The sequence below is a fragment of the Paenibacillus vini genome (assembly GCF_018403325.1).
GTDB classification, from domain to species: domain Bacteria; phylum Bacillota; class Bacilli; order Paenibacillales; family Paenibacillaceae; genus Fontibacillus; species Fontibacillus vini.
Window position 1 is genome coordinate 287,305 of the sequence record NZ_BOSL01000001.1, and the last position, 115,343, is coordinate 402,647.

The following is a 115,343-nucleotide window of genomic DNA, read 5'->3' on the forward strand; positions in this document are numbered from 1 at the left end:
GGCGCTTGGAATGGAGTTCTTGCATAAATTGCTTGCAGCTCGGCGATCTGTTGCGTGGATAGTATGACGTCCTTCTGCATTAACGCTTTCAGTTCTTGGTCAAATACCAAGCCTTGCATAAGTTTTGACTTAGCGAGGCAGAGCGTTTTGAAGTTTAACGCTTCATGCAGTTCCATCGATTCGTGCGGCGCTAGCGGTTGCATATTCATTAAGAAATGATCCCTCCTTTTTTCATCAAAATTATCTTCTCCTACGCAATGGATCTTATACTAAACTATTGCCGGAAATGGGGGATCCGTATATTCCCATGCAGTCGTAAGAATATAAACAAAATATCAACCACATACTTATTTCTGTTATAATTATTGATCTTCGCGGAAGGGGGACTCACCTTGCCCAATGAAAACAAAGTTGATTTAGCCACTGAAAATGCAAAAAAACCGGCAGAAGGCACACTTCACTCGAGCGGCAATACGCTGGAGCAGCATGCATCTAACGCGGTTTCTGAGGTGCAAGCGGCTTTAAATCAGGCGATAAGCTCGATAAGTGAATCTAATGCGGCAACAAATTCACAAGCTCTGGAGACGGCCCGGCAGCGATTGACCCGAGCAGAGGAATTTTTAGACCAAGCGCAGACTTCAGCAAATGCATTACGTCTGCCGGACCAACAATAAAACGCCGGTAGATTTTTTCAAAAGCCTTCAATTCCACTTTAGCAGTGGTTTTGAAGGCTTTTTCAATATATTTCCGGGGCTGGCCACTGCACTATTCCCCATATTTAGGACGCGTCGTACTAGCCGTCTTCGATACGAACTTGCAGGGTTCCTGTAAATTTTTTTATTTTATTATCCGGGGCAATTGAACCCTGTTCCGTCATATAAATAAGTGATAGAAGTTCGAACCTGTTGAGGAGGACTTTATACAAGTGATGTTACCGAGTGAAAAGTATTTTGGAAAATTTGAGGCGGTTTTTTTATTCTACGGAGCCATGCCTACAGGCGTTACTGTTTCTGAAACCGGGCGTATTTTCATTTGCTTTCCAAAATGGGGAGACGACGTTAGATTTACGGTGGCTGAAATTGTTCATGGTACATTACATCCTTATCCTAGTTTAGAAGCCAATGTGGTAAGCCCATCGAATATCACAACGTCATTCATTAGTGTCCAAAGTGTCGTTGCCGATGGAAAGGGTACGCTTTGGGTACTGGATACAGGAGCGCCTAATTTCTCAGAACCCATTAAAGGGGGGGCCAAGTTAGTCGCTGTTGATTTAAATTCAAATACTATAAAAAGGGTGTATACATTTGCGGAAGATGTTGTCCTGCCAACCACTTATTTGAATGATGTCCGATTTGATTTTCGTGTCGGTAAAGCAGGTTATGCTTATATAACGGATTCCTCTTCCCGAGGACCAGGAGCTATTATTGTCGTTGATTTAGAAACCGGTTATGCCTGGAGAAGGTTAAACGGGGCTTATGCAACTTCGCCCGATCTCTTTTTCTTACCAAAAGTTGAAGGTAAAATCCTGATGAATCGAAACCAAGACGGATCTACTTCACCCTTTAGATTGTCATCCGATGGTATAGCGATTTCCCCGGACGGCAAGATGTTGTATTTTTGTCCTCTCTCCAGTCGTCATCTGTACTCGATTTCAACGGAAGCTCTAAGAGACCGAACGATACCGGAAACGAATTTACAGTATCACGTGAAGTATTGGGGGGAAAAAGGCGCTTCAGATGGAATGATCACCGATGCAAAAGGAAACATTTATGCTGGAGACTATGAAAACAATAGTATTCGAAAGATATTGCCGAATGGAATAATGGAAACCATTGCACATGACCCGAGAATTTTATGGCCGGATACTTTTTCTATTGGTCCAGATCAATACTTATATTTCATCGTGAACCAATTACATCGGCAGTCGAGATTCCATTATGGAAATGACCTGCGGCAGAAGCCTTATAGTTTACTCCGTATGAAAATAGCCCAACCACCTGCTCCTACCTTTTAGAAAATACTTCACTGAAAATGTTTTTATGACTTATAGTTATTAAGAAATTGGAGGCTGCCGTTCGGCAGCCTGTTTAGCTTAACGGGAGGCGTAAGGCCAATGAATATTTAATAACTTTATTTCAAACCCGGACCTTTCTATAGGCGGGTTTGTTTCGTTTACGGCATTTTAAACGTCCATGCGGATGAGGTGGACTGGATTATTAAGCATAACGGGAAATTTGCACATATGAGAAACGCAACGATCGATGATTTTGAAGTATTAGATATTCACCGGGTGCAGGCTTGCAAGCCGAACCGCATCCGTAAAGCCGGGCATGTTCACCATTACCGTCGTGCTGCTGATCCCTCCGGCTTGATAAGCCTCGATAATTCCTTGGTTTACGCCTGGAGACAGGCCGAAATCGTCGGACGGGTTGAGGCGTATGCCTGTCTTTTTTATTTGTTTTGTTTTGTGTGCTTAATTTGTATTGTTAATGATTCCTTGTTATAGGCATACGAACAAATTCTACTGGACATTACAATTCACTGATCGATTACAGGGCATTTACCGCAAGGCTTTTTCACCTATTCATGATAGTTACAAATAGGCACTTAATGAAGGGCTCTAGGTAGAAATCCAATCTAAAAATAATTGAAATCATAATATATACCCAAACAGGAGGTGTTTCTCATAATAGAATCTAGATGTGTAAAAAAACCGGAAATTTCAAAAAGAAAATTGCGACGGCACTGTGTTTTAAAGAAAAGAAAGCGTCACTTCACAAAGCTCATTGTTAAGTGTCCCCCGCCAAAAGTAAATGTTACGGCAGCCGCTGGACCTCAGGGCATACCTGGGCCTCAAGGACCTCAAGGACCTGCCGGGGCGAACGGGAATACAGGGCCAATCGGACCCCAGGGGCCTCAGGGAGCAACAGGACTCCAAGGGCCTCAGGGAGAAACAGGGCCCCAAGGACCTCGGGGAGAGCAGGGTGTTCCAGGCCCAGGAATATGGCCAATATTTCTTGCCTCGGACAACTTGAGCCCAAATAACTTTTTGGGTTTAGGAACAGCTGGCCAAGGTGCCCAAGGGGCAGAATCAAACAATGTGGTTATTCCCCGAAGCGGTACAATCACGACTTTGGTGTTTACAGTCCGAACAGAGGTTGCTAGGCCGATTACAGCGACTGTATTCATCAGTACCGATAATGGGGCTAACTTCAATCCAACTTCTCTTACTGTAACGATCAATGAAGGGCAATCTTGCCGAAGTGTCACGGGAAGTGTTCCAGTGGCGGAATGCGACTTAATCAATGTTTTTGTAACAGCTCCGAATGCTCTGCAGGCGGGTGCAGCAGCTACTCTCCTGATGCAAATCTGAACTTAAGAACTGCCATACTGCTGAAGTATCGTACGATTGGCGGTAAAAAATCCCCCTCCGCTTATTCGCGAGAGGGGGAGGGCTTTAGAACTTGATCCGATCGCTTAAGAATTGCTTCAAGTCCGCGATTGGCATCCGTACCTGCGTCATGGAGTCGCGTTCGCGTACGGTGACTTGGCCGTCGGTCTCGGACTCGAAGTCGTAGGTGATGCAGTACGGCGTACCGATTTCGTCATGGCGGCGGTACCGTTTACCGATGGAGCCGGTATCGTCATAGTCGACCATGAAATCGGAGGTCAATTCCGCAAACACGCGCTGAGCTCCGTCGTTGAGCTTCTTCGACAGCGGGAAGATGGCCGCTTTGAACGGCGCGAGCGCAGGATGAAGGCGGAGCACGGTCCGGCTGTCGTCGCCTTCCAGCTGCTGCTCTTCATAGGCATCGACGAGGAAGGCCAACGTTACGCGGTCGGCTCCGAGCGATGGCTCGATACAGTAAGGAACATAGCGCTCGTTCGACTCTTGATCGATGAAGTTGAAGTCCTCGCCGGAATGCTCCGCATGCTGCTTCAGATCATAATCGGTCCGGTCGGCGATGCCCCACAGCTCGCCCCAGCCGAACGGGAAGCGGTACTCGATGTCGGTCGTAGCGTTACTGTAGTGGGACAGCTCGTCTTCCGAGTGATCGCGCAGGCGCATGTTTTCTTCGTTCATGCCGAGCGATAATAGCCAATCGCGGCAGAAGCCGCGCCAGAATTCGAACCATTTGAGGTCCTCGCCAGGCTTGCAGAAGAACTCCAACTCCATTTGCTCGAACTCCCGCGTACGGAACGTAAAGTTCCCCGGGGTGATCTCGTTCCGGAAGCTCTTGCCGATTTGCCCGATGCCGAACGGCATTTTCTTCCGCATGGTGCGCTGCACGTTTTTAAAGTTGACGAAGATCCCCTGCGCTGTTTCCGGGCGAAGATAGATCTCGTTGGTGCTGGACTCCGTAACCCCTTGGAACGTCTTGAACATGAGATTGAACTGGCGAATATCCGTGAAGTCGTTGCTTCCGCAATCAGGGCAGACGATTTGGTGCTCATCGATCAGGGCTTTCATCTGGTCAAACGACAGGCCGTCGACGACCATCTCAATGCCTTTAGCATCAAGAGCGTTCTCGATGATTTTATCCGCGCGATGGCGCGCTTTGCACTGCTTGCAGTCGATCATCGGATCGTTGAAGTTGCCGACGTGGCCCGAGGCCACCCAAGCCCGCGGATTCATCAGAATCGCTGCGTCTAGGCCAACATTGTAAGGGGACTCTTGAATGAATTTTTTCCACCAAGCACGTTTGATGTTGTTCTTCAGCTCGACGCCGAGCGGACCGTAATCCCAAGTGTTCGCCAGACCGCCGTAAATTTCCGACCCCGGAAAAATAAATCCGCGATGCTTGGCCAGTGCGACGACTTGATCCATAGTTTTGGTACTGCTCATAGTTGATCTCTCCTTCGATTATTAAGTTGCTTCAGATGCCCGCTAACCGGAAACGTTAAAAAAAAGCCCCCGTCACAAAGGCATCCTACGACCGATGCCTAGGGACGAGAGCTGTATGCACCCGCGGTTCCACCCTAGTTGACGACCCTTGCGGGATCGCCCTCTTTTTCCGAGACTCCGGCTCCGGACTGCCTTTTCCTTGATGTTGCCCCCGGGCTCTCACCGTCCCCGAATCGCTGAATGAGCAAGTCAATCAAGTACTATTGGTCCATCATAGCCAGAATAATTATTTGTAGTAATTTTATATCAAAGTGAAGCAATACTCAAGCGGCAATAAATTTTGGCTTAAGCATATATGCCCAGAGCCAAAGTCTCAGTTACAGCCCGAAACCCCTTATGATAAAATTATTAAAATTGTTAATGTTAAAATTTTCATAATGGGGTGTTTCTGTGAAACAAGGACTGAAGTTATGGTTTGGACTTCCAATTTTGTTGATTCTGATATTTATGCTTGCGGCATGTGGTTCCTCGGGCCCGTCCCAGGCTGAATATAACAGCTTGAACGAAAAGGTCGCCGGGTTGGAGCAACAGTTGGCCGAGCTGGAGAAGGACTTGGAAGGCATGAAGTCGAACGCGGCCGCGGCGAGTGTCGATGTCCCGGAAGGTGAAGACACCGCTGCGCTCACTCCGGTAGTCGAGGTTCCGACCGGTAAAGGAGACGGCGTTCTGATTACCCTGGCGCAGTACGAAAAAACAGAAGTAGGCATGACCTACAAAGAAGTGGCCGAGATTTTAGGTGGAGACGGAGAGGCGGTCAGCGAGGCGGAGGATATGGTGATTTATTCTTATCAAGGCGCTGGAGATTTTGGTGCCAACGCCGTGTTCTCGTTTCACAAGGGGAAGCTGTTGACCAAGGCCCAAGCGGGACTTGAATAAGGGGAGTTAAGTCGAAAAGGCCGGAGCTGCTTCCGGCTTTTTGTGTTTTAAAGCGTGGCATCCTGGGAATGAATAGATGTTATAACATCCGATTCAGGAGGAAGCTGCCATGTTAAGTATCCCGTCCAGTATTGAAGGAAAACGCGCATTTTACGGTGACTTTTGTAGAAATGTAGAAAGGGAGGGCTTCCATATTTGCGGGAGCTGGGAGTATTATTCCGCCTTTTTTGATTCCATTCTCTATCAGAATGAAGGCATAACTATTTATTTAAGGCTGCCGACAAGGGTCATTGAAGGCCGTTTGGACCGGGACAATGCCTTGCTTGAATTTGACCGTCCCTTCCTGATCAAGCATATCGTTCATACGGGGATCGATACCGAGACGGATTTTGGAGCGTTGGCCGCGGTCGGGTTAAACCAATTCCAAAAGCCGATCGACCCCGATGACCGGATTGAACAGGAAGCGAAATGGCGGCAGATCGGTGAGCAAGCCATCAACCGAATCAGCGGATACGTCCACGAGAAGATATGAGGAGCCTTCGGCTTCTCTTTTTTTATTGGAAAATAGAAATTGAAAGACCGGATTAGTACAGCCCTTTTGCCGCTAATGCATTAAACTATATATAACTTAGTGAATAGCGCCGAAGGAGATGGAAAATAACCATGCAGCCTAATAAGAACTTAAAACAGCAGGGATTATCAGATATTGAGCATTTGAAGGTACACGGCAGAACCACGGGAAGTCTTTCGCCCTTAACCCTGTTCTGGACAGGGAGCGCCGTGGAGTTTAATGCCAGAGGATCGGAGCTTTGGATTGAATTCGAGGTTGACTATGAGGTGTACGAACCCTGGATCGGCATCGTAATCAACGGTGCAGCGGTAAGCCGGCAAATGCTTGTAGCGGGAAGGTACTGGGTCTGCGTGTTCAGGGGCATGAATCCGGATGCAGTAAAGAACGTGCGCATTGTAAAAGAACTGCAGGCCATGAGCGGGGATCCCGGCTGTACGTTGCAAATCCATGCGGTGAAGTTTGACGGAGAATTTCTCCCCGTGGAGGACAAGCCATACAAGCTGGAATTCATAGGAGACAGCATTACTTCGGGTGAAGGAACTGTCGGGGCTAAAGCCGAAGAAGACTGGATTCCGATGTGGTTTAGCGCCTTGGACAATTATACGGCTATGACGGCTGACGCCTTGAATGCCGAGTACCGGGTCATTTCCCAAAGCGGTTGGGGCGTGCTTACCGGTTGGGATAACAATCCGAATTGTAATCTTCCCGACCATTATGAGCAGGTCTGCGGTCTTCTTGCCGGACCGAAGAATGAAGCTCTCGGAGCCTTTCAAGCCAATGATTTTGACGCCTGGCAGCCGGATGCCGTAATTATCAACCTTGGAACGAACGATGGGGGCGCTTTTCAATCCCCGGAATGGAGGGACGCCGTAACGGGAGAAACCCGCAAGCAGAGGTTGTTGGAAGACGGAACCTATCATGAAGAGGATTTAAAATCTTTTGAACAGGCCGTCTCCGGATTTCTTGCGAAGCTCAGAACCTATAATAAACAGGCGCACCTGGTCTGGGCTTATGGCATGTTGGGGATCCCGATGCTGCCGGCGATCTACCGGGGCGTGGATGCTTATGTCCGCGAAACGGGGGACAAGCGGGTTTCCGTGTTTCAGCTCCCCAATATGACGGAGGAAACCGTCGGTTCCCGGAGCCATCCGGGCGTAGAGGCTCACCACAAGGCAGCCAAGGAGTTGTCCGGGTATCTCCAGGAGATCTTACGGCAGGTTTGACAAATCGTCGACGGAAACTTTGGAGTCGGACACTCTCCATCCGGAACATGATAGAATGGATGCAGCACCATCAAAAAGAACAAAAATACGTACAGCCGGAGGTTTGTCATGCACACGAAGTTATCCTTGATGAAGCAACTGGAGGATGCGGGGATCCGTCGTCAAGGCACCTTGCTTATGCATTCGTCAATGAAGAAGATCGGGGAAGTGGACGGAGGAGCAGACACTGTTTTGGATGCGCTTTCGGAATATATGAAAGACGGATTACTGGTATTGCCCACCCATACCTGGTCTACTATTAATGCCGATAATCCCAAATTTTACGTCGAGACGTCCGAAGTCTGCGTCGGCATTCTTCCGGAGCTGTTCCGCAAGCGTCCGGGCGTGATTCGCTCGCTTCACCCGACCCACTCGGTAGCTGCGCTCGGCAAGGACGCGGCTGAGTTTACGACCGGGGATGAACGCTGGGATACGCCTTGTCACCGTCAGTCGGCTTGGGGCAGACTTCTCGACAGGCAGGCTACAATTATACTCGTAGGTGTCGACCTGCGCAGAAATACGTTCATCCACGGCATCGAGGAATGGGTGGACATCCCGGGAAGAATGACGGACGAACATGAACAGCTATATACCGTGCTGGGAGACGGCACTGAAATTTCCGTACCTTCGCGGCGCCACTGCGGACTGCCCTGGTCGGAGCATTTCTGGAAAGTCGAGAGCGTGCTAGAAGAGCAAGGTGCGCTAAGCCGTGCCAGTTTGGGGGATGCGGAAGTGCTGGTATGCGATACGGTTAAGACTACGGAGATCCTTAGCGATATGCTGCGGGCCAATCCGGATTTATTCTCGGATAATGAGCCGTTGGAGACCTTGGCATAATAATACACTTTAATCCATAAAAGGGGCGTCCTGGTCTTCTCCGCATGACCTTTTGGGGCTCCCCTTTTTCATATATAAATATTTTTAGGGAGCTACAGCAGTTCTTGTATATAGTTATTGCTTTGGATACAATGTTACAATAATAACGACAATAAGCGCGTATGGCCGCTAGATAACCGGAAAATGGGTGATTGTTATATGGATAGAGAACCGATGAATAGTCTTCTCGGGAATTGGCTATCTTTAACTCAGATGCAAATGGGCATTACCAGCAAGCTGGAGGCTGCCTTGCAAGAGAAGCACCAGCTACCGCTCAACGAATTTTATTTGCTGTTGTTTCTTTCGGAGGCCCCGGAGAAAAAGTTGAAGCTGCAACAACTGGAGGATATGGTGGGCTTGAGCCAAAGCGCGGTGTCCAGGCTGGTGAGCCGCTTTGAAGCCAAAGGCTGCGGAGCCCTGCAAAGAACGATTTGCGAAGAGGACCGCAGAGCCGTGTACACTTCGATAACACCTATAGGGGAAGCCAAGCTGGAGAAGGCGCTGCCTACATTTCAGGCTGTACTTGCCGAAGAGATGTCCGGTGCGAAGTTTCAAAACTTGCTGCAGCAAATCATTATTAAACCCTGATGCTTGACGTTGAGACTCAGGCATGCTAATTTATATGCATGCGCATGCATTTTAATATTGGAGGAGATAATACGATGAACCAGCTGTTTAGCCCCTACAGTTTGAAGGGATTAGAATTAAAGAATCGCGTCGTTATGCCCCCGATGTGTCAATACTCCGTAACCGAAAAAGACGGAATCGCCAACGACTGGCACTATAATCATTATGTGAGCCGGGCCATTGGCGGCACGGGTCTTATCATCATAGAAATGACGGACGTGGAGCCCGACGGGCGCATTTCCGACTACGACTTGGGGTTGTGGTCCGATGAGCAAGTTCCGGCCTTAGCCCGCATTGTGGATGCTGTTCATCAGCACGGGACAAAAATAGGTATTCAAATCGCCCATGCCGGACGTAAAGCGGAGGATGCCGCCGTTCCGGTTGCGCCTTCGGCCATTCCTTTTGACGAGAAATCGAAGACGCCTAGAGCCCTTTCCACGGATGAAGTGAAGGAAAAGGTGGAGAAATTCCGCCTTGCCGTAAGACGTGCCGTTCAAGCCGGCTTTGATACGATTGAGCTTCATGGCGCTCACGGCTACCTGATTCATCAGTTCCATTCGCCGCTGACGAACCAAAGAACCGATGAATACGGGAAAGATTTGACCTTGTTCGGAAGAGAAGTCATTCAGGCCGCGAAGAGCGAGATGCCTGCCGATATGCCGCTCATTATGCGGATTTCCGCGCAAGAATACGTGGAAGGCGGATATGGCATTCAAGAGAGCATCGCCATTTCGAAGGCCTATCAAGAGGCTGGTGTAGACATGTTCCACATCAGCGCAGGGGGAGAAGGCCCCATCGCCGCTTGGGGCAGACCGGGTACCCATGCTGCGTACCAGGTTCCGCTGGCTAGAGACATCAAGCAGGCGCTGGATGTGCCGGTGATCGCCGTCGGCAGACTGGATGAGCCGGTACTGGCCAATGCCGTCATCGGGAACGAAGACGCGGATTTGGTTGCCGTGGGAAGAGGCATGCTGAGAAATCCGTTCTGGACACTGGAGGCTTCCGTGAAGCTTCGCCAAGGAAATGTGATTCCTCAACAACTTGTTACCGGATTCCCAAGATCGTAAAAACGAAGACCCTTTATATAGAAACCGCTCCTGATTCCGGGGCGGTTTTTTTACATTTACGTGACCCTTATCCACGGGAGAAGGTTGAATTTTTGGAATTATTTCCTAACCATAACGAAACTTTTTTTGGTAAAATATGCGTTTTAATATATATAAATAGAAGGAGGTAAATAAAAAATGCAGTTATCAAAGAAACCGTTTTATAAAAGTTGGAAGCTTCTAAGTTTATTACTTCCGTTATTAAGTACTACTTTATTAATTAGCCAGGTAGATGCTTATCACTTAAATGGTTCAAGAGTGGATAGGCCAAACCAAATTAAGTATTGGTTCGATAGTTCAATTTCACAAATTGGATACACCTCTGCGGCTACTCATGGTAGCACAGCATGGAATGGAGTCCCTGGTGTGAACTTAAAGATTAATGCGACTGCTACAACATCAGCATCTTCTGCTGATGTTAAATGGTATGCAGCTAGTGCAAATAATGACCTTGGACAGTTTTACGCGCATTGTGAGTGGTCGGGTGGGTTGGCTTCAAGATCAGTAATTAGTATCAACACTGCAAGATTTAAGAATATAGATACTGACCAACAAAAGGAAACTACCGCTCATGAAATGGGGCATGCTCTAGGCTTAGACCACGAAGACGATGTTCCTGCGATAATGGTATCATCCGGATGGGAAAATAGTGTCTATCCTGTACAAGATGATAAAGATGGTATTTATCATATATATATTGATTAAGGAGGTAAACTATGAAACGGCGCAATATATTTCTTGCTATAAGCTTAATCACCATAATAGCTATTTCATCAATTGGACTTTTAAATAATAAGGATGAGAAAGCCCATGATAGGGTGAAATATATTAACTCTTCAGCTAAAATCATCAGTTACAGCGATTTTAATAATTTTGATACTACTGCAGAGCTAATTATCAAAGGAGCCAAGGATCGTGTGATAGAAACAATCCTTGATAAGGACTCAATGGGAGATGTTATAAGTTACGGAACTAAATCAGCTATAAAAGTAAATAAAGTTTTTAAAACTAATAATGAAAATATTACTGAGGGTTCAGAAGTCGTTATTCAAGAAAATGGAGCAACTGAAAAAACAGAAGACGGTATAGCTATCTATGGTGTAGAGGGATACCAAATGATGAATGAAAACGAGGAATATTTACTCTTTTTAGACAAGAGTCTAACTGACCCCAATATTTACTTTGTTAAAGGTGTTTACTATGGGAAGGTACCTCTTGAAGAGCCAAACAAGAGTAAGATACAAAACATCAATGAAGCTAATTCATTTGATTTACAGTATAAAGGTGAACCTACTGATAAACTAAAGCAAATCTTCAAAGATGCACTAAATAAATATGGAGATAAATAGCAAATAGACAATGAGTCCGTACCCAAACCGCTCCTATTTCCGGGGCGGTTTTTTTTACATTTACGTGACCCTTGTCCTCAAGAACCGGTTAATTTGGATGAATCGCCTCAGCGCCATTGGGAAACCTGTCCTGAAAATGGTAAAGTAATGGTTAGAGAACAGTTAGGATGTTATCCGGGAGGCGTTAGAGTAATGACAAGAGAAGAACTGATCGCGCAATTGAATAAGTGGCATGAGAACGACGAATACCAAAAAATCGTGGATGAAATTATAACGATTCCAACCCCATTGGTCGATGACGAGTTGGCCGTTCATTTGGGGCGTGCTCTGAATAACCTGGGACGTTATAAAGATGCGCTCAAATGGTTCAACAAGATAGACGAAGAGGGGCGGAATAACCCGCTCTGGCATTTCCGTGTCGGGTACGCTCATTATTATCTGGATCAGAATGAGGAAGCGGTCAAAGAATTCGAAATCGCTCACCAAATGGATCCGGAAGATGAAGATACGCTGGAGTTTCTGGAATGGAGCCGGAAAGAAGCGGCTCAGGCTAAAGAAGAAGAGGAAACGGAAGAGTCCGAATCGTAAATCCGAGACGCTTATGGTTAGTCCTGCGGCATTCTGTTTATGATAACAGTGAAGCATGTGATGGATAAAACCTAGAGAGGTGATAAACCATGTCGAATATACCGACAGCTAACCAGGAAGCGATCGAAACGGTCCGGGATTTGATTAAAGGGATCGATACCGCCATGCTGACCACGGTCACGGAAGAAGGGCTGGTATCGCGTCCGCTGAAAACTCAGGAGGTTGAATTTGACGGCGACCTGTGGTTCCTGACGATGGCTGACACAGACAAATACGAGGAAATCCAGCACAACCCGAACGTAAATGTGGCTTACGTGGGTAAATCTTACGTGTCCATACGCGGGACGGCGGAACTGGTGAGGGATCGGGCCAAGATCAAGGAATTCTGGAATATGGCGTACGAGAAGCTGCTGGAAACCACCAGCGACGACCCGAACCTGGTATTGATCAAGGTCAAAGCCGATACGGCGGAGTACTGGGAAACAGGCAGCAAAACCAAAATGGTGAAGCGTCTGTTCTCCAAATTGACGGGAAAACATTCCGATACGGAGATTAACAAAACCGTCGATCTTTAAAATAAGATGAAAAGGGCCGTCCGGGAGAAATATCTCCGGGACGGCCCTTATTTTTTGCTTAACCTTACCCTTGAGCTCCTGGAGCTTCCGTGCTGATCTGCCATTTGACACCGAACTTGTCCTCCAGGCGGCCAAGTTCTTTTAACGGACACCAGGAACGCTATTTCCTCAAATTTGGCTCTTTATATATTCTAACGGACGCCACAGCCCTTAACGGGGCTTGGTCAATAGATTTCGGGCGAATTTCTACATTTTAGCGGCTCCTATGTCCGTTAAAATTCCAAACTTACATTTTTGCGCGGTTTAACGGCTTCTGTGTCCGTTAGAAGTTGGCCCTATCACTGCCTGTGGCGGGGCCTCTAGTTATACCGGAGTTTCTTAGTGAACGGCGAGGCCGGTAAACCCTCCCGATTATATAAATTGGCTTTGGCCGGATTATTCGACCAGGCATACCGGACATGGGACGGCTGGTCGATCTTGTCGTGTGTAACGATAACGGTATTGCCGGAGATCGCGGCCTTCGCAGGGACGAAGGTTCCGTCCGGACCACACACTTCGAATCCACGAAGTTCGCTGTCTCCATTACGAACAGTAAGGCCGGTCCCGGTCTGATCGAAATGAAGAAGCAGGGAATTCCCGCTGCGTTCCATCGAATGAAACAACGGGCCGCTGTACACCAGGCTTTCCTCGCCATAGGCGGCTTTTCTGGCCCCAAGCGCAAGCCGCTGTCCCACCGATTTCTTATCCTGGGGATGCAGATCGTTATATTCCCCGATATCGTACGTAACCGCCATCGCGGTGCCTGGAATTCGCAAGCACTTTCTTTGCTCCTCCCGGAGCTCGGCCCAATCCGTTTGAGGGCCGTCCGCCTCGCCTAAATTGGCGAGCTGCGTAAAGATAAACGGAAATTCGCCGATATCCCAGTTGCGGCGCCAATCGCCAACCATGGCGGCAAACTTCTCGCTGTACCCGGCGGGCTGCCCGGCATTGGATTCTCCCTGATACCACAAGGCTCCTTTGATCCGATAGTTTCGCAAAGGCGAAATCATGCTGTTGTAAACGCCGGAAGACATATATTGAAAGAAGGTTTGGGGCTGCATCGCCTCGGTCACCGTGCCGATCCGGTACTTCCAGACGCCCTCCAAGTCCAGCTCCTGTCCGTCGGCCACCAGCTTGTAAGGCATGTCTTTGATGAAGGACCCGGTGCTCTGGGTGCTGATCACGCGAACGGCAATGGAATTAACGCCAGGCTTCAACAGCCCTTCGGGAACAGGGTAGCGTCTGGGCGGGTACATGTATCCCGTATTGCCGATACAAACCCCGTTAATATACGTATCGTCCGCGTCCACGATCGTTCCCAGCTTTAGCAGAACCTCGCTTTCCGCCAGGGAGGCAGGGACTTCGAATTCCTTTCGGAACCAGACGGCGCCGCGCAGCGATTCCAATTCACTGCCCGACCAGGAACCGGGCACTACAAAGTCTTCCCAATCCGAAGTATCCCACGCGTCGCGGAACCAACCTTCTTTAAGGCCCAAGTCGGTCTCGTTAAGTCGGCCGTACCAGGCTTGGTTACGTTCCTCTTCTTTCACTTTGGTACCGGTTACATAGTTGTCGTCCTTACATTGATCCAATATGTCTTCATAGCCGCCGAGGCCTCGCAGCGTTGGCTCGCTGATCCAGGCTTCGACCGGCGTTCCGCCTACCGCGGCGTGAATCAGTCCCACCGGCACGCCATAACGCTCCTGGATCTCCCGCGCAAAGAAGAAGCCGGCCGCGCTGAAATTCAGAATATGCTCCTGCGTTGCCGCGATCCATTGCCCACCCGATAACTCCTGCTGCGGAGCATGGAAATTATAAGTTTGAGGTACAGCGAATTGGCGAATCAGCGGCAGGTTGACCTGCTTTACTTCATCCGCCAGCAAATCGAGCGTTCTGCGGATCGGCAGCTCCATGTTGGACTGTCCGCCCAGCACCCACACATCGCCTATCAGAATATCCCGAATGACGACCTCCTGATCACCGGATAAGAGTCTCATTTCATACGGGCCGCCCGCTTCCATCTCTTTCAGGGTCGTCCGCCATACGCCGCCCGAATCACTCTGAATGCTGTATTCTTTTTCATTAAAAAAGATCTGCACGGTCTGGTCGGCACCGGTCATTCCCCATAGGGGTATGGCTGAATTTCTTTGCAGTACCATGCCGTCGCTTAAAATGCTGGATAGTCTCATGGTCCACCTCTTAAAGTATGATTTCATTAATCTTATATTCCATTCGTTGGGCGCAGCCGATTTCCTTCCTGCCGATTCATCCAGAGTCGATGGATAATCCGATGGCTACATAAAATCAAAGAAATAACGGATCACATGGAAAAGTACGGGCGACGTATAAGTTAAAGTGTCGACCAGGCTTAAGTAGCCTTTATTTAGCGTCTGGGATTTATCATCATCACCGATCAGCAAATCCCGTTTCAACACGGAAACGGTGAGACTGCCGAAGAAGCCGCTCAAGCTGATCAGCATGCCGGAAAACAGCCCGAACGCCGGGTCCAGCGGAGTCAGGTAAGGGTAGATCAGATACGATACCGCTGTCGTTACAGGGAAAGCGAAGGCAAACCCTTCCCAGGTCAGGGACGGATTGGCGGTCGGGACTATTTTGTGCTTACCGAAGTAGAGGGAGGCCACATAGTGTACGATATCATTCAACGTCGTCAACACGACCAAAAAGAGTACCAGTCCCGCGCCATATTTAGGGGTAGCGAACGGGTAGTAGGCGAGATGGCTAAGACCGAACACCATCAACATGAGTCCCCATTGGACCCTGCTGACGCTGCGCAGGAAGCCCACCGTTCCTTTGTTGATCATCCGCGGAAGCGGCAGGAGCAGGAAGACATAAACCGGGATGAAGATAATAAACATCCCGTACCATTCGATATAGATCCAGTAAAATTGTACGGGAATCGTCAGATACGCCCAAAGGAACAGCCGGCGGTCGGCCTTTCTGGACCGGATCATGGCGAAATACTCTTTTAGAGCGAAGAAAGAAAGGATCATAATGGCCAGAAGGGACACGACCGGATTGAACAAGGTCGCCAGACACAAGATCAGGAACATGCCCCACCAAGTCCTAAGTCGGACGCCAAAGGCGGAGTAGTCCTTATCCGGCTGACTCCGGCGCAGTCCGTAGTAAATCGAGTGGATGGCCGTTAAGCTTATAAAAATCACGACCAGCGTTATCAGCAAGCTGCTCATGCGCAATTCATCACTCCTTGTTGCCAGGTAGGATTCCTTGAAAGGCATCCTATGTTATTATGAAGGAATAGTCTAATCTTGATAAGGGGAAATTTCGTAATGACAGCTGATCGGTCGGTCTTTATTTTGCTTACGAATACGGGGACGCTCTTTACGAAGATGATTCAAGGCTACACCAGAGCGCCTTATAATCACGCCTCGATCTCCTTTAACCGGGAGCTGTCCGAGCTGTACAGCTTCGGCAGGAAGAATCCGAACAATCCTTTGAACGGCGGGTTCGTGAAGGAGGATCTCAAGACGGGTACATTCAGTAAGTATCCGAATACGACGTGCGTGATTTACGAGCTTCGTGTCACAGACCGCGAGGTTGAAAAGATGAAGCGGGTTCTTCAACTCTTTATCCGTAAGGATAAGAAGTATCTATACAATATTCTCGGCGTGATCGGGATTGCGCTCAAAGAACCGGTCGAATTCAGCAACTCTTACTTCTGCTCGCAATTCGTCGCGGAAATTTTGGAACGGTCAGGTATCAAACTGTGGAATAAGCTGCCCGCACTGGTTACACCGGATGATTTCAGGCAGAGCGAACGCCTCGATTTGATCTATGAAGGAAAGTTAAGCGAATATGACCCGGATACTTTGACAAATCCCCAGTAGATAGCTTATATTTAAAATAAATTTAATAGTCTTCCTAAAGGGGAGTAGCTTTTACAACAAAGTCGTCATTTCGGAGGTATTCATCTCCCGGCTTTGTTGGCGACGAATTTCGTTGTTAGCAAGACCTTTGCCTGTTACTGGCGAAGGTCTTTTCTGTTTATAGAAACCTTTGCCGATTGTGTGCGGTGAAGGTTTTTTTGTTTCCCTGATTACATGTCCATGAAGGGAGGAAGCAACAAGTATCCAAAATTCAGACCTTGGAATTTGAAATTTAGAATTGTGGGGATTATAAACCAAAGACAGGCATTTTAAAGGAGAGAGGGAACTATATGGAGTTATCGATATTGTTCGAGTATGGATGGGTTCTGTTATTGTTAGTCGCGCTTGAAGGCTTGCTGGCAGCGGATAATGCCCTGGTCCTTGCGATCATGGTAAAACATCTTCCCGAAGCGGACCGGAAGAAGGCGCTATTTTACGGACTTGTAGGAGCCTTTGTATTTCGTTTGGCCTCTTTGTTCATCATTTCATTCCTGGTTGACGTGTGGCAGATCCAAGCGATCGGCGCATTATACCTGTTGTTTATTTCGATCAACCATATTGTGAGAAAGTTGGCGTTCAAGAACAAAGATGCCGGTAAGAAAAAGAAAGAAAAGAAGCAGTCGGGATTCTGGGCCACCGTGCTTAAAGTGGAACTGGCGGACATCGCTTTTGCGGTAGACTCCATTCTTGCCGCCGTAGCGCTCGCCATGACACTTCCGAACACCACGCTTCCGGCGATCGGCGGCATGGACGGAGGGAAATTCATCGTCGTATTTCTCGGAGGGTTGATTGGACTCATTATTATGCGGTTTGCCGCCAATCTGTTCGTTAAGCTGCTTCATTCCAGACCGGGCCTTGAGATTGCCGCCTTCGCCATCGTGGGCTGGGTCGGCGTGAAGCTGGCCGTGTTGACTTTAGGGCATGAAGACGTAGGAATTATCCCTTATGAATTTGCCCATTCTACGCTGTGGAAACTGATCTTCTATATCGTTCTGATCGTGATCGGTGTAGCGGGATGGTTCTTGACGAAGGAGCAGGCTAAAGAGCACTCCCCGGCAGAGCAATAATGTAATGCAAAGGATTCCGGGCTCGGAAAGGCTATACGGAAAATAAAGTTGAAAAGGCACCCAAGGGGTGTCTTTTTTTTGGTCTTTTTTTTGGTAGAATAGATTAGCTCATGCACCCGAGGAGCCGGGTTTCATGTCTAACCATTTTAGCTTTGCTAGGGAGGAGTTTCATTGCTTTCGTCCGTATCGTTTGCCATATCCATGATTTCATTCTTTTTGACCGCGTTGACGGTGATTTTTACCTACCGCTTCAACCGGATTACTATCCGTAATACAGCGAAGCAGGAACATCAGAAGATGCTGCTGGAAGTAAACAAAATGATGATTGCCGATCCTCTGCTGTGGACGATTTACGATGATCATCCCTTGACGGATCAGATCGAGGAGACTCCGGAACTTAAGGCCAAGAAAGAAGCGCTGATCTACTATTACCTAAATTATTTCGACGTGGTGTGCGAATTTTACAACAAACATATCATCAAGAACAAGACCGATAAGCAGACTTGGGATGCTTGGAAGGAATACATAGAATATTTTATAGGGCGGTCGTCACAAGCACGGGAGATTATTAAGCGGTCGTACAATCTGTATGAAAATGATTTATCGAATTTCTATCGTTCCATCATTGAGAAGTACGAACCGGGCAAGGAGACGGAGGAGAGCCATGGAAAGCTCGTTGTATAAGGTCCGGAAAGCTGTGAGCTCCGATATTAACGGTATGCTGGCACTCAATTATGCAATATACCCGGAAGAGTGGCATGTGGATAAAGGCTATGTGGAGCGAAATATGCAGATAAACGATGAGGTCTATAACGTGCTGCAGGCATCGGGCGGAATCAAGGGGATTTTCAGTCTGTTTCCGCTGACCCGCGATGATTATGAATCCATGCTGTGCGGTACGCTGGAGGAAGAAGAATTACCCCGGCACCTGTTACCGTATGATGCCCCCAGGCATGTTTGCCTTTATCTGATATCCTTCATCGTCGACATTCATGATCCGTTGCGAAAAGCATATGCCAAAGCGCTGATCCAAGCCATTCCCGACGAACTGCGGCGTCTGGAGAGCGAAGGTATCATCGTCGATGAGATTGGCGCTATTGCGATTACGGATGACGGACGAAGGGTTTTGAAGCGCATCGGTTTTACCGCCGCGGAGAAGGTCGACTTCTTCGGACAGAAGTTTCAAGTATACCGTGCCCGGCCGGAGGATCTGTATCAAGCGATTAAGCTTGGATAGAGAGATTCCGGCCGGGTCCGGCACTGTGTGGTGTGGCGCCTATATGACTAGCTGACTAGATGACTAGCTGCGCGTACCTTAGCGCGGATTCACCTTCACCTGCGAGCCTTTGCCGCTCGTTTGGATGCCGGTTTCCTTCACGCCGACTTCCTTCAGGTCGGCCAACAGCCGCTCCAGGACTGCTTTGGCTGCGGCGGATTCCTTCGCGCCGGAGGCCTTGACGACGCATTGGACCGGCTTGCCGGAGCGGAGAAGCTTGTCCGCCTGGCGCAGCTTCGTGTCGTAATCATGTTCCTCGATATGAGCGGTGAAGCGAAGCTCCTTCACTTTTTCCTTGCTGCCGCGACCGGCTGACCGGCCGGCATCACCCTTACGTGCGGCCGATTCCTTCTGGGCGGCCGCTTTTGCCTTGCCTTTCGCCATCAGGCTGCAGGGCGGCGGGCTGCTCATCAGGGAGGTGCAGACCAGGTCCGCTCCTGCGGAACGGGCCATGGCGAGCGCCTCTGATCTGGATACGATGCCGATATTTTCCCCCCGCAACCCGGTGAGAACCACTTCGGATGCTCTAATTTGTTGATTGATTAGTACGGCCACTTTTGCGAATCCTCCTATACCATCATCTTGTTATACCGGTCTGCACACTGGCGGCGATGCCGCTATTATATCAAATGGTCATCCTCATGGCTGGGAATTCCGTGAATAATCATAATCGACCGATCCTCAGCCCAATTGTACGTAAAAACTCGTTGTTTCCCCCGGTACGCTTTTCACGTAAATTTTCCCCTTATGCTGCTCCACGATCGACTTGGCGATCGCAAGTCCGAGTCCGTAGCCGCCGTGCTTGCGGGAGCGGGAGGTATCCGCCCGGTAGAAGCGGTCGAAGATTTTGCCCAGATGCTCGGGGGCGATGCCTTCGCCCGTGTTGCTCACCTTTAGCAGCAGATGATTATGCTGTTTCTTCAATGACAGCTCAATGGTGCCCTTCGAATGAGTGTATTTAATCGCATTATCCAGCAGGATCATGACTACCTGTTTGATCTGCTCACTGTTGCCCGTCAACATCTGGCCGGGTTCGATTTCATAGGCAAGATCGATTTCCTTTTCAAATATGACGGCTTCCATCGTAAGAATGATACTCTCGACGGCTTCGCTCAGGTTGAACGGGACATGAATCATTTGCTCGCGGGCATCATCCATTTGCGTAAGGTATAGCAGGTCGTTCGTCAGCGTCTTCATACGCTCGGTTTCCGATTTGATATGATGCAGCCATTTGGCCTGTTCCTCTATCGTATCTTCGCTGTTCGCCAGCAGAACGTCGGCGTTGGTGTTAATGACCGCAAGCGGCGTCTTCAGCTCATGCGAGGCGTCGGCGATAAACCGCTTTTGTTTGTCGAAGGCTTCTTTGACGGGTGCGATGGAACGGTTGGCAAAATAACGGCTCGTCAAGTAGATGACTACCAGCATGATCAGAGCCACTGCGGAAAAGGTGTAGATCAGATTGGTAAGGATTTTGAGCTGGGCGGAAACATCCAGATAGACGACGGAGTACCCGTCCTTGCTCTGCTGCACGGTGTATGCCCACTGCTTCCCGTCCAGGGTGAACCGGCCGTTTAGGGCCGGATGGAGATCGGCCTTCTCCTTCGCGAGCTCATAGAATTCATCATCCATATCGAAGCGGGAATTGACCGATAACAGGTTCCAGTCCCGGTCCGTTTGCAGCGCAAACGAGACGGAGAGCTCGGGGGGAGGATTCTGTCCCCGCGACGAGCGGCGGGCCCGGTCTCCCGGCATTTGCTGCATGCTTTGGCCGGTCTCTTCCTTATCGGTGACGATGCCGCCCATTCCACCGGACATACCGCCTCCCATGCCCATGCCGCCCTTGTCGAGATTTCCGCCAGGTTTCCGGTAGAACTCTGAAACCTGCTGAAGCTCTATCCCGATATCCCGGCGCACGTCTTGATACGTAATCGTGTAAATGGCCGTAAAGGCGACGAGCATGATAATCGAAATGATGACCATATTCATGAGCAGGAACCGGTTGCGAAGTTTCTTGAACATCAGGAGATCACCTCCAGCACGTAGCCTACGCCCCGGATCGTATGAATCTTGACGGAGGCGTTCAGAAAGGTCAGCTTTTTCCGCAAAAATGAAATATACACTTCCACATTGTTATACTCCGCTTCGGAATCGAAACCCCATAATTTCTCGATGATCTGCTCCTTGGACGTTACCGCCTGCTTTCTCGTCATCAGCAGTTCCAGCAGCTCGCTTTCCTTCAAAATCAGCTTCAGCTCTTTCCCGTTACAGCTCAGCTTCAAGGTTGAGGTATTCAATTCGATGTCTCCAAACTTGAGGCTGTCGTCGGGAACGACCTCGCCTTTACGTCTTAAGGCTGCCCGGATGCGGGCCAGCAGCTCGCCGGTCGAGAACGGCTTGGCGACGTAGTCGTCGGCGCCGTAATCCAGGCCGGAGATTTTGTCCGAAATTTCGCCCTTGGCGGTGAGCATGATGACGGGTGTGGCGATTCCCTCGGAGCGGATCGTCTTCAACAAAGTGATTCCGTCCATCTCGGGCAGCATGATGTCCAGCAGCAGCAAATCATAGATTCCGCTGAGGGCATTGTCCAATCCGGACCGGCCGTCATGGACGGTGTCGACGGAGTAATTGTTCTTCTTCAATATTTGAGTCAGTGCCTCGGCAAGATGCACTTCATCTTCGACGATTAAGATGCGCATGGGATGTTGTTCTCCTTCGTTCCTTCATTTTGTGTGGCTATGTAAGTTCATTATAGGAAGGAAACCTTTAATCAATCTTAATGAAGTTGTCCAAAAGTCACTCCAACAGTGACCCTTTGAACATGTACTTAATGATAGCATCAACCGGCCGGGGCCCGGCAATTTTTTTGTGGATCATAGGTTAAGTGCGAGTTCAAAAAGTCAGGTTATCAGGACCAAGAAGGTTGGATGAAGCTAGGGACTGAGTAGCGGAGCGTACAGAAGGTACGTGAGCAACGAAAGGCCCGGCTGAATTCAAGATTCGACGTCGAATCCTCATCATGAACTGCTTCGTCGTGGAAAGATGACTTTTTGAACAACCTTTTTAAGTTTCGTTAAAGGTTGGGGTTGTAAGATAAAGACATGGAAGCAAGCGAGAGCCAAAGCGAAGGAAAGGAGCATGAAGAATGGCGATTGAAGTATTTAACCGTTATGAGAACAAATATCTGATGGATACCAAGGCATTCTACAACATCTACAATGATCTGATGGCATATATGGAACCGGATGAAAACAACAAGGATGACAAGTTCTACACGATCAGCAATTTATATTATGACTCGGAGCATCACTCCCTCATCCGCACCAGCCTGGCCAAGCCCAAATACCGGGAAAAGCTGAGGATCCGTTCTTATGGAGTGCCGGGGTGCGAGGACAAGGTTTATCTGGAGCTGAAGAAAAAGGTGTTCGGCCTGGTCAACAAAAGAAGAACGGCGCTAAAGCTGAATGAGGCTTACGAATTTGTCCGGACGGGCCAGGCGCCCGCTTATCGGAAAGGCATGAACCGGCAGGTCATGCAGGAGATCGAATATTTCCTGAGCCGGTACGAGCTGCAGCCGATGGTATACCTGGCTTATGACCGGATCGCACTCTTTTGCAAGGGAAACCGGGATCTGCGGATTACGTTTGATACGAACATCCGGTCACGGCGTCATGATCTGAAGCTGGAAGCCGGGGGTTACGGCGAGCAACTGCTGGAACGGGGCCAATGGCTAATGGAGGTTAAAGCCGAGAAGACCATGCCGGTATGGCTGTCCAGGATGCTGTCTGAGCATCAGATGTACCGTACAAGCTTCTCGAAATATGGCAATGAGTACAAAAAATCGATACGCAATAATAAGGCATCTGTTACGGAAAGGGAGAGAATTGTTTTATGATCGAGTCCATTTTTAATTCAACCGCTGCTACGGATACTACCTTATCTTTATCGCATGCCCTTATTACCTTGGCGATCGCCATCGTGCTGGGCGCCATCATCAGCTTCACTTATATGAAAACCCAGCCGGCCTACTCCCAAAGCTTCACGCTGACCATGATGATTCTTCCCGCAATCGTGGCGATCATCATCCTGCTGATCGGCAGCAACATTGCAAGGGCCTTTAGCTTGGCAGGGGCGTTCTCCATCATCCGGTTCCGCAGTGCGCCGGGCGATTCCAAGGATATATCCTACGTCCTGTTCTCCATGGCGGCCGGATTGTCCGCCGGCGTTGGAGCTTTTGGTTATGCCGTGCTGTTCACAGTTGTACTTTGCGTGCTGATGTATGTTCTGAAGGTGATTAAATTCGGCATGAGAAAAGACTCGCAAAAAACCTTGAAAGTAACCATCCCGGAGAATCTGGGATACGAGGAAGCCTTCGACGAGGTATTCCGCCAGCATAGCGTCGCATATGAACTGAGGAAAGTCAAAACCACCGAGTTGGGCAGTCTGTATGAACTCGTATACGCCGTCAACCTGGGTCCGGCCACGAATCAGAAAGATTTTTTGGACGCGATCCGGACCCGCAACGGCAATCTGGATATCACGCTTACGATGAATCCTGCCATGCAGGAATATTAATGAGAAGAGAAAAGAGGTTAAAACCATGAAAAATTCTTATAACGTTAAAGCCGCCGCATTTCTGCTTCTGTCCGCCCTGCTGGCGTCGGGATGCAGCACGACCACGCTTGCAGGTTCTACGAACGATGCAAACGAATCTTCCATCGATGTAAATTCAACGACGACAGGTACAGGCAACACGGCAAACGTACAATTGGCCAGCCTGAAGCTGGACGATCTGGTGAAATACGATGAGAACGATACGAATGCCGATTGGAGCGCGGATAAGGCGACATCCATTAACATGAACGGTTCATCCGCTACGGTAAGCGGTTCGGGGGCCAAAGCGCAAGGCGGGACCGTCACCATCTCCGCAGCCGGTACCTACGTGCTGAGCGGCAAGCTGGATGAGGGCAGCGTTGTGGTCGATGCCGGAGACGACGATGTCGTGCATCTGGTGTTGAACGGTGCGCAAGTCCACAATTCCGCCAGCTCGGCGATCGTGGTGAAGAGTGCGGACAAGACGATTCTGACGCTGGCTGAAGGAACGAACAATGAAGTCTCTGACGGCAAGACCTATGCTGCTTCGGAAGAAGAGCTGACGGCGGCCATTTACAGCAAAGACGATTTAACCATCAATGGTACGGGCAAGCTAAGCGTTCAAGGCAATTACAAAGATGGCGTCGCCAGTAAGGATGATTTGAAAATCGTTAGCGGCACGCTCGAGGTTACGGCTGCCGATGACGGCCTCCTTGGCCGCGATGTGGCTGCTGTCAAGGAAGGCGACATCACCATTCAAGCCGGCGGGGACGGGATCAAGACGACCAATGACAGTGAGGATGGCAAGGGCAATCTCGTCATTGAAGGCGGTACGTTCCATATCGAATCCGGCAATGACGGGCTCCAGTCGGCAGCCTCGATGCTGATCGAGGGCGGCACCTTTAGTCTGGTGACGGGCGGAGGAAGCGCCAAAGCCGCACCGCATCAAGAAGAGCGGATGCAGCGCCCTGGCTTCGGAGCCCAAGATCAAGCGCAGGCCGGCTCTTCTAAACCTGAGGCTGCAACCACGGACACGGCTCAAACGGAAACCGATGCTGCTTCAACAACTGAAGAAAGCGAATCGACTAGCGCTAAGGGAATTAAAGCGGCGACAGCCATTGTAATCAATAACGGTACGATTAAGGTCGATTCTGCGGATGATGCGGTCCACAGCAACGGAAGTCTCTGCATTGCCGGCGGAGAATTGAGCCTGGCGACCGGCGACGACGCGCTGCACGCCGAAACTTCGATTGCGATTTCCGGCGGCACGGTGGACATCACGAAGAGCTATGAAGGGATTGAGAGCGCGGAGATCGCCATTTCCGGCGGCGAGGTTCATGTCGTGGCCAGTGATGATGGCGTGAATACTACCGAGGGTAGTGACGCGACGACCACTACGGAAGCGGGAGGCCGAGGTCCAGGGGCTGCAGGTAATGCGAAGCTGGCCATCAGCGGCGGATATCTCACCGTCAACGCGGCTGGCGACGGACTGGATTCCAACGGTTCCATCACCATGTCCGGCGGGACCGCAATCGTGAACGGACCGACGAACGGCGGCAACGGCAGTCTCGACTACGACGGCACGTTTGAACAGACCGGAGGTTTACTTGTAGCCGCAGGCAGCTCGGGCATGGCGCAAGCGCCGTCGGAGTCTTCCTCCCAGCGTTCCCTACTGATGACCTTCCCGGGGACCCTGGAAGCAGGTACATTGGTTACGCTGGCGGATAGCAAAGGCACGCCTGTGCTGAGCTTTACTCCGGAGAAATCGATCCAGAGCATCGTGATTTCCGCGCCGGAACTGAAGTCCGGCGAGACCTATACGATTTACACGGGCGGAACGTCAACGGGACAAGTCAAAAATGGGCTGGTCCAAGGCGGCAAGCTGGAGGGCGGCACGAAAATTGTCAGCTTTACGCTGGGTGACGCCGTCACTTACGTCAACGAGTCGGGCGTTACCACCGGCGGAGGCGGGTTTGGCGGAGGCGGAGGCGGTCGAGGCCAAGGCGGCGGTGGACCGCGAGGCGGCCAAGGCATGAAGGCGCCGTCCGGTACCGAGACGACGGACCAGAGCCAAAGCTGACCGAGACGCTGTTGAAACACAAGGAGAGGGTCCTGAACAGGTCCTCTCCTTCTTTGTTTTTTCTGCCTTGGATATTGCATTTTGTTTTATGCCTTGGAAAAAACTAAAATATAAGATAATGATGGACAAAGAGAAGGAGAATCTAGGATGCAAAAAACAACGGATGCAGGCTGGAAATTCGATAACAGTTACGCTACTTTGCCGGAATCTTTTTTTGCCAAGCTTTCTCCAACCCCGGTACGGTCGCCGAAGATGGCGATGTTGAATCGCTCTTTGGCCGAGTCGCTCGGCCTGGACGCAGAGGCGCTGCAAAGCGAGGACGGCGTGGCGGCGCTGGCGGGCAATAAGGTGCCGGAGGGGGCGTTGCCGCTGGCCCAGGCCTATGCCGGTCACCAATACGGCTACTTCGCGATGCTGGGCGACGGCCGGGCCATACTGTTGGGTGAGCACATCACCCCATCGGGCGAGCGGGTCGATATTCAGTTAAAGGGCGCGGGAAGAACGCCTTATTCCCGTTCGGGCGACGGCTGGGCAGCGCTTGGGCCGATGCTGCGAGAATATATTATCAGCGAAGCGATGCACGCTCTGGGCATTCCCACAACGCGAAGCCTGTCGGTGGTATCGACCGGGCAGCCCGTGATCCGGGAGCAGGATCTTCCCGGTGCGATCCTGACCCGTGTGGCAGCCAGCCATATTCGGGTCGGCACGTTTCAGTACGCCCGGCAACGGGGAATTGACGATCTCCGGGCCTTGGCGGATTATACGATTCAAAGGCATTATCCCGAGGCAGAGAAGGAAGATCACCGTTATCTTGCCCTGCTAAAAATGGTAATCGAGCGCCAAGCGGGGTTAATCGCCCAATGGCAGCTCGTGGGATTCGTGCACGGCGTAATGAACACCGATAACATGACTCTTAGCGGGGAGACCATCGATTATGGTCCGTGCGCTTTCATGGATACTTATGATCCGGCAACGGTGTTCAGTTCCATTGATCGCCATGGCCGCTACGCCTATGGCAATCAACCGAAGATTGCCGCGTGGAACCTGGCGAGATTGGCTGAAAGTCTTTTACCGCTGCTGGATGACGACGAGGAGAAAGCGGTCAAAGCCGCCGAGGATGCCATGAAGGGATTTGCCGAGGCGTTTCACCGGAAATGGCTGGCGGGAATGAGATCGAAGCTGGGCCTGTTCCATGAAGAACCGGAGGATGAGACGCTGATCACGGACCTCCTCCGCCTGATGCAAGAACACCAGGCGGACTACACCAACACGTTCGTGGCGCTGACGCTAGGCAAAATGAAGGGCGAAGGCCTGTTTGATTCCGAGGACTTCTCCCGCTGGCGGGAGCGCTGGGAAGCGAGGCTCGGTCGCCAGCCGGAGGACGAAGCTGCCCGTCAGCAGCTAATGCGCAGCAGCAATCCGGCGGTCATTCCCCGCAATCACCGGGTAGAAGAAGCGCTTGCGGCTGCTGAGAAGCAAGGGGACTACAACTTGATGGAGCGGTTGCTCCAAGTGCTTTCCCACCCCTACGCGCATTCCCCTGAGCAAGCCGAGTACGCCGAATTGCCACCGGAATCGAACTGTGCTTACCGTACCTTTTGCGGAACCTGATAAAGAATATGCCTCATAGCAAAAAGAGCAACCGACCGGTAACATCATTAAGTTAAGTTCAAAGATAAGACTGGGAATAAAATGAAAAGTGGAACGGCATAGGAAAAAGCCCTGTGTCGTTTGTTTTTGTTGCAAGCATAAAAAAGGGTACAACCAAACAAATCGGATAGAATACCCGCTTTCAAAATGTTTGTTTTAGTGAAATCGCGTACTCATTCTTTGGCGTAACCACCTCGTTTTCCAAGGGGCTTCACCACACATTTTCATCTATATGTCAGTTGCTATTTCTTCTTTCGCACAAAAAAGAGCAGGCTATCTATTTTTCGATAACCTGCTCCTTCCTGATTTTTGGCCTTGCGCCTTAACTTAATGACATTTTCCTTGAGGTTGTCCTTCTTATGGGAGGGAGACAACGACAGCCCTCAAACTGCCTTAATCGTATCCCGTATCACCAAACTTGTAGGCAACATGACCTTCTTGTTGCCGTAAGACGAGCCTTCGGTAATTTCGAACAACAGCTTGGCGCTTTCGTAGCCAAGAACGTCGAAATATTGCTTCACTGTGCTCAAAGCTACCTTGGCGAATTTGGAGCTTTCGAAATCGTCAAAGCCCATGAGGGATACTTGTTCGGGGATCCGAATGTCGAGCGCGGTGAGCTGTTCGATTGCCTCCAGGGCCCGCTTGTCGTTGGCGCAGAACAGGGCGGTCAGCTCCCCGGTTTGGATAAGGCGCGCCAGCGCGGCGTAGTCCAATTCCTTGTCCAGAAACAAGAGCGATTCGGGGATCGGAAGGGACGCATTCGACATAGCGTTGTAATAACCGTTGTATCTGTCAACCTCCGGGCTCAGGTGGTAGTCGTAAGCTGCGAATCCGATTTGGCGATGACCTTGCTTTATTAAGTATTCTACGGCTTCATAAGCTCCGTCGTGGTTGTTGCAGGTGACGACGTTAACCGGATAGCCGGAAGGGGAACGGTCAAGCATCACGAACGGGATCGCTTTTTTGCGAATTTCTCCGAGATAGCCCTTCGCCGCTTCTGGATTGGAGGAATAGATGAGGATTCCCCTTAGTTCCGTTTGAATCAGCTCCAAAACGAGCTCCCGTTCCTGGTCGAAGTCGTTCTCCACGAATTCGATGATCAGTTTGCAGCCCTGCTTGCCCAGAAAGGATTGAATACCCCTCATGATTTGCATATACGAACTATCGTACAGGTCGATGCCGGAGATGACGAAGGCCACCAGATTGGAGGTTTTTTCCGGGACGGCCGCTTGGCTGGCCACGAAGCTTCCCTTCCCTCTGACGCGGTAGATCACGCCCTCGTTCACCAGCTCCGACAGCGCCTTGCGGACGGTGATGGAGCTGACATCCAACAGCTTGGAAAATTCCGACTCGCTGGGAATCCGGTCGTCCTTCGTAAATTCCTGATTCTCGATCTGGGATAAGACATAGTCTTTCACCATCTGGTACTTTGGCAGAGCCAAGTCCTTCTTGCTCAAGTAGGTTCACCTCGTATTAAACATTTCCTCAATTATAGCGCATATTGTTTTAAAAAGTATACGTACTTGGAGCGTATCCGGGAAAAAGTTTTGTCGAAAAGGTAGGTTATTTTCAGAAATCAGGCAGAAAAGGGAGTGGAATGAGATAAAAGGTTTGAATTTTGTGAACGTCTGTATTACTATGAGGTCGAACAAAGTATGTGTTTTGTTTTACTTATCATAATAACTTGAATGAAGGTGGATACCTTGCCTTGCAATATGAAGGATACCTTACTTGAGAGCCATTGCGCCGTCAACGACAAAAACGAGCCGCCGGGCAATCTGGCAGCTCGATGCTTGAGTATTTCGTTTAGAAGGTTACGATGGCGCCTTCCTTCTCGAACGGGTAGTCGATAACGATACGGCCAGCTTCGGTATCGCCGATACCGCTGTACAGGTTGACCTTGCCGTCGGAACGCATTTCGATGCCGGCGGTGAACGCGCAATCGGTCAGGTGCAGCTTCTTGGCGGGTCCATCCGGATAACAAGAACGGGTGCCGATGATTTTCAAATCCGAGAATTGGTTGGCCTGCGGGTCCACCACGAAAGCCATGTTCATATAGGTCGATGTATCACCTTGCGCATAGCAGATATGGCCGATGACGCCGATCTTCCCGCTCTCGAGCAAGTAGGCCTGGTTGCAGCCGCCCCACTCATCCTTTTGGAACAGTCCGCGGATATAAGGAGCGTTCTCGATGACTTCCGGAGACAAGTCGTCGAGGCTGTCGATGACGGTAAATCCCACCAAGGATTCGCTTCCGAATTCCTTGCGCACCTCTTCGCCGCGCGGCCGCGAGAAGACGCCGATTTTGCCGTCCTGAAGCTCTACGAGCCGAATGTCCTTCATATAATCCGGTCCGGTCGTGAAGTAGTACAGATCATGAAGATCGCGGCCTTTGTAGAAATATCCGTAGAACGTATCGAGCCGTCCCTGCTTGTTGCGGACATGCGTTCCGCCCAATACGATTTGTTTGTCGATTACGCTAATATAAGGGTCTTCAAGCTGATAAATCATCGTATCCGGCACGGCTGTCCACTCGTCGGGACCGCTCTGCTCGAACAAGCGAACCCAAGACCTTGCCCACTCATGGCGTCTTTCCACGCGTCCGTAAATGTAGCGTTTGCCGTTCCACTCAAACGGTATCGAAGGATTGTAGACATCGAAGCCGTCGACTCCGCGGAAGACAAGCTTGGCGCTTTCGTAAATACGTTTGTCGGCTTCGAATTGCTGACGCAGTTCCATTAAGTTCATATCTGGCAAATCTCCTTTCAGGCTTCAATAACGATTCTATCTTAATCGATAGCTTTGCCCCAAATCTTGCTCCATTTTTGAATGGATTATGGTGTTTTGACATCATAGGACTTAACTTGTCATGGTCAATATACGAACAAGGAGGAATATCGCTATGTTGAAGCTGCTTGCGGCGGACGGCATCGATTCCGAAATTCAGGCCCACTATCGGCTGATCGCTTCGGTGCGCGATACGATCGGCATGCATACACACGATTTTTTTGAATTGTTTCTTATCCTGAAGGGAAGCGTCGTGCATGTCATTAACGGTAACCGGCAACTACTGCGGGAAAATACGCTCGTGTTCATACGGGACCGGGACGTTCATTACTATGAGCAGACGAAGGATAGCGATTGCCGGTTCATCAATTTGTCGTTCCGTCGGGAGGTCCTGGACGACCTGATTGCTTTCCTGGGAGAAGGGTTCCCAAGCGAAAGGCTGCTTGAGCCGGCCATGCCGCCGTCGACCTTGTTGTCCAAAACGGAGAAGGAATATGTGCGTTACCGGCTGGACCAGCTCAGCCTGATTCCGCAGGAGAAGAAGCCGGCCCTCAAAGCGGAGGTAAGAGCCATCTTGACCGACCTGTTCTCCCGGTACATTAAGGCCGAAGCGGATCACATCGAACTAAACGGACAGCCGGAATGGTTTAGGGCGCTATGCCGGGAAGCGAGAAAGAAGGAACATTTCACGCGGGGAACGGCTGCGCTTGTCCAAATTTCGGGCAAATCGCATGCCTACGTATGCAGAATGTTCAGGATGTATCTCGGGATGTCCCCGACCCAGTATATTAACGAATTAAGAATGTCCTACGCCGAGAATTTGCTCCTGAACACGGATATGGACATTGTGGATATCAGCTTGGAGATCGGGCTCGATAATGTCAGTTATTTCTACGACTTGTTCAAGCGGAGACATAGCTTAACGCCGCATTTATATCGCCAGTTCGGGATCGTTCACAGATAGTATACTTAGTTAATGTTGATCATTTATTTGGTTCTGATGTGTTGACGAGTTAAATAGTATGTGTTATTTTCTACTTAGCATAACAACTTGTAACACACCATGATGCTTATATCTGTAGGGGACGGTAGCCGAAGGCAAAAGCGTTTTCGACGAACGTTAGGATACAGCCTGGAGGTGAAATGAATGCGCTTACATATAAAGCGAACCCAATGGAAGGGCTCATGCGTCCGCGACCCGTAGCGCCGGCCGTAACCGACCACACCATGTTAACAGTCAGGAGGTGTATCTTTGAAGACAACCAATAACAGGCTGGCGGCCAGAATCTACAAGCACCGCTATCTCTATCTCATGGTGCTTCCCGGTTTTCTGACGATATTAATTTTTCACTATTTTCCGATGTACGGAATTTTAATCGCTTTCAAAGACTTCAACGCTTCCAAGGGAATCTGGGGAAGCGAATGGGTGGGGTTCAAGTACTTCACTTCCTTCTTTCACGATCCCATGGCGTTCAGGGTTTTGAAGAACACGTTGCTTCTGGGTTTGTATACTTTATTATGGTCGTTTCCGGCGCCGATTATCTTGGCCCTGTTGTTTAATGAACTGAAAAACAAGGGCTTTAAGAAGCTCGTGCAGACGGTTTCTTATTTCCCGCATTTTATTTCGGTCGTCATTGTTGCTGGGCTGCTTAAGGAATTTACGGCGAGAGACGGTTTGTTTAACAAAATCGTCGGCTTCTTCGGCGGAGATGCGATTATGTTTCTTCTCGAGCCCGGCTATTTCCGGACCATCTTTATCTCTTCCGGCATATGGCAGGGCGTCGGGTTCGGCACGATCATCTATCTTGCCGCATTAAGCGGAATAGATCCTACGCTCTATGACGTAGCCGAGGTAGACGGCGCAGGCCGATGGAGGAAGGTTTTGAACGTCACTTGGCCATCGCTCAAGCCGACCACGATCATTTTGCTGATTTTTGCCGTGGGGGGAATCCTCGGGAGCGATTTCCAGAAGATCATTCTGCTCTATTCGCCCGAGACTTACGAGGTGGCGGATGTCATCGGATCCTATGTTTATCGCCAAGGTATACTGGGCGCGCAATACGAATACACGACGGCCATCGGATTATTCATGTCGGTGATTTCCTTTAGTATTCTTTTCTTGACCAATTGGATAAGCCGGAAAGTATCAGAGACGAGTTTGTTCTAGGTGGTGGGATGTTGAAAAAGGCTAGCTTAGGTTCCAGAATTTTCGATGCAATAAATCTTCTTATCATGCTATTCATCCTGGTTGTCGTGCTGTATCCGATACTGAACATTATCGCGACATCACTAAGCGGCACGCGTTACATCTCCTCCGGGAGCGTAACGATTTGGCCTAAGGGATTTAACCTGGAAGCATATACGACGGTATTTAACGATCCTTACATTTTCAAAGGGTATCTGAACTCGATCATTTATGCGGTCGGATCTACGGGCATCATGCTGCTATTTACGGCGTTGATGGCCTATCCGCTCACGATCCCGGGATTTGCGGGCAAGAAATTTCTGACCATTTTTCTTATGATCACGATGTTTTTCGGCGGCGGCTTGATCCCGACCTATCTGCTTATGCGCGGTCTGAACCTGCTGGATACGGTTTGGGTCATGATTCTTCCCGGCGCGATCAGCGCTTACAACGTGTTTCTGTTCCGGACCTTCTTTCTGAACATTCCCGCCGAGCTGAAGGACTCCGCCTATATCGACGGGGCGAACGACCTGGTCGTTCTGTTCAAGATCATCCTGCCGTTGTCGAAGGCGTTGTTCGCAACCTTTGCGCTATTCGGTCTGGTAGGAAGCTGGAACGGCTGGTTCGAGGCTTTGATTTATCTCCGGGACCAGGATAAGTACCCATTGCAGATGGTGTTGAGAAATTACCTGTTCACCTTGGATGCGACTGCGATTCAAGGACGGATCGGAGGCGGCTCGGTCGCCGTCAACGGCCCGGGGGACACGCTCGATCCGAAGGCGGTACGAATGAGCGTCATTATTATTACCATGTTTCCGATCATGTGCATTTACCCGTTCTTCCAGAAGCATTTCACCAAAGGAATATTCGTCGGCTCCATCAAAGGTTAAGGGCGGATATGGCGGTGCAGGGAGGTGAGTGCGCAAAGAGTACATTGCAAGCGGATTGTGGATTCGAATAAGCGGTTTATCGTACGAAATAGGGGGAAATTGAATGAACAAACTGGCAAAAATGCTGATCCTTGGATTGGCCACGCTGATGGTTTTTTCCGGATGTTCGAAGGATTCCAAAAATTATGCCGACAAGGGAGACGATCAGGGTCAGGAAGTGGTGCGCTTCTCGGTGACGCTGCCGGCGAGCGGCGTGGACAATCCGAACAGTTTGGTAGGCAAGGAATGGCACAAACGCATGGAAGCATACATGGGCAAAAAGGTAGAAATCAAATATAACTATATTCCGTCTTCCGAGTATGACGAGAAAGTCAAGCTCATGATCGCCAGCGACGATCTGACGGACTTTTTCGTGACGCCTTTATTCTATGATACGACCGAAATGGCCGAACAAGGCCAGCTCCTTGAGTTGAGCCAGTATAAAGATTTAATGCCGAACTATATGAACTACATTGGCAAGGTAAAGAACGGGATGAAGCGGGTAACGGATGCCGACGGCAAAATGTACACCTTTAAAGAAACCTCCACGCCCAGATTCCCCGAGGACCGCGGCATGCTCATCCAGAATACGTCCGCTTACCGCTATGACGTGTTCGAGGCCAATAACATCAAAGTTCCGGAAACGCTCGATGAATTCTATGAGGCTGCCAAAAAACTTAAAGAACTCTACCCCGACAAATATCCCGTCGCGACCAAATGGAATAGCTTGAGATCGCTGTTCTCCGCGAACCATATCCGGGACGAAATTTTCTGGGACGGTGAGAAGTACGTATACGGGGTGCTGGATGAAGGATATAAAGATGCGCTCCAATTTGCGAATAAGCTGTATTCGGAAAAGCTGCTGGATCCGGAGTACACCATTGATACGGACGATACGCTGAAAAGAAAAGCGCTGAACGGCGACAACTTTATGTGGCTGACGCAGTGGTTCACTACGCCGGCCGAGTATACGAGAACGGCCGACGACGGCAAGATTTTCGCGGTGTCGCTGTATCCTGACAATCCGAAGTACGGAAAGGCCTGGCAAGAGGTCGTAAACGGCAATACCCCCGACTTGGGCTGGGGCGTCTACGGCGTAAGCTCAAAAGTGAAAAACCCCGAAGAATTGATTAAATTCATCGATTATCAGTATTCGGATGAAATGATCCAACTCATCACTTGGGGAATCGAGGGCACGACCTATACAATCGGGGAAGACGGCGTTCCGACCTTTGTCGACTCGCTGAAAACGGCCAAGGATCCCTGGTTGGAAGGCGATAAATACGGCATGCGCGCAAGTCGCAATTATAACCCCGGCTTGCAGATGGTGAGCGACGCGAGAGCGTTCGTGGATTTTGCCGCAACGGACTATACGGTATTTGGCGGCAAATATGAAGAGGTGCCGATAGAGAAGGCGGAATTCCTGACAAGTCTGCCTATGCCCGAGAACGACTATGTTCCTTCCTGGTTGAGCGAACCGTCGATTCAACTCACGGGCAGCGAAAGCCAGCGGGTCTCGGAGATTATGAACCCGATCAAGACGTTCGTTACGGAAGAACAGGCCAAATTCGTGGCAGGCAAGAACAGCTTTGACAATTGGCAGGCATTTACCGATAAGGTCAAAAAAATGGGCAACATTGACGAAGCGCTGAAAATCTATAACGATGCCGCTCAAAGAGCGCTAGGAAATTAATAGTTAGTCGTCCCTCCGCTGCAAGGCCGCCGCGGAGGGGCGGTATGTCGCAAGTCGATAGATCAAATCAAAGATAACGAAACCATAGGATGTGAGAAACCTTGAGTGAAAAAAAAGAGATTTTATTCCATGCGGAAAAGCTGCTAAACAAAAGAGATCAATTTATGATCACGAAGCTTTCTTCGATAGATTTTTCCGGTTTTACGACAATGGAACAACTGTTCATTCATGAAATGGATGGACAACCGTTCCGGAGCGTCGCTCCGGGTCAACGGTGGGGAGAAAAATGGGGATACGGCTGGTTCCGTGGGGCCGTCGTCGTTCCCGAGGAGGCCGAAGGCAAACGGCTTGTGGCCAAGCTTGATTTCGGTTCCGAAGCGACCGTATACATTAACGGTATCGTGAGCGGCGCGAAAGACCTTAACCATCATTACTTAACTTTAACCCGTTCGGCGAAAGCCGGCGAGCAATTTGAAATCGTCGCGGAAGCGTATGCCGGACATTCGGATTCCAGACCGACGTTCGGGGAGTCGCAGCTCTGCGTTTTTGAAGAGGAAGTCTATCAGTTTTTTATCGATTTGGAATGCTTGTACGATCTCCGCAATACTCTTGATGCCAGATCCCTTCGCGTTGCGGAGATTGATCGTTGCCTGACTCAGGTGTTCGCGACGATCGACCTGACCTTGCGTCAGGAATCGCTCTGTGAGAACGCAAAGCAGTGCCGGAAGATCATGGAGCCGCTCCTCTCCTGCGTAAACGGATCGACGGCGCCGACCCTGTACCTGATGGGACAGTCCCACCTGGATGTCGCCTGGTTGTGGCCGATAGCGGAGACGAAGCGGAAGATTGCGCGGACCATGTCCAATCAGCTGGCGCTCATGGACGAATATCCCGAATACACTTACACCCAGAGCCAGCCGTATTTGTTCCAGGTGGTCAAGACGCTGTATCCGGAGCTGTATGCGCGAATCAAACAGGCGGTGAAGGAAGGGAGAATCGTTCCCGAAGGTTCCATGTGGGTAGAGCCCGATACGAATCTGCCTAGCGGCGAGAGCCTAATTCGCCAGGCGATGCACGGCAAGCGGTTCTTCAAGGACGAATTCGGCGTGGACAACGAGATGCTGTGGCTGCCGGACGTCTTCGGCTATACCGGAAATCTGCCGCAAATCATGAAGGGTTGCGGGATCCATTATTTTGCGTCTACAAAGTTGTTCGGCACTTACGATAATGTAGCGGACCCGTTCCCCCACAATACATTCATGTGGGAAGGGATCGACGGTTCGCAAATTTTGACGCATCTGATGAACTACGGCGATTATTACCCGATTCGGATCAATCCGTCGTTCTTAATCGATCAGTGGAACGATCGCGTTCAGCTTGAAGGCATTTCTACGCGGCTTACCCAGTTCGGACACGGCGACGGGGGCGGCGGATCCAATCGGGATGATCTCGAATTTATGCGCAGGCTCGGCAATTTGGAGGGCGTTCCCAAGACGAAGCATGGTTCGCCGATTGAATTTTTCGAGGATCAAATTGAAAAAGGCATTCCTGACGCCAAATACGTAGGAGAGCTCTACTATCCTGCTCACCGCGGGACTTATACGACGCAAGCGATCATTAAAAAGCTGAACCGGAAGGCGGAAATCGGTTTCCGCGAGGCGGAGCTTTGGGGGGCTGCGGCGGAGTTGCTTAATAACCGGGCTTACCCTTACGAGGATCTGGACCGGCTATGGAAGACTCTGCTGCTGCACCAGTTCCACGACATTCTGCCTGGCTCCTCCATCCATCGCGTCCATGAAGAGGCGCAGATGGAGCTGAAGGCATTGAATGAGAACGTGTACGACTTGGCTTCGGATACAAGAGATGCGCTCATGGACGGCGATGTCTCCCGAGTAACCGTCTTTAACTCGCTGTCCTGGCCGAGAAAGGAACTGGTCGCGTTGCCTGTTGGCGTTCGTGGCATTGCGGACGGGAACGGAGCGGTTCTGCCGGTGCAAGTGCACGAAGGCGTTACCTATGCCGAGGTGGAGGCCCCTTCCATGGGCTGGTCGACGTACAGGACTGAAGCGGAAGTGACGGATGTTCCTTCAGCGTCTGCAGTCCTTGCCACGGCATCGCGACTGGAGAACGAATGGATGGAGCTTGAAATTAACGAGCGGGGCGAGATAACGGCTATTTATGATAAGGAGACCGGCATGGAATGGGCGGCGGATCGCTGCAACGTCATGCGGATGTACCGGGATCAAAATTCGGATTTCGATGCTTGGGAGATCGATCGGCGCTATCGCTTGGCACCCCTCGAGCTTACTGCAAGCGCTAAGGTATCCGTTACCGCGAACGGCCCGCTCTTCGCGAATATCCGGGTTGAGCGCGAACTGAACCAATCGACAATGGTTCAGGATATCCGGCTCTGTGCCGGCAGCCGCCGGGTGGAATTCCATACGACGATTCACTGGCGCGAGAAGAACAAGCTGCTAAAGGTCGATTTCCCGGTTCGCGTTCACACAAACGAGTCGCTGCAGGAAATTCAGTTCGGTTACGTCAAGCGGCCGAATCATGACTCACGTCCGCATGATGCGGACCGTTACGAAGTGGTTCAGCATAAATGGTCGGCGCTTGCGGAGGCGAACCGCGGCTTCGGGCTGCTGAACGACAGCAAATACGGGATCTCCGTCAACGACAACACGATGAGCTTGACGCTGCTTCGGGCTCCGACGTATCCGGACGAGACGTCCGATCAAGGGGTGCACCAATTTACTTACGGATTTACGTTCTGGAACGGCGCGTTCCTGGGCAGTCCCGTCGTACGGGAAGCCTACGAGCTGAACTATCCCGTCAGCCTCGTATCCGGAGGAAGCCGTGAGGCGCAATCGTTGCTCGCCATCGATCAAGCCAATGTGATCGCGGAGACGGTCAAACTTGCCGAAGACGGATCGGGCGATTGGATCGTGCGTCTGTACGAGAGCAAGGGAGCTTCCGTAGAGTGCGGGCTTCACTTTGGGCTGTCCATTGCGGCGGTTTACGAGACGAATATGCTGGAGGAGAAGTTGGCGGATTTGCCGCACGAGGGCGAAGAGGTATCGCTTCAGTTCCGTCCGTTCGAGGTGAAGACGATTCGGCTCCGTCCGAACGGGAGGAATAGAGGATGAAACTGAAAGAAGGGCAACGCCTGGTTCTGATCGGCGACTCGATCACGGACTGCGAACGTAAATATCCGTACGGGGAAGGGCTGTTCCAAGGCGTCGGCAAAGGGTATGTCGCGCTCGTGGATGCGATGCTGCAGGTTGCATATCCCGAGCTCTCCATCCGCGTGACGAATATGGGCATCGGCGGCAATACGGTTCGGGATTTGCAGGCCAGATGGCAGACGGACGTGCTTGATCTGAAGCCGGATTGGTTGACGGTCATGATCGGTATTAACGATGTATGGCGGGAGTTTGACCAACCCGCGATCCCGGAGTCGCATGTGGGTCTTGAAGAATATGAGCGGACCCTGGAAGAACTGGTGCGTTCTTCGCAGCCCGGTCTGCAAGGGCTCGTGATCATGACGCCGTTCTATCTGGAGCCGAATACCGAAGACCGCATGCGCAGCCGGATGGACGAGTTCGGGCTTGCGGCCAAGCGGGTTGCGGAGCGGGTAGGCGCCCTATTCGTGGATACGCAGGCGACTTTCGCCGCCCAATTCGACTACGTGCATCCTACTGCGCTGGCCTCCGACCGGGTGCATCCGAACTTGAGCGGTCATCTGTTGATTGCACGCGCACTGCTGGCGGCGATCGGCTTCGACTGGTCGCGCATGCGGGCCGGTTCCTGACGTCAAATGCCTGATTCATGGAGCGGTATGGCTTGAAAATCCCAGGCAGGGAGGTGGTTTGTGGGGGAGAGTTCATCATCGGCGGTTTGAATAGAGGACGTTCGACGACGCAACGATTTCATTTTATCAAAACGACAAAGGTCGGGAGGTAAGTAAATGAAAATGAAACAGTGGAAAAATGCGGGGATATGGGCTTGCATCATGCTGATGGCCATGACGGCACCGGGCGTCGTGACGGCGGCGCAAGCGGCGGAAGACAGCGCCGGGCAAGATGTGAGCATCGCGAAGAAGGCGGTCCGGAAGCCGTTCACGATCAAGGTCGTGGATGCCGAGACGGGCCGGGGCATTCCTCTTGTTGAACTGAAGACGACGAACAACGTTCTGTATTATACGGATAGTGCCGGTGTCGTGGTCTTCGACGAGCCCGGCTTGATGGATCAGTCGGTCTTCTTCCATTTGTCGAGCCACGGCTACGACTTCCCTGCTGACATGTTCGGCAATCGCGGGCAAGCCGTACAGACCACCCCCGGGGGCATGATTACGATCGAGATGAACCGGGTTAACATCGCGGAACGGCTATATCGGGTTACGGGACAGGGCATCTACCGCGACAGCGTGCTGCTTGGTTTGAATGCGCCGATCCAGGAACCGTTGATTAATGGTCTGGTCATGGGGCAGGATTCCGTACAGACGATCGAGTACAACAATAAGCTTTACTGGTTCTGGGGCGATACCGACAGACCGGCCTATCCGCTGGGGAACTTCCGCGTGACGGGAGCGACTTCCGAACTGCCGCAAAACAGCGGATTGGACCCGGACGTCGGTGTAAATCTGAAGTATTTTACGAAAGACGACGGTTTCGTCAAAAGCTTGGTACCGCAGCTACCCGACGGCGCCGGAATCGCCTGGGTGTTCGGTTTGATGACCGCCGAGGACAACGCCGGACAGGAGCGTCTGCTCGCCGGTTACAGCACGCATAATCCCGATCTCACTGCCTTCGGCATTCTTGCCTTTAACGACAATACGAAGGAGTTCGAACAGGTCGTCGAGTTCCCTTCCAAAGACGATTGGCGCCATCCGGGCGGCCAGGCGATGTATTACGAGGAGAACGGGTCGGGCTACTGGCTCTTTACCGAACACCGGATGCCAAATTTGCGCGTTGCCGCCAGCTATGACGCCATCATCGATTATACCCAATACGAATCGTTCACGTGCTTGACTCCGGGAACGGCATACAACGGGGCTCAAACGTCGCTGGAACGCGACGCGGACGGCAAGCTCGTCTGGGGCTGGAAGAAGAACACGCCGCCGCTTACCCAGAATCAAGAGAAGGAACTCATTAATTTAGGTTTGATCCAAATGGATGACCCGCATTATAATCAATTGAAAGATGCCGATACCGGCGAAGCGGTGGAAATCGCCTTCAGCTCCGTCGAATGGAACGATTACCGGCAGCGTTACGTAATGATCGGGCAACAGATGCAAGGCAAGACGTCGGTGCTCGGGGAAATTTGGTATGCGGAAGCTTCGGCCCCTCAAGGCCCTTGGACTACTGCCAAAAAGATCGTAACGCATAACGATTATACTTTTTATAACGTGGCCCAGCACAAGAACTTCAGCAAAGATGGCGGCCGGGTGATTTACTTCGAGGGGACTTATACGAATACGTTCACGAGTCATGTCCCGACGCCGCGGTATAACTACAATCAAGTCATGTATAAACTCGATTTGGCGAATCCGGAGCTGGGGCTTGAGCCAGTTCAAGGAACCTCCAATTAATAGAGCGCGCCGATCGAAATCTGACTGACACTTCTGTTCATTGAGGGAGGATCATGAAATGCTGAGAGGATTGACACTTGACGGCCTAGGCGCGGTGGAAAGTGAAGAGCGGTTCATCGAACTGGCGGGCGCGAGCGGTTTTCGGGCGGTTGACGTGGATGCCAGGGGATTGATCGAACGTCTGGGAACGGATGGGGCCCTTAAAAAACTCGAACAGCACGGAGTCGTCATTGGTGCGATCGGCTTGCCTGTAGAATGGAGGGCCGACGAGGATGAGTTTCGGGCGGGGCTGACCGGCTTGACTGAAGCGGCTGCTGCTGCTCAGTCGTTGGGCTGCACGCGCTGCTGCACGTACATCTTGCCATCGACCGACGCAAAGCCTGCTCACTTTTTAGCGCTCGCCACCCGGCGTCTGAGAGTCTGCGCCCAAATACTCGGTGCCTTTGGTATCAGGATGGGACTGGAATTCGTCGGACCGCATCATCTGCGGACGGCTTGGAAATACCCTTTCATCTGGACGATGGAAGAGACGCTGGACTGGATAGACGCGATCGGGGAGCCGAATGTCGGTTTGCTGCTGGATGCGTATCACTGGTATACGAACGGTCTATCTTCAGACGACATCGAGCGGCTGCAGGCGCAGCAAATCGTTCATGTGCATATCAACGACGCGCCGAACTTGCCTCTCGAGGTTGTACGGGATAACGATCGTCTGTACCCTGGAGAAGGAGTCATCGATTTGGAAGGCTTTTTAAAAGGGTTGCAGCATATTGGCTATAACGGAATCGTGTCGCAGGAAGTTTTGACGCCAGACATGCCGAAAGATACGCCGGAGCAACTGATTCGCCGTTCCAAGGCAGGGTTCGATCGCGTATTCGCCGCTGCAGGAATAAGTAAATAAAATCGAATTACGGCCGACCGTTTTGATACCGAATAGGACCCTTCTTGAAAAGCTCTCGGCTTTTCGGAAGGGTCCTATTGAGGTTGCTAGAATCATTCCTGCGAAATAGCTGGCTAGCGGGGTCTCTTCCAGCCGTTTCTTCATGATAAGGGGAGAGCGGAGTTAATTTACCGGGATATCGCCGAGTCTCCATGGATTTCCCGATACTGCTTCGGAGTAAGGTTCGTGAACTTCTTGAATGCGGAAAAGAAATGCCCCTTGGATATGAAGCCGCATTGATCCGCAATCTCCAGTACCGAGAGTTGGCTGGATACCAGCTTCTCTTTCACTCGCTCGATTCGTTCCTGGAGGATGTATTCGGACAAAGACGCGTTCATGATCTCCTTGAATAACTGCCGGATATAGCTCACGGAAAAGGAGAAATTGTCGGCTACCTGCTCTATCGATAATTGCGCATCCTGCAAATGGTTGTCCACGTATTCTTTGATCTCCAGGACGATCTCTTCCTTGCGGTTCGAGGATTTCGGAACTTCGGTCTCGGACGCGAGTGTCGTGACGATGTCTTCCAGCCAAGCTTGAAACTCGGATAGCGTGCTGTACCGCTCCAGCAGTTGATGGATGCTGCTGATCTCGTGCAAGACGCTGGATTTGTTGAAGTTTTTGAGCAGATCGTAGGTGAAATAGGTCAAGTTAAGCTTGCAGTCGCGATAAGGAAGCTCATGGATGTGCTTCATCTGCTGGCGCAGCAGAACAACGGCGGTCTCCGCGCGGCCGCGGCGGATCGCTTTGATGATCTCGGCCGTCTCCAGCGCCTCGGATGCGGAAGGATACCCCGCCATAAACTCCTCATAATCGCTCTCCAGAAAAATTTGTTTTTCTCCGTCAAGGAATCGCAGCATCGTCAACTCGTAGATATGATCGTATACGTTTCGGAAATTAGCGCCGAAGTCATAGGCATTGCTAATCGCGACGGTTGTATCGACGCGTAGAATGCGCGCCACTTGATTGTGCGCCTCTTCCAGAAGGCGTTGCAGTTGGAGCTCGCCCGATTCATGGCCGCCGATGACGAGGATGAGATGATCGCCGCCCATATCCAAGCCCTCGGCCGCATAAGAACCGGCGCCAATCACCTCTTCGCTAATATTGCGTATCGCGTACTTAATCAATTTCCGGGAAGGGAAATCGTAACGTTCGCAAAAGACCGTATAAGCTTCGATCCGCAGGACGGCCAAAAACAGGACTTTACAGGAAGCCAGCTTGGTCCGGGTCTGAATATATTCGTAGCTCTGGGTGCCAGGTGATCCGTGAAGCATCCACTGGGCGAGAAATTCACTTCGAACGAGATCGGATTGGTCTCTCATGGAGGCATGAAGCTGCTCCACATTGTTCAGCAGCATATCGATGCCATCGTTGATCCATTGGATATCCGGCTTGGCATCGGACGCGGAGTTTGCGACCGCTATTTTGTTCTTCAGTTTTTCCGACATAAAGGTAATGGAACGCAAGGAGCGGCGCGAACTCCAGAAGAACAACGCCGAAACGATTCCCAATAGCAGCAATGTATACGTTATCAACTTTTGCTGATATGAGGATATATGGCGAGTCAAAATATGATACTCGGTCGAGTAATATATCGACCAGTTTTCGGTAGTCAGCTCGGCTGTATTGACGAACCAGGTCTGATGCGGGAGCCGGACCTGGAAATCGCTGTCTTGGGCCTCCCGCCTTGCTTGATAAAGTTGTTCGTCCAATGCGGAATTGGATGCGCCTAATAAGACTAATCCGTCCTCGTCGAGAATCCGAATGTCTTGCTCCGAGGAGATTGTTTGGCCGAACAGAAGCTTTGACAGCTGCGGTTTATCGATCAGGAGCACGAGATAGAAATCGGACGGCTTCTCGGGAGTCGCGGGCAGAATTAGAGCCAGGCAATTCGAACCGTCCGTCGGATGATCAAAAAAGTGCAAATACTGGCGCCGGAATGATTTCACCCGCTCCAGCATGCCCTGGTCGGCAAAGGATTCAAACCGGACGATTCCGACTTTGGAGTCAACGACAAGACTCTGCTTCAAATTTATGAGATAGGATCGCTGGATAAGCGGTTCGGTTGACATGAAGTTGGATTGGGCGACAAGCGCAGCATGGTCGACGAGCGGATCCTTACTTGTATTGAAGAACCAGTTCTGGATATTCTGATCGGCGTACATGCTTAGCCCATATGCTTTCAAATTGCCGAGAATCATTTCGGTCTTCGAAGCAAGATTGTTGACTTCGTTCTGCGAATTGCTGCGCACCTCCAGCATAGTGTATTTCGCGAATTCCGCAGACAGGAAATAAACGAAAGGAATCATGGAACAGATCAGAACAGTGGTTAGTAATAGAAAAGTACGAAAATAAGTCTTCTGCAAAAAAGTTTTGATCTTCATATAATTCCAGCACCCCGTGCTTCATGGATTGACACTCTTTACTCAATCATATCCTGGCTTTCGTGTGAAGTCCTCATTTTGACAAAGTACAAATTAGGATGACTCCGGAGACCGGATTACCGCGTTTTAGTACCCCTTGTGACACAATGAGGACTATTCCGCGATTCTACTTCCGTACATAATAAACACTGTCAGGATATGGCCACATCGGACAGAACAGACAGAATGGAGGGATACTATAAATTGAGAATGTTTAGAGATCTTGTAAAGAACCGGGGCTTGTATTCGATGGCGATACCGGGAATCGTCTTTCTCGTTGTCTTCTCCTACATTCCTCTGTCCGGACATCTGCTGGCGTTTAAGGACTTTCAAATCAGCAAAGGCATATGGGGCAGTGATTGGGTGGGGCTGGACAACTTTCGCTTCTTTTTCTCCAATCGGGATTGGATTCAAGTTACGGTCAATACAGTGTATTTAAATGGATTGTTCATCATTTTCGAGATGGTCTTTGCGCTTCTCATCGCGCTCTTCTTGAATGAGATTCGCTTGAAATGGTTTAAGCGTACGATCCAATCCGTCGTCTTCCTTCCTTACTTCATTTCCTGGGTCGTCGTAGGATATATGGCTTTCATTCTATTCAACAATACGGACGGTCTGATTAACCGCGTCCTGGGCATGAGCGGACTTCAAGCCGTCAATTGGTACCAGACCCCATGGGTATGGCCGATCATTCTAACTTTAACGCGAATCTGGAAGAGCGCCGGCTACTACTCAATTATTCTGCTCGCTGCCATTACCGGTTTCTCCTCCGATTACTATGAGAGCGCCCGCCTGGACGGAGCCACGCGGCTGCAGCAGATGAGATACATTACGATGCCCTTGCTGAAGCCGCAAATCATCATTCTGGTTCTCTTGGGAGTCGGACGGATTTTCTATGGGGATTTCGGGATGATCTACGGAATAATCGGGGACAACGGGATTTTATTCCCGACGACCGATGTCATCGATACGTATTCCTACCGGGCGTTGAGACAACTAGGCAATTTCAGCATGTCATCGGCTATCGTGTTCTATCAGTCGATCATGGGACTTATAGCCGTCGTTTCGTTTAATGCCTTGGTTCGGAAAATCGATAAGGACTCCAGATTATTCTAAATTCGCGGAAAGTAAGGGAGGTGAACTTCATATGAATCGTCCGGTTGCTCTGATCCCGCCCGCGCAAGTCCGGCGGACTGGCGGCATTTCCGATAAAATGGCGATGTTCATGTTTGGACTGTTTTTGATTATGTTTGCGCTGGTTTGCTTGTTTCCTTTCTGGCTGATGGTCATCAATTCGTTCTCCAGCACCCGAAGTTTGGCGGTGAACGGATACTCCATTTGGCCGGATGAGTTCACGCTGGAGTCGTATCGATTCCTCCTTCAGGGCAAACAAATGTTTATCAGCTATGGCATCACGATCGCTGTAACGGCCATCGGAACCGCGATCGGCCTTGTCGTCACCGCGTTGTTTGCTTACGTGCTGGCCCATCCGAAAAACCGATACGGCGGCTTCCTCTCGTTCATGACCTACGTGCCGATGGTCTTCGGGTCGGGGCTCGTCGGCTTCTATCTTCTGGTCGTGCAGTGGCTGCATCTGAAAGATACGCTGTGGGCGCTTGTGCTTCCATATGTCATGAATCCGTTCTTTGCGTTTATCTTGGTCTCGTTCTATCGCTCTTTACCTTATGAATTGAACGAATCGGCTAACATTGACGGCGCAGGAGAGTGGACGATCTTCTTCAAAATTATCCGGCCGATCTCGACGCCGGTCATTGCGACGATCAGCTTGTTCTACGCCTTGCAATATTGGAACGATTGGTGGCTGTCGCTTTTGTTTATCGATAACAGCGATATGTACCCGCTCCAGTTGCTTCTTCGGCAGCTTATGTCGCAAATGCAGCTCACGTCGCTCAATCACGGCAATGTGCTGACGCTGCCGCCGGCGGAAGGGGTCAAGCTGGCAACGGTATGCCTGACGATCGGTCCGATTATACTTGTCTATCCTATGGTTCAGAAATATTTCGTGAAAGGTCTGACCCTCGGCTCGATAAAAGGTTAAGCGGGGCTTGATACGAATGGCTGAGCGTGTCGATATGGACCGGTCCGGCCGCTTCTATATAAGATGATTATTTGAAGGGAGTAAATATACATGGCCAAATCAAAACGCAAGTTCTTGGGGACAGCGCTGCTCGGACTGGCAATCGCCTTATCCGGGTGTGCCGGCAACGGCGGGAACGCTTCCGCGCCAGATCATTCCGGGGGGACCGGGTCTTCATCCCTTGATCCAGTTACGTTGGAGGTTGTTGTTCCAGGGGCGAAAGGAGCTAATTACGATGAGGTGCTGGCAGAAGTCAACAAGAGATTAAAAGCCGAGATGAACACACAGGTTAAATTTACATTCGTTGACTTTGCCGATCTGAATCAGAAGACCAACGTCATGCTTGCCTCGGGAGAAAGTGTAGATTTGATATTCGATGCTCCGTGGTTGCACTTGGACACCATGGCTTCTCAGGGCTATTATGAAGAATTAAGCGAACTTCTGGATCAATACGGGCCTAATGTGAAAAATACGAGACCGGAACAAATGTGGGACGCGAACAAAATTAACGGCAGCATCTATGGCGTTCCGTTGGGGAGCGCCTATACCCAGCAGAGATCCGTCTTCATCCGCAAGGACTTGAGGGAGCAATTGAACCTGCAGCCCGTAAAAACGTATGAGGATCTGAAAGCTTATCTCTATGCCGTTCGTGACAGTAAGTCCGGGATCACGCCGCTGCTCGCAGGCGCAGACGATGTCACTTACAGTTGGGTCAACTGGCTGATCCGGGACGATACCAGCGTCAACATCCGTCCGACGAATTTTGCCGGAGCCAGCTTGATGCTGTATTACAAGGGGAACGATGGAAAGGTTTATAATTTCTTTGAAACCAAGGAACCGAAGATCTGGTCCAATATTCAGGATGTCCGCAAACTATTCGTCGACAAAGTGATGTCGCAGGACGTCTTGACGAATAAAAGCAATCCGGCGGAAATGCAGCTTCAGAACAAAGTCGCAGCCACACCCCAAATGGTCTTTGGCATTCCCCAATCGTACAACGACCAGTTAAAGCAGGTTGTGCCCGAGGGTGAGCTGGAAGCCGTTCGTTTGTTTGACCTAACTCCCGGTAAGAACCTGTCCAATTTCAAAATGGATAATTTCATCTGCATTGTAAAGACGAGCAAACATAAAGATCGCGCGATGATGTTTCTAGATTGGGCGAACCGACAGGAGAATTATGATCTGCTAGAGCACGGGATTGAAGGCGTAAACTGGAAACAGGCCGGCGAGCATCAATACGAGACACTGAACAACGATGGCGGCATCGTCTCATTTCAACTCATGCTCAATCCTACGTTAGAACGGGAATGGGTCGGTACGGACGAAGAAACTCAAAAGTTCAGTCAATTCATTACTGAGGCCGACAACTTCACGAAGGATGTCATGACCGGCTTTACCTTCGATCCGACTCCGGTGAAGAACGAAGTGGCCCAGTTTGCGACCATTCAAGCCAAATATTATAGCGGAATATTTAACGGGGCGCTTGATCCGGATGAATACTTCGCCAAGTTCAAAGGGGAAGGCGAAGCGGTGCTGGGGAAAATCCAGACCGAGCTTCAGAATCAAGTTGACGCTTTCTTGGCAAAAAAATAGAAGTGTTGCCGTTCATCCGAACAACGACCCGCGCAAAAAGTAATAAAAAGCCTGTTGAAAAATTTCAACAGGCTTTTTATTATGATTCTCCCTCTTATTAGAACCGTTAGGTAACTTCCTTGGCGTGTGCGATTGCTTTTTCTTTAATAGCCGTAGCTTGCTCCAATGGCCCGTATCGAGCGAAAGCAACTCAAAAAGACGGAAAATGAACAAACAGAAACGGACTAGTGTTGGAGATTACGCTAGTCCGTTTCTGTTTCCATTGAGTATGAAGCGGTTCTTTTCGCGGGTCGTTATGTTATAACGACAAGACTACCGGGAAACAGGGTTGGACAGGGAACAAGCCTGAGTGATCGTCCCGGCCAAGTGTTCGGCCATCTGACGATGCTTCTTGACGGAGGGATGTCCGCAGCCTCCCATGCCGTCTTCCGGCCGTTGGATGAGCGGGAACTCCACGAAGTGAATATTCTCGTCGCCGTCCTCGTTGAGACTTTCTACAAGAGCCTTCAAATAAGGGCTCGGACCAAGGGTCATCGGGCCGATGGCGCAGAACAATTGGGCGGATGGATATCTGTCGCGAATGAAACCTGTCAATTTGCGGTATTGTTCAATGTAATCCGTAGGCTCGATGGGCGCGGACCAATCATTGGTTCCAAGATTAACGACAATCATTTCAGGAACGAATGGATCCATGGCTTCCTGATCGAGATAAGGACAGATAGTTTCCATAAAATAATCCGACATGCGGCCTTCCTTGGCACCGCCGAAATTCTGATAGCAACCCGTACCGGATGCGCCTACGATCAAAGTTTCAGCATTCAAAAGCTGACCGGTCAGCGCGCTGTAAGCAAGCGCGATATTTTCTCGCGAAGCATCGCAATCGCAGGGAATCTGCGCCTCGTTACCAAAGCCGCAAGTGATCGAATCGCCGATGATGAGCATACGGTGGGGTAGAGGGGCCGGCGGGCTGAGAAAAGTTCCGTTCTCTGTCGTTAAATCGGTGAATTTAATGCTGCCGAATGCCGCTTCCGTGCGTTTCTGCAGCGTTAAGGTATGGGGCGCGTCCTCCAGGTCGTCCGCAAGCTGGTACAACCGGTTATCCGGATCTATTCTCATCACCCGCACCGGGAGATCGTCGATATAGACGTTCACCCAGCTTTTCCCCTCTCCATTGACATCCTCGATTTCGGCGGTGATTTCCCGTCCCTGAAAGCGCACGGTTATCGCGCTCCCCGGAAGAAAACAGGAGATTCCGTCCTGTTCTTGATGAAAAAGCCCATGTCTGAGGCTTGAGTTCAAAAAGTCGAATTTCATAAAATGACTTCCTTTCATGGATGATCTATTTAGTTTAAAAGTTATACATAAGGGTTCTCGCAGGTAGACTCCCGGATCACCAAAGAGACGCCCGACAATATTTTCGTGTTGCCTCCATGGGTTTTGCCTTGAATAACCTGGTTCAGTAAATTCGCGGCGTTTCTGCCGATTTCCTCGAAATTTTGCCGGACGGTGGACAACCCGATCGACAGGTTACCGGCATGGTCCCAATCGTCGAATCCCATAACGGAAACCTCCTGTGGAATTTTGACGCCGCGACCGGTCAGTTGTCCGATGATTTCAATGGCAAGCTTGTCATTGGAGCAAAACAAAGCGGTAACGTCCCGCTTAAAAATGCTGTCGACCAGTGCGTCATAATCGATGCAGGTCAACAAATCATCGTCGGTAACCGGAAGCCCTGCCTGGCGCATGGCACTGCAATAGCCGGCGAACCGCTCCTGCTCGGATTGAAGGAAGAAGTGAAAGCTTGCGAATTTTATTTTGGAGTGCTTCAGGCGAATCAGCTCCCGGGTAGCCAGGATCGCCCCGTCGTAATTGTCGCATCCGGAAAAATAGCCGGGATGATCCACGTTGTACCGATCTACCAACAGGTAGGGGATGTCGTTTTTTTCGATTAGCAGATAGTTATCCTTGCTTTGGATCGGATCGAACGGATAAATCAGGAAACCGTCGACCTTCCGGTCCAGCATTTTTTGAATGGATGCTTGTTCGACGGCCAAATTTTCGTTGCTCCATTCCACGATTAAGGAGTAATTGAATTCGGCTGCCGCTTGTTGCGCTCCCTTGATGATCTTCATATACGATACGTCGAAGTTGTCCTCTGCCGATAAAATGAACGCGATCAAATGACTCGAATTGTCCGCGGCTTGAGCTCCGTTTACGAAAGAGCCCTTTCTTTTGATTCGCGTGATTACGCCTTCGTTGGCCAGTTCCGTCATCGCTTTTCGAATGGTTATTCCGCTGACCTGAAATTGGTTCATAAGATCTTCTTCATTCGGCAGTTTATCGCCGGGTTGAAGCTCTCCGGCTTGAATCTGATGCAGCAGCGCTTGTTTTACCGCTTCGTACTTCGGCTCGTTCACAAAAATTCTCCTCTTTTACAGTCTCCTGAATCCTATCCGGCTCTATAATTATTTTATAAAAGTATACTTTATTTATATAATAAATTCAAGCATCTGTACCTGTTTTACATTATATATGTATATATTATAACGGGATATCTGGTTTATAATTGACCGGAATATATACAAAATGATAGTATAAGTATAGTTTTATTATATAATAAAGTATACTTTATTTTTTTATTAAGTGGAATTCTACAAGCTTATGCCGAAAGCTGAAGGGGGAGTTACTTTGGAGTTTAGCTTTATCAAATATGCCAGGCTGATGGGGAGATTTGATCTCACCGAAAAAGAGCATCCAAAATGCGGATGGGTTAACAGCGCTGTTTTTGTTGCATTCCGAGGTACAGCCATCTCGATGACGGCTGAGGATTCCGACGGCCAGGATTATGTTGAAATCGTAGTGGACGGCGTCGCCCGGAATTGGATCAATCTGAAGAAGGGGGTTCATGAGTACGTAATCGAACAGGGGCTGCCGGATGGGGAACACACTTTAGAGATCCATAAGCGTACGGGAATTCTGACCGGAAGTATTGCCTTTCATCATTTTTCTCTGCCTGATGGCGGCTGCTTCCTTGCCCCGCCCTCGGCCAAACCGCTCCGGCTTGAATACTTCGGCGATTCCATCACGGATGGAGCGGGAATCGGGCATCCGCACGAGCTCGCTGAAGCTCCGGATCTGGACGACGGATACATGTCCTATGTCGGGATCAGCGCCAGAATGTTGAATGCGGAATATCATACGATGGCCATTTGCGGAATTGGCGTTTGGCAGGATGCAATAGGGAACAAGCAAGGCTTGCCGGAACATTTTTACGGGACGCTCGGCAAAGGGACGGCACCTTGGGACTTTTCCCGGTATGCTCCAGAAGGAGTCGTCATTAATTTGGGTCAAAACGATTATTCTACGCCCATTGATGACGAGGAGTATATTGCGGCTTATATCGGATTCATCCAGGCTATTCTGGACAAATATAACGATCCCTATGTCTTTTGCTGCGTCGGAACCATGAATAACAACTATCTTGCCAGCGTGAATAAGGTGGTGTCCCATTTCAACCAAAACGGAAACGGGAAGGTATTCGTGGTGGATCTGGGATTGATCCATCCCGAGGTGGAAGGATGGGGCGGCCGGTATCATCCCGGCTATCAGACGCATTACCGGATGGGTTTGGAGCTTGCCTCTTTTATAAGCGCCAAGACCGGCTGGGAATTGCTTAAGCGTCCGACGATCGCCACAGAATGCGTGTTCTGAAATCCATGGATCCAGAGGAAAGGCGACCGATCCGGGTCAATGTCATAAGGATAAGCTCAAAGATAAGATTGGGAATAAAAATAGATCTAAAACGGCATGGGAAAAAGTCTAGGCCACTGAAAAAGTCAAAAACTCATAAACAGGATACTCTTCCGGAATTTCTAGCGGAAGAGTATCTTGTTTTCTTGTATAATAAGGGTAATAATAGGCGGACCTCCATGTTTAAAATTCCCCAATGACTTTTATCCCCATCCTCAAAACGTTTATATACGATATAGTCCTTATTCCAGCCAATCTGAGTGATATCAGGTTCGGATATCATATTTATTTTCGGTTTTTTTGAGCTTATCTCAATGACATTTCCCGACCGGGTGCTCTTTCATTTATAATATATACCAAAAGTATCCAAGGCAGATTAATAGGAAACATACCGGCACACCCTACTTCCAATCTGCAAGCTTCGTTTCGAAGACTATGAAGACTATATGGAAAAGAGGTATACGATGATCAGAGCGTCTGAGGATAATGAATTTTATGAACTGTCGAGCCCGACCCTTCTCCCGAAGGCTTCCGGGTTTCTATGGAACGAGAAGATGATGATTCATATGAACTGCCGCGGATATGCGGTGGCTCAGTTTATGCAGCCGGAACCGGCAAAATATTCGTATGCGCCGAATCTGGAAGCAAAGACGTTTATGCAGCCCGAGCAGCCTTACTACGCCCATCATCCCGGTCGTTTTGTGTATGTGAAGGACGAGGAGACTGGGGAGGTTTTTTCAGCGCCTTATGAGCCTGTCCGGGTTCCGGCGGATCGTTATACGTTTGCCGTGGGGAAGAGCAGCATCGTATGGAAGGTGGAGTGCGGCGGCGTTCTCATCGAAATGAGCTTGAGCCTGCCTAAAGAGGAGGCTATGGAGCTGTGGCGCGTGAAGGTGACCAACCTTTCGCAAAGACAAAGAAAGTTGAGTATCTATCCGTACTTTACGGTCGGTTATATGTCCTGGATGAATCAGTCCGGAGAATATCATGAAGAGCTGCAGGCAATTGTCTGCTCTTCGATTACGCCTTATCAGAAATATCAGGATTACGCCAAGATCAAGGAATTCAGTGATAAAACCTTTTTGCTGGCGGACCGCAAACCGGTCGCCTGGGAAGTGAACCAGGAAGCCTTCGAGGGAGAAGGCGGCATTACGGGGCCGTCGGCTCTTCAAGAGGAGGAGCTGTCCAAAGGAGACGCTCGGTATGAAACGCCTGTCGGCGTTCTGCAATACCGGATTAGGCTGGCTCCGGGCGAGGAGGAGGCCTACCGGTTTATTTTCGGCCCGGCCAAGAATGAGGAGCAAGTCGCTCAAATCCGCGAAGATTATTTTATAAAAAGTAACGTGAACGGTGAGGACGGATTCGAAGCGGCTGAGCGGGAATATGACCAGTACATTAGAGAAGGCAGAGGCTGTATCGAAATCTCGACCCCGGATCCCGACTTGGATCAATTCGTGAATCATTGGCTGCCGCGGCAGGTGTACTATCACGGGCAAACGAACCGTTTGACGACCGATCCGCAAACCCGGAACTTTCTGCAGGATCATATGGGGATGAGCTATATCAAACCGCAGGTGGCCAGGGAGTCTTTTCTCCTTGCATTGAGCCAGCAAAAACCGGACGGGTCTATGCCAGACGGTATCATTCTCCATAAGGATGCCGAGCTGAAATATATCAATCAGGTTCCCCATACGGATCATTGCGTTTGGCTGCCTATATGCCTCAGCACTTATTTAGACGAGAGCAACGATTATTCGATTCTGGAGGAACAGGTTCCTTATGCCGACGGATCCGGGACGGAAACCGTATTGGAGCATATTCATAAGGCCATGAAATGGCTTGCGGGTGACCGGGATGAGCGCGGACTGAACTATATCAATCAGGGTGATTGGTGCGATCCGATGAATATGGTGGGTTACAAAGGCAAAGGAGTCTCCGGGTGGCTGACGATTGCGACGGCGTACGCCTTCAAGGTTTGGGCGGATATTTGCGAATACGGCGGGCAGGCGGAGATTGCCAAGGAATACCGGAGAGCTGCCGAAGAAACGAACGAGGTTATCAATCGATATCTATGGGATGGCGAATGGTATGCCCGGGGGATCACGGATGACAATGTGGTGTTCGGAATCAGCACGGATCAGGAGGGCCGGATATTCATCAATCCGCAAGGCTGGTCGCTGCTCAGTGGGGCTGCCGATGAAGAGAAGCGGGAGAAGCTGATGCGTGCCGTAAGAGAGCAGTTGGAGACGCCGTATGGGGTTGAAAAGCTTGCTCCGTCTTACACCTCCATGCGGGAGGATGTGGGGCGCGTTACCCAGAAGCATCCGGGCTCGGCGGAAAACGGCGCCGTCTACAATCATGCCGCGGCATTCTATATTTATGCGCTTTACTCCGTGGGAGAGCGGGAGGATGCGTACCGTTTGCTGCGAAAAATGCTGCCGGGACCGACGATGGAGGATATCGTTCAACGCGGCCAGCTGCCGGTCTTTATCCCGAATTATTACCGCGGCGCCTACCGTCAATTTCCTCGTACGGCGGGACGCTCCAGCCATTTGTTCAATACGGGGACGGTTCCTTGGGTGTACCGCTGCCTGATCGACGGCTTGTTCGGAGTACAGGGAACTCCCGAAGGCATCGCCATTCGACCGCAGCTTCCTTCCGAATGGAGTGAGGCTAAGGTCCGGCGTGAATTCAGAGGCGCTACACTTCAGATTGAAATGAAGCGGGAGCCGGGCGTAACGGCAACAGAGGTTTACGCTAACGGCGTCTATTTAGAAAATGGTGTTCTTAGCGATTTAAAGCCGGGTACGGAATATAAAGTGTCCGTAAAAATACCGGTATCGGAATAAAAATTCCATTAAATAGAAACCTTTGCGTAACTATAATCGTCTGAAAGGGTGATGACAAAGAGAGGAGAGAGATCATGTACTCACCTAGAAGGATAGGATGGATGGTGATCGGTGCCCTAATGGTGGTTATGCTTGCAGCTTGCAGCGGAAATTCCAATAAGGCGCCGGAACCAAAGGGACCGGTACAAGACCAGCCACAAAATCAAATGCAAAATCAACCTCAAAATGAGGCGGAAGGGAATACTCCAGACAATTCCGCACCGAACCAGGAACCAAGCGAGATTCCGGAGGAGGGGACTCCGCCGACTGCGCTTGAAGCGGCATCAACGGTGATCAGAGCCCTTAAATCTGGCAATATGAACACCGTATCAAACTGGGCGGATGCGGAGGAAGGGGTTCGATTCTCCCCCTACGGAAATGTTGACCAGGAGAAAGACCTCGTGTTCTCGCGCGACGAACTGAAGGGGTTAATGAAGGATACAACGAAGCGCATTTGGCGGGAGTTCCCCGGCACCGGAGACAAAATCGAGTTGACTTACGCGGAGTATCATGAGCGGTTTGTCTACGATGCGGACTTTATCAAAGAAGCCAAGATCTCGGAAAACGAGGGCAACGGTCCAGAAAAGATCAGCAATTTATATGATGTCTATCCCAAAGACCAATATGATTTTGTTGAATATTATATCGGGGCTAGCGATCCGGACGACGCTGAAAGCAAGGATTGGCGCACACTGCGTTTGGTATTCAAGGCGATCGGGCAAGACCATTCGCTTGTGGGCATTATCCACGATCAATGGACTCCGTAAAGAAATGCGAAATACAAAAGCGGCTGTAGAATCTTGGGTTCTGCAGCCGCTTCTCCCATATGCCTGTCGATTTTGCCGTAGTTTGTTCGTCGTATACATATATGAGCAAGAAAGGGGAATGAGCGATGAGATTTATGATGATCGTCAAGGCTACGCAGGATTCGGAGGAGGGAATCATGCCCAGCCAGGAGCTCGTCGACGCTATGATGAAATACAACGAGGAACTGGTGAAAGCCGGCGTTATGCTGGCCGCGGAGGGGCTCCATGCAAGCTCGGGCGGAATCCGCATCTCATACCCGGAACCCGGAGGTAAGCCGCAAATTATGGACGGGCCCTTTACGGAATCGAAGGAGCTGATTGCGGGCTTTACGCTCATCGAGGTGAACTCCAGGGAAGAGGCGATCGAGTGGGCTATGCGTATGCCGGATCCGCATGGCAGAGGAGAGGGTGTCATTGAGCTTCGTGAAGTGATTGAAACGCCCGAGTTGACCTCAAACCCCGATTCTCTGGCATTGCATGCTCAGCTTCGAGATCTGGGACGGCCGAAGAGTTAGTGATGGCATCCTCCATCCATCGTACGGTCGACGCCATCTGGAGAATGGAAGCGGCAAAAATCATCGCCGTGCTTACCCGCATGGTCCGGGATGTCGGAATCGCTGAGGACCTGGCGCAGGATACGCTCATTGTGGCCCTGGAAAAGTGGCCGGAGACGGGGATTCCGGACAACCCGGGCGCATGGCTCATGACGGCCGCAAAACGCCGGGCGCTGGACTATCTCCGGCGAGACCGGGTGCTTGGGCGCAAGTACGAGGAAATTGGCCGGGAGATGGATATGCGGCAGCAGGATCAGGAATATGACGCCGTGGTTGAAGAGGATATCGGTGATGATCTGCTGCGCTTAATCTTCATGACCTGTCATCCGCTTCTGTCTTCCCAGGCGCGCGTCGCGCTTACTTTACGGTTGCTCGGCGGGCTGACCACCGTTGAAATCGCGCATGCGTACCTTGTGCCGGAGCCTACCGTCGCCCAGCGGATCGTCCGGGCGAAGCGGACGCTGGCGGAGGCCCGGGTTCCCTTCGAGGTTCCTCAGGCACCGGAGTTAAAGGGTCGCCTCTCGTCGGTGTACGAGGTCATTTACCTCATGTTTAATGAGGGATATTCCGCAACCTCGGGCGAGAACTGGACGCGCCCCCTGCTTTGCAAGGAGGCGCTTCGTCTCGGGCGCATTCTCGCGGAAATCGTCCCGTCCGAATCGGAGGTCCACGGCTTGGTCGCGCTGATGGAATTTCAATCTTCGCGGCTAAGAACGCGGGTAGATTCCTCCGGCGAGCCGATCCTTCTTATGGATCAGAATCGGGCGCAATGGGATCAACTGCTCATTCGCCGCGGCTTTGCAGCCCTGGAACGTGCGGGGCGAATTCCCGGCGCGCTGGGCCCGTATTCGCTGCAGGCCTCGATATCGGCTTGCCATGCCCGGGCCCGAACTCCGTCGGAAACGAATTGGATTCGTATCGCGGCGCTCTATGAGGCATTGGCGCAAGCTGCTCCTTCGCCCGTCGTGGAGCTGAATCGCGCCGTTTCGCTCGCGATGGCGTTCGGCCCGGAGGTAGGCTTGGAGATTGTCGATGCGCTAGCCTTGGAACCGGCCTTGAAGGAGTATCATCTCCTGCCGAGCGTGCGCGGCGATTTTCTGATGAAGCTGGGGCGAGTCCAAGAGGCGTGCGAAGAGTTTAAACGTGCCGCCTCTCTTACAAGCAACGCCCGCGAACGGGCCATGCTGCTTAAACGGGCTTCCGATTGCGTTACCGATTCGGGTCCCGAATCGGTGTCGGAAACGGGAACGGAGTAAGGGGTTAATTCGTGCAAAAAAACTTTTTTAATTTTTTTTGAAAACATGTCGATTTGGCATTTCGGTGTTCGTCGTATTTATATAAGCCGCAATTCCGGGTCCCGGAAATTCGGTAAAAACAACCATTTGGAAGGATGTTGAATATGAATATGACAGCCAAACTGACCCCTTACATTTCCTCGAAGGATGCGAGAGCGCAAGCGGAGTTTTATATCCAGGCGCTTGGCGGTGAGATCGTATCGATCATGACACACGGTCAACTTCCGGGTGCACCGGAAGCAATCAAGGATAAAGTAATGCATATGACTCTGTCGGTAGCGGGCGGGAATCTTTTGTTTTTGAGCGATGCCTTCGAATCCTTGAGCTCGAACCGCAGTATTGCCCTTGGGCTTTCATTCGGGGATGAAACGCAGGCAAGAGAAGCGTATGCCCAATTGGGTCAAGGCGGGACTAACAAGTATCCTTTTGAATTGCAGCCTTGGGGAGCCTACTACGGAGAAATCGAGGACCGGTTCGGCATTACCTGGCAAATCGTTTCGCAACCGTAGTTGGTTATGATAGAGCCTATACAGACTTAAAAACCGGAGGTTAGACGATGAGCGAAGTTAAGGATTTTATTAGCGAGGTAAAGGTACCCTGGCAGGCCGAGGTGTGCACCCGGCTGTATGAGATGGTTCACCGGTCTGTACCGGAGGTACAGGAGCGCATACAGTATAAGAAGCCTCACTTTTTAAAAAACGGAAAATATGCAGCCGTGATCTCCACCTCCAAGGACGCAGTCAGCTTTACGATCTTTAATGCAAGCGAGCTTACATTGCCGGAGGGAACGGTGTTCGAGGGTCCGCCCGAAAGAAAAACGATCAAAATTCGCGAAGGCCAACCGGTTGATTACGAGGTACTATCCTCGCTGGTTAGTCAGGCGGCAGAAGCTATATAAATTCATAGCGGAAGTAAAAACAGCAAGCCCCGACCGGGGCTTGCTGTTTCTGCATTAATTGGATAGTTCCAGTGCGCGGAGCATTCTCATCACGGTAACGATGATTTGCTCGCGAGTCACATTTCCTTGCGGTGCCAGCTCGTTGCCCGACATGCCGCGAAGGATCTTTTGATCCACCATCCAAGCTACGGCATCCTTAGCGAAGGAAGCTACGGCAGACTGGTCTTTGAATGAATTCAGCACGGAACTGGCTGCCTCATTCTTCTGTCCGGCATATTCCATGGCATGGGCCAGCATCACGGCCAGTTCCTGGCGGGTGACGAATCCATTAGGATCGAATGTACCGTCCGTTCTGCCATTGATAAGACCCAGAGCGGAAGCGGCGTTAATGTCAGAGGCGAATTTCGACCCTGGATCCACATCCGAGAATGCGGAAGGATGTTCCGGATCCGGAAGGATGCCTAAGCCTCTCACGATCATGGAAATGATCTCGGCACGAGTCGTGTTCAGTCTGCCTCCGTTATCTCCGCTGATGATTCCTTTGGCTGCAGCCAGAGCCGCATCTTCTTTAGCCCAAGCAGACCAGGCGTCAGATAAGGCCGGAGCCGGGGATTCGATCAGGGCGTAGATTCCGCTGCCTGTTTTCTTGATTTCCACGGTGATCGTCCCGTCGGAATTCACCCGAGTCAGCACAGGGACAGGGCGGATTTCATTTGTACCCGGGATATAGACGACGGCGGCCAGGTTCTTCACATTAACCTTACCGGCTTCAAATGTAATGAATTCGCTAACCGGAGAAGCTCCGAATGACCCGAGGACCTCCGCCGGCTGATCCGGTTTCGAAATTTCGACTTTAAATACGGTCGGTTCAGCCAATAATTTTTTGCTTCCCAGCAATTTTGAGAAAGCTGCCTGATCCGCTTCAGAAGGAGCAAGGATCGAAATTTTGGCTTTGCCCCCGGTGAGTAATGCCGCCGGGATCCGATATTCTTTCCCGCCGACAAGGATGGATAAAGTTGCTTGCGCACCCTTTTTGGCAATGGCGTCCAAGATTTCCTGCGGAACTTCTACCTCTGCTTGCTTCGCTTGGTCTCCGGCAGAGATTTGGAAGTTCAACGTAGTTGAATTGTTGATCGCCTGGATTGCAGCTGGGCCGGCAGGCAAGGTGACAACGGCTTTATTTCCGCTCAGCGTCACTTTCGCCTCTAACTGGCCATCCTTCTTAGGTGGCTGCGGGGTTGGAGCAGGCGTACTTGAACCGCCAGAGCCTCCGGAACCGCCCGATCCACCCGATCCGCCACCGTTTCCGCCCGGACTCGGAGCGGCCGAAGTTTGAACGCTCAGTTTACTTGAAGCCGGGGACACCTGGACGATTTCGTCTTCCGCTTTGTCGATCGCCAGCAGATGGATTTTGTACGTCGTACTAGGAGCGAGTGAAGCAATTGTGTACTTGGTATCGGTTGTAACTCCTGCCATGGCGTCATTTACATAGACTTCGTATTCATCCGCCTCTGCAACCGCATCCCATCCGATTTGAATGGAGTTCGCGGTTTTGGAACCGGAAGTAAGATTACCCGGAGCGGCTAATGCCAACGGGTTTACGCTGCCGTCGGTCGGCAGGTCCTGCGCCAGCTGGGTAGTCAGCGTCCGATTGCGGTCGCCGCTAATATCCCAGCTCATTACGCCTGCGATGTCCAGTGATTTCACCAAGGAAGCGATATACATCATCGTAGTTTTGTCATTGTAGGTGATAAAGTCCTGATTCTCTTCGTTATACAGATAAGCTACTTTGGCTGCTTCGTTCCAGTAACGGACATAGCCATCCCTATTCAGAAGGTTATCCTCAATATCCGTATAATCAAATATGCCGGTCTCCCAAGTTCCCGGGATCGCGCGGGCGCAGGTTTGATACTCGCCATTCGGCGGGCATCCGCCCCAGGCTTTACCGTAGAACGGTACGCCTACAACCAGTTTTTGCTGAGGGACTCCGCCGTTCAAATGACCCAGCAAGCCGCCGAGCACATTGTTTCTTGGTGCTGTTGTGGAAGCTCTAGGGTGGTCTTTATCAAAGAATAAAGGCGAATTGTGATGGCCCAGGGTTTCCCAGCTTCCGCTGTAATCGTAAGTCATGATGTTGATGAAATCGATATATCTCACGGAGTTTCCGAGATCCGCATTTTTGACAAAGTTGTCCCCTTGGCCCGATGCGATCGTCAGCAAGTAGTACTTGCCGTCCTCGGATCCTGCCGCATCCAGCGCTTCGCGGACAGTCTTCATCAGCAGCGGGAAGTTCTCCGTATCTTCCGGTCCTCTTGCGTTATCGTCTTCTCCGCCCTCAACCGGGTATTCCCAGTCGATATCGAGGCCATCCAACTGATGCTCCCGCAGGAATTCCACTGCGGAGTCGGCAAAGGTGCGCCGGGTTTCTTCCGTCTTCGCTATATTGGAGAAATTGTTGGACCAGGACCAGCCGCCCACGGAGATGAGCAGTTTGAGATGCGGGTTCTGTTCCCGGATGGATACCAGGGATGCGAAATTTGTAAAGTCAAATTCCGGGTCGCCAATAATCATTTCACCGTCATAAACGTAACGGTCTTGGGAAGGGATTTCAGGATCTTGGCACTCTCTTGCGGCACTTCCGGATTTCTTCCAGCAAATATCCGCGAACGCATAATTGATGTGCGTGATTTGGGATACGTCGATATCCGACGGATGGAAATTCCGTGCGGTCGTGCTGGCGGACCAGGAAGTGTAATAGGTAATGTTATTATAATTACTGCCTGGGACTACGGTGATTTCTCCGCTTTCCGGAGACGACCATAAGCTGTTGTTGGCTACGATGGTATAACGGTAGGATGTGCCCTCCGTAAGTCCTGTGGCCACATAGCGGTTTTCATTACTGGTTCCGATTTTAACGCCGTCTTGGTAAATGTCATAGCTCGTGGCGCCAGGAACCGGTGCCCACCCCAAAGCGGCGGTTGATCGGGTTGACGTCACAATTTGGAGGCCCTCAGGCTGTGCAAGCTCTCCCCATTTAATCGTAACGGAATTGCTGTTTTTGGAGACATCCTCCACTCCCGGATTTTGTGCTCCAACTTCGAAAGTATAGGTTTCGCCCGTTTCCAGTGGACCATAGGTTTTGGTAGTATCGGCATTGCTCCAAGTGCCGCCTTTCCAGGCTCCGTTTACATAAATATCGTATCCGGTCGCACGAGGGCTGGATCCCCAGTTCAGGGTCACCGTATCTTCCGTAACCTCCGTTATTTTGAGATAGCTTGGAGGTGCCAGCGGAGCATCTTTGTACTCGGTCAAATCGGCGGTAGTTTTAAATTCGAGAATATTGCTCTTAAGTTCTTTGGAAGGTCTGTGATCATCCCAGGTAATATAAATTCTGTAGGTGGTTTCCGGCTGCAGACCGGTGACTACACGAGTGGTCAAATTTCCCCATGTAATCCAGGCGTCTGTATCTGCATTCCAGATGTCGATATTATTTTTATCACCGGGGAGATAATCCCATTCTATCGTTGCTTTGTTATGTGTGGCTTCGACAAGCCGGAGATTGGCAGGCCCTGTAGTTTTCACGGGTGCTTCCGGTCCATCGAGAGTCGTAAACTCTATAACATTGCTTTTATGTCTTAATTCAGCTTCCGGAGCAGGTCTTTCCAGCCACGTAATATAAAGTTGGTAGGTAGTGTTGGGGGTCAATTTATCCAGGGTCCGGCTGCCGCTGTTTCCCCAAGTATAATAGGCGTCGTTATTGGCGTACCAAACATCGATATCAAGCTTGTGATTCGGATTTTCGGGATCGTAATCCCATTCTATTGTGGCTTCAGTCGATGTAATCGAAGATGGCACTACCCTTAAGTTTTGTGGAGCTAAAGGGTCTTGGTTTTCATAAGTTGAAGCGGTTACAGTTGCAGGGAGATCTATGGAGGTTGAAGGAGGAGGCGTGGCATCCTCTGCCGCATTGGCGGATGAAGAGAACAGCGGTGTAATTATCATTGCAAATATAAGAAAATAAAGTATCCATTTCGGACATTTCCTGGGGATCCATGGATTCAACGTTTTCACCTCTGTATAATTATAAATTTCGATAGCTCTTCAAAATGCCGTTGAATAGGGGTCATCGGGTTATGAAATGATGTGTTGACCGTAACGACTCTGCTTACGTCAATCGCAATCTTTCAAAAACGGTATGGATGACTTGCAGCAACCAGCTTACTCGAAATCAAAGTTATCAGGGATGCGTTTCTTTAGTGGCGTAGAGTATCAATCCCCCCACATTTATTCTTTAAAGCTTCGAATCGAAGTATCATCATCCTCCTTTTCTACGGACTGGTGAATATTCACATAAAGTTCACCAATTTAATCATGGAAGTAATATAGTTAATTGAGAAGGGGAAAATTTAACTAAAATAGGGATAATATTTTACAATTCTTACAATTTGGAATGAAAAGAAGCTGCATTTGTCTTATACGAACTCCCGTATTATCATTAGCATGACGACCTATAGCAGGATTACTTAGAGTTCAAACGACTAGGAGGCGGATAAAATGAAAGCGCTATTTATCGGGGGAACGGGAATTATCAGTTCAGCCATAACAAGACAGCTGGCGGAGAGTGGCTGCGAGCTTTATCTCCTGAACCGGGGGAACCGGAACCAAGGCTTGCCGGCCGGGGTTCAAACGATTCAAGCGGATATTAATGACGAGGCGAAAGTAGCCAAGCTTCTTGAGAACCATACGTTCGATGTGGTTGCCGACTTCATCGCTTTTGAACCGGCGCAGCTGGAACGGGATTACCGGTTGTTTAACGGAAAAACGAAGCAGTTCATGTTCATCAGCTCGGCGTCGGCTTATCAGACTCCTTTGTCCGATTATAGAATTACAGAGGGAACTCCTCTCTCAAATCCATACTGGGGATATTCCCGGAATAAAATCGCCTGTGAAGAATATTTGATGAAGCAGTATCGGGAGCACGGTTTTCCGGTTACGATCATCAGACCGAGCCATACGTATGACGAGCGGTCCATTCCACTGGGCGTTCACGGGAGCAAGGGATCCTGGCAGGTGGCCAAACGAATGCTGGAGAATAAACCGGTCATTATTCATGGTGATGGAACCTCCTTGTGGACCCTGACGCACAACAGCGACTTTGCCAAGGGCTTCATCGGATTAATGGGCAATATTCACGCCATCGGCGAATCGATTCATATCACGTCGGATGAGAGTGTAACCTGGAACCAGATCTATGAAGTGATTGCGGACGCCCTCGGCGTGAAGCTAAACGCGGTTCATGTTTCATCCGAATTCCTGGCGGCTTGCAGCAAGGACGATCTGGAGGGAGGATTGCTGGGGGATAAATCCAACACCGTTGTATTCGACAATTCCAAGCTGAAGCGTCTGGTGCCGGATTTTTTCGCAACTACACGGGTGGATCAAGGGATCAAGCAAACAATTCAGTACATTCTCGCCCATCCGGAGCATCAAGTAGAGGATTCGGAGTTCGACGCCTGGTGCGATAAAGTGATCTCCGCACTGGAGACGGCGAAGAAATCTATACTGGAATAGGATAGTAATAAAGAAGGGGCCTGAATAATCAGGCCCCTTCTTCTGTACATTATATATAGCAATTTACGGCAGTACATTTCCCGCGGCACGATAAATGCGGTACCACTCTTCCCGGGTGAGTGAAATCTCTCCGGCGCGAATGCAGTCCTTGAGCCGATCGATATTCATTGTGCCGATGATCGGCTGCATATGCGCAGGGTGTCTCAAGAGCCAGGCGATGGCAATGGTCGTGTTGCTGACGCCGTAGGCGGCTGCAATCTCGTCGATAACCTGGTTCAGCTCAGGGAATTTCTCGCTGCCGAGGAAGACGCCTTCGAAGAAGCCGTATTGGAAAGGTGACCATGGCTGAATCGTGATGTCGTGCAGCCGGCAGAAATCGAGGATGCTTCCGTCGCGGTTCACGGCGGCTTCATTCTCCATGTTGACGTTGATGCCTGCGGAAATCATGTTGGCGTTGGTGATGCTCAATTGCAGTTGGTTCGCAACGAGCGGCTGCTTCACGTATTTTTGCAGTAATTGAATTTGCATCGGGTTTTGGTTGGATACGCCGAAGTGGCGGACTTTCCCCGAAGCCTCAAGCTGATCGAACGCTTCTGCGACTTCCTCCGGTTCGACGAGGGCATCCGGGCGGTGCAGCAAGAGGACGTCCAGGTATTCCGTGTTCAGGCGCTTCAAAATAGCGTCGACCGAATTCAAGATATGTTCTTTGGAGAAATCAAACATGCCCTGGCGAATGCCGCATTTGGATTGAAGCATAATCTTTTCGCGGATCGAGCTGTTCATATGAATTGCTTCGGCAAAGATCTCTTCGCAAGAGCCTCCGCCATAGATATCCGCATGATCGAAGAAGTTGGCGCCTTCCTCGAGTGCAGTTTGAACGAAGCGCTCAGCCTCCGTTGTATCCAATGAGTTCAGCCGCATGCAGCCGACTGCGACTACAGGCACTTCCAGATTGCTGGTTCCGAGTTTCTGGGTCTTCATCGTATGTAAACCTCCCAATAGTGAGAATCAAGTGCGTTCCGCCCTTATTGTCCCACATTTATGTATCCGATTTCAACGGCACCCCACTAGGCTTTGTGCAAGTGCACAATACATTTCGTCCCTCTATCAATATTTTTTTAACGGGACGGATTATATAATGAAAGCGTATTCAACATTAGCTTGGGGGGTAAGACAGATGGAAGGATTAACGATTAGTTGGATTGGCGCGTTGGCGGGTCTGGCGATTGCTATCATTCTGATATTAAGAAAATTAAATCCTGTATACGCTTTATTTCTTGGAGCAATTGTAGGCGCTTTAATTGGCGGCGCCAATTTGGAACAAACCGTTAGCGTACTGGTCAGCGGGACGCAAAGCGTGATGGGGACGGTTCTGCGGGTTCTGGCAGCGGGTGTGCTGGCCGGGGTGATGATGGAATCGGGGGCGGCTGAGACGATTGCCCAGGCCATCGTTAAAAAATTTGGCGGCAGCAAAGCGATTCTCGCGCTGGCCTTGGCAACCATGATCATTACTGCGGTGGGCGTGTTCATTCCCGTTGCCGTGTTGATTGTAGCGCCGATTGCGCTCTCGGTAGGGAACAAGATGGGAATCTCCAAGGTTGCTCTGCTTCTGGCATTGTCCGGCGGCGGTAAGGCGGGGAATATTATATCTCCCAATCCGAATACGATTGCGGCGGCACGGGGATTCAACCTGGATTTGAGCAATGTTATGCTGGCCGGTGTTATTCCCGCAATTTGCGGACTTATCGTCACGGTGATTGTTGCTTCTCTCCTGAAAAATAAAGGAGTGATGGTGACTGACGAAGAAGCAGTAGACCATGAGACCGACACGTCGAAATATCCGTCGCTTGGGAAAGCGATTGTGGCTCCGCTCGTAGCGGTTATTCTGCTCATGATCAACCCGATCGGTTCGATCTCCGGCATCGACGCTCTCGCTAGTTTCAAGGTAGATGCCATGTACATCCTGCCGATCGCGGGTATCGTAGGCATGCTGGCCATGGGTCAAAGCAAGAAAATCCTGGAGTATACCGCTTCCGGTTTGAATAAAATGACGGCAACCGTATTGATCCTGATCGGTGCAGGCGGGATTGCCGGGTTGATTTCCGCTTCCGACCTGTCCACGCAGGTGGTGGGTCTGATCGAAGCATCCGGGATTTCCGGCACATTCCTGGCACCGATTGCCGGTATCTTGATGGCAGCGGCCACAGCTTCAACCTCGACAGGCGTTATTTTGGCAACAGGCTCATTTGGTCAGGCCATTCTAGACATGGGAACGGCTCCGCTGGCAGCGGCCGTCATGGTTCACACAGGTGCTACCGTGATTGACTCCTTGCCGCAAGGCAACTACTTCCACGTGACGGCGGGCGCCATGAAAATGACCATTAAGCAGCGGATGGGCCTCATTCCTTACGAGGCTATAGTCGGCGGAACGATGGCGATTGTTGCGACGTTAATCTACGGATTTTTCTTCTAAATATATTAATAGATCATAGATTCTATATGGGGTGAGAACATGGGAGAGAAGACATTTGTGCTGGCACCGGATTCTTTTAAAGAGAGCATGACGGCCAAAGAAGTGTGCGTAGCTATGGAAAAGGGTCTGCGCCGGGTATACCCGTCTGCAAACTATATTCATGTGCCGATGGCGGACGGTGGAGAGGGGACGGTACAATCGCTGGTGGATGCGTCCGGCGGACAGCTCTTCGAACAGGAGGTCATGGGCCCGCTGGGCCAGCCGGTCACGGCAAAGTATGGCATTCTTGGTGACGGGACGACCGCAGCGATCGAAATGGCTTCGGCCAGCGGGATTCATTACGTGACGAAGGAGACCAAAAATCCGCTCATTACAACGACCTACGGCACGGGGGAATTAATTCGGGCATGTATGGACAAGGGTATCAAGAAGATCATTATCGGTATCGGCGGAAGTGCTACGAATGATGGAGGCACAGGGATGGCCGAGGCGCTTGGCGCTAAATTCCTCGATGCGGAGGGGAATACGCTTCCCCGCGGCGGAGGCAGCCTGGATAAACTGGCCCGGATCGACGTATCGTCCCTTGATCCACGGCTGCAGCAGGTTGATCTGGTTGTAGCCTGCGATGTGACGAACCCGCTTTGCGGTGAAACCGGAGCTTCCCATGTGTTCGGTCCGCAAAAAGGAGCTACGCCGGAAATGGTGTTGCATCTGGATGCGGCGCTCGGGCATTACGCCGACATCGTGAAGCAGCAACTGGGCAAAGACGTAAAGGACGTCTCGGGTGCAGGGGCGGCCGGCGGTTTGGGCGCAGGGCTGCTGATCTTTACGCAGGCCGTGCTTCAGAAGGGCATCGAGATTGTCATCGAATACACCGGCTTGAAGCAAAAAGTGGCTGAGGCGGATCTGGTGTTCACCGGGGAAGGCGGCATCGACTTCCAGACGAAGTTCGGCAAAACCCCTTATGGAGTAGCCAAGGCGGCAAAAGAGGAAGGCAAGAAGGTCATAGCTGTAGCCGGTTATATCGGCGAGGGAATTGATACGCTTTATGCGGAAGGGATCGATGCGGTATTCGGCATAGTCCCCGGAGCGGCTGAGCTCGATAAGCTGTTGGCCGAAGGGCCGGAAAATGTAGAGCGCACCTGCGAGAATATTGCCAGAGTGCTTAAGTTTAACCAATAGAGATTGGGATGCGGACCCGGGGGAGCTTTTTCCCGGGTCTGATTTGTTTTTGGGCCCTCTTTGGGCCCCTTTATTTGTACAGCGAAAGTAAGCCGTGGGTGAGTTCGAAAAGCTGCAGCAGATTTCTTGGGTCTTTGCCGGTCAGCACTTGAATTCGTTTAAGGCGGTATTGCAGCGTATTGCGGTGGATATTCAATTCGTCGGCCGTAGTGGAGATGCTGCAGTTATTATGAATAAAGCTTCTTAGCGTTTCCATCAGGTCTAAGGCATCCTCCAATTTGCCGACAACGTTCTGATTCGGGGCCAGATTGGCTTGACTCAGTCTGACCAGGAAGGCCGCCTCTTCGTAACGGATCACCTGTGAGGGCGGCTTTAAGGCGAGCATTACATTCATGGCGGATTTGGCCTGGCGGAAACTTTCCGAAATGCTCGCCTCCACGTTGCCGATGGAAATCAGCAGGCCTGGTTGGCTTTTGGTCAATTGCTTGATGAGTTTGTCCACCTCGGCCGGATTTTGGATTAGAAGCAGATCATAATCCTGTTCCATGCGAAAAGAGGGATACGGCAGCAATAACCTTGAGGCTTCGTTGTTCAAATCAAGGTGCTTCAGGTAAAGCACAGCGGTTTTTAGTAGCAAGTCGATTTTATAAGCGGCGGCTTCCTTTTTTAACTTTTGGGAATAGGCGCCGTGATGGCTCAGCAGCAGTTCCAGAAAGGCCTTTTTACGATTCGCCTCGTGAGCCAAATTCTCAAGGGCGGTCTTTTGCTCGATCAGAAGCGCCACCGTGGTTCTTACAATATTGCAAAACGGGCGGACTTCGTCCGGGTTGCCGGAGATCCCGATCACACCCACCCGCTCCTCGTCTATGACGATGGGCTCGTTGGTGCCCTTCTTTTCAAAGCGCCCGTCTTTCCACACCTCGACCATTTTCCCCGTGGACAAAGCCTTTACCGCTCCGGGATGAACTGTGCCGATTCTCTCTTTTTTACCGCTGCCGACGATGACGCCTTGATCATTCATAATATTGATACTATATGGGATGTCTTTCATCATTTTATCCACGATTTCCTGAGCCTGTTTCTCGGAAAGTTGAAACAACGGGAGGCCCTCCTTCTGTTTGAATTAGTCATGCTGGTTCGGAATGGATAACCTGCCATTTATATTGTTCATCTGAACTAAATTATAACCGACTTAGGAGAAGTATATCAGATGGTGACTTGGGAGCGATTGGATTGTCCGAGTATTTGAAGGCGGTGCGGGCGAGAGCCGCATGCTTTATGGAGATGAGGGAAGGGGGCGTCATTGTGAACGGATGGCGGGAAGTGAAGATTATTAAGAGACAGTTTGTACTCTCGAGGCAGGAAAATGTTGGGCGAAAGGAGAAAATGGTAGTAATCTGTTTGAAACCGAAGGAGTATTGCTATGGATGATAAAGAGGTAATTGGTAAGATAAAATTCAAGCGGGGATTCATTGGTTTTCTTGGCATTCCTATGTGGTTTTTGGGAGCGATCTTTGCTCTCTCCGAGGGAGAGTGGCTCACGTTCATTTTGTTATTGTTGGCAATAGTTGCAAGTGTGTTCGCCCTTATGAAGTTCAATCGGCAAATTCAAGGGATCCTTGACTCTTACAAGCCCGGAAAGGGCTTCTGGTATTACCGGATGTCGGCCCAAAACAAGAGAACTTATTTAACCGTGGCGCAATGGCTTCTTTTTCTAATGGTATTTATTTTTTGGATGATGGACTATTTAAACGGTTATGCAGGGAGTATAGCCATTGGCGGCATTTTTGCGTCTCAGGTAATGAAGCGGAGAATCAGGCTGCATACCCCGATTGACGACGCAAGCCTGTTCGAGCTTGAAGAGCTGGGGATTATTGAAGAGGGCGAAATCATTACGGCTCTTTACAAAGACTTTGATGAATGGTCCAAAGTATCCGAAAATGCCAAGGTGCTTGCTCTGACGCCGGATCGCTTGATCGTCATCATTATGGCCTCGTCCGAGGCCGGGGAAAGGTATGAAATCCGGTTAAGGGAAGTGGTTGGCCTCAGTATTAATGGTGAGGGGAAGTACGGCCAAGGAGTTATCGTCATGTTGAAGCTGGTTGACGGTACGGTAATCCGCTTTTTTCTGGAAGGAGAGAGCCATCAGGATTCCCCGGAACAGTTCATTCAGGCTTTACTGACGGACTTGGACCGGGTGTATATGGAACCGATCAGATTGGCGGGTCTGGCGCAAACAACCCGGACTCGCCCGGAAGAGCCAAGATTTCCGGCGGGTGAGCCGCGGCCTGTGATCCGCCACCTGGATCTGCATGAAGCTGTTTCTGTGCAGGGAAGCCCTAGTGCAACGGACCAAGAGAAATCTTCAGGTCCAGCAAGCATGAATCCGGTACAGGAAAGCACAAGCAAGCGCGTCATTGATTTCTAAATTCTACGTAAAAAAAGGTTAGGAAGTGTGCTGGTTGTGAGTCTTCAATTATTTGTTCATGATATCAACCGCTGCAGCTTTGTCAACGGACCCGGCGCTCGTGCCGTGGTTTGGGTACAAGGGTGCAGCCTGGGCTGTCCGGGCTGCTTCAATCCCGGTACGCACAGAGCGGAGCACCCGTCAGCCAGTATCGCAGACCCCGCAGCCATGGGCGAAGAACTCGGAAGGCTGCCCGTGGACGGACTGACTTTGTCAGGCGGAGAACCGTTGGAACAACCGGAGGCGGTCTCCGAGCTCATCAGAGCTTTTCGAAGATGGAACTCGGGGACCGTTTTAATATTCAGCGGCTTTTCTCCAAAGCGGATTTTTGCTTCGGCCGCCGCTCGTTCAACCCTATTACTGGCGGACGCGGTACTCGCAGGGCCTTATAAAGAAGAGGCCGGTTCTTCCGAAATCTGGAGTTCCAAACAGCTTATCCTTGTTACAGACCGCATAGAGCCGAATACACTGACTCCGGAACGGCGATTGGAAGTGTCGCTGCATACCGACAGCTCTGTGAGGCTGTCCGGTTACCCTGATCCCGCGCAACGTCGGGACTTACAACATTATCTGAAACAGGAGCCTGAATATGACCAAAGATGAATTTATCCAAGAACTTGAGGTCCTTATACGCGCCCGATATGGAGTTATTCTAATTAATACGTTGGAGGAAGAACGGGCTCTGGATCTCCTTACCGATTTGGCACGCAAACTGAACAAGCGGTTATTGACCTGGTCTTGCACGAGAGGATTGGTTATGGACGGGAACACGGCGGTGCACCCCGATACCGTAGATCTTATGACCGCGATCGCTAAAGCCGAACAGCTTGCGGAAGAGCCGTCTCTGTTCGTATGGCTGGATCTTCAGTCCCACTTGAACAGTTCCCCCGTCTATATTCGTCGATTTAAGGAACTGGCTCAGGAAATTCGCGAACGAATGCCGTCCAATTCTATTATTGTCGGTCCATTGATGGAAATACCGACTGAGCTACAGAAGGAAGTCACGATCATTGACATGCCTTATCCGGACCTGAACGAGCTTAAAATGATCATCTCCCAGTTTGCCCAGCAATACAGGGACCGCAACGACCTTCAGATCGACTGCTCGGAATCGGCGCTAGACGCCCTGGGACGAGCATCCATCGGCCTATCGAAGACTGAGATTGAGAACTGCTTGGCCAAGTCGCTCGTTCAACATAAAAGAATCACCGGCGAGGACATCGACTTCATTCTGGAGGAAAAGAAGCAGAATATACGTAAATCCGGCATCTTGGAATATGTGGACACGGAAAAGCTGGAGACGGCCGACATCGGCGGTCTGGACAATTTGAAAAAGTGGCTGGAGATCCGGAAGAAGGCGTATACGCCGGAGGCGGAGCAGTTCGGAATAGGCTGGCCCAAAGGCGTGCTGCTTGTCGGGGTCCCGGGATGCGGTAAGAGTCTAAGCGCCAAATGCGTGGCTGCCTCCTGGAAGATGCCGCTTCTCCGGCTCGATCTGGGCCGCGTCTTCGGGATGTATGTCGGATCTTCGGAAGCCAACATTCGGCTGGCTCTATCCATGAGTGAAGCCGTATCGCCATCTATTCTCTGGATCGACGAGATTGAGAAGGCTTTATCAGGCCTGGCTAGCAGCAATCAGAGCGATGGGGGCACAACCTCCCGCGTCTTCGGCACGATTTTGACCTGGATGCAGGAGAAAAAGAGTCCGGTCTTTGTGTTTGCCACGGCCAATAATATCGGCAGTCTTCCGCCCGAGTTGTTGCGCAAAGGACGATTCGATGAGATTTTCTTTGTCGATCTGCCGAACGAGCAGGAACGCGCCGAAATTTTCCGGATTCACATCAAACGTATTGGCCGGAACCCCGAGAATTTCGATATCGCCAAAATGGTGAAGTTGTCGGGAGAAGCAAGTTTAGGCGATGGAGTACGCTTAACCGGTTCGGAGATCGAGGCTTGCGTGAACCAGGCCTTATTGGAAGCCTTTTTTGTTAGAAACAGCGAGGGGCATCCGGAAGGTGACGTAACCTCTGCAGATATAGAGCGGGCCATCGTCCAATCCGTACCATTAAGCCGTGTCCGCAAGGAGGATATCGGATATATGCGGACTTGGGCGACTGACAACGCTGTTAGAGCCAGTTTGGCTCCTGAATCAGCGCTCTCATCGGCTCCGGAAAGCCCGGCCATGGCCGAGGTGACGGTTGGAAGGAATATTGACTTCTAAGGAGGGGACTGGATAATGAGCCATTGTACGACTTTCCCTATGGTATTTAAGGACAAGAGGTTGTTGTTCCGGGCAATGCGGGATACCGGGTTGGAGCCCGAGAATCAGGTATGGAACGCCTTCAGTTCAGAATTGCAGAAGAAGTTGGGGATTGGCGGGGAATCACTCGGCAAGCTGCTTACGGGTACAAGAGGTCATCTTCATCTGATTATTATGGAATCCGAGGAAGGCCTGCAGGCGGTGATTGAGTCCGGCGAGCTGTCCGGGGAGGCGTTGGACCTTGCGGGAGAACAGCTTTTGTATGAAGTACAAACCGCTTATCTGCGGTGTGCGGTCCATCTGGCCTGCAAACAATATAAAGAGGCGGGCCTGCATGCAGAAGTCCGTGAAAATAAGACCACGGAAGGAGTCTCCTTCGTGTTGGCCTTCGGAACAGGTGACAAGTCGATTACTGTGACGCAGAATGCCGATGGTTTCATCGAGGAACGGGTCCATGGCGTGGTTGGCCGATCCTGCACGGACGCGACCGCAGGGCTTGAGCGCTTGCTGGCGGGAGCGAGTGCCTCTTCTCTTCAGCGAACCTGGACGCCTGCCTACCAGGCAACGGTGGAGGACCGGGAACTCCAGGTTTTAAAACTGACCTGAGGGTAGGTTACGACCCTTGCTATATGGACTAGTGAGCCTATGGGCGGAATCGCCGGTGTTTTCGGAGCCGGAGCGGTTCCGCTTATTTTTTTCTGGGGAGCGAATGGGCAGGATAAGGTCGAACCGGTCTGCTCCTTTTTGGGGAAAGGAATCTATACGCAGATCCCTCCGGGAGACTAGGCCTCGCCGGGTTTTTATCTATTCTAACGGACACAGCGGCCGTTATTTGGGCGATTTAAGCCGGTTTTGATTTCTAACGGACACCACAGCTCTTATTAGGGTAATTATTGCCACGCGGAGTCTCTTTTTCTCCGAATAAGGTCTGCTGTGTCCGTTAGATTTTCAAAACGGCGAATTTGGAGGAGATAACGGCGCTGGTGTCCGTTAGAAGTTGGCGATCTATGGTTGTCGAGCTTCCAAATGGACTAAATGTGACTCGTCAGCCAAAAGGCTGCCATAGTATCCATAAGTAAAGGCACAACAACTGCACCAGAATGAAGCGGGCGCGCGTAGTAGAACACAGTAAACTTGAAAAAACCGTCTCAAAAGTACAAAATAAAGACATTGGTTACGGAAAGTAAGCAGCCAAATGACAATTCGGGAGGAACAGCCCATGGAAATAGGAATAAGCACATTTGTTGAGACAACACCGGATGTTCAAACCGGTGAGGTGATTAGTCACGCGCAGCGGCTTCGCGAAGTCGTCGAGGAAATCGTTCTCGCCGACCGGGTAGGGTTGGACGTATTCGGCGTCGGGGAACACCACCGGAAGGATTATGCGGCTTCGTCGCCTACGCTCGTGCTGGCGGCCGCTGCCACCCAGACCAAGTGGATTCGCTTGACGAGCGCAGTGACCGTATTATCTTCCGACGATCCGGTGCGCGTGTTCCAGGATTTTGCGACCCTGGATGGGCTGTCGAACGGCCGGGCGGAAATTATGGCGGGGCGAGGGTCCTTCATTGAATCCTTCCCGCTGTTCGGCTACGATCTGAACGATTATGAGGAATTGTTTGAAGAGAAGCTGGATCTGCTGCTGAGACTACGCGAATCGGAAAAGGTTACCTGGAGCGGTAACCACCGTCCGGCCATCCGGGACCTCGGCGTCTACCCGCGTCCGGTGCAGGATCCATTGCCGGTGTGGATTGGCAGCGGAGGGAACACGGAATCCGTGATCCGCGCCGGATTGCTCGGACTTCCTTTGGTGCTCGCGATTATTGGCGGCCGGCCGACGCAGTTTGCTCCGCTGGTGCAGCTTTACAAGAAAGCTGCCGCCCAGGCCGGGCATGATGTATCCAAGCTGCCGATAGCCTCGCATTCGCACGGCTTTGTCGGCGAGGATACGGCGTCCGCAGCGGATAAGTTCTTCCCGTCGACCCAGGCTGCGATGAATGTGATCGGCCGGGAGCGGGGCTGGGGCCATTACAGCCGCGCTTCCTTTGATGCCGCACGAAGTCTGGAGGGGGCGCTGTACGTCGGCGACCCGGAGACGGTTGCGCAGAAGATTATCCACTTGCGCAAGAACGTCGGTATCACCCGCTTTATGCTCCATTGCCCGCTCGGTACGATGCCCCATGAGGATGTCATGCGGTCCATCGAGCTGCTCGGCACCGAGGTGGCGCCGCGGGTCCGGGAGGAAATCGCCCGCTGGGAAGCAGCCGGAGAGCCGCAGGAATAAGCCGGGAGAATCGGCGAAATATATACAAAAGAAGAACCTGGCCTTCACTCCACTGGGAGGGGCCAGGTTCTTCTTTATGCGCTCATTCGGGTTAAAAATCGAAGTTGTCCGGATCCGGACCGACCCGGCGGTCTTCGTTCAAACCGTCGATTTGGTTCATATCGTCTTCCGTCAGCTCGAAGTCGAAGAGTGCTGCGTTCTCGATAATCCGCTGCTCTTTCGTAGACTTTGGAATCGTGACGACACCATGCTGCACATCCCACCGCAGGATGATTTGGGCTACGGATTTTCCGTGTTTTTCGGCGATGCCCTTCAATACCTCGTTATTCAAAAGCTCGCCCTGCATGAGCGGGGACCAAGCCTCCATTTGAATGCCATGCTCCTGGCAAAATGCGCGAACTTCTTTTTGCGTCAGGCGAGGGTGAAATTCCACTTGGTTGATCATAGGTTTGATTTCTGCGTCTTTCATTAGGTCCTCAAGATGATGAACCTGGAAGTTGCTTACGCCGATAGCTTTGACCCGACCGTCGCGGTACAAGGTTTCCAGCGCTCTCCAAGCTTCTTTATATTTGCCCTTTACCGGCCAATGAATGAGATACAGGTCGAGGTAGTCCAGACCGAGCTTGTTCAAACTTGTCTCATAGGCGGCCAAGGCAGACTCATAGCCCAGATCGGCATTCCATACTTTCGAGGTAACGAACAGATCTTCTCTAGCGACCGTAGACTCCTTGAACAATTCGGCAATAGCCTCTCCCACGCTGCCTTCATTTTGATAGACTGCCGCTGTATCGATACTGCGGTAGCCATGCTTCACTGCGGCTTTTACCGCTTGGATCAGTTCAGGGCCTTCTTCGACTTTAAAAACCCCTAGACCCAGTCCGGGCATTTTTACTCCGTTGTGCAAAGTAACCGTATCTTGTAAATGATTAATCATTCTTTATTCCAACTCCTATTCATTTAGTTAATTCAGTTCTCGAAACTACAATTCTTTTTATAGTTACCCATTTTGCGGGGCGGGATTCATGGAGCGGGTGGCCGCTGTGGTCCCGGCGACGTCCTTTTTCTCCAGGGTACGTGCCCAAGCCGTTAGGAACACGGCGCTAAGGACCATGACCGCTCCGACCCAGGTGGTATGAACAAGCCCGATACGGTCGGTCACGATTCCGCCCAGATAGGCGCCGATGGCAATACCCGCATTGAAAGCCGCGATATTGAGCGCGGAAGCCACGTCCTTCGCTTTTGGCGCAAAGCGCTCAGCCAGCAGGACGACGTAAACTTGCAGGCCGGGAACGTTCATGAAAGCAAACAATCCCATCAGGAAAATGGTGATCAGCCCGGCCGTCTTATACGGAATAGTAAAGGCCAGGATGAACAGCACGAGAGTCTGAATCGCGAACATATAGAACAAGGCTTTTACCGGCTTCCGGTTGGCGGCCTTGCCTCCGATAACATTGCCGATGGCAATGGCGATTCCGTATATAAGAAGGATGACGGCTGCCGTTTCTTCCTTGAATCCGGTTATCTCGTGAAGCAAAGGGGATAAATAGGTAAAGACGACAAAAGTGCCGCCGTACCCCAAGGCAGTAATGGAAAAAGCTAGCAGCAATCGTCCGTTGGTAACAAGGTTAAGCTGATCGCGAAGCCGGGTTGGCGTTCCTTTGCGAAGGTTCCCGGAGACGAGGGCCAAGTTGGCGATGAACGCCAGCACGCCGATCGCTACGATCGCGAGGAAGGCCATACGCCAGCCCCATTGTTGGCCGATCAGGGTTCCGAGCGGGACGCCGGTCACGGTCGCTACCGTTAGCCCGGAGAACATGATCGCGATCGCGCTGGCTCTCCGGTTTTCGGGGACGAGGTCGGCGGCAATCGTCGATCCGATGGACATAAACACGCCGTGCGCCAAGGCGGATACAATGCGTGCGACAAGCAGCACGCCGATGCTTCCCGCACCGGCAGCCAGGCTGTTACCGGCAATAAAAACGATCATGATCCCTAACAGCAGCGTTTTTCGGGAAACGCCGGAGGTCAGGGACGTTAAAATCGGGGCACCGAAGGTCACGCCCAGGGCGTACAATGTTACGGTCAAACCTGAGGTCGTAACGGATATATGAAAGTCTTCAGCGATCAGAGGGAGCAGTCCTACACTGATGAACTCGGTGGTGCCGATCGCAAAAGCACTGACGGCTAAAGCCAGAAGCGCAAGAGTACTGCGTCTTTTTTCTAGATTCAAGGTTCCACTCCTCCAAGTTGTATTCGCCGGCCGGCAAGTGTTATTATCATGTATTGAAACAACATTGAACAGTACGTACTTTAAAGTGATATAGGTACTAAAAAGTGCCTATTGGATAATCATAGGGAGGCAAAAACATGGCTGTAGCCAACAAGAACAAGAAGTACAACATCTCGGTAGAGGCTACTTTGGAAGTCATCGGGGGAAAATGGAAATGCGTCATCCTCTGCCATTTAACGCACGGTAAGAAAAGAACGAGCGACTTGAAGCGTCTCATGCCCGCCATTACCCAGAAAATGCTGACCCAGCAGCTCCGGGAGCTGGAGAAGGACGGCATCGTCAACCGGATCAGTTACAATGAGGTACCGCCAAGGGTCGAGTACGAGCTTAGCGAATACGGCATGAGTTTGCGAGGAATCCTCGATTCCCTGTGCGCTTGGGGCGAGCGGCATATCATCAAGGAATACGGAGACAAATCGGCGATGTTGGAAGAGAGTATTCTGAATCAATAAACTAATGAGCCGAGATTGCTGGAGAAGCTCAACGCCTGATGCCGAATAAAAAAACACCGAAGGGACCAATTAGCATTAGCTGGCTCCTCCGGTGTTTTTCTTTTTGTGCTTATTCCGTTTCGTAGGTTACGGTTCCAAAATCCCCGCATATATCAAGAAAAATTCCGTTCATATCAAATATCTCTTTACCTTCCTCCAGATAACGGAGAACTTGTTTCCTTAATGAGTTGTCGGGCTTGGCATCTTTTAACTCGGTCAAGTCATTAAATACAAAGTTCCATAAAAAGCGCACCGAACCCGCAGTCGGATAGAGGTAAAACTGCTTTTGGAATTTGACGATATTGCTGGTCGGCGGCAGCATCTCCCGAAGCTGGGGAGTAAATAACCAGGTGTGACATACCATACCTTTAGACTCAATCTCCGGAAAATGGGCGGCATGAAACTCTTTGGCTTGCTTGTAGTTGGCCTGTATGGACTCCATATCGAAAGGGGTATTTCTCGGAATGTGGATCTCAAACACGGTATCCCCTTTATCCAGCACCTTGGTCCATTCCTTCTTTTTGAGCTTAACCTGCTTATTCAAGCCTTTGCCGAGAGGGGTGATGGGATTCCCGATAAAATAATCTTCGGTCTCCCGATATTCCGTAACGAAACCATCGGTCGTTTTCTCTTTATTACAAACTCCCTGCATATCGCCGTTTGCTCTTAGCTCCATCCCTTCACCGCACAAGAACAAACATGATTTTTCATTCTCATTGTAAAAGCCTTTAACGACTCCGGAAAATTCCGTCGCCATAAATTGTATTCCGCCCAGCCGGAACATTCTGGCTTCAAGATGCCTCCAGATCCATCCGAAGTTTCTAATGGCGTAGTGTCCTAATAAATTATAAGCGTGTTGTACCCATACTCCGATGTCGCTCAGAGTTTCTACCAATAATTGTTCGCTCAGCCCTCGCTCGGCATACCTTTGTTCAGTAAGAGGCAGTCTTTGCAATGCGGCATGCAGATAGAACAGCGAGGCTTCTTTTCCGAAGATTTCTTCTACATAAGGATCCATAGGCGGTGAATCCCAAGTCGTCGTCCAGTGCCCGCTGTCGATATAATTCTTATAGAACTCCGTATAAATGTCATAAAGTTTCTGATCCCGGTTTATTTTGTTGGCGATGTCCGCCAAGATTTCAGTTGCCCCTTCAGGCATCAAAATTTTCCGGCAGTACTGTCGGGTTAATTCTTCCGATAATAACAAAAGTTTCATAGATGCACACCTCTCTTTATGATGGGAAAAGGATTTAACGGATACCAATATTTTAATACACTTTATAAGCATATCACTGCCGATAAGCCGACTATATCATTGTATTTGAACGACTATTTAAGTCAGAATAATTTCGCTGATAGCAAAAAGAACCTGGTCTTCCGGACAGGTTCTTTTTATTGTTTTTGAGAAAAGACATGACTTTGCAGGACATCCAGCGCCCGGCTGATTTCGCCCAATTGACCGTCCGATAATCCCGCAATCCGCTCCAGAAAACGGCTCTCGATCACTTGAAAGGCCTTGTCCATTAAAGCCTGCCCCTCAGGAGACAGACGGATATATTGCACGCGGCGGTCTTCCGCTGAAGTATATTTTTCGCAGAGCGCTTTGTCTTGAAGCTTCCGGATCTCCCGGCTCGCATTCGGCATGGAGAGATGCTGGCAATCGCTGATTTGGCTTAGGGTGACCGGCTGGCTGACTGCAATATATTCCAGAATGTCATACTGCACCGGCGTAATGTCCGCAGTCTTCACGTCTTTGGTCATTTCATGCTTCACTTCATGCACGGCTGTCGTAAAACCGACAAATTGCCGGAATAGCTGATGCTTATCCACGATATCACCTCCCTCCCAAGATAACAGGGTTGTTATCATAAAACAATTATCATTTGACAACTAAACGGCATTCCATTTATGATCAGAGATAGCAGATAATTATCAAATGATAACTAAAGGGAGTGGCACGCATGAACCTGCTGGTGATTTACACCTATCCGAATCATCGAAGCTTGAATTATGATTTTCTGCAAAAGGTACTGGAAGGCAGCCGCGAGAATCCTGCGATTTCAGCGGTCCAGGTGCTCGATTTGTATGAGGAAGAGTTTGATCCGGTGCTCGTGTTCCATGAGCAGAAGCGCAGACGGGATATGCATGCCGATCCGGCTTTGGAAAAATACCGCGCGCAGATTCAATGGGCGGACAAAATCGTATTCGTATATCCGATTTGGTGGGGCCGCCCCCCGGCTATGCTGCTCGGCTACATCGATAAAATGTTTGCCTCCGGCTTTGCCTACCGGGATAACGGCAAGCTGCTTCCGGAGGGCCTGCTGAAAGGAAAATCCGCCGTCTGCGTGTCCACGATGAAAGGGCCTGCGCTGTACCCGCTCTACTGGCTTAATAACGCCCATAAAGTGTTGATGCGCAAGGCCCTGCTTCAATATGTGGGCATCCGCCCGGTTAAATTTTTTGAATTCGGATCGATGGAAAGCCCCCGGGGCCGGCATGAGCAGAAACTGCAGCGGGTTTACCGGTATTTTAAGACGGTGGCCAAGTGAGAGGGAGATCCGAACGGCTCACTCCTGTAAATATTTTACGGTAATTAAGATTTTATTTTAATGGTTGTGATAGAATCTTATTAGTGTAAATTATTTCGTCTTTTACTGAGGTGTAAATAGGATGGTTCAAGGGAAAACAACGAATGGTCTCATGCGGCACTTGCGTGACAATCATGGAATTACCATACAGGGGAGTACGCATAAGCAGCAACTGCTCAATATAGGTTATTACCATGGCTACAAAGGCTATAGGTTCGTCGGAAATAATACGAATAAAATATCCTATACTCATTTCGACGAAGTGGTGGCAGTATATGAATATGACTCAAATTTAAAGTCGCTATTATACTCTAAAATTATGTTTATTGAAACGGCTTTGAAAAACTATACCCTTGAAAGATTGGTTCAAGTCGGCCCGATTGATTTCGAGTACATTTTTTCTAATCTCTTGAATGATTACAAAAAGCATGATGTTAAAAGCAAGGAGTATCACAAAAAAATGAAGAGCAGATTAGATCTGAGAGATAAGATATATGGCTCCATTAGCTATAACTTCTCAGATAAAAAAGCTGTTATTCAACATTTCTTTCATAAAAATGAACCTATCCCGCTCTGGGCGATTTTTGAAGTTATTACCTTGGGGATTTTCGGCTTCTTTATACAATGTTTAAACATTGATACTCGCATTCTGATTGCTCAGGACCTCGATATTCATAGTACTTCTCATAATCAAAATGGGAGAATCCTCGAGGATATTATCTTTTTGATCAAAGATTTGCGAAATGCAATAGCCCATAACGGGGTAGTCTTTGACTGTAGATTTAGTAAAGCGGATGCGCCGGCCAGATTGAAGGAGTACCTTCAGCACGAAACAAAGGTAGACAACATTACCTTTCATTCTATTGTAGATTATATTGTTATAGTAGTTTTTATATTAAAAAAGTTAGGGAGCTCCAAAACTGATTTAAGGAAGCTAATAAGAGCATTCGTTAATGAGTCAGAGATCTTAAGGAGTAAGATCCCTATCCCGGTATATACCTCCATAGTAGGTTCGGATTTTAGAAGGAAGATAGGCGCTCTGGGAAATTTTGTTTAGCTGTTTACGCATATGGGGAATTGTGGTAGTATATATTATAACTAATAGCGGTGTTAAGCTTCGGCTAACACTTAAGGGGATTGGATGCGTCCAATCCTCTTTTAATTTTATATAGGGAGAGACGCTCGAGGTAACATCCACTCTTAGCGTCTGTACAACCATCATCTCTCCCGGGATGCCCCCTGTGTACGAGCTCTAACCACCAGGTTTTCGTAAAAACCTTAGAATCAGTTCCTCCCACACGATTCTTCCTCACTGAACAGTTAGTCTTTCTAGGTTACTCTAACACTCTTCGAGCCGTAACAAACCGCTTCTTCCAAGAGTCGGAGAAATTCTCCAAACGAACGCCGTATTTGACGGAGTAGGTGTGCAGCAGTTGGCCGTCACCCGCATACATGGCTACGTGACCGATATCGAGTCCCCGCGAATCGAAAAACAGCAGATCCCCCTTTTGAAGATCATCCAGGCTGACTTCTTTTCCAACTTTGGCTTGGTCGTAAGAAACTCGTGGGAGTTCAATCGATAGGGTATCCCCGAAAACGCGCTTGACGAACGACGAGCAGTCGAAGGTTTGCGTCTGTGTCGGCGAGGCGCCAAACTCATATGGCGTGCCCAGATACTTCATGCCGTAGGCGATGAGCTCATCCGCCTGTTTCTCCCGCAATGCGGTACTGGAGTAGTCGGTATATTTGGGCTTGGCCGAGATGAAGCCGGTCCGGTTATCCTGCGTGCGTACTTCTAACCAGAGCGGGGAGACTTCGCGAACGACGTGGACCTTCTCTCCGGCGGGCAGCAAATTCTCCGCGGCTTCGCTCTCCGCATCCGGCGCACTGCGCAGGTTGACGCCCCATAGAATACTGGTTTCATAATTGATCGGGTCAGGGGAAGTGATCATAACGGTCTTTGTGTTGGCTTCCCATTTTACCGTGCTGCCGAGCGCTTCGCTGACAAAACGCAGGGGAACCAGCGAATAACCGTTCTCAATCCGTCCGGGAACGGTCAGGTCCAGGGCTTTCCCATTCAATTGTGCGGTTTGTTCGCCGATCCGATAGATAAGCTCCGTGTTATCTTTAGTAGCGGTGACCGTTTTACTGGCTTCTTCCCAAGTCAGTTTAGCGCCTTGGGCTTCAAACAGTCCGCGCATCGGGATGAGCACGGTGCCGTCTATGAGCAGCGGATTCGTCTCGGGCTGCAGCTGGCGTCCGTCCAAATAGACGGATACGGATACTGGACCGGGTACTGAACCGGTTGCAGGATCAACCGATGATTCGGTTATAGGAAGAGTTGTATTTGTAGAGTCCGAGGCCGACGATTCGGCATGAACTGGGGTCGAAGCGAGAAGAGACGCAGCAAGCAAAAGAAGGATCGTGGCTTTTTGTGTTGTCATATTTTTCATCACCTTGTCGTTATTTGTTACTTAATTGGACGAATTGGAACGGATATAGTTGTGGTGCTAAATGTTGGTAACGGTGATTTTTTTCGGTTTGACGGTTCCCTAGCCAAATGTGGGTATTAAATAAGACAATCTGATTTACCAGGATCGAAATGGGCTAGGGGGGATGACCATGCAGTGGAAAGGAAGACGTGGAAGCTCGAACGTAGAGGATCGCCGGGGCAAAGGCGGCGGCGCCATGATCGGCGGCGGCATCGGCGGTATCATCATTTTGCTGGTGGTGACGCTGCTCGGCGGGGGAAATGCCGGAGACTTGCTGAGTTCGCTGACCTCCGTCGGCTCGGAGACGAGCGCTCCCTACCAGGAGACGCAAGAGGAGAAGGAGCTCACCCAGTTTGTCTCCGTGGTGCTGGCGGATACGGAGGACGTGTGGACCGAGCTGTTTAGGGAAGAAGGGCTGGTCTATGAAAAGCCGACTCTTGTCTTATACACGGACAGCGTCCAATCCGCTTGCGGGACTGCCGGGAAAGCCGTAGGACCTTTTTATTGTCCAGGCGACAAGAAGCTCTATATTGATCTCAGCTTTTACGATGAGCTGCGGCAGAAGTTTCAGGCTCCGGGCGACTTCGCTATGGCATACGTCATCGCGCATGAGGTAGGCCATCATGTCCAGACGCTCCTTGGAACGACGGAAAAGCAGATGTCGGGCAGCAAGCGTTCTAACGAGCAGTCCGTCCGGCTGGAGCTGCAAGCCGATTATCTGGCGGGGGTATGGGCGAATCATGCCAGGGACGATCTGGGAGTGCTGGAGCAGGGAGACTTGGAGGAAGCACTGAACGCAGCGACGGCGGTCGGCGACGATACCCTGCAGAAGAAGGCTCAGGGCTATGTCGTGCCGGAGAGCTTCACGCACGGAACGTCCGAACAGCGGAAGCGCTGGTTCTATAAGGGCTTTGAGAACGGCACGATCGAAGGCGGAGATACGTTCAATGCCAAAACACTTTAAAGCAGGGTGTTAAAGAATCAAATTCGACCTTCTTGGGCATGTTAGGTTCAAACAGTCCAAAAGGAGTGGGCGAAATGTCTAGACGAAACCGAAAATACGCCGTCCCGGGAGCGGAGCGCGGGATGCAGGCGTTTAAAGCGGAAGTGATGCGTCGTGAAGGATATGATGTGGATCCGAACCGGCCGGACGATGTGAAATATGAAGTGGCCAAGGAGCTGGGCGTTCCGCTCCAGCAAGGCGGCAACGGCAACCTGACTACCGAATCGGCCGGTCAGATCGGCGGAAAAATCGGCGGATCGATGGTCCGTGAAATGATTCGGCTTGCCCAGCAGCAGCTGGCGGACAGGGAATCTTAGGAATACTGTAACCTGCACCTTCATACAGCGGTCTCATATATTTTCACACCTAAAAAGCCCATTCTGCTTCGGACATAAACCGTTGCGGGATGGGCTTTCCATAGCGTTCAAATGATGTCGATCCTCGGATCAAGCCCGGCAGTAACAATTCAGCGTGTGATCGTTTACCATGCCGGAAGCCTGCATGAATGCATAGAGAATGGTGGAGCCGACGAATTTCATGCCTTTTTTCTTCAAAGCTTTGCTCATCGAATCGGAGATTGGGGTGGAGGCGGGCACGTCGGAAATCGACTCCCAGTGATTGATGATCGGCGTACCGTCCACGAAGCTCCACAAATAGCCGCCAAAGCTGCCGTGCTCCCTGATAATATCGAAATATACCGAAGCATTGGTGATCACGCTTTGGACCTTTAACCGGTTGCGGATAATTCCCGGATTTTGCAGTAACTCCTCCACTTTGTCCGGTCCGTATTTAACGATGATATGGGGGTCAAAATGGTCGAATGCCTCGCGGAAACTTTCACGTTTCTTCAAGATCGTGTACCAGCTCAGCCCCGCCTGCATTCCCTCCAGTGTGAGCAGTTCGAACAGCTTTTGATCGTCGTAAAGCGGTTTGCCCCATTCCTCGTCATGGTAGGCAATATATAGCGGGTCCGCGTTGACCCAGGCGCAACGAATCGCATTCTCCTTCATGGAATTTATATACTCCCTTCGAACGTTTGTTTGTATAGGCTAATTCGTTCATCATACATGGAATCCGTAAAAAAGAAAATCCCATACCTTTCATTCCATGCAAAAAAGGCCGGTCCGGCATCATTGTTAGATGACGAGGACCAGCCTTTTAAAATCGTGTCATCGATTAAAAGAATTTCAGCAGTTCTTCCTTCACTGCGTCATTCGAGCCATCGACGAGCTTTTGATGCTGCGGTTTGTCGAAGATCGCCTGAATTTGCGGCGGGAAGGTCTGTTCGATCTGGATCAGCTCGATCGCTTCATTGAACTTGGCCGGGTGAGCCGTCGCCAAGGCCACGGTGACTTCGCCCTTCGCGGTGAAGCGGCCTGCTGCGGCCACGCCGCAAGCGGTATGCGGGTCGAGCAGATAACCGAAGTCGTCGTGCACCTGTCCGATCGTGGCGAGGCAGTCGTCGTTCTCCACGCTGGCCGCGGTGAAATCACGCTGCACCTGGGTGAGCCGGTCGCCGGATACGGTAATCCGACCCTCCTGGCGGAAGCTGTCCATTAGGGAGGCAACGGAGGCTGCGTCTTCCCCTTGCAGGTAATACAGGTAGCGCTCGAAGTTGCTGGCCACCTGAATATCCATCGACGGGCTGTAAGTCATATGGAATTCTCCAGGCTGGTAGATTCCCTCGTTTACGAACCGTTCCAGAATGTTATTCTCGTTAGTGGCGAGAATCAATTTGCTGACCGGGAGACCCATCTTTTTGGCAAGGAAGCCGGCGAAGATATCTCCGAAGTTGCCTGTTGGAACGCTGAAATTCACAGCACCTGTTGCCGCGCCTTGGTTCGCGAGCTGGAAGTAAGCGTAGAAATAGTATACGGTTTGCGCCAGAATACGCGCGAAATTGATCGAGTTGATCGCCCGCAGATGGTACTCCTGCTTGAACGCCACGTCCGCGAACAGTTCCTTGATGATACGCTGACAATCGTCAAAATTGCCTTCGACCGAAAGATTCAGCACATTGGCGTCATCCACCGTCGTCATTTGCAGCTCCTGCACCTTGCTGACCTTGCCGTTCGGATGCAGGATGCAAATTTTAATGCCCTCTTTGCCGCGGACTCCCTCGATGGCCGAAGCTCCGGTATCTCCAGAGGTGGCGCCGAGAATATGGATGATGGAATTTTGTTTCCGGGAGATATACGAGTACAGGTTACCCAAAAACTGCAGAGCGATATCCTTAAAGGCAAACGTCGGTCCGTGGAACAATTCGAGAACATGCAAATTGTCCTTAACTTTGCGAAGAGGCGTTACCTCTTGGTCGCGGAACGTAGCGTAGCTGTCATTTACAAGCTGCTTCAAATCTTCACGCGGAATTTCCCCGTCGATATAGAGCGAGAAAATTTCAAGAGCCAACTCCGGGTAGGAGAGCTGTTGCCACTGGGCCAGCGTGTCTTGCGATACTTGCGGGATATGCTTTGGAACGAGCAAACCGCCGTCGTCGGCCAGTCCCATCAGAACTGCTTCCACGAAGCCGATTCCCGCCACTTTCCCCCTGGTGCTGATATATTCCATAATGATCCCCTTTACATTCAACGATTTTCAATCATTGTAACAAAAAACGTACCGTTTCCCAACCGATTTTGCAGAAAAAACAGCAGCCGTCATGGCATAGACCGAAACTGGCCATTTTCAAACCGAAATATATAGTGAACGGCCAGGCGTTGATGGTACAATATACTCAGGTCTTTACAACTAAGTCACCTCAGAATCAGGAGAGATTGCCGATGATTGCACACTATAGTCTGGTCTTTTTTTGTACCGTACTGCTAGCCGCATCGACCAATATGTTCCGTTTCAAACTGAATGACACGCTGAATAAATGGATTCTTATTATGGCAACGCTGGTTCTGGTCGAGGTGGAAGGGTATTTGTTCGATTTCCAGCATACGAATTGGATGCTGCTTGTTTTCATAGGCATCTCGGTGCTGTGCTTCGGCATTCGCGGAGGCTTGATGAGCACGTTTGCCTCTTGGTTGATTCTGTTCGCTCAATGCAGCGTGCGGGAGCTTTCCATTTGGCCGACCTACATCTTATTTGCGACCGGTGTTTATTTGCTTATAAGGCACATCAACCATTTGCGGAAAGAAGGCGATGATTGGCTCGGCAAGCTTACGGACAACTCGAGACAATTGAATGTATTCAAAGAGGTCAGCTTGTCCATGCAGCAAACGTTCAATCTGGACAAGCTGCTTCAGACGATATTAACGTCGGTGACAGCCGGTCACGGGCTCGGTTTCAACCGGGCGTTGATCATGCTCATGAATGAGCAGGGCACGAAGCTGCACGGCATCATGGGAACCGGACCTATGTCGGCCGAGGAAGGTTACGCGATCTGGGACCGGATTACGAAGCATAAGTACAAGCTCGTGGAGCTGATCGAGATCAAGGAGAAGGAGAAGTCTTCGGATCTAAAGCTGAACGAACGCGTGAAAAAGATAGAGATTCCGCTAGACAAGCCTAACTTTTTAACGAGAGTTCTGGAGAAAGGCGCCCCGCTTCATATTCAGGGAATTTCATCTGAGGAAAGCGATTCGACGCTGCAAATGTTCGCAAGGGAATTTAATATGGGTGAGATGGCGGTGTTCCCTTTAGTAAGCCAAGGGAATAAGGTCGGGGTGCTTCTGATCGACAATCCGGTCAATAAGAAGCCGATTACGGCAACCGATATCGACAGCGTGCTTCCGCTTGCCAACCAAGCTGCGATTGCGATTCAGCAATCCCGGCTATACACGGCTTTGGAGGATATGGCGCTCAAAGACGGGTTGACCGGGCTGCACAACCAGCGTGCTTTTCAATCCCTGCTGACCCCGTTCTGGCCGGGTTCCGGGGAGTCGCCGCTGGCGATTATTCTTTTGGATATCGATTATTTCAAACATTTCAACGATACGAACGGACATCTGCTCGGAAATGAGGTATTAGTACGGCTGGCTGAAGTCATCCGCTCTTCCATCCGGAAGAATGATAAGGCATTCCGTTTTGGCGGAGAGGAATTTGTAGTTCTGCTTCCGGATACGGACAAGGAAGAAGCTGCCTTTGTGGCCGAACGAATCCGGACCCAGGTGGAAAATGAAGATTTTCCGGGCGGAAATAAGCAGCCGGCAGGACGATTGACGGTAAGCTTGGGGGTAGCCTCCTCGGCGGGCACATCATCACCATTAACCCCGCTCGAGCTGGTTGATATTGCGGACCAGGCGCTGTACCAGGCTAAGGCGGAGGGCAAAAACAGGGTCGTATCCTAGGAGGGCACAACCATGACAACCGGTTTCGCTACATTTTTCATTGTGCTGCTGTTCGTTCTGACGATAGTGGCCAGCGGCAGGTATTTTTACGGTCTGGAACTCAGAGCCACTGCCCGGAGGCTAACCCGGGCTCTGAATCTGGAAATTCCGAAACTGGACTATTCCTTTGAACAAATCGTATATTTCGCTTCCTTGCCCAGCAACATCCCGTCGATCCGGAATGCGAGCCGGGACAACTTGGTCATCAAGCTGGACTACAAATCGTTATTCTTCCCGCGGTTGTCCGGGCTTAAGATGTACATTAAGACGGATACGGAGCGGATCATCCTGGCGTACCTGCCAATCAAGGACTTCCGTCTGCCTGTGCTGGATCAAATTCTGGAGAAGGGGAAGATCAATGAATCTGACTACCAGAAAATAAGCATATGCAAATTGATCCACCCGGCTACATTAAGAGAGATCTCGGAAGAAGTATTTCAACAAATTCAAGTCGGCCGTAAAGGACGCAAGCCTGCTGCGGCAGACACAGCCGATTCAAAAGAAAGAACGGTCAAAGGGATTTGACCGTTCTCCAAAGAATTTCTTTATGAATCGCAGGGTGATCGATCTGCCGGTTCATGAACCGGACCATCTCCGCATTCTCCGCCTCTACGAAAAATATAGCTTCCGTAAGTTTCCCTTCCCGGATAATCCGGCGGCAGGCTTCGGCCCCCAGCGATATGGCGCGAGCAAGCCGCTGATGCTTATCCTTCACGAACATACTTTTTAAGAGTACGGTTCGCGCATCAAACTGCTCCACGATGATCCATCCAACAGGCACCTGATGATATCGTAAAATCAAGCTGTGCTCCCTGTCGATTTGGTCCTCTTCCGCAAACGGGTCCAGGATCGGGGGATACCAGATCCCTGTTCCGTGTGCAATGACGGACCGTTCCTCTTCCGTGAGCCCGGAGAGCGGGCCGAAGGTGAATTCCTTCGGCAGCCTAAGCCGCTCTATTCTCGGCAGGTCTTCGACGACCTGCCGCAGCGGACCGCTCCAGATATGAATGCCCGGCGTCGGCGCAGCGAATCCGCAGCTTTGCAAAAAAGCTGCGCTGACGGAGCCCGTCTCCGTCCCGCCGACAAACTCCGCGCGCATCAGAGCGGCCCCGTTCTGCCGCAGCAGCGACTCCAGCATGCCGAGCAGCTGGCGGCCAACGCCTTTGCGGCGATACGGCGGGTCGACCGCCAGCGCGCGCAGCTGCGCCGTTTTGGCGCCGCCGGTTGCCGGGTGGCCTGCCTGCAGGCTGGCTACCGCCAAGCCGACCGGCCGGCCATCCAGGCTTGCCCCAAGCGCCGCATAAGACGGAGGGAGCTCCTGCATCAATGGCAGGAGCTCCTTCGGCGTCAGCGCGCTAAAAGCGGCCGGGATAGCGCCGCGATAGGCGCGAACCTCAATCTTGCTCATGAGAGAGGGTACGGACGGGAATTGTAATTGGCTCTTCCATGATCAGTTGATTTTTTGCGAAATCCGTAAATCCTTCAATTCTAATTTCAAACCTTCCGGAAGGTAGGCTGGATATTTCCGTAATGAAACGATCATCCAGGCGGATTGTCAGTTGGCTTTGACCTGGCAAGGAGCTGCTGACATTGAAGTCATTGCCGAATTCCAGAGGAATTGAGATACTATTTTCTTCTTCGGATGAATCGTAATTGTAGGTAATATTAATGTCCTGAAACGAACCTAACAGCGGTTCGCTGGAGACCAGTGTGATATTGCCGTCGCTATACGTGCTTTCGGTAACGCTGATCGTCGGTGCAACTTCGTCCCATGTGATCGGCAGCTCCACTTGCTGTACGAGGTCGGGGGCCCCCAGATCGGTCAGCTTAAATAGGAGGGAAGCTTCCTCATTGTCATATTCGGCCGGCAGGGAAATGTCTACGCCCTCTGAGGTTTTATCGACTTGGATCTCGCTATCGCTCGATTCGATATCAATATACCCTACCCGTTGATCGTCCATAATTACTTTGAAATCGTGCTCTTCCGAGTCATTAGGCACAATATTCACATAAAGCTCCTGATCCTGATCGGCGCGCTGAATTTTAATGAGATTGTTAATGTTCCGTTTATTATATTGTTCGATAGGGGGCCCATTTTCGATGGAGATAGCACCTTCCATCAATTGGCGATTCATCACAAAGGAGGCGTTCTCAGCCAAGGATAACATAAGAGGTTTCACTTGTGCGTCCAGAAGGTTCGCGTGTGCATTTTCCAAGGAGTAAATAGCCATCACTATGGACTCAGGCAAGGCTTCCGAGCTGTCGCGGATGATTTTAGCGCTGTCGATAGCCTCTTGAAGAAGATCAATTTCATCCTGTGGATAATTACCAACAAGAACTCCCGGTTCAGCTGTCAACAGAAGCTGCTCGGCTTCCTCAATAAGCTTGGAAAGATAGGCTGCAGGGTCTTCTTGATATGTGATAGTTTTATTCGTGACAGCCGGTGACAATTTGCCCGAAGTGCTCCGAATCGCTTGTTCTGAAGGTTGAATATTGTACGATAAATTTACGGATTCTCCTAGTCTCAGGATGGAAGTTGTTTCGATCAGGACGGATTTGCCTTGAATATGAATGCTTTTAATATAAACCGTGGAGTCTTGTTCCTCGATTTCAGAGGCTTTTGTGAGTCTAAAATTTTCTGGAGTCGGCTTGTAACGTTCGTCCAATGTCTCGTTGTAGGTCATGACAATCGTCCGGCCGTTGCTAAAAGAAAGCGTCGGCTGCGCCAATTCCGTTTCCACAGGCGTACCCGGGTTGGTGCTTCCACCGCCGCTGTTGCTTCCGCCGCCACTGCTACTACCGCCGCCGCTGTTTCCAGTATTCGCTGGAGGTGTCGTTGGAGCAGGGGTTTGAGGCGGGGTTGTTCCCGAACCTGTTCCTGTTTCTTCTGAAGGAGGAGTGGTTTGATTTTTTAATTCTTCAGCCTTCTTGAGAAACTTGGCAGCTACTTGAGCTACAGCTTGTCTTTCCGCGTTGCCGGAGGGGTTGAAGGTACCGTTAGTATTGCCGGAAATTAGCCCCAGTTCGACGGCTGCGGCTACCGCATCTTTGGCGTAATCGGCGATCTTGCTGGCATCGGAGAATTTCAGCTCTGCGCCTTTTCCCGTAGCATCTACACCCAGTGCGCGCACAAAAAGCACGGCCATATCCTGGCGGGATAAGTTCGCTCCCGTACCGAATTTGCCGTCCCCTACGCCATTAATTAGGCCGGCCTTCACGGCTGCCTCGATGTAAGCGAACGCATAATGAGGTTCAGGAACGTCGGAGAAGGTTGCCGTCGGCGGTACGGATTGCGTATCCAGATTCAATGCTTTGGCCAAAATGATCGCGAAATCCTGCCGCTCGATTTTTCCCGTAGGATCGAATTTGCCGTCCCCTTTTCCATTGATAATACCCTTCTCAACCAGTTCCTGGATCGCGTTCTTTGCGTAGGAGCCGTCGATATCGGACAGCGTCGTCGCCGCCGAAACGGGAAGCGCGAGGGCACTAAGCAGTGCCGCGGTCGTCATGACCTTGATTACGAGCTTTTGATTCTTCATTCTGGTGTGATCCCCCTTAGGATTCTATGAATATGATTCTATTAAAATCTGTCTCTCAAGTTGTAGTTTCCAGCTTTTATCATAATGGATTGCTTAAATGTTGTAATTATTTTTTTTCAAAATTTAAAAATTCAATATTAAAGCGATATCTTCCTCGCCATCCGAACCCATGCCCAGGCCTCCGCATAGCATATACAACCACTTTGGAAGTAAAGGAAGGGCGTGGTTTAGTAATGGGAATTCAGCTTACGGCAATCCATTACGTGTACTTGGCATTCATCGTGTTTATTCTGGCATTGTTGATCAAACGGCGGGATACGACGATGATCTGCGTGGCGGGTATTTTTCTGCTCGGTTTGCTTGCGACGGAGACGCTGAGCGGTTCGGTTTCGGGGGTTTTCAACTCTTTTATTTATGCGACAAAAGAATTGATGGGGACGATCATGATCATCTCGATCATCGTGGCGATGAGCCGGGTTCTGATCATCACGGGAATTAATGAAACGATGGTCGCGCCGCTGACTCGTTTTATCCGTACGCCGACCGTCGCTTTTTGGGGGATCGGCCTGATTATGATGGTGACCTCGTTCTTCTTCTGGCCGTCACCTGCAGTTGCTTTAATCGGCGCCGTGCTTTTACCGGTTGCGCTTCGTGTCGGACTTCCCGCTCTGGGAGCCGCCGTGGCGATGAATTTGTTCGGTCATGGCATCGCGCTGTCCGGGGACTATATTATACAAGGAGCTCCAAAGTTGACGGCCGATGCGGCCGGTCTGCCGGTTAGCGAGGTCATGGCAGCCAGTGTGCCGTTGGTGATAGTGATGGGTCTAGTGACTACGGTGACGGCATTCTGGATGATGCGAAGGGATATGAAGCGGGGGACATGGAGGGATGGGCTCGTCACGGAGAATTCGTCCTCCGCGTTGCTTTCCCTCAATATCCGGATCGAGGAGCGCGCGGTGATATCGCCGGGCACAAGAAAAACATTGGCGGTTCTCATTCCTCTCCTGTTTCTTGCTGACGTGGTAGCGATGTTTTGGCTGAACCTGCAGGGCGGGGACGCGACGGCACTCGTTGGAGGAACCGCCGTGCTGATATTGATTGCCGTCACTTTGCTGGCTCACCGGAATCGGGGACTTGAACAAGTGACGTCATATATGATCGACGGATTCGTTTTCGGATTTAAAGTGTTCGGCCCTGTCATTCCCATCGCCGCGTTCTTTTATTTGGGCGACGCGGCGTTTACGGATCTGTTCGGCAAAGTGCTTCCGGAAGCCTCGCACGGGATCGTCAACGACCTCGGGGTTGCACTCGCGAACAGCGTTCCGCTGAACGGCGCGGTGGGAGCCGTAACGTTGACCGTGACCGGCGCGATCACCGGCCTCGACGGCTCCGGCTTCTCCGGCATCTCCCTCGCCGGGTCGATCGCCCAGCTGTTCGCGGTCGCTACTCAATCCGGTGCCGCCACGCTGACGGCGCTCGGGCAGATCGCCGCCATCTGGGTCGGCGGCGGCACGCTGATCCCGTGGGCGCTCATCCCGGCCGCGGCCATCTGCGGCGTCAGCCCGTTCGAGCTGGCCCGGCGCAATCTGAAGCCGGTGCTGATCGGCCTCGGCGTCACAACAGTCGTCGCGATGTTTTTGCTGTAACGACTGGCGAGTGACAGCGGGCTTTCGCTTTCCTAGGCTAGCCCGGTCCAGCCCAGTCCTGTCCCTAATTAACTGGATTTTCTACAGCTAATTTCAAATAAAAGAGACCTGACGCTGAAATAACTGTAAAACCTACAGTTATTTCAGGTCAAACTCAGCTAATCCTTGTATATGGAGTAATTAACTGCAGATTTTGCATTTAATTACTCCGAAACGCCTTAAACGAGAAAAATAGCTGTAGGTTTTACATCTAATTTCTTCGAATAGTCCCAAAGTTGCTGGGAATCGCCTAAAAGGAGCGACTAACCTTTATCAACTCACCTTAACTCACACTCAACCAGCACACTCAACCAGCACACTCAACCAGCACACTCAACCAGCACACTCAACCAGCACACTCACCCAACTCTACTCTAACCAACTTCCCCCTTTATCCCCAAAATTGCCTTTCCTCGCCGTATTTCGCTAGCTCCGTCCCAACACTTTCTTAGCACTTTTCCAGTGCCTTCCCCGCACTTTCCCAGCTTCTGCCCAACTTGTCTCCAGTCAATTAAAGTAATCCAGGACATTGTGAGCCAGCTTGTATCGGACGAGCCTTTGGCCGGTTCCGCGGAGAGAGGGGAGCAGCCAGCCTTTGTCGCATAACCTCTGCAGCATCTGGACGGCTGTTCTGTGATTGACTCCAAAGTGGAGTTCTACATCTTTTGGGCGAATTTGTCCGGTCATTTGGACAGCGAGTCGAATGAGCTCCTTCTCGGCGAAAATAGCCCGGTCAGACGGGGCAAATTCTGCCTGATATCGACTCAAGGCCATTCGCAATAAGGTTATGCATAGCTCGGGACGCTGCTCCACATCATCATAAGCAAAGGAGATCACGTGGCCGCCCATCGCATACAGGAAGGTTTCGCGGTTCAGTTCGTTGCTGAACTTTTGTCTGTCCATGTCCCGGGAATGGGAGGCATACCCTTTGATTTCGATCATGAGTTTCACATACCCCGGTATCCAGGCGAAATCCGTAAAATAGGGCCTGCCCCGCCAATCAGAAACTTCATACTCCGGGTGGAGATGTTCTAAGTTGCCTCGCAATGGCCACCAAACATTTCGAAGAAATAGCTTTTCTGCGTGAAGATGACCTCGCTCCAGCCGTCCCCGGCGTTCTCCCTTTCTATTCGCCAAATGCTCATGAATCCAGATTTCGTGCGCTTCCTCAAACCTCATTGTTAAACATCCTCTCGCTAAAAAATAAAAACGCCCCGCCTCACTCTTCCGAGTGAAACGGGACGTTCTTCGTCTCTTCTATATCCAGTATATGCTAAATTCCCTTCGGTAACTATATTTGATCTGGTGTTTAAAAATAAATAATAAAAATAGCTGTAAAATCTACAGTTAATTTTGCACAAATCTATTACGAGAAGAAAATTACTGTAAAACCTGCAGTTATTTCTGCCTAAACAAGCCCTTTTATAACATTACAGCCCAATTAACTGTAGGTTTTGCATCTAATTGCTCCGAAACGCCCCAAACGAGCAAAATAGCTGTAGTTTTTCCCGTTAATTGGGGTGGAGGGGGACATGGAAATTGGACAGGGATTGGGCAGGGATTGGATAGGGACAGGAAAATTGGACAGGGATTGGATAGGGACAAGAAATGGGCAGGCTACAGGGCGCAGGGGGCGGGAAATGAACACGGGCCTGGGCACAAGAAAAAATTACACTTCCAATAAGAAGAACTTCCTCTCTTCTGGAATAAAGGAGATGTGATAGGATAGGAAGAAATAGGAAAATTAGAACAACGGAACGTTAGTAAAAAAGTACATAAAAGGAGGATCTACGTTGAAACAAACGTTAAAAGAACAGCCGAACCATTTAGCCGGTGCCGATGGGCTCCGAGCCTTGGCGTGTCTGGGCGTTATTTTTCATCATCTTGCGCAAACCATGGCAGTATCGCAGCAAAAGCCCCCGGTTCAGGAGTGGCAATCCTTTCTGATCTTGGGCAACGTAGGCGTAAGTATCTTTTTCGTGCTTAGCGGTTTTTTGTTGGCTTATCCTTTTTGGAAACGCTACCTTCATGAAGGGGAATATCCCAGCATCAAACAGTACGTCGTCCGCAGAGCGGCAAGAATCATACCCGGTTACTACTTCGCCTTTATCCTCTGCATGATTCTGGTGCTGACCCTCAACATAGACTCACCGCATTTTTGGCTCCGCTCCTTAACCGGTTTGACCTTCACCTCGGGATTTCACTACACCACCTTTTTCCCTTCGGAAATCAACGGACCGTTCTGGTCGATCAGCTTTGAAGTGTTCAGTTATATTCTTATGCCTCTTTTTATGTATGGTCTGTTTAAGCTGTTTAGCAAAAAGAGATCTTTTCCGGCAGCAATGCTTTACTGGGTCGGCGTGCTGCTATTGATTGTGGTGGTCAACCAGTTGATTCACCGGTTTCTCACGCCGGGTGAGGAATTGCGCGGCTGGCAGTATGGACTCATCGGCGGCGCTAAATTCTGGATGCCTAATTACAATCCGATCGGATTATTCGGCCACTTTTCAATTGGAATCATCGCGTCTGGTCTGGTTTGCCGTTTTCAGAAAGCCGAGGTAACGGCAACGCTTCGAGTCGCCGGACTCTTTGATGCGCTTAGCGCAATCAGTTTGATCGCCGCCGCACTCTTTCTCTGGTTGGCCCGCCATAAACCGGAATTCAGTTTGAGCATCCAGCAGCAACCGTTCTTCTTTCCCTTTTTCACGATCCTCATCGGCTGCTTCCTCATGACGGTCCCGTTCTCCCGCTGGGTCGGCAAAGGCATGGACAATCCCTTTTTCCGGTATACGGCCAAGGTGTCATTCGGATTGTATATTTGGCATAACCTATTAATGACGCTAGCGGTCAAGTATTGGATCAAGGATTTCCACTTTGGAGGCATCGTGGATCTGGACCGGTGGATTTGGCTTTCGCTTGGCGTTCTTGCGGTTTCTTACGCAATTGCTTCATTATCGTATTTTCTTTTAGAGAAGCCGATTTTGGATCGTTCCCATCGGTATAAGGGTTCACAGAGGGCGCCAAAGAACGGAGCAAAAAAAGCTGCTTAATACTTAGAGAAAATATGATATTATGAAAGAAATTCATAAATGAGGTGAGTATTTCTTGATCGGACGCAGTGGTAATCCTACTTTGAAAGAAAGCACTTTTGAAAGGCACGAGCAATTCTCCGGCATGAATGCGATGACGATTGAAGGGACAGTCAACAAAGCTTTCATTACGTTGGTTATCCTTTTGGGCAGTGCGTTCAGTACATGGATGCTTTATTTTGACGGCTACAATGTGATCCCTATGGCAATCGGGGGGGCGATCATCGGCTTTATTTTGGCCCTGATTACCAGCTTTGTCCCTAAGGCTTCGCCCTATTTGGTTCCGATTTACGCCATCGCGGAAGGGATGTTCCTGGGCGCGATCTCCGCACAATACGAATCGCTTCTTAACGGAATTACGCTGCAAGCCGCATTGCTGACGATGGGCGTATTCCTGGCTTTGCTTATCGCGTACAAGACGAAATTGATTAAAGCTACCGAAAACTTCAAGCTGGGCGTCATCGCCGCTACTGGCGGGATCGCACTTGTTTACTTGTTGAGCTTTATTCTGGGAATGTTCGGCATCACCATGCCGTATCTGCATGACAGCTCGTTAATCGGCATCGGGATCTCGGTAGTGATCGTTATCGTGGCCGCATTGAATCTCGTGCTCGATTTCGACTTTATCGAAAGAGGAGCAGAGCAAGGGGCTCCTAAATACATGGAGTGGTACGGAGCATTTGGTTTGATGGTCACACTCGTGTGGCTGTACCTCGAAATGGTACGTCTGCTCGCCAAAATTGCGAGCCGCGATTAATCGGGCATATCGCTCGCTGAAATTCCATAAGAAAAGGCTGACGGGAGTTTTGCTCCTGCCAGCCTTTTTTTTTGCATCAGATCCGTTTTAACCGATCTCTTTGATCCCGGCTACCTCATAAGTAATGAGTTCGCTCCCGAGAATCGGAGATTCCTTCTTGGCCTCGCCGTCCGATGGGCCCGAACCTGCGCCGGGACGCTGGTGCGCGGCTTTAAAAGCATCGCTGTCTTTCCAAGCGTGAAAATCCTCAATCGATTCCCAATAAGTGTTGACGTTCAGCTCATCATAATCCGTCAGGTTCTGGGTGAGCAATACCTCCACCTTAAGGATGCCTTTTGACGAGTCTAGCGGGCCCGCTGCGGTAAAGCGGGGAGCCATCGCTGCGGCCATGCCTTTTTTAACCTTAATCCGGTTAGTTACTACGATCATCATGAACAGCTCCTTTCTTTGGACGTTAATGTGTCGTAACCTCGGGTGTACAGCCTGTACCCTGATTCATGACTAGTATAGAGCTTTTGAAGGTGGAATAAAAGTTTGCCCAAACCTCAGTCGCCAAGCAATAATCTGGTATCCTGAACTTGCTTGTGTTCATATTAAAAATTTGGGACAATAGAACAGATTGCACTCAATAGCAGGAGATCATTCATAGTTTTTCAAAAGAAAGAGGCAGGCACATGAATAAACCATCCATTTATGGATTAACTTTAGATCAGCTCGGGGCTTGGCTGGAGGAACACGGCCACAAAAAATCCCGGGCCTTGCAGGTATGGGACGGCTTGTACCGTCAACGGACGTCCGATTTTGGGATGATGAATGCGGTGAAGCCGGAGGTAGCGGCTTTGCTGGAGGAGCACTTTTCCATTCAAACGCTGGCTGTGCATACAAAACAGGAGTCTACCGACGGAACCGTCAAATTCCTGTTCAAGCTGGAAGATGGCAATCTGATTGAGACGGTGCTGATGAGACATAAATTCGGGTTGTCCGTATGCGTGACGACGCAAGTAGGCTGCAATATCGGCTGCAGCTTTTGCGCCAGCGGCTTACTGAAGAAGAGCAGGGATTTAACGTCGGCGGAAATTACGGAACAGATCATGAAGGTCCAGCATTTCTTGGATGCTGCCGGTAAAGGAGAACTGGTCAGCCATATCGTGGTTATGGGGATCGGCGAACCGTTCGACAATTTCACGCATCTCGTGAACTTCTTGCGCACGGTGATGGATGCCAAGGGTCTGGCAATCGGACCTAGACATATTACCGTATCGACCAGCGGACTTGCGGACAAAATCCGGGAATTCGCGGATCTCAACCTCCGCGTGAATCTGGCCGTATCGCTGCATGCGCCGAACAATGAACTGCGCACGCGGATTATGAAGATTAACCGAGCTATTCCAATCGAGGAATTGTTGCCGGCGATCGATTACTTTATGGAGAAGACGAACCAGCGGGTCACGTTGGAGTATATTTTGCTGCGGGAGGTCAACGACCAGCGCGAGCATGCGATGGAATTGGCGGAGCTGATCGGAGACCGGAGACCTTCAATCAACGTCAACCTGATTCCGTACAATCCCGTCGACGAGCACAGCCAATACCAGCGCAGCGACCAGGATGCGATTCTGGGCTTTTACGACGAGCTCAAGAAGCAGAACGTCAGCGTCAGCGTCCGGTTGGAGCACGGAACGGACATCGACGCCGCATGCGGTCAGCTTAGAAGCAAGCAAATTAAACGGATGGAGAAAACGCCGTCATAAGCATATCATCATAATGCCGATGTAATCGCGCTGGCATGATCGCCGCGTTGGCATAATCGTGCTAGCACAATCATGTGGCGGTGGACTGCTTTGGAAATTCACTTTCCGGGGCAGTTTTTTTGTAGGTAGGGTTGGGTAGGGCCCATCGGGTCCAGTGGGGGTCCAGTGGCGGTCCAGTGGTGGTCCCCAATTAACTGCAAAATCTACAGCTAATATTTGAATTTGCAGGGTTGCGCGATAATTAACTGTAAAACCTACATCTAATTCAATGGATTCCGAAGGTATCGGGCTATTTGCGTGCAATTAACTGTAGTTTTTCCAGCTAAATGCTGCAAATGAGCCGAATGGGCTTAAATAACTGTAGGTTATACAGTTAATTAACATTGAGCAGTTTAAGTAACTTTAACCCCAGTAGAAGAACCTCACAGCACCATGTAGATGGAGCGAGCAAATAGTAACAGTACCGCAGGAGTCATAGTAACAAGAACCCCACCAGAAGTAACCTCACAGCACCATGTAGATGGAGCGAGCAAATAGTAACGGTGTCGCAGTAGTTAGAGTAACAAGGATCCCATCAGAAGTACCTTCACAGCACCCTGTAGATGGAACGAGCAGATAGTAACAGTACCGCAGTAGTTAGAGTAACAAACAGGTTATTGCAGGGAAACGTGACTGGCAGGGGCTGTAGACAGAGGGTAAAATCAGGCTCAACTATTATTTTTATTATTAAAATGATGTCCGTACATCAAAAATATCTAAAATTCAATCATGAAAGCGTTGACACTTCCTTCTCAGGTTGTTATTATGAAACCATCAAAGAGGTGTTCAAAGAGTCGGGTTATCACTTCGTGCACGGAGAGCGGCCCCTGGACAAGCTCTTTAGCCAAGAAAAATAGAATGGCAGAGGATAGAGTATGGAACAAGAGAGACGTTTAACGATCAAGGAATTGGCCAAGCAAATCGGGGTTTCCGTTGCTACGCTGGACCGGGTGTTGAATAACCGGGGTAACGTAAAGCGCCAAACCTACGATAAGGTCATGGATAAGATCAAAGAATTGAATTATATGCCCAACAAATCTGCGAGCTTCTTGTCGCGGATGAATGATTATTCCATGGCGATTGTGTTCCCTGAACTTCCGGAATATTTCTGGAAGCAGGTGGAGAAGGGCGTTCAGATTGCAATCGATGAATTCCGCGATTACGGTCTTAACGTCACCATCATCCGCTCCGAGAAATACGATCTGGACCCGCAGAAGAAAATTGTGCAGCAATTGATCGATTCCGGAAAATACGACGCGATTGCACTGTCGCCGAACGATCCGCAGGAAATGGCCGATCTGATCGACCGCGGTGTGGATCAAGGGATTGCCATCTGCACGTTCAACAGTGACTCACCGCTCAGCAAGAGGTTGTTCTATGTAGGCTGCGACTACCGGATTGCCGGCCGCCTCGCGGCGGATGCGTTGTGCAAGTTTCTCGGAGGCAAGACGCGGGTAGGCTTGGTAATGTCCTACACGAATTTTCAGATGCAGCAGAAGGTGACGGGATTCCGTGAAGTCGTTGCGGAATACGACCATATTGAAATGGTCGGGCCGCTCAAGTTAAGCCAGGAGGATTATGAATCTCCCGAGGCTTTCGCCGATTACTTCCGGCAAGCGGACGGTATTTACGTATCCAGTGCCCGGCTCGACGTCGTCGCCAAACATCTGGAAGAGTATCCCGCAGAGAACCGACCGGTTCTGATCGGTCACGACATGACGGACGAAACCTATCAATATATGAAAAAAGGGATCGTCACCGCAACGATCTGCCAGGACCCGGTGAATCAGGGATATCTGACGGTCAAATCGATGTTCGACCATCTTGTGACCGGCGACAAAGTCGGCATGAAAGAAAACATCACCAAGCTGGAGCTGGTGACCAGAGAAAACGCGCGTTATTACATCTGAACAGTAAATGAGTAATAACGCTGTTTTTTACCTCAAAATGATGTACGTACATCATTTTATGATTGGTAATATGATTTGAATATGAGTGATGTTATGGCAGAAGTTAGATGTCGGCATAACTGCCTACCGTTTTCTAAGACATCAGGACAAACGGCAGTGCATGCAAATAAACAACACAGTAGGGGGAAAGGTCATGTTCAAAAATGTAAGGGCTCTCATGGTGGCAATGGTAGCATTGGTTGTCTTGTTATCGGCATGCGCTCCAAAAACGGAGTCGGGTTCCGGCAATTCGGGAAGCTCCGGCAAAGACGGAGACAAGGTTGTCATTCAATGGTGGGATTCGATGACCAGCGAAGCCACTCAAGGCGCGTTGAAAGAGATCATCGCCGATTACGAAGCTGCTAACCCGAACGTAAAAATCGAACGGACTTATATTTCTTTTGCGGATATTAAAAACAAATTACTGCTCGGATCGGTCGGCAATCAAATGCCGGACATCGTTTGGCTGGACAATCCCGATCACCAAGCATTTGCCGCTGCAGGCATCCTGGCGGACTTGACTGAACCGATCAAGGAATGGGGACAAGCGGATAAATATTACGAAGGCCCTTGGTCCTCGACCGTGTATGATGGCAAGAACTATGGGGTGCCGATCGGAAGCAACAACCTGGCCCTCTATTACAACAAAGATATGTTTGAAGCCAAAGGCTTGACGCCTCCAACGAACTGGGAAGAACTGAAAGAAGCCGCCAAACAACTGACTACGAAGGATGTGTACGGTTTTGCGATGACCGCGGTGAAAACCGAAGAAGGTACCTTCCAGTTCCTTCCGCTGATGTACCAATCCGGTTCGGATATCACGAACTTCAACAGCGAGGGTACGATCGAGGCGGCTACGCTGCTCCAGGATATGGTGAAGAATGGCTATATGTCCAAGGAAGTCATTAACCAGAAGCAATCAGATACCGTAGTGCAATTCTCGACAGGCAAAGTGGCAATGATGATCAACGGTACTTGGCAGATTCCACTCCTGAAAAAAGAAGGCAAAGTAAACTGGGGCGTTGTCCAATTGCCGGAGAACAAGCAAGGCGGTACCATTCTCGGCGGGGAAAACTGGGCGATTACAAACGCATCCAAAAATAAGGATATCGCCTTCGATATTATCAAATTCGCCAACGAGCCAGAACGTTTGAAGGCGTTTGATCAGGCTGCCGGACGCCTCCCAAGCCGTTCCGACCTGCTGCAGGATCCGTTCTGGCAGGATGACAAGGATCTGAAAGTGTTTGCCGATGCGATGGAAGTCGCTAAAGCGAGAGCGTACGGACCGGAATATCCGAAAATGTCCGAAGCTATCCAAATCATGATTCAAGAAGTCATTTCCGGAAGCAAGACACCGGAGCAAGCAGTGAAAGAAGCGGGCGACAAAATTGAGCCGCTCCTGAAAAAATAACAGCATTGTAATAGTTAGGCGGGATGCGCAGGGTCGAGAAAGAAAACCTCTGCGTGTCCCTCATACCAACAGAAATAGGGGGAGAGGTTATGTCCCACAAGTCAGGAGCAAGCGGGAGTTATACGCTGTCCCGTAAAGCGAAATGGTTTTCATCGTGGAACAGTTATTTGTTTGTATTGCCTGCGTTAGTATTTATGGTGATTTTCATCGGCTTTCCGCTGATCTACAACCTGATCATGAGTTTTCAGAACGTCAACGTTTACAACTTGAGCGGGAAACATGATTTTATCGGTTTCGCCAATTACATGAAATCCTTAAAAGATCCCGTATTCTATACGGCTTTGCAAAATTCCGTCGTATTTACAGTGTTGAGCTTGTTCTTTCAATTTACAATCGGCTTTGCGCTCGCGTTGTTCTTTAATTTGAAATTTCCGGGACGCAATCTGTTCCGTTCCTTAATGCTGCTGGCCTGGATGCTGCCGGTGGTCATCAGCGGTACCGTGTTTCAGTGGATGATGTCCGGGGATTTCGGGGTCATCAACTATTTTCTCCAAACGTTAGGAATCATTGACCATCCGATCAACTGGCTGAGCGAAGGAAGCACCGCATTGCTCGGTACGGTGGTAGCGAACATCTGGATCGGGATTCCGTTCAATATGATCATTCTGTTGTCCGGTCTGCAAGGCTTGCCCGACCACTTGTATGAAGCGGCCAAGCTGGACGGGGCCAACCGGCTCGTACAATTCCGGCACATTACCCTCCCGCTGATGCGCCCGACAATTCTCGTGCTGCTGATTCTGGGTATCATCAATACCTTCAAAGTGTTCGACCTGATTTTCATCATGACCTCGGGCGGGCCGGTAACGTCTTCGACTGTACTGCCGATTTACGCGTATCAAATGTCCTTCACGACGCTTGAATTCAGTCAGGGCGCTTCGGTGTCGATGATCATGTTCTTGATTCTGATCGTCATTTCCATCGTGTACCTGAGAATGTCCAGCAAAGAGGAGGTCCACTAAATGACAAAGACAAAATGGCGTTCCGCCGGTGGAACCTTGATCGGCATTCTGATTATGATCGTCTTTCTTTTCCCGGTATATTGGATGGTTAAAACCTCGGTCACGCCGGTTACGGAGCTTTATCACAATCCACCTCATATTTTGCCGGTCGCGGCTACGTTCGAATCGTATATCAACAACTTTGTCCGAAACCAGGACATGATCGGCTATATCGGAAACAGCTTCATTATCGCCGCGGGAACCATGATTCTGTCGCTGCTCCTGTCGGTTCCGGCAGCCTACGCTTTGGCACGGCTCTCCATTAAGGGGAAAGCGCTGATCATGATTTCGGTGCTGTCGATTCAAATGCTGCCGGGAATTATGATGGCGATGCCGCTCTATATCATGTTTTCCAAGGTCCAGCTGATCGACAATTTCGCTGGACTGATCTTTGCGGATTTAATTCACTCGCTGCCGTTTGCAATTATTACGCTCCGTCCGTTTTTCCTGGCTTTGCCGGGCGGGCTGGAGGAAGCGGCGAAGATCGACGGCTGCAACAAGTTCACCTCGTTTACTAAAATCATCCTGCCGCTGGTAAAACCCGGCTTGATGACGGTCGGCGCCTTCTGCTTCCTGTTCGGGTGGGGAGACTTTATTTTCGCCCTGACGCTGACCTCCAGCAACGAAGTTCGTCCGTTGACGCTCGGACTGTACCGCTTTATCGGGCAGTACGGCACTGAATGGAACAACCTGATGGCCGTGGCTACGCTGGCGGCTTTGCCGATCATCATCATCTTTGTGTCTATGCAGAAATATGTGGTCGGCGGCGTTACGGCCGGGGCCATGAAGGATTAAAGGCGGAATTGCACCGCCTGCCTATGAAAGGGGAGAGGGCATGAAGCCTTTGGTATATATTGCGCGGGAATTGCCTGAGGAAGCGGCGGAGTTCCTGGAACAACATTGCGAATGCCGGTATTGGCAAGGGCCGGGAGATATTACCGATGCCAAGCTGGCGGAGGAAGTCGGGGAGGCCGAAGGGCTGTTAGTGACGGGAACGCCGATTCATGAAAAGGTGCTCGCCGCCGGCCCCAACCTGAGAGTCGTAGCAAATTTGTCGGCGGGATATAACAACTTGGACTTACAGGCCCTAAAAGAACGGAGAATCGTAGCCACCCATACGCCTTACGTCTTGGACGATACGGTAGCCGACCTGGCGATGGCGTTACTCCTGGCGTCCGCCCGCAGAGTGCCGGAGCTCGACCGCTTGGTGAAGGCAGGACAATGGAAAAAGGGCATGGATGCGGAACTGTACGGATTGGATGTGCATCATAAACGGCTCGGCATCATCGGTATGGGCCGGATCGGCGAGGTGGTAGCCCGCCGGGCGAGCCTCGGTTTCGAAATGGATGTGGCGTACTACAACCGCCGGCGCAAGCCGGAAGCGGAGGAACGGCTTGGATTGACCTACTGCGGGCTGGAGGAATTGCTGAGCACCTCGGATTTCGTGCTCCTTCTAACCCCGCTGACGCCGGAGACCCGGCATTTGATGGATGAGGCGCAGTTCAAGCTCATGAAGCAAAATGCTGTTTTTATCAACGTTTCCCGCGGGGAGACGGTTCGGGAAGAAGCGCTCGTCAAAGCGCTTGAGGAGAAATGGATCGCAGGCGCGGGGCTGGACGTCTACGAGCAGGAGCCGGTTTCGCCGGACCATCCGCTTCTGCGGATGGACCATGTGGTAACCCTGCCGCATATCGGGTCGGCCACGGCCGAAACCCGGATCAATATGGCGATGTCCGCCGCAAAAAATCTGGTGAACGCACTGACCGGCCAATCGCCGCTGGATATTGTGCCGGAGCTTAGGCCGTATTTTTTATAAATATATATAGACAGGTGGAGGAACAGGGATGAAATTTACTGATGGGTATTGGCACGTAAGACCGGGGGTTACGCTCAACTATCCGGTGGAGGTTCGAAGCGTACGCACAACGCCGGAGCAACTGACCGTACTGGCTTCCTGCAAAAAAATCATCACGCGTGGCGACACGCTGAATACCGCGATTCTGACCGTCAACTACACTTCCCCCATGCCGGACGTTATTGCGGTGGAACTGGTTCATCACAGCGGCAAGCTGCCTAAGGGGCCGGTATTTGAAAAGCATGTCGACGAAGGGGTACAGGTATCGGTCGAAAATGGCGAGGAGATCGCAACTCTGACCAGCGGAAATCTTAGTATTGAGGTCCATAAGAACGAGGGCTGGAGCACGCATTTCATGTACAATGGCAAGCGTCTGACCGGAAGCGGCTATAAGAGCCCTGGGCATATGAAAATGCCCGACCAATCCACCTACATTCGTGAACAGCTGGATTTGGGCGTAGGTGAATACATTTACGGGCTCGGCGAACGCTTTACACCGTTCGTGAAAAACGGGCAGGTCGTCGACCTGTGGAACGAAGATGGCGGAACGTGCAGTGAGCAGGCTTACAAGAACGTACCTTTCTATCTCTCCAACTATGGCTATGGCGTGTTCGTCGACCATCCGGAGCGCGTCTCCTATGAAGTGGCTTCGGAGGTCGTATCCAAGGTGCAGTTCAGTGTACCTGGCGAAACGTTAAAATATTATATCATCGGCGGTTCCAACCTGAAGGAAGTGCTGAACAACTATACCAAGCTGACCGGAAAACCGGCGCTGCCGCCGGCCTGGTCTTATGGCCTGTGGCTGACGACGTCGTTTACGACCAGCTATGACGAGGGCACGGTAAACAGCTTCATCGACGGCATGATCGAGCGCGACATTCCGCTGCACGTGTTCCACTTCGATTGCTTCTGGATGAAGGAGTTTCATTGGTGCGATTTTCAGTGGGACAAGGACGTGTTCCCGGATCCACAAGGCATGTTGAACCGCTTAAAAAGCAAGGGCCTGAACATCTCCGTCTGGATCAACTCCTACATCGCGCAGCAGTCGTACTTGTTCGATGAAGGCAAGGAGAACGGCTATCTGGTGAAAACGAAGGACGGCGACGTCTGGCAATGGGATCGCTGGCAGGGCGGCATGGGGCTGGTCGACTTCACGAACCCGGCCGCGGTACGCTGGTATCAGGACAAGCTGAGAGCGCTGATCGACATGGGCGTCGATTGCTTCAAGACCGACTTCGGCGAACGGATTCCGACGGACGTGGTTTATTTCGACGGCTCGGATCCGGTCAAGATGCACAACTATTACACGCATTTGTACAACAAAGCGGTGTTTGAAGTGCTGGAGGAGACAAAGGGGAAAAATGAAGCGATGGTGTTCGCCCGCTCGGCAACGGCAGGAGGACAGCAGTACCCGGTTCATTGGGGCGGCGACTGCTCGGCCACCTACAACTCCATGGCCGAAACGCTGCGCGGCGGTCTGTCGCTGGGTCTGTCGGGCTTCAGCTTCTGGAGCCACGACATCGGCGGCTTCGAGAGCACGGCCACCCCGGACCTGTACAAGCGCTGGTCCGCCTTCGGCCTGCTGTCCTCGCACAGCCGCCTGCACGGCAGCCAGTCCTACCGGGTGCCATGGCTGTTCGACGATGAAGCAAGCGACGTGCTGCGCCACTTCACGAAGCTGAAATCCACGCTGATGCCGTATCTGTACGGCACCAGCGTGGAAGCGACCCGGACGGGCGTGCCGGTCATGCGCGCCATGGTCCTGGAATTCCCGGGCGACGCGTCCTGCGAAACGCTGGACCGCCAGTATATGCTGGGCGACTCGCTTCTCGTCGCCCCGATCTTCAACGACGAAGGCACGGCCAAGTATTATTTGCCGGAAGGCCGGTGGACCAACTTCTTGAGCGGCACAGTTACGGAAGGCGGCCGCTGGGTGCAGGAGCGGCATGATTACTTCAGCCTGCCGCTGATGGTCCGCCCGGGCAGTCTGATCGCGGTGGGCGCGAACGATCTGCGGCCGGACTACGATTACGCCGATGGCGTGGCCTTGCATCTGTTTCAGCTCGGCGACGGCGAGACGGCATCCGCTTCCGTATGCAACGCTAAAGGCGAGCATGAACTGGAAGTAAAGGTGACCTGTCAGGGAGGCAAGATGACGGTTACCGCTGAGGGAGCGGATAAACCGTGGGAGCTGGTGCTTCGCGGTATCACCAAAGTATCGACCGTTGACGGCGGTAAGGCTTCCGAGGATGCGGCTGGCGTGATCATCGCCGCGGACCATGGCGCACGCGAGCTGAGCATCGAACTGTAAACTTGGCTAGTAGGCGTTGGCTAATCAAGCTAAATAAAGACAGGGTTGCCTTGCGGGTTAAAGGCGGCCCTGTTTTTTTGGGATTTAAGGAGGCGGAAGCTCCTGATATTGTTCCAACAGTCCAAATAACTGTTGAACCTACAGTTATTTTTCGGCCCGACGGCCAGAACTCGAAATTAACTGTAAAACCTCCATCTAATTTCAAGGTTTTAGCGGGTATAAGGCCATTTTCACAAAATTAACTGTAGTTTTTCCAGCTAAATGCTGCAAATAAGCCGATTGGGCTTAAATTACTGTAGGTTATACAGTTAATTAGTTGCGCTGGGTAGATAAAGTAACTTTAACCCCGGAAGAAGCAACTTAGACACGCCTATCAGCAGTTGAGCAAGTAGGCAGTAACAGAATCGCAGGAATAGAAGCAACTATAACCCCCGGAAGAAGCAACTCTGCCACCCAAGCAGATGGAACGATGAAAAATAACTGTGCCGCAAGGTAACGGGTTCTGATTTTCAAGCGATTTAAGTGATGGATCGAGACAGGGGCGAGCGCGCGCCAATAAGCGGATTTTACCCCTATCCAGACTTCCGGGATGAAGATACAATTTGTGTAAACGTTTCAATACGAGGAGGAAGAACGAATGAAGCTTCATTTTACCGGGGACGTGGCAGGGCTGTTGCCAGGCATCCGGGAGCTTTCGCAGGAGTTGTCGTTCATTGAAGCCGGAGACGGGCAGCAGATCCAAGTGGAGCTGTCGGCCGGGGGGCTGGAGGTTGGGCTCGAAGATGGAGCGGCGTACATACGCTATGCGCAGAAACATCAATTTTTCCGTGGGCTCGGATTGCTTGTGCAGTATGGGCGGAACGGAAGACCTTTTCATATAAAAGAGGAGCAGCATTTTGACACGATCGGGCCGATGTTCGATTTATCCCGCAACGGCGTGTTGACGGTGGACAGCTTCAAATTTATGCTGCGCAAAATGGCCCTGATGGGCCTGAATTCGGTCATGCTGTATATGGAGGATACCTACGAAATCGAGGGCGAGCCTTACTTTGGCTATATGCGGGGACGGTATTCGCAGGCCGAGCTCCGGGAAATCGACGATTATGCGGACCAGTTCGGCATCGAGGCTTTTCCGAGCATTCAGACGCTGGCGCATTTGGAGGAATTTCTGAAATGGGAGCCGGTATCGAAGTATAAAGATACAAAAGGGGCGCTCCTGGTTGGCGATGAAGCGGTGGAGCGACTGATCGTGAATATGCTGGAGGCGGCAAGCGCGCCGTTCCGGAGCCGTAAGATTCATGTCGGTATGGATGAAGCCGAAGAGCTGGGCCGGGGAAAATACTTGGACCGGAACGGTTACCAATCCCGGTTCGATATTATGGCGGGACATCTGGAGCGTGTGCTTGAAGCCGCGCGCAGCCGCGGCCTAAAGCCGATGATGTGGAGCGACATGTTCCTCAAGTTCGCCTCGGCCGACGGCACCGAGCACTACGATGCCGAGACACCGATTCCGGAGGAAATGGCCCGCCGCATTCCTAAGGATGTGGACATGGTCTACTGGGATTACGCGCATCAGGAGCAGGAGGATTATGAAAAGCTGATCGCCAAGCATAAGCCGCTCGGCTGCAATCTCGTGTTTGCCGGCGCCGTATGGGTATTCAACACCTTCGGAGTCAACTACGGTCTCTCGCTGAACGCGACCGATGCCGCGTTGCAGGTCTGCAAGAGAGAGGGCATCCGTGAGGTGTACGCGACCATGTGGGGCGACGACGGCATGGAAAGCAATCCGTTAGGGGCGCTGCTGGGCTTGCAGTTTTATGCGGAGCATGCGTATTCGGCCGGGAAGCCGGCCTGGGAGCAGGTAGCGGAGCGAGTCAAGTTCTGTACGGGGATCGATGCCGAGACGTTCCTGAAGCTGAAGGATCTCGACGAGACTCCGGGAGCGGAGCCGAATAATCGGAAGCAGAGTAATCCTTCGAAGTTCTTGCTGTACCAAGACGTGCTGTTGGGCTTGTTTGACAAGCAGATCGAAGGGCTGGACATGTCCGCCCACTATGCAAAGCTGGAGCAGGACATCCGGGACCGGAGGACGATGGACGCGGAGCTGGATTACATCTTTGAGGTGCCGGAGAAATTGTGTGCGGTGTTGAAGCGAAAAAGTGAGATCGGCATCGAGCTGAAGCGGGCTTACGACGCGGGGGATTGCGCGGAGCTGAAAGCGATCGCGGAAGAGGTGCTCCCGGCCATCGCGGAGGCGGTGAAGGAGCTCCGGGCCGCGCATCGGAGTCAGTGGCTGCGCATGTTCAAGCCGTTTGGCTGGGAAGTGCTCGACATCCGCTACGGCGGGGTCTTGACTCGGCTGGATACGGCGGCAGTTCGGCTGCTTGATTATGTGGAAGGGCGGATTGGGCGAATCGAAGAGCTGGAGCAAGAACGTCTGGTGTACAGCTCGGTCAACCGCTTCAATCAAAAAGGAGCGGGCTGGTGCAGCTATTATTATCGGATGGCCTCGCCTAACGTATTTTTCCACGTTCTGAATCCGTTCTGATCTTGTTAGTGATTCGGACATAACAAAAGACCGATCCGTTTGAAACGGAATCGGTCTTTTTGTTTTGGCTAGACTTTCTAGACAACTAAGTATGTACTAGACGCTGCTTAAGCTGCGAAATTGTTGTGCGGCGGAAACGGATCGTTAAGCCGGTATGTAGTGCTGCTGGAATAGCCCCATACGAGCCATTGAATCGCGTAAACAATCGGCAGGAAGATGCAGAACAGGACGTGAGCGCCGTTCTTGCCGAATGCATTCAGCAGTTTCACTTGCCAGATGATCTGGAATACGAAATTGGCGACGGGAACGAGCAGCATCAACACCCACCAGCCGCTTTGCTTGATCAACCGAAGCTGCAGGATGTTGCTCAGCACCGGGACGAAAGCAAACCAGGCGATATGGTCCAGTCCCGCCTTCTTGGCCAGAGAGAAATAAGCGCCGGCAAACAAAACATAGAGTGCCAGAATGAGTAAAACAACAAACCACATACAAAAAATCCTCCTTCAAAAATGTTTGGAAAATAGTCAAATCCTTCAACCTTATTCGACAGGTTTTTTTGAATTCCTCTTATTTAAATGAAGGAATTTTAATATTCATATGAATCGGAGTCCATTCTAATGACACAGCCTCCCGTCTCGCTAGATGAAGAAATAAGGGCCCTTCAGGGCGCTATTTGCTTGATGATCAGCGAGTGGTGGAAAATAGCGGACTTTCAGGGCCTTATTTCGCAGATATGGAGCCCTCAAAGACGATTATTAGCAAAATATAAATAAATAAGGCCCAAAAGGACCTTATTTTCGGGTGATGTTCAGATTTCATGGAAATAAGGGCCAGTATGGACCTTATGGCCGGGGGGGAACAAATTTAACTTTTAAAGAAGCTCTTTTCGTCTCTTTAAATAGATATACAGGATCAGGCTGGCGAAGGAACAGATCACCGCGCACAGGCCGATGAACGCATACCCGGCTTGGAGGCCGCGCAGCAAGCCAATCTCCGATCCGTGCCCCGTTACGAAGAGCTGCTTGATCCCGTCGGTAATCGCTCCGATCAGATAGTTGCCGAGGACGCTGCCTACCCCCATTAAAGTTACGATAAAGCTGATGGCCGTATCGCTGTTTCCGCGATATCGATCTGCAATCAAGGCCATAATGGTCGGGTATACCGGCGCAATGCCGATCCCGGCAATCGCGAATAATGCCGCCCCTGGCTCGCCTGCCAGAATGGCGGCAAAGGTGCAGATCCCCGTAAATCCCGCGAATAGGATGAGGGAGAGGGTATAGCCGATTTTATCCGTGATCGGGCCCGCAATGAGCCGGGCAAAGGTGAAGCAAAGGAAGAATGCGGATAGCATCCCGGAGGCCGTCCCGGTCTCCCAGTGGTACGCCTTTTCCAGGAAGTTGACCAGCCAGCCGCCGACCGCCATTTCGGAAATGACGCCGAACGAAAGAATCGCTACCAGCAGCCAGATCACCGGGTCGCGCATCAGGGACTTGACCGGAATCCGGTCCTCCTCAGCCAGTTCCTTGGCGGGAAAACGGCCGAGCACGGCAGGGATCATAGGAATGAGGGAGAGCAGCAGAATAATCAGGTACATGCCTCTCCAATCGAGTGTATGGCCGCCGATGCTAAGCGTCATCAGCCCGGTGGCGAGCATTGGCGCGACGATGGAGCTGAGACCGTAGAAAAAGTGGGCGAGATTCATCATCGTCCCCATGTTTTTTACGAAAATTTGTGCGGCCAGGACCGCCAGCGCGATTTCCAGCATGCCGTTACCGATGTACATGAGAAAATAGGAGCCCGACAGAGCCGGATACGTACGGGAAAAGAACATCAACACGCCCGTCAAGGCCATGAGGCCGAACGAAAGTGCGCTAACCCACTTGACGCCCCATTTGCGTACAAGAAAGGCGGTAAAGGAGCAAGCCAGCAGGTAGCCGAGCGAATTCAGCGACAAGAGGGTCCCGATTTGCATTTCATCCAAATGGAAATCGGTCTGGATGCGCGGTATCGCGGGGCCCTTCACATTTTCAGAGGATCCGAAAATAAAAAAACCGATAAAGACGGTCAGCATCGGGAATAGAACTTTTATGCTGCGTTTTGTTTTAGCCTGAGCAGGCTGCAGATTTGCCATGTGTCCTCCAAGAAGCGGAAAATTTCGGTCCGGGCTTGGGGCTGTCGCCACCGCTGCCCAACACAAGGGAAATCGTATCACAATGTTCAGGATGAAGACCATATAACTATTTGAGATATTTTCAAATAAGTGCTTCCACACAGGAAGACCCCCTTTAGCCCGGATAGCCGGAAAAAGAGGGTCACTGTGCTACTGGTTAATATCGCATTTGTTCATAATAAAAGAGATTTGGTTCTCCAGCCGGTTGATCCGTTCCTGAGACTCTTGATCCCCGGCGTTTTGTCCCCGAAGGGTCGCAAGCTCCTGCTTGAGTTGATGGAGATCGTCTCCGGCGCTTGCGCAGTCGTAGTTGCTTTCAAGATTGTCCAGCATCGCGTCTTAAATCCTCCTTGGTAAGCGTGTAGTCCTTTCTATTATGGAGAATTATTCCGCAGCTATTCACGGATTACACGAGCCTTTTTCGGATCGCTCCCGAGATCAGGTCAATTACCGTTATCATGACAATGATCCCTAGCAGGATAATCCCGACACGGTCCCAATTGCGGGAGCTGAGCGCAAAAATAAGCGGAGTACCGATGCCCCCGGCGCCGATAACGCCGAGAATGGTAGCGGACCGCAGATTGATTTCAAATCGGTAGAGCGTGTAGGACAGGAAGCCGGGCAGTACCTGCGGCAGAACGGCAAAGCGCAATATTTGCAGCCGCGTCGCTCCGGCGGCGATCAGCGCCTCCGACGGACCGGGATCGATCTGTTCGACTTCATCGGCGAACAGCTTGCCGAGCATACCAACGGAGTGAAGTCCCAGCGCCAGTACGCCTGCGAATGATCCGGGACCGACCGCTTTGATGAACAACAGCGCCATCACGATCTCCGGAAACGTCCGGATCAGGCTAAGGAGTATTTTACCGGAGCCGGAAACCGCTCTGAATTTGCTCATGTTGCCCGCCGCCCAAAAGGCAAACGGGATGCAGAGCAGGGTAGAGATGAACGTTCCCAAAATGGAGATAGCCAGCGTATCGAGCAGTCCGCGCAGCAAATCCTCGCCGTCCGGCAGGTAGACATAATCCCAATCGGGGGAGAACAGGCCGGACAAGATCGCTTTTGTGACTTGCCCGGCCGTTTCCTTAATGCCGTTGAACGGAATCCCCGCAAATGCCCATATATAAATCACGGCCAGCGCGGCATAGATCAGCCAACGGGAAGCCTTCTTTTTCGGCTTGGGTGCGATTTCGTTCCATGGTTTAGTCGTCATAGCAATTTCTCCCGCAGTTTAGTGCTGGCATAATCGATGATTAACACGACGGCAAGGGTGAACATGATGATCATGCAAGTCTTGTCGTATTCGAAAAAGCCAAGCGTCACCTCATAATAATGGCCGATGCCGCCGGCCCCGACGAGACCCAGCACAGCCGCGGCGCGGACGTTGATTTCGAACGTATACAGAGTAAACGAAACGAAATGAGCCCGGATCTGAGGGATTACGGCATAGACGATAATTTGCACCAGATTCGCGCCGGCTGCGGTCATGGCCTCCAGCGGCCCGGGCTCGATGGCTTCCAACGCTTCGTAAGTCAGCTTTGCAATCAAGCCCAACGAGAAGACCGACAAGGCGAACATGCCCGGTAAAGGCCCCAGTCCGAATACCGCGACGAAAAGAGCGGCCAGCAACAGATCGGGAACCGTCCGGATCAAGTTGAGCACGAAACGCGCCGGATAGGTAATCCATCGGTTTCTGATCAGATTAGCCGCACATAAAAGCGCGACAGGGACGGCCAAGATGGCTCCGACCGTCGTTCCAATCAGGGCCATGCGGATCGTCTCAAGCATCGCTTCCGCTATGTTATCGAGATAGCTCCATTTCGGCGGAAACATTTCGCGCAGCAGATCGAGCATATTCGGAAAGCCTTGAACAAGCTCCTTCAGAGTCGAATCCGTCTGAGCGGCGCTGCCCCAGATCATTAGCAGAATAATGGCCAAGGTCAGATAATGTTTGATTTTGCCGGGCGCCTTTGGGCGGACAACAGAACTCAAAGGCGGGTTAGCCGGTTCGGGTTGGGTATTCATACGGCTGCTTCCTCCAGCATTTCTTCCTTGCCGATCGGCCGGCCGTAAATCTCGGCGAACCGCTCATCCGTCGCCTCCGAAACCGGGCCGTCAAAGACGATCCCCCCGGCTCTAAGGCCGATGATCCGGGTGGCGTATTGCCGGGCCAGATCGATAAAATGCAGGTTTACGATGGTCGTGATACCGGATTCCTGGTTGATCCGCTTCAAATCGTCCATCACCTGCTTGGTCGTTAGCGGGTCCAGAGATGCGACCGGCTCATCGGCCAGAATGATTTTGGCCTCCTGCGCCAACACCCTCGCGATCGCCACTCGCTGCTGCTGCCCGCCGGACAATTCGTCGGCCCGGACATAAGCCTTCTCGGCGATGTTCACCCGGTCCAGCGCCCGGAAGGCCAGTTCCACATCTTGTTTGGGGAACTGGCCTAACACGGTGCGCAGGGTAGAGTGATAGCCGACGCGCCCCGCCAACACATTGCGGAGCACGGAGGTTCGCTTCAAGAGATTGAAGCTCTGAAAGATCATGCCGATATCCCGGCGGATCATGCGCAGTTGTTTACCTTTGGCTGCTGTAATCGACTTGCCGCCAATGAGAATTTCTCCCTCGGTAATATCGTGGAGCCGGTTCATCGACCGCAGCAGGGTGGATTTGCCGGCGCCGGACAATCCGACGACGGCCACGAATTCCCCTTGGCCGATCGTCAGATTGATATGGTTCAGTCCCTTGGTTCCATTAGCGTAGGTTTTGGATGCATTTCGAATTTCAATCATCATTTACTCCGTTTTCACTTTTTCGCCGTATTCACGGACGATATCAAAAATGCTGTCTTCGGATTTTACATAGCCTTCATGCGTATAGATTTCGGAAATGATCTTGTGGCCTTCTTCGTCTTTGCCGATCTCGATAAAGGCGTTTTGCAGCTTCTCGATCCATTCCTGGCTCATATCGGAGCGGACGCTGATCGTGTCGTTCGGAATCTTCTCCGTATACGTCAGCACGCGGGTATCTTCAAACACAGTAGGGTAATCGTTCTTCACCACATTACGGGCATCCTGGAAAATCGCCGCCGCATCGACATCCCCGTTCAGTACGGCGAGTACGCCTTGGTCATGTCCCTTAACGGTGATCGGTTCAACATCCTTCAACGGATCGAGTCCCGCTTCCAGCAGTTTTCCTGCCGGCCATACATAACCTGCGGAGGAAGTCACGTTTTGGTAAGCGATCTTCTTTCCTTTGAGGTCCTCTACCTTTTGAATCGGCGAGTCTTTCTTCACGATGATCATCGCTTTATAGAAATCGACCAGTTCGTCCGTCGGTTCGCCGGTCTCGTCTTTAACTCCAAAACGCTGCGCTTGCAGGATTACTTCAGCTGCCCCTTTTTCCTTGGCAAGCACATAAGCGGTCGGCGGCAGGAAGCCGACGTCGACTTTTTTGGAAGCCATGGCTTCAACAATGATGTTGTAGTCGGTCGATACGCTGACCTCTACCGGGATACCGATTTTGTCCGACAACAGCTTTTCAAGCGGCTTGGCCTTGGCTTCAAGCGTATCGGCGTTCTGGGAAGGAACGAATTGCACGGTCAGCTTCTCGGGAACATAGCCCGTCGTTTCCGGTGCCGAGTTGTTCTTGGCGTTCTCGCCCTGCGAGTTATTCTGGCCGGCATTTGCCGCAGCTTTTCCTCCGGTGTTGGTGGCGGCTTCATTAGCACCGCAGCCGCTGATTACGGCAATGGACAAAAACAGGGGCATCATTAATTTCGTGATCTTTTTCAAACGGTATGACCTCCACTTTTTTTTATTGGATGAATCGGGTCTTGCTGGTTTCACTATAAAGTTGGACTATTAACGGACCGTCAGAGAAATGATAATTTTTTGTAAAATACAAGAAATTTAATATAAACCTGCATTTTGATTGCTAGAATTTGAGATGAATGTTAAGGAAGGGGCGATCCC

Annotated in this window: 99 protein-coding genes (1 of these 99 running past the window's edge); 66 read left to right on the forward strand and 33 right to left on the reverse strand. The window is 50.9% G+C overall.

The annotated features are described in order from the left end of the window. Positions 1 to 209 carry the 5' portion of a spore gernimation protein GerQ gene (locus KJS57_RS01390; protein WP_213653481.1) on the reverse strand. It extends 34 nt beyond the left edge of the window, so the window shows 209 of its 243 coding nt (coding positions 1-209); the start codon lies at positions 207 to 209; its stop codon lies beyond the left edge, outside the window. A 183-nt stretch (positions 210 to 392) separates the two neighbouring features. Between KJS57_RS01390 and KJS57_RS01395 the strand changes: the two genes are divergently transcribed. From KJS57_RS01395 to KJS57_RS26825, 3 genes are all read left to right on the forward strand, one after another. Then, on the forward strand, positions 393 to 674 hold the full coding sequence (locus tag KJS57_RS01395; protein WP_213653482.1) for a hypothetical protein: 282 nt from the start codon (positions 393 to 395) through the stop codon (positions 672 to 674). Between the two features lie 254 nt (positions 675 to 928). Further along, positions 929 to 2,014: an L-dopachrome tautomerase-related protein gene (locus KJS57_RS01400; protein WP_213653767.1), complete on the forward strand. Its 1,086-nt coding sequence runs from the start codon at positions 929 to 931 to the stop codon at positions 2,012 to 2,014. A gap of 228 nt (positions 2,015 to 2,242) precedes the next feature. Then, complete coding sequence (locus tag KJS57_RS26825) at positions 2,243 to 2,506, forward strand: hypothetical protein (RefSeq protein ID WP_444544261.1); 264 nt, start codon at positions 2,243 to 2,245, stop codon at positions 2,504 to 2,506. Positions 2,507 to 3,457: 951 nt separating this feature from the next. On the opposite strand, the gene KJS57_RS01410 is transcribed toward KJS57_RS26825, so the two are convergent. Beyond that, positions 3,458 to 4,846 (reverse strand): glycine--tRNA ligase, encoded by a 1,389-nt coding sequence (locus KJS57_RS01410; RefSeq protein WP_244861339.1) that lies wholly within the window; start codon positions 4,844 to 4,846, stop codon positions 3,458 to 3,460. A gap of 450 nt (positions 4,847 to 5,296) precedes the next feature. Here KJS57_RS01410 and KJS57_RS26370 point away from each other — a divergent pair, with 450 nt between their 5' ends. The 10 genes from KJS57_RS26370 to KJS57_RS01460 all read left to right on the forward strand — a co-directional run bounded on the left by KJS57_RS26370 (position 5,297) and on the right by KJS57_RS01460 (position 12,736). Beyond that, positions 5,297 to 5,782, forward strand: coding sequence for a hypothetical protein (locus KJS57_RS26370; protein ID WP_244861340.1), 486 nt, complete (start codon positions 5,297 to 5,299; stop codon positions 5,780 to 5,782). Positions 5,783 to 5,891: 109 nt separating this feature from the next. Next, positions 5,892 to 6,314 (forward strand): YugN family protein, encoded by a 423-nt coding sequence (locus KJS57_RS01420; protein WP_213653483.1) that lies wholly within the window; start codon positions 5,892 to 5,894, stop codon positions 6,312 to 6,314. Between the two features lie 131 nt (positions 6,315 to 6,445). Next, the gene (locus KJS57_RS01425) at positions 6,446 to 7,576 is read left to right on the forward strand and encodes an SGNH/GDSL hydrolase family protein (protein WP_213653484.1); all 1,131 of its coding nucleotides are present in this window, start codon (positions 6,446 to 6,448) and stop codon (positions 7,574 to 7,576) included. A 108-nt stretch (positions 7,577 to 7,684) separates the two neighbouring features. Continuing rightward, a complete protein-coding gene (locus tag KJS57_RS01430) occupies positions 7,685 to 8,452 on the forward strand; it encodes an AAC(3) family N-acetyltransferase (protein ID WP_213653485.1) in 768 nt (255 codons plus the stop codon). 198 nt (positions 8,453 to 8,650) lie between these two features. Next, positions 8,651 to 9,079, forward strand: coding sequence for a MarR family winged helix-turn-helix transcriptional regulator (locus KJS57_RS01435; protein ID WP_213653486.1), 429 nt, complete (start codon positions 8,651 to 8,653; stop codon positions 9,077 to 9,079). A gap of 74 nt (positions 9,080 to 9,153) precedes the next feature. Then, positions 9,154 to 10,185 carry an NADH:flavin oxidoreductase/NADH oxidase gene (locus KJS57_RS01440; protein ID WP_213653487.1) on the forward strand — a complete coding sequence of 344 codons (1,032 nt, stop codon included), beginning with the start codon at positions 9,154 to 9,156 and terminating at the stop codon, positions 10,183 to 10,185. A gap of 177 nt (positions 10,186 to 10,362) precedes the next feature. Beyond that, positions 10,363 to 10,929, forward strand: coding sequence for a matrixin family metalloprotease (locus KJS57_RS01445; protein ID WP_213653488.1), 567 nt, complete (start codon positions 10,363 to 10,365; stop codon positions 10,927 to 10,929). A gap of 11 nt (positions 10,930 to 10,940) precedes the next feature. Further along, positions 10,941 to 11,573: a hypothetical protein gene (locus tag KJS57_RS01450; protein WP_213653489.1), complete on the forward strand. Its 633-nt coding sequence runs from the start codon at positions 10,941 to 10,943 to the stop codon at positions 11,571 to 11,573. Between the two features lie 192 nt (positions 11,574 to 11,765). Then, complete coding sequence (locus KJS57_RS01455; RefSeq protein ID WP_213653490.1) at positions 11,766 to 12,161, forward strand: tetratricopeptide repeat protein; 396 nt, start codon at positions 11,766 to 11,768, stop codon at positions 12,159 to 12,161. Positions 12,162 to 12,250: 89 nt separating this feature from the next. Next, positions 12,251 to 12,736: a pyridoxamine 5'-phosphate oxidase family protein gene (locus KJS57_RS01460; RefSeq protein WP_211024849.1), complete on the forward strand. Its 486-nt coding sequence runs from the start codon at positions 12,251 to 12,253 to the stop codon at positions 12,734 to 12,736. Between the two features lie 359 nt (positions 12,737 to 13,095). On the opposite strand, the gene KJS57_RS01465 is transcribed toward KJS57_RS01460, so the two are convergent. Both KJS57_RS01465 and KJS57_RS01470 read right to left on the reverse strand, forming a co-directional pair. Beyond that, the gene (locus KJS57_RS01465) at positions 13,096 to 14,964 is read right to left on the reverse strand and encodes a sialate O-acetylesterase (protein ID WP_213653491.1); all 1,869 of its coding nucleotides are present in this window, start codon (positions 14,962 to 14,964) and stop codon (positions 13,096 to 13,098) included. A gap of 105 nt (positions 14,965 to 15,069) precedes the next feature. Next, entirely contained in the window at positions 15,070 to 15,984 is a 915-nt protein-coding gene (locus KJS57_RS01470) for a phosphatidate cytidylyltransferase (protein WP_213653492.1), read from the reverse strand. A 99-nt stretch (positions 15,985 to 16,083) separates the two neighbouring features. Here KJS57_RS01470 and KJS57_RS01475 point away from each other — a divergent pair, with 99 nt between their 5' ends. The 4 genes from KJS57_RS01475 (at position 16,084) to KJS57_RS01490 (ending at position 18,984) form a co-directional block, all read left to right on the forward strand. Beyond that, positions 16,084 to 16,641 (forward strand): hypothetical protein, encoded by a 558-nt coding sequence (locus KJS57_RS01475; protein WP_213653493.1) that lies wholly within the window; start codon positions 16,084 to 16,086, stop codon positions 16,639 to 16,641. Positions 16,642 to 16,970: 329 nt separating this feature from the next. Continuing rightward, positions 16,971 to 17,747, forward strand: a complete 777-nt coding sequence (locus KJS57_RS01480; protein ID WP_211024856.1) for a TerC family protein — start codon at positions 16,971 to 16,973, stop codon at positions 17,745 to 17,747. A 171-nt stretch (positions 17,748 to 17,918) separates the two neighbouring features. After that, complete coding sequence (locus tag KJS57_RS01485) at positions 17,919 to 18,431, forward strand: hypothetical protein (protein ID WP_211024858.1); 513 nt, start codon at positions 17,919 to 17,921, stop codon at positions 18,429 to 18,431. Next, a complete protein-coding gene (locus tag KJS57_RS01490) occupies positions 18,412 to 18,984 on the forward strand; it encodes a hypothetical protein (RefSeq protein ID WP_213653494.1) in 573 nt (190 codons plus the stop codon). The genes KJS57_RS01485 and KJS57_RS01490 overlap by 20 nt, the downstream gene beginning before the upstream one ends. Before the next feature lie 78 nt (positions 18,985 to 19,062). On the opposite strand, the gene infC is transcribed toward KJS57_RS01490, so the two are convergent. The 3 genes from infC to KJS57_RS01505 all read right to left on the reverse strand — a co-directional run bounded on the left by infC (position 19,063) and on the right by KJS57_RS01505 (position 21,719). Beyond that, positions 19,063 to 19,578, reverse strand: a complete 516-nt coding sequence (infC, locus tag KJS57_RS01495; protein WP_213653495.1) for a translation initiation factor IF-3 — start codon at positions 19,576 to 19,578, stop codon at positions 19,063 to 19,065. A gap of 126 nt (positions 19,579 to 19,704) precedes the next feature. Continuing rightward, on the reverse strand, positions 19,705 to 21,042 hold the full coding sequence (locus tag KJS57_RS01500) for a sensor histidine kinase (protein ID WP_213653496.1): 1,338 nt from the start codon (positions 21,040 to 21,042) through the stop codon (positions 19,705 to 19,707). Further along, positions 21,042 to 21,719, reverse strand: a complete 678-nt coding sequence (locus tag KJS57_RS01505; protein WP_211024868.1) for a response regulator transcription factor — start codon at positions 21,717 to 21,719, stop codon at positions 21,042 to 21,044. The genes KJS57_RS01500 and KJS57_RS01505 overlap by 1 nt, the downstream gene beginning before the upstream one ends. Positions 21,720 to 22,165: 446 nt before the next feature. Here KJS57_RS01505 and KJS57_RS01510 point away from each other — a divergent pair, with 446 nt between their 5' ends. The 4 genes from KJS57_RS01510 (at position 22,166) to KJS57_RS01525 (ending at position 27,304) form a co-directional block, all read left to right on the forward strand. After that, the gene (locus tag KJS57_RS01510) at positions 22,166 to 22,915 is read left to right on the forward strand and encodes a polyphosphate polymerase domain-containing protein (protein WP_213653497.1); all 750 of its coding nucleotides are present in this window, start codon (positions 22,166 to 22,168) and stop codon (positions 22,913 to 22,915) included. Continuing rightward, positions 22,912 to 23,595 carry a DUF4956 domain-containing protein gene (locus KJS57_RS01515; RefSeq protein WP_213653498.1) on the forward strand — a complete coding sequence of 228 codons (684 nt, stop codon included), beginning with the start codon at positions 22,912 to 22,914 and terminating at the stop codon, positions 23,593 to 23,595. The genes KJS57_RS01510 and KJS57_RS01515 overlap by 4 nt, the downstream gene beginning before the upstream one ends. Positions 23,596 to 23,620: 25 nt before the next feature. After that, complete coding sequence (locus KJS57_RS01520; protein WP_213653499.1) at positions 23,621 to 25,693, forward strand: carbohydrate-binding domain-containing protein; 2,073 nt, start codon at positions 23,621 to 23,623, stop codon at positions 25,691 to 25,693. Between the two features lie 147 nt (positions 25,694 to 25,840). Next, entirely contained in the window at positions 25,841 to 27,304 is a 1,464-nt protein-coding gene (locus KJS57_RS01525; RefSeq protein ID WP_213653500.1) for a protein adenylyltransferase SelO, read from the forward strand. 422 nt (positions 27,305 to 27,726) lie between these two features. Here KJS57_RS01525 and KJS57_RS01530 read toward each other — a convergent pair whose 3' ends face one another. Beyond that, a complete protein-coding gene (locus tag KJS57_RS01530) occupies positions 27,727 to 28,800 on the reverse strand; it encodes a substrate-binding domain-containing protein (RefSeq protein WP_213653501.1) in 1,074 nt (357 codons plus the stop codon). Between the two features lie 349 nt (positions 28,801 to 29,149). Then, positions 29,150 to 30,091, reverse strand: a complete 942-nt coding sequence (locus tag KJS57_RS01535) for an MTP-1 family protein (protein WP_213653502.1) — start codon at positions 30,089 to 30,091, stop codon at positions 29,150 to 29,152. Positions 30,092 to 30,245: 154 nt separating this feature from the next. Between KJS57_RS01535 and KJS57_RS01540 the strand changes: the two genes are divergently transcribed. The 8 genes from KJS57_RS01540 (at position 30,246) to KJS57_RS01575 (ending at position 41,431) form a co-directional block, all read left to right on the forward strand. Next, positions 30,246 to 31,094, forward strand: coding sequence for a helix-turn-helix domain-containing protein (locus KJS57_RS01540; RefSeq protein WP_213653503.1), 849 nt, complete (start codon positions 30,246 to 30,248; stop codon positions 31,092 to 31,094). A 288-nt stretch (positions 31,095 to 31,382) separates the two neighbouring features. Beyond that, on the forward strand, positions 31,383 to 32,297 hold the full coding sequence (locus KJS57_RS01545) for an ABC transporter permease (protein WP_213653504.1): 915 nt from the start codon (positions 31,383 to 31,385) through the stop codon (positions 32,295 to 32,297). 11 nt (positions 32,298 to 32,308) lie between these two features. Continuing rightward, positions 32,309 to 33,205: a carbohydrate ABC transporter permease gene (locus tag KJS57_RS01550; RefSeq protein WP_213653505.1), complete on the forward strand. Its 897-nt coding sequence runs from the start codon at positions 32,309 to 32,311 to the stop codon at positions 33,203 to 33,205. A gap of 103 nt (positions 33,206 to 33,308) precedes the next feature. Continuing rightward, positions 33,309 to 34,937: an ABC transporter substrate-binding protein gene (locus tag KJS57_RS01555; RefSeq protein WP_213653506.1), complete on the forward strand. Its 1,629-nt coding sequence runs from the start codon at positions 33,309 to 33,311 to the stop codon at positions 34,935 to 34,937. A gap of 101 nt (positions 34,938 to 35,038) precedes the next feature. After that, on the forward strand, positions 35,039 to 38,086 hold the full coding sequence (locus tag KJS57_RS01560; protein ID WP_213653507.1) for an alpha-mannosidase: 3,048 nt from the start codon (positions 35,039 to 35,041) through the stop codon (positions 38,084 to 38,086). Continuing rightward, a complete protein-coding gene (locus KJS57_RS01565; protein ID WP_213653508.1) occupies positions 38,083 to 38,751 on the forward strand; it encodes an SGNH/GDSL hydrolase family protein in 669 nt (222 codons plus the stop codon). The genes KJS57_RS01560 and KJS57_RS01565 overlap by 4 nt, the downstream gene beginning before the upstream one ends. 156 nt (positions 38,752 to 38,907) lie before the next feature. Next, positions 38,908 to 40,530, forward strand: a complete 1,623-nt coding sequence (locus KJS57_RS01570; protein ID WP_213653509.1) for a hypothetical protein — start codon at positions 38,908 to 38,910, stop codon at positions 40,528 to 40,530. A 58-nt stretch (positions 40,531 to 40,588) separates the two neighbouring features. Then, complete coding sequence (locus tag KJS57_RS01575; protein ID WP_213653510.1) at positions 40,589 to 41,431, forward strand: sugar phosphate isomerase/epimerase family protein; 843 nt, start codon at positions 40,589 to 40,591, stop codon at positions 41,429 to 41,431. A 167-nt stretch (positions 41,432 to 41,598) separates the two neighbouring features. Here KJS57_RS01575 and KJS57_RS01580 read toward each other — a convergent pair whose 3' ends face one another. Then, complete coding sequence (locus tag KJS57_RS01580) at positions 41,599 to 43,854, reverse strand: helix-turn-helix domain-containing protein (protein ID WP_213653511.1); 2,256 nt, start codon at positions 43,852 to 43,854, stop codon at positions 41,599 to 41,601. Between the two features lie 243 nt (positions 43,855 to 44,097). Between KJS57_RS01580 and KJS57_RS01585 the strand changes: the two genes are divergently transcribed. From KJS57_RS01585 to KJS57_RS01595, 3 genes are all read left to right on the forward strand, one after another. Then, positions 44,098 to 45,009 (forward strand): ABC transporter permease, encoded by a 912-nt coding sequence (locus tag KJS57_RS01585; protein ID WP_244861341.1) that lies wholly within the window; start codon positions 44,098 to 44,100, stop codon positions 45,007 to 45,009. Positions 45,010 to 45,040: 31 nt separating this feature from the next. After that, complete coding sequence (locus KJS57_RS01590) at positions 45,041 to 45,952, forward strand: carbohydrate ABC transporter permease (RefSeq protein WP_213653513.1); 912 nt, start codon at positions 45,041 to 45,043, stop codon at positions 45,950 to 45,952. 90 nt (positions 45,953 to 46,042) lie between these two features. Then, positions 46,043 to 47,584, forward strand: coding sequence for an extracellular solute-binding protein (locus KJS57_RS01595; protein ID WP_213653514.1), 1,542 nt, complete (start codon positions 46,043 to 46,045; stop codon positions 47,582 to 47,584). A 312-nt stretch (positions 47,585 to 47,896) separates the two neighbouring features. Here KJS57_RS01595 and KJS57_RS01600 read toward each other — a convergent pair whose 3' ends face one another. Then, positions 47,897 to 48,898, reverse strand: coding sequence for an SGNH/GDSL hydrolase family protein (locus tag KJS57_RS01600; RefSeq protein WP_213653515.1), 1,002 nt, complete (start codon positions 48,896 to 48,898; stop codon positions 47,897 to 47,899). Between the two features lie 41 nt (positions 48,899 to 48,939). Next, entirely contained in the window at positions 48,940 to 50,001 is a 1,062-nt protein-coding gene (locus KJS57_RS01605; protein WP_213653516.1) for a GntR family transcriptional regulator, read from the reverse strand. A 271-nt stretch (positions 50,002 to 50,272) separates the two neighbouring features. On the opposite strand from KJS57_RS01605, the gene KJS57_RS01610 reads away from it, so the two are divergent. The 7 genes from KJS57_RS01610 to KJS57_RS01640 all read left to right on the forward strand — a co-directional run bounded on the left by KJS57_RS01610 (position 50,273) and on the right by KJS57_RS01640 (position 57,775). Continuing rightward, positions 50,273 to 51,295: an SGNH/GDSL hydrolase family protein gene (locus KJS57_RS01610; protein ID WP_244861342.1), complete on the forward strand. Its 1,023-nt coding sequence runs from the start codon at positions 50,273 to 50,275 to the stop codon at positions 51,293 to 51,295. Positions 51,296 to 51,798: 503 nt separating this feature from the next. Continuing rightward, positions 51,799 to 54,183, forward strand: coding sequence for a GH36-type glycosyl hydrolase domain-containing protein (locus tag KJS57_RS01615; RefSeq protein ID WP_213653518.1), 2,385 nt, complete (start codon positions 51,799 to 51,801; stop codon positions 54,181 to 54,183). Positions 54,184 to 54,257: 74 nt separating this feature from the next. After that, positions 54,258 to 54,989, forward strand: a complete 732-nt coding sequence (locus KJS57_RS01620) for a hypothetical protein (RefSeq protein WP_211024880.1) — start codon at positions 54,258 to 54,260, stop codon at positions 54,987 to 54,989. Between the two features lie 125 nt (positions 54,990 to 55,114). Further along, positions 55,115 to 55,543: a YciI family protein gene (locus KJS57_RS01625; RefSeq protein ID WP_211024882.1), complete on the forward strand. Its 429-nt coding sequence runs from the start codon at positions 55,115 to 55,117 to the stop codon at positions 55,541 to 55,543. A 2-nt stretch (positions 55,544 to 55,545) separates the two neighbouring features. After that, the gene (locus KJS57_RS01630; protein WP_373316684.1) at positions 55,546 to 56,838 is read left to right on the forward strand and encodes an RNA polymerase sigma factor; all 1,293 of its coding nucleotides are present in this window, start codon (positions 55,546 to 55,548) and stop codon (positions 56,836 to 56,838) included. A 143-nt stretch (positions 56,839 to 56,981) separates the two neighbouring features. Further along, positions 56,982 to 57,386: a VOC family protein gene (locus tag KJS57_RS01635; RefSeq protein ID WP_306434188.1), complete on the forward strand. Its 405-nt coding sequence runs from the start codon at positions 56,982 to 56,984 to the stop codon at positions 57,384 to 57,386. 47 nt (positions 57,387 to 57,433) lie between these two features. After that, a complete protein-coding gene (locus KJS57_RS01640) occupies positions 57,434 to 57,775 on the forward strand; it encodes a DUF1801 domain-containing protein (protein WP_213653520.1) in 342 nt (113 codons plus the stop codon). A 54-nt stretch (positions 57,776 to 57,829) separates the two neighbouring features. Here KJS57_RS01640 and KJS57_RS01645 read toward each other — a convergent pair whose 3' ends face one another. Further along, positions 57,830 to 61,630 carry a glycosyl hydrolase family 18 protein gene (locus KJS57_RS01645; protein ID WP_244861343.1) on the reverse strand — a complete coding sequence of 1,267 codons (3,801 nt, stop codon included), beginning with the start codon at positions 61,628 to 61,630 and terminating at the stop codon, positions 57,830 to 57,832. A 699-nt stretch (positions 61,631 to 62,329) separates the two neighbouring features. Here KJS57_RS01645 and KJS57_RS01650 point away from each other — a divergent pair. Continuing rightward, entirely contained in the window at positions 62,330 to 63,346 is a 1,017-nt protein-coding gene (locus KJS57_RS01650) for an SDR family oxidoreductase (protein ID WP_213653521.1), read from the forward strand. Between the two features lie 63 nt (positions 63,347 to 63,409). Here KJS57_RS01650 and KJS57_RS01655 read toward each other — a convergent pair whose 3' ends face one another. Further along, a complete protein-coding gene (locus KJS57_RS01655; protein WP_213653522.1) occupies positions 63,410 to 64,327 on the reverse strand; it encodes an aldo/keto reductase in 918 nt (305 codons plus the stop codon). A 196-nt stretch (positions 64,328 to 64,523) separates the two neighbouring features. Here KJS57_RS01655 and KJS57_RS01660 point away from each other — a divergent pair, with 196 nt between their 5' ends. Both KJS57_RS01660 and KJS57_RS01665 read left to right on the forward strand, forming a co-directional pair. Continuing rightward, positions 64,524 to 65,819 (forward strand): GntP family permease, encoded by a 1,296-nt coding sequence (locus KJS57_RS01660; RefSeq protein ID WP_213653523.1) that lies wholly within the window; start codon positions 64,524 to 64,526, stop codon positions 65,817 to 65,819. Positions 65,820 to 65,858: 39 nt separating this feature from the next. Next, positions 65,859 to 67,001 (forward strand): glycerate kinase family protein, encoded by a 1,143-nt coding sequence (locus tag KJS57_RS01665; protein WP_213653524.1) that lies wholly within the window; start codon positions 65,859 to 65,861, stop codon positions 66,999 to 67,001. A 70-nt stretch (positions 67,002 to 67,071) separates the two neighbouring features. On the opposite strand, the gene KJS57_RS01670 is transcribed toward KJS57_RS01665, so the two are convergent. Next, positions 67,072 to 68,100 carry a CdaR family transcriptional regulator gene (locus tag KJS57_RS01670; RefSeq protein WP_213653525.1) on the reverse strand — a complete coding sequence of 343 codons (1,029 nt, stop codon included), beginning with the start codon at positions 68,098 to 68,100 and terminating at the stop codon, positions 67,072 to 67,074. 324 nt (positions 68,101 to 68,424) lie between these two features. Between KJS57_RS01670 and KJS57_RS01675 the strand changes: the two genes are divergently transcribed. The 5 genes from KJS57_RS01675 (at position 68,425) to KJS57_RS01695 (ending at position 74,009) form a co-directional block, all read left to right on the forward strand. After that, the gene (locus KJS57_RS01675) at positions 68,425 to 69,429 is read left to right on the forward strand and encodes a hypothetical protein (protein ID WP_213653526.1); all 1,005 of its coding nucleotides are present in this window, start codon (positions 68,425 to 68,427) and stop codon (positions 69,427 to 69,429) included. 36 nt (positions 69,430 to 69,465) lie between these two features. Further along, the gene (locus tag KJS57_RS01680; RefSeq protein WP_213653527.1) at positions 69,466 to 70,071 is read left to right on the forward strand and encodes a 4Fe-4S single cluster domain-containing protein; all 606 of its coding nucleotides are present in this window, start codon (positions 69,466 to 69,468) and stop codon (positions 70,069 to 70,071) included. After that, on the forward strand, positions 70,058 to 71,689 hold the full coding sequence (locus KJS57_RS01685) for a Ycf46 family AAA ATPase (RefSeq protein WP_213653528.1): 1,632 nt from the start codon (positions 70,058 to 70,060) through the stop codon (positions 71,687 to 71,689). The genes KJS57_RS01680 and KJS57_RS01685 overlap by 14 nt, the downstream gene beginning before the upstream one ends. Before the next feature lie 15 nt (positions 71,690 to 71,704). After that, positions 71,705 to 72,334 carry a DUF2997 domain-containing protein gene (locus KJS57_RS01690; RefSeq protein ID WP_213653529.1) on the forward strand — a complete coding sequence of 210 codons (630 nt, stop codon included), beginning with the start codon at positions 71,705 to 71,707 and terminating at the stop codon, positions 72,332 to 72,334. Positions 72,335 to 72,947: 613 nt separating this feature from the next. Beyond that, on the forward strand, positions 72,948 to 74,009 hold the full coding sequence (locus tag KJS57_RS01695) for an LLM class flavin-dependent oxidoreductase (RefSeq protein WP_213653530.1): 1,062 nt from the start codon (positions 72,948 to 72,950) through the stop codon (positions 74,007 to 74,009). A gap of 91 nt (positions 74,010 to 74,100) precedes the next feature. Here KJS57_RS01695 and pgoN read toward each other — a convergent pair whose 3' ends face one another. Then, a complete protein-coding gene (gene pgoN, locus KJS57_RS01700; protein WP_213653531.1) occupies positions 74,101 to 74,943 on the reverse strand; it encodes a glyoxal/methylglyoxal reductase in 843 nt (280 codons plus the stop codon). A 63-nt stretch (positions 74,944 to 75,006) separates the two neighbouring features. Then, entirely contained in the window at positions 75,007 to 76,239 is a 1,233-nt protein-coding gene (locus tag KJS57_RS01705) for an MFS transporter (RefSeq protein WP_213653532.1), read from the reverse strand. A gap of 137 nt (positions 76,240 to 76,376) precedes the next feature. On the opposite strand from KJS57_RS01705, the gene KJS57_RS01710 reads away from it, so the two are divergent. Next, positions 76,377 to 76,751 carry a winged helix-turn-helix transcriptional regulator gene (locus KJS57_RS01710; protein WP_213653533.1) on the forward strand — a complete coding sequence of 125 codons (375 nt, stop codon included), beginning with the start codon at positions 76,377 to 76,379 and terminating at the stop codon, positions 76,749 to 76,751. A 109-nt stretch (positions 76,752 to 76,860) separates the two neighbouring features. On the opposite strand, the gene KJS57_RS01715 is transcribed toward KJS57_RS01710, so the two are convergent. Then, on the reverse strand, positions 76,861 to 78,006 hold the full coding sequence (locus tag KJS57_RS01715) for an acyltransferase domain-containing protein (RefSeq protein WP_213653534.1): 1,146 nt from the start codon (positions 78,004 to 78,006) through the stop codon (positions 76,861 to 76,863). A gap of 176 nt (positions 78,007 to 78,182) precedes the next feature. Next, positions 78,183 to 78,620: a MarR family winged helix-turn-helix transcriptional regulator gene (locus tag KJS57_RS01720; protein WP_213653535.1), complete on the reverse strand. Its 438-nt coding sequence runs from the start codon at positions 78,618 to 78,620 to the stop codon at positions 78,183 to 78,185. A 131-nt stretch (positions 78,621 to 78,751) separates the two neighbouring features. Between KJS57_RS01720 and KJS57_RS01725 the strand changes: the two genes are divergently transcribed. Beyond that, complete coding sequence (locus KJS57_RS01725) at positions 78,752 to 79,339, forward strand: NAD(P)H-dependent oxidoreductase (protein WP_213653536.1); 588 nt, start codon at positions 78,752 to 78,754, stop codon at positions 79,337 to 79,339. A gap of 121 nt (positions 79,340 to 79,460) precedes the next feature. Further along, a complete protein-coding gene (locus tag KJS57_RS01730) occupies positions 79,461 to 80,435 on the forward strand; it encodes an Abi family protein (protein WP_211023170.1) in 975 nt (324 codons plus the stop codon). A gap of 277 nt (positions 80,436 to 80,712) precedes the next feature. Here the strand turns inward: KJS57_RS01730 and KJS57_RS01735 are convergent, their stop codons facing one another. After that, on the reverse strand, positions 80,713 to 81,822 hold the full coding sequence (locus tag KJS57_RS01735; RefSeq protein ID WP_213653537.1) for a C40 family peptidase: 1,110 nt from the start codon (positions 81,820 to 81,822) through the stop codon (positions 80,713 to 80,715). A 178-nt stretch (positions 81,823 to 82,000) separates the two neighbouring features. On the opposite strand from KJS57_RS01735, the gene ypfJ reads away from it, so the two are divergent. Both ypfJ and KJS57_RS01745 read left to right on the forward strand, forming a co-directional pair. After that, a complete protein-coding gene (ypfJ, locus tag KJS57_RS01740) occupies positions 82,001 to 82,834 on the forward strand; it encodes a KPN_02809 family neutral zinc metallopeptidase (protein WP_213653538.1) in 834 nt (277 codons plus the stop codon). 74 nt (positions 82,835 to 82,908) lie between these two features. Continuing rightward, positions 82,909 to 83,190, forward strand: a complete 282-nt coding sequence (locus tag KJS57_RS01745) for an alpha/beta-type small acid-soluble spore protein (RefSeq protein WP_211023164.1) — start codon at positions 82,909 to 82,911, stop codon at positions 83,188 to 83,190. A 129-nt stretch (positions 83,191 to 83,319) separates the two neighbouring features. Here KJS57_RS01745 and KJS57_RS01750 read toward each other — a convergent pair whose 3' ends face one another. Together KJS57_RS01750 and thrC are read right to left on the reverse strand one after the other, a co-directional pair. Continuing rightward, complete coding sequence (locus KJS57_RS01750; protein WP_213653539.1) at positions 83,320 to 83,883, reverse strand: DNA-3-methyladenine glycosylase I; 564 nt, start codon at positions 83,881 to 83,883, stop codon at positions 83,320 to 83,322. Positions 83,884 to 84,049: 166 nt separating this feature from the next. Continuing rightward, a complete protein-coding gene (gene thrC, locus KJS57_RS01755) occupies positions 84,050 to 85,441 on the reverse strand; it encodes a threonine synthase (RefSeq protein ID WP_213653540.1) in 1,392 nt (463 codons plus the stop codon). Positions 85,442 to 85,653: 212 nt separating this feature from the next. Here thrC and KJS57_RS01760 point away from each other — a divergent pair, with 212 nt between their 5' ends. After that, positions 85,654 to 87,168, forward strand: a complete 1,515-nt coding sequence (locus tag KJS57_RS01760; RefSeq protein WP_213653541.1) for a sensor domain-containing diguanylate cyclase — start codon at positions 85,654 to 85,656, stop codon at positions 87,166 to 87,168. A gap of 12 nt (positions 87,169 to 87,180) precedes the next feature. Beyond that, on the forward strand, positions 87,181 to 87,732 hold the full coding sequence (locus KJS57_RS01765) for a hypothetical protein (RefSeq protein WP_213653542.1): 552 nt from the start codon (positions 87,181 to 87,183) through the stop codon (positions 87,730 to 87,732). Here the strand turns inward: KJS57_RS01765 and KJS57_RS01770 are convergent. Further along, a complete protein-coding gene (locus tag KJS57_RS01770) occupies positions 87,719 to 88,615 on the reverse strand; it encodes a GNAT family N-acetyltransferase (protein ID WP_213653543.1) in 897 nt (298 codons plus the stop codon). The genes KJS57_RS01765 and KJS57_RS01770 overlap by 14 nt on opposite strands. Next, positions 88,602 to 90,746: an S-layer homology domain-containing protein gene (locus KJS57_RS01775; RefSeq protein ID WP_213653544.1), complete on the reverse strand. Its 2,145-nt coding sequence runs from the start codon at positions 90,744 to 90,746 to the stop codon at positions 88,602 to 88,604. The genes KJS57_RS01770 and KJS57_RS01775 overlap by 14 nt, the downstream gene beginning before the upstream one ends. 233 nt (positions 90,747 to 90,979) lie before the next feature. Here KJS57_RS01775 and KJS57_RS01780 point away from each other — a divergent pair, with 233 nt between their 5' ends. Beyond that, complete coding sequence (locus tag KJS57_RS01780; RefSeq protein WP_213653545.1) at positions 90,980 to 92,392, forward strand: hypothetical protein; 1,413 nt, start codon at positions 90,980 to 90,982, stop codon at positions 92,390 to 92,392. 546 nt (positions 92,393 to 92,938) lie between these two features. Here the strand turns inward: KJS57_RS01780 and KJS57_RS01785 are convergent. Further along, positions 92,939 to 93,610: a hypothetical protein gene (locus KJS57_RS01785; protein WP_213653546.1), complete on the reverse strand. Its 672-nt coding sequence runs from the start codon at positions 93,608 to 93,610 to the stop codon at positions 92,939 to 92,941. A 353-nt stretch (positions 93,611 to 93,963) separates the two neighbouring features. Here KJS57_RS01785 and KJS57_RS01790 point away from each other — a divergent pair, with 353 nt between their 5' ends. The 3 genes from KJS57_RS01790 to KJS57_RS01800 all read left to right on the forward strand — a co-directional run bounded on the left by KJS57_RS01790 (position 93,964) and on the right by KJS57_RS01800 (position 96,277). Then, positions 93,964 to 94,152, forward strand: coding sequence for a hypothetical protein (locus KJS57_RS01790; RefSeq protein ID WP_213653547.1), 189 nt, complete (start codon positions 93,964 to 93,966; stop codon positions 94,150 to 94,152). A 72-nt stretch (positions 94,153 to 94,224) separates the two neighbouring features. Beyond that, the gene (locus tag KJS57_RS01795) at positions 94,225 to 95,481 is read left to right on the forward strand and encodes an acyltransferase family protein (protein ID WP_213653548.1); all 1,257 of its coding nucleotides are present in this window, start codon (positions 94,225 to 94,227) and stop codon (positions 95,479 to 95,481) included. A 55-nt stretch (positions 95,482 to 95,536) separates the two neighbouring features. Further along, positions 95,537 to 96,277 carry a Bax inhibitor-1/YccA family protein gene (locus KJS57_RS01800; protein ID WP_211023144.1) on the forward strand — a complete coding sequence of 247 codons (741 nt, stop codon included), beginning with the start codon at positions 95,537 to 95,539 and terminating at the stop codon, positions 96,275 to 96,277. Positions 96,278 to 96,364: 87 nt separating this feature from the next. Here KJS57_RS01800 and KJS57_RS01805 read toward each other — a convergent pair whose 3' ends face one another. Next, complete coding sequence (locus tag KJS57_RS01805; RefSeq protein WP_213653772.1) at positions 96,365 to 96,706, reverse strand: heme oxygenase; 342 nt, start codon at positions 96,704 to 96,706, stop codon at positions 96,365 to 96,367. Between the two features lie 245 nt (positions 96,707 to 96,951). On the opposite strand from KJS57_RS01805, the gene rlmN reads away from it, so the two are divergent. From rlmN to KJS57_RS01845, 8 genes are all read left to right on the forward strand, one after another. Then, on the forward strand, positions 96,952 to 98,025 hold the full coding sequence (gene rlmN / locus KJS57_RS01810; RefSeq protein WP_213653549.1) for a dual-specificity RNA methyltransferase RlmN: 1,074 nt from the start codon (positions 96,952 to 96,954) through the stop codon (positions 98,023 to 98,025). Positions 98,026 to 98,939: 914 nt separating this feature from the next. Further along, positions 98,940 to 99,974: a LacI family DNA-binding transcriptional regulator gene (locus KJS57_RS01815; RefSeq protein WP_211023138.1), complete on the forward strand. Its 1,035-nt coding sequence runs from the start codon at positions 98,940 to 98,942 to the stop codon at positions 99,972 to 99,974. A gap of 193 nt (positions 99,975 to 100,167) precedes the next feature. Then, positions 100,168 to 101,424 (forward strand): sugar ABC transporter substrate-binding protein, encoded by a 1,257-nt coding sequence (locus KJS57_RS01820; protein WP_213653550.1) that lies wholly within the window; start codon positions 100,168 to 100,170, stop codon positions 101,422 to 101,424. A gap of 89 nt (positions 101,425 to 101,513) precedes the next feature. After that, complete coding sequence (locus KJS57_RS01825) at positions 101,514 to 102,443, forward strand: carbohydrate ABC transporter permease (protein ID WP_211023134.1); 930 nt, start codon at positions 101,514 to 101,516, stop codon at positions 102,441 to 102,443. Then, positions 102,444 to 103,277 carry a carbohydrate ABC transporter permease gene (locus KJS57_RS01830; RefSeq protein ID WP_211023132.1) on the forward strand — a complete coding sequence of 278 codons (834 nt, stop codon included), beginning with the start codon at positions 102,444 to 102,446 and terminating at the stop codon, positions 103,275 to 103,277. Between the two features lie 40 nt (positions 103,278 to 103,317). Beyond that, positions 103,318 to 104,298 (forward strand): 2-hydroxyacid dehydrogenase, encoded by a 981-nt coding sequence (locus tag KJS57_RS01835; protein WP_213653551.1) that lies wholly within the window; start codon positions 103,318 to 103,320, stop codon positions 104,296 to 104,298. Between the two features lie 28 nt (positions 104,299 to 104,326). After that, positions 104,327 to 106,648, forward strand: a complete 2,322-nt coding sequence (yicI, locus tag KJS57_RS01840; protein ID WP_213653552.1) for an alpha-xylosidase — start codon at positions 104,327 to 104,329, stop codon at positions 106,646 to 106,648. Positions 106,649 to 107,285: 637 nt separating this feature from the next. Further along, positions 107,286 to 109,196 (forward strand): beta-N-acetylhexosaminidase, encoded by a 1,911-nt coding sequence (locus KJS57_RS01845; protein ID WP_213653553.1) that lies wholly within the window; start codon positions 107,286 to 107,288, stop codon positions 109,194 to 109,196. A gap of 107 nt (positions 109,197 to 109,303) precedes the next feature. Here KJS57_RS01845 and KJS57_RS01850 read toward each other — a convergent pair whose 3' ends face one another. From KJS57_RS01850 to KJS57_RS01880, 7 genes are all read right to left on the reverse strand, one after another. Continuing rightward, entirely contained in the window at positions 109,304 to 109,684 is a 381-nt protein-coding gene (locus KJS57_RS01850; RefSeq protein WP_244861344.1) for a DUF5684 domain-containing protein, read from the reverse strand. A 383-nt stretch (positions 109,685 to 110,067) separates the two neighbouring features. Further along, positions 110,068 to 111,327: an MFS transporter gene (locus tag KJS57_RS01855; RefSeq protein WP_213653554.1), complete on the reverse strand. Its 1,260-nt coding sequence runs from the start codon at positions 111,325 to 111,327 to the stop codon at positions 110,068 to 110,070. A gap of 189 nt (positions 111,328 to 111,516) precedes the next feature. Then, entirely contained in the window at positions 111,517 to 111,699 is a 183-nt protein-coding gene (locus tag KJS57_RS01860; protein WP_211023125.1) for a DUF2524 domain-containing protein, read from the reverse strand. 73 nt (positions 111,700 to 111,772) lie between these two features. Next, positions 111,773 to 112,579: a phosphonate ABC transporter, permease protein PhnE gene (phnE, locus tag KJS57_RS01865; protein WP_211023124.1), complete on the reverse strand. Its 807-nt coding sequence runs from the start codon at positions 112,577 to 112,579 to the stop codon at positions 111,773 to 111,775. Beyond that, entirely contained in the window at positions 112,576 to 113,391 is an 816-nt protein-coding gene (gene phnE / locus KJS57_RS01870; RefSeq protein WP_213653555.1) for a phosphonate ABC transporter, permease protein PhnE, read from the reverse strand. Before phnE (KJS57_RS01870) ends, phnE (KJS57_RS01865) begins: the two co-directional genes overlap by 4 nt. Then, positions 113,388 to 114,161, reverse strand: coding sequence for a phosphonate ABC transporter ATP-binding protein (gene phnC / locus KJS57_RS01875; RefSeq protein WP_213653556.1), 774 nt, complete (start codon positions 114,159 to 114,161; stop codon positions 113,388 to 113,390). The genes phnE (KJS57_RS01870) and phnC overlap by 4 nt, the downstream gene beginning before the upstream one ends. Before the next feature lie 3 nt (positions 114,162 to 114,164). Further along, entirely contained in the window at positions 114,165 to 115,163 is a 999-nt protein-coding gene (locus KJS57_RS01880) for a phosphate/phosphite/phosphonate ABC transporter substrate-binding protein (protein WP_373316685.1), read from the reverse strand. Positions 115,164 to 115,343: the final 180 nt, after the last annotated feature.

Bases quoted from the DNA above. Each gene is read 5' to 3' on its own strand.
- KJS57_RS01400 (WP_213653767.1), top strand. From the start codon at position 929: ATGTTACCGAGTGAAAAGTATTTTGGAAAATTTGAGGCGGTTTTTTTA.
- KJS57_RS26825 (WP_444544261.1), top strand. From the start codon at position 2,243: ATGAGAAACGCAACGATCGATGATTTTGAAGTATTAGATATTCACCGG.
- KJS57_RS01410 (WP_244861339.1), bottom strand. From the start codon at position 4,846: ATGAGCAGTACCAAAACTATGGATCAAGTCGTCGCACTGGCCAAGCAT.
- KJS57_RS01420 (WP_213653483.1), top strand. From the start codon at position 5,892: ATGTTAAGTATCCCGTCCAGTATTGAAGGAAAACGCGCATTTTACGGT.
- KJS57_RS01425 (WP_213653484.1), top strand. From the start codon at position 6,446: ATGCAGCCTAATAAGAACTTAAAACAGCAGGGATTATCAGATATTGAG.
- KJS57_RS01430 (WP_213653485.1), top strand. From the start codon at position 7,685: ATGCACACGAAGTTATCCTTGATGAAGCAACTGGAGGATGCGGGGATC.
- KJS57_RS01435 (WP_213653486.1), top strand. From the start codon at position 8,651: ATGGATAGAGAACCGATGAATAGTCTTCTCGGGAATTGGCTATCTTTA.
- KJS57_RS01440 (WP_213653487.1), top strand. From the start codon at position 9,154: ATGAACCAGCTGTTTAGCCCCTACAGTTTGAAGGGATTAGAATTAAAG.
- KJS57_RS01445 (WP_213653488.1), top strand. From the start codon at position 10,363: ATGCAGTTATCAAAGAAACCGTTTTATAAAAGTTGGAAGCTTCTAAGT.
- KJS57_RS01450 (WP_213653489.1), top strand. From the start codon at position 10,941: ATGAAACGGCGCAATATATTTCTTGCTATAAGCTTAATCACCATAATA.
- KJS57_RS01455 (WP_213653490.1), top strand. From the start codon at position 11,766: ATGACAAGAGAAGAACTGATCGCGCAATTGAATAAGTGGCATGAGAAC.
- KJS57_RS01460 (WP_211024849.1), top strand. From the start codon at position 12,251: ATGTCGAATATACCGACAGCTAACCAGGAAGCGATCGAAACGGTCCGG.
- KJS57_RS01465 (WP_213653491.1), bottom strand. From the start codon at position 14,964: ATGAGACTATCCAGCATTTTAAGCGACGGCATGGTACTGCAAAGAAAT.
- KJS57_RS01470 (WP_213653492.1), bottom strand. From the start codon at position 15,984: ATGAGCAGCTTGCTGATAACGCTGGTCGTGATTTTTATAAGCTTAACG.
- KJS57_RS01475 (WP_213653493.1), top strand. From the start codon at position 16,084: ATGACAGCTGATCGGTCGGTCTTTATTTTGCTTACGAATACGGGGACG.
- KJS57_RS01480 (WP_211024856.1), top strand. From the start codon at position 16,971: ATGGAGTTATCGATATTGTTCGAGTATGGATGGGTTCTGTTATTGTTA.
- KJS57_RS01490 (WP_213653494.1), top strand. From the start codon at position 18,412: ATGGAAAGCTCGTTGTATAAGGTCCGGAAAGCTGTGAGCTCCGATATT.
- KJS57_RS01500 (WP_213653496.1), bottom strand. From the start codon at position 21,042: ATGTTCAAGAAACTTCGCAACCGGTTCCTGCTCATGAATATGGTCATC.
- KJS57_RS01505 (WP_211024868.1), bottom strand. From the start codon at position 21,719: ATGCGCATCTTAATCGTCGAAGATGAAGTGCATCTTGCCGAGGCACTG.
- KJS57_RS01510 (WP_213653497.1), top strand. From the start codon at position 22,166: ATGGCGATTGAAGTATTTAACCGTTATGAGAACAAATATCTGATGGAT.
- KJS57_RS01515 (WP_213653498.1), top strand. From the start codon at position 22,912: ATGATCGAGTCCATTTTTAATTCAACCGCTGCTACGGATACTACCTTA.
- KJS57_RS01520 (WP_213653499.1), top strand. From the start codon at position 23,621: ATGAAAAATTCTTATAACGTTAAAGCCGCCGCATTTCTGCTTCTGTCC.
- KJS57_RS01525 (WP_213653500.1), top strand. From the start codon at position 25,841: ATGCAAAAAACAACGGATGCAGGCTGGAAATTCGATAACAGTTACGCT.
- KJS57_RS01535 (WP_213653502.1), bottom strand. From the start codon at position 30,091: ATGAACTTAATGGAACTGCGTCAGCAATTCGAAGCCGACAAACGTATT.
- KJS57_RS01540 (WP_213653503.1), top strand. From the start codon at position 30,246: ATGTTGAAGCTGCTTGCGGCGGACGGCATCGATTCCGAAATTCAGGCC.
- KJS57_RS01555 (WP_213653506.1), top strand. From the start codon at position 33,309: ATGAACAAACTGGCAAAAATGCTGATCCTTGGATTGGCCACGCTGATG.
- KJS57_RS01565 (WP_213653508.1), top strand. From the start codon at position 38,083: ATGAAACTGAAAGAAGGGCAACGCCTGGTTCTGATCGGCGACTCGATC.
- KJS57_RS01570 (WP_213653509.1), top strand. From the start codon at position 38,908: ATGAAAATGAAACAGTGGAAAAATGCGGGGATATGGGCTTGCATCATG.
- KJS57_RS01575 (WP_213653510.1), top strand. From the start codon at position 40,589: ATGCTGAGAGGATTGACACTTGACGGCCTAGGCGCGGTGGAAAGTGAA.
- KJS57_RS01580 (WP_213653511.1), bottom strand. From the start codon at position 43,854: ATGAAGATCAAAACTTTTTTGCAGAAGACTTATTTTCGTACTTTTCTA.
- KJS57_RS01590 (WP_213653513.1), top strand. From the start codon at position 45,041: ATGAATCGTCCGGTTGCTCTGATCCCGCCCGCGCAAGTCCGGCGGACT.
- KJS57_RS01595 (WP_213653514.1), top strand. From the start codon at position 46,043: ATGGCCAAATCAAAACGCAAGTTCTTGGGGACAGCGCTGCTCGGACTG.
- KJS57_RS01600 (WP_213653515.1), bottom strand. From the start codon at position 48,898: ATGAAATTCGACTTTTTGAACTCAAGCCTCAGACATGGGCTTTTTCAT.
- KJS57_RS01615 (WP_213653518.1), top strand. From the start codon at position 51,799: ATGATCAGAGCGTCTGAGGATAATGAATTTTATGAACTGTCGAGCCCG.
- KJS57_RS01620 (WP_211024880.1), top strand. From the start codon at position 54,258: ATGTACTCACCTAGAAGGATAGGATGGATGGTGATCGGTGCCCTAATG.
- KJS57_RS01625 (WP_211024882.1), top strand. From the start codon at position 55,115: ATGAGATTTATGATGATCGTCAAGGCTACGCAGGATTCGGAGGAGGGA.
- KJS57_RS01630 (WP_373316684.1), top strand. From the start codon at position 55,546: ATGGCATCCTCCATCCATCGTACGGTCGACGCCATCTGGAGAATGGAA.
- KJS57_RS01635 (WP_306434188.1), top strand. From the start codon at position 56,982: ATGAATATGACAGCCAAACTGACCCCTTACATTTCCTCGAAGGATGCG.
- KJS57_RS01640 (WP_213653520.1), top strand. From the start codon at position 57,434: ATGAGCGAAGTTAAGGATTTTATTAGCGAGGTAAAGGTACCCTGGCAG.
- KJS57_RS01650 (WP_213653521.1), top strand. From the start codon at position 62,330: ATGAAAGCGCTATTTATCGGGGGAACGGGAATTATCAGTTCAGCCATA.
- KJS57_RS01655 (WP_213653522.1), bottom strand. From the start codon at position 64,327: ATGAAGACCCAGAAACTCGGAACCAGCAATCTGGAAGTGCCTGTAGTC.
- KJS57_RS01660 (WP_213653523.1), top strand. From the start codon at position 64,524: ATGGAAGGATTAACGATTAGTTGGATTGGCGCGTTGGCGGGTCTGGCG.
- KJS57_RS01665 (WP_213653524.1), top strand. From the start codon at position 65,859: ATGGGAGAGAAGACATTTGTGCTGGCACCGGATTCTTTTAAAGAGAGC.
- KJS57_RS01675 (WP_213653526.1), top strand. From the start codon at position 68,425: ATGGATGATAAAGAGGTAATTGGTAAGATAAAATTCAAGCGGGGATTC.
- KJS57_RS01685 (WP_213653528.1), top strand. From the start codon at position 70,058: ATGACCAAAGATGAATTTATCCAAGAACTTGAGGTCCTTATACGCGCC.
- KJS57_RS01690 (WP_213653529.1), top strand. From the start codon at position 71,705: ATGAGCCATTGTACGACTTTCCCTATGGTATTTAAGGACAAGAGGTTG.
- KJS57_RS01695 (WP_213653530.1), top strand. From the start codon at position 72,948: ATGGAAATAGGAATAAGCACATTTGTTGAGACAACACCGGATGTTCAA.
- pgoN (WP_213653531.1), bottom strand. From the start codon at position 74,943: ATGATTAATCATTTACAAGATACGGTTACTTTGCACAACGGAGTAAAA.
- KJS57_RS01710 (WP_213653533.1), top strand. From the start codon at position 76,377: ATGGCTGTAGCCAACAAGAACAAGAAGTACAACATCTCGGTAGAGGCT.
- KJS57_RS01715 (WP_213653534.1), bottom strand. From the start codon at position 78,006: ATGAAACTTTTGTTATTATCGGAAGAATTAACCCGACAGTACTGCCGG.
- KJS57_RS01725 (WP_213653536.1), top strand. From the start codon at position 78,752: ATGAACCTGCTGGTGATTTACACCTATCCGAATCATCGAAGCTTGAAT.
- KJS57_RS01730 (WP_211023170.1), top strand. From the start codon at position 79,461: ATGGTTCAAGGGAAAACAACGAATGGTCTCATGCGGCACTTGCGTGAC.
- KJS57_RS01735 (WP_213653537.1), bottom strand. From the start codon at position 81,822: ATGACAACACAAAAAGCCACGATCCTTCTTTTGCTTGCTGCGTCTCTT.
- ypfJ (WP_213653538.1), top strand. From the start codon at position 82,001: ATGCAGTGGAAAGGAAGACGTGGAAGCTCGAACGTAGAGGATCGCCGG.
- KJS57_RS01745 (WP_211023164.1), top strand. From the start codon at position 82,909: ATGTCTAGACGAAACCGAAAATACGCCGTCCCGGGAGCGGAGCGCGGG.
- KJS57_RS01750 (WP_213653539.1), bottom strand. From the start codon at position 83,883: ATGAAGGAGAATGCGATTCGTTGCGCCTGGGTCAACGCGGACCCGCTA.
- thrC (WP_213653540.1), bottom strand. From the start codon at position 85,441: ATGGAATATATCAGCACCAGGGGGAAAGTGGCGGGAATCGGCTTCGTG.
- KJS57_RS01760 (WP_213653541.1), top strand. From the start codon at position 85,654: ATGATTGCACACTATAGTCTGGTCTTTTTTTGTACCGTACTGCTAGCC.
- KJS57_RS01765 (WP_213653542.1), top strand. From the start codon at position 87,181: ATGACAACCGGTTTCGCTACATTTTTCATTGTGCTGCTGTTCGTTCTG.
- KJS57_RS01770 (WP_213653543.1), bottom strand. From the start codon at position 88,615: ATGAGCAAGATTGAGGTTCGCGCCTATCGCGGCGCTATCCCGGCCGCT.
- KJS57_RS01775 (WP_213653544.1), bottom strand. From the start codon at position 90,746: ATGAAGAATCAAAAGCTCGTAATCAAGGTCATGACGACCGCGGCACTG.
- KJS57_RS01780 (WP_213653545.1), top strand. From the start codon at position 90,980: ATGGGAATTCAGCTTACGGCAATCCATTACGTGTACTTGGCATTCATC.
- KJS57_RS01785 (WP_213653546.1), bottom strand. From the start codon at position 93,610: ATGAGGTTTGAGGAAGCGCACGAAATCTGGATTCATGAGCATTTGGCG.
- KJS57_RS01790 (WP_213653547.1), top strand. From the start codon at position 93,964: ATGGAAATTGGACAGGGATTGGGCAGGGATTGGATAGGGACAGGAAAA.
- KJS57_RS01805 (WP_213653772.1), bottom strand. From the start codon at position 96,706: ATGATCGTAGTAACTAACCGGATTAAGGTTAAAAAAGGCATGGCCGCA.
- rlmN (WP_213653549.1), top strand. From the start codon at position 96,952: ATGAATAAACCATCCATTTATGGATTAACTTTAGATCAGCTCGGGGCT.
- KJS57_RS01815 (WP_211023138.1), top strand. From the start codon at position 98,940: ATGGAACAAGAGAGACGTTTAACGATCAAGGAATTGGCCAAGCAAATC.
- KJS57_RS01820 (WP_213653550.1), top strand. From the start codon at position 100,168: ATGTTCAAAAATGTAAGGGCTCTCATGGTGGCAATGGTAGCATTGGTT.
- KJS57_RS01825 (WP_211023134.1), top strand. From the start codon at position 101,514: ATGTCCCACAAGTCAGGAGCAAGCGGGAGTTATACGCTGTCCCGTAAA.
- KJS57_RS01830 (WP_211023132.1), top strand. From the start codon at position 102,444: ATGACAAAGACAAAATGGCGTTCCGCCGGTGGAACCTTGATCGGCATT.
- KJS57_RS01835 (WP_213653551.1), top strand. From the start codon at position 103,318: ATGAAGCCTTTGGTATATATTGCGCGGGAATTGCCTGAGGAAGCGGCG.
- yicI (WP_213653552.1), top strand. From the start codon at position 104,327: ATGAAATTTACTGATGGGTATTGGCACGTAAGACCGGGGGTTACGCTC.
- KJS57_RS01845 (WP_213653553.1), top strand. From the start codon at position 107,286: ATGAAGCTTCATTTTACCGGGGACGTGGCAGGGCTGTTGCCAGGCATC.
- KJS57_RS01850 (WP_244861344.1), bottom strand. From the start codon at position 109,684: ATGTGGTTTGTTGTTTTACTCATTCTGGCACTCTATGTTTTGTTTGCC.
- KJS57_RS01855 (WP_213653554.1), bottom strand. From the start codon at position 111,327: ATGGCAAATCTGCAGCCTGCTCAGGCTAAAACAAAACGCAGCATAAAA.
- KJS57_RS01860 (WP_211023125.1), bottom strand. From the start codon at position 111,699: ATGCTGGACAATCTTGAAAGCAACTACGACTGCGCAAGCGCCGGAGAC.
- phnE (WP_211023124.1), bottom strand. From the start codon at position 112,579: ATGACGACTAAACCATGGAACGAAATCGCACCCAAGCCGAAAAAGAAG.
- phnE (WP_213653555.1), bottom strand. From the start codon at position 113,391: ATGAATACCCAACCCGAACCGGCTAACCCGCCTTTGAGTTCTGTTGTC.
- phnC (WP_213653556.1), bottom strand. From the start codon at position 114,161: ATGATTGAAATTCGAAATGCATCCAAAACCTACGCTAATGGAACCAAG.